Origin of the sequence: Methyloceanibacter sp. wino2 (assembly GCF_003071365.1) — a bacterium.
GTDB lineage: Bacteria > Pseudomonadota > Alphaproteobacteria > Rhizobiales > Methyloligellaceae > Methyloceanibacter.
In genome coordinates this window covers 1,936,739-2,048,099 of record NZ_CP028960.1, presented here as the reverse complement: position 1 = coordinate 2,048,099, position 111,361 = coordinate 1,936,739, and the positions used below count along the sequence as shown (strand labels likewise).

The 111,361-nt window shown below is 64.1% G+C and carries 119 protein-coding genes and 2 pseudogenes (2 of these 121 cut by a window edge); 59 read left to right on the top strand and 62 right to left on the bottom strand.

Features of this window, described 5'->3' with window-relative positions; all coding sequences use genetic code 11:
- The 3 genes from DCY11_RS09550 to DCY11_RS09540 all read right to left on the bottom strand — a co-directional run.
- On the bottom strand, positions 1-514 hold the 5' portion of the coding sequence (locus DCY11_RS09550; protein ID WP_208430437.1) for a hypothetical protein. Its footprint begins 41 nt before the window's first position; the window shows 514 of its 555 coding nt (coding positions 1-514); it begins with the start codon at positions 512-514; its stop codon lies off the left edge, out of view.
- A gap of 93 nt (positions 515-607) precedes the next feature.
- Entirely contained in the window at positions 608-1,873 is a 1,266-nt protein-coding gene (locus tag DCY11_RS09545; protein ID WP_108682698.1) for a glutamine synthetase family protein, read from the bottom strand.
- An 85-nt stretch (positions 1,874-1,958) separates the two neighbouring features.
- Positions 1,959-2,546, bottom strand: a complete 588-nt coding sequence (locus tag DCY11_RS09540; RefSeq protein WP_108682697.1) for a phasin family protein — start codon at positions 2,544-2,546, stop codon at positions 1,959-1,961.
- Between the two features lie 468 nt (positions 2,547-3,014).
- Between DCY11_RS09540 and DCY11_RS09535 the strand changes: the two genes are divergently transcribed.
- Positions 3,015-3,479 (top strand): MEKHLA domain-containing protein, encoded by a 465-nt coding sequence (locus DCY11_RS09535; RefSeq protein ID WP_108682696.1) that lies wholly within the window; start codon positions 3,015-3,017, stop codon positions 3,477-3,479.
- On the opposite strand, the gene DCY11_RS09530 is transcribed toward DCY11_RS09535, so the two are convergent.
- Entirely contained in the window at positions 3,480-3,716 is a 237-nt protein-coding gene (locus DCY11_RS09530; RefSeq protein ID WP_108682695.1) for a hypothetical protein, read from the bottom strand.
- 774 nt (positions 3,717-4,490) lie between these two features.
- On the opposite strand from DCY11_RS09530, the gene DCY11_RS09525 reads away from it, so the two are divergent.
- From DCY11_RS09525 to DCY11_RS09515, 3 genes are all read left to right on the top strand, one after another.
- Positions 4,491-5,465 (top strand): tellurite resistance TerB family protein, encoded by a 975-nt coding sequence (locus DCY11_RS09525; RefSeq protein ID WP_108683770.1) that lies wholly within the window; start codon positions 4,491-4,493, stop codon positions 5,463-5,465.
- 124 nt (positions 5,466-5,589) lie between these two features.
- Positions 5,590-6,036 carry a peptidoglycan-binding protein LysM gene (gene lysM / locus DCY11_RS09520; RefSeq protein ID WP_108682694.1) on the top strand — a complete coding sequence of 149 codons (447 nt, stop codon included), beginning with the start codon at positions 5,590-5,592 and terminating at the stop codon, positions 6,034-6,036.
- A 176-nt stretch (positions 6,037-6,212) separates the two neighbouring features.
- A complete protein-coding gene (locus DCY11_RS09515) occupies positions 6,213-6,998 on the top strand; it encodes a hypothetical protein (protein ID WP_108682693.1) in 786 nt (261 codons plus the stop codon).
- A gap of 128 nt (positions 6,999-7,126) precedes the next feature.
- Here the strand turns inward: DCY11_RS09515 and DCY11_RS09510 are convergent, their stop codons facing one another.
- The 9 genes from DCY11_RS09510 to DCY11_RS09470 all read right to left on the bottom strand — a co-directional run bounded on the left by DCY11_RS09510 (position 7,127) and on the right by DCY11_RS09470 (position 18,883).
- The gene (locus DCY11_RS09510) at positions 7,127-8,098 is read right to left on the bottom strand and encodes a CoA ester lyase (protein ID WP_108682692.1); all 972 of its coding nucleotides are present in this window, start codon (positions 8,096-8,098) and stop codon (positions 7,127-7,129) included.
- 17 nt (positions 8,099-8,115) lie between these two features.
- Positions 8,116-10,887 carry a phosphoenolpyruvate carboxylase gene (locus DCY11_RS09505; RefSeq protein WP_108682691.1) on the bottom strand — a complete coding sequence of 924 codons (2,772 nt, stop codon included), beginning with the start codon at positions 10,885-10,887 and terminating at the stop codon, positions 8,116-8,118.
- Positions 10,888-11,100: 213 nt separating this feature from the next.
- Positions 11,101-11,985 (bottom strand): succinate--CoA ligase subunit alpha, encoded by an 885-nt coding sequence (sucD, locus tag DCY11_RS09500; RefSeq protein ID WP_108682690.1) that lies wholly within the window; start codon positions 11,983-11,985, stop codon positions 11,101-11,103.
- Between the two features lie 24 nt (positions 11,986-12,009).
- Complete coding sequence (locus DCY11_RS09495; RefSeq protein WP_108682689.1) at positions 12,010-13,188, bottom strand: malate--CoA ligase subunit beta; 1,179 nt, start codon at positions 13,186-13,188, stop codon at positions 12,010-12,012.
- 66 nt (positions 13,189-13,254) lie between these two features.
- Positions 13,255-13,887, bottom strand: coding sequence for a methenyltetrahydrofolate cyclohydrolase (gene fchA / locus DCY11_RS09490; RefSeq protein ID WP_108682688.1), 633 nt, complete (start codon positions 13,885-13,887; stop codon positions 13,255-13,257).
- Positions 13,887-14,747 carry an NADP-dependent methylenetetrahydromethanopterin/methylenetetrahydrofolate dehydrogenase gene (locus DCY11_RS09485; protein ID WP_108682687.1) on the bottom strand — a complete coding sequence of 287 codons (861 nt, stop codon included), beginning with the start codon at positions 14,745-14,747 and terminating at the stop codon, positions 13,887-13,889. The genes fchA and DCY11_RS09485 overlap by 1 nt, the downstream gene beginning before the upstream one ends.
- Positions 14,748-14,766: 19 nt before the next feature.
- A complete protein-coding gene (locus tag DCY11_RS09480) occupies positions 14,767-15,708 on the bottom strand; it encodes a D-2-hydroxyacid dehydrogenase (RefSeq protein ID WP_108682686.1) in 942 nt (313 codons plus the stop codon).
- Positions 15,709-15,836: 128 nt separating this feature from the next.
- The gene (locus DCY11_RS09475) at positions 15,837-17,048 is read right to left on the bottom strand and encodes an aminotransferase class V-fold PLP-dependent enzyme (RefSeq protein ID WP_108682685.1); all 1,212 of its coding nucleotides are present in this window, start codon (positions 17,046-17,048) and stop codon (positions 15,837-15,839) included.
- Between the two features lie 128 nt (positions 17,049-17,176).
- Positions 17,177-18,883, bottom strand: coding sequence for a formate--tetrahydrofolate ligase (locus DCY11_RS09470; RefSeq protein WP_108682684.1), 1,707 nt, complete (start codon positions 18,881-18,883; stop codon positions 17,177-17,179).
- Positions 18,884-19,029: 146 nt separating this feature from the next.
- Here DCY11_RS09470 and DCY11_RS09465 point away from each other — a divergent pair, with 146 nt between their 5' ends.
- Positions 19,030-20,295, top strand: coding sequence for a glycerate kinase (locus DCY11_RS09465; RefSeq protein WP_108682683.1), 1,266 nt, complete (start codon positions 19,030-19,032; stop codon positions 20,293-20,295).
- 12 nt (positions 20,296-20,307) lie between these two features.
- Here DCY11_RS09465 and DCY11_RS09460 read toward each other — a convergent pair whose 3' ends face one another.
- Both DCY11_RS09460 and DCY11_RS09455 read right to left on the bottom strand, forming a co-directional pair.
- Positions 20,308-20,649 (bottom strand): TraR/DksA family transcriptional regulator, encoded by a 342-nt coding sequence (locus DCY11_RS09460; protein ID WP_108682682.1) that lies wholly within the window; start codon positions 20,647-20,649, stop codon positions 20,308-20,310.
- Complete coding sequence (locus DCY11_RS09455; RefSeq protein WP_245409330.1) at positions 20,646-21,401, bottom strand: spermidine synthase; 756 nt, start codon at positions 21,399-21,401, stop codon at positions 20,646-20,648. The genes DCY11_RS09460 and DCY11_RS09455 overlap by 4 nt, the downstream gene beginning before the upstream one ends.
- Before the next feature lie 128 nt (positions 21,402-21,529).
- Between DCY11_RS09455 and DCY11_RS09450 the strand changes: the two genes are divergently transcribed.
- The gene (locus DCY11_RS09450) at positions 21,530-22,303 is read left to right on the top strand and encodes a TIGR01458 family HAD-type hydrolase (RefSeq protein ID WP_108682681.1); all 774 of its coding nucleotides are present in this window, start codon (positions 21,530-21,532) and stop codon (positions 22,301-22,303) included.
- 2 nt (positions 22,304-22,305) lie between these two features.
- On the opposite strand, the gene DCY11_RS09445 is transcribed toward DCY11_RS09450, so the two are convergent.
- Together DCY11_RS09445 and DCY11_RS09440 are read right to left on the bottom strand one after the other, a co-directional pair.
- A complete protein-coding gene (locus tag DCY11_RS09445; protein WP_108682680.1) occupies positions 22,306-22,899 on the bottom strand; it encodes a YeeE/YedE thiosulfate transporter family protein in 594 nt (197 codons plus the stop codon).
- A 3-nt stretch (positions 22,900-22,902) separates the two neighbouring features.
- On the bottom strand, positions 22,903-23,481 hold the full coding sequence (locus tag DCY11_RS09440; RefSeq protein WP_108682679.1) for a YeeE/YedE thiosulfate transporter family protein: 579 nt from the start codon (positions 23,479-23,481) through the stop codon (positions 22,903-22,905).
- A gap of 352 nt (positions 23,482-23,833) precedes the next feature.
- Here DCY11_RS09440 and DCY11_RS09435 point away from each other — a divergent pair, with 352 nt between their 5' ends.
- Together DCY11_RS09435 and DCY11_RS09430 are read left to right on the top strand one after the other, a co-directional pair.
- Positions 23,834-24,823 carry a D-alanyl-D-alanine carboxypeptidase family protein gene (locus DCY11_RS09435; protein WP_108682678.1) on the top strand — a complete coding sequence of 330 codons (990 nt, stop codon included), beginning with the start codon at positions 23,834-23,836 and terminating at the stop codon, positions 24,821-24,823.
- A 10-nt stretch (positions 24,824-24,833) separates the two neighbouring features.
- The gene (locus tag DCY11_RS09430; protein ID WP_108682677.1) at positions 24,834-25,319 is read left to right on the top strand and encodes a hypothetical protein; all 486 of its coding nucleotides are present in this window, start codon (positions 24,834-24,836) and stop codon (positions 25,317-25,319) included.
- Positions 25,320-25,326: 7 nt separating this feature from the next.
- Here DCY11_RS09430 and DCY11_RS09425 read toward each other — a convergent pair whose 3' ends face one another.
- Positions 25,327-25,875 (bottom strand): DUF924 family protein, encoded by a 549-nt coding sequence (locus DCY11_RS09425; RefSeq protein WP_108682676.1) that lies wholly within the window; start codon positions 25,873-25,875, stop codon positions 25,327-25,329.
- Positions 25,872-26,552, bottom strand: coding sequence for a TlpA disulfide reductase family protein (locus DCY11_RS09420; protein ID WP_245409329.1), 681 nt, complete (start codon positions 26,550-26,552; stop codon positions 25,872-25,874). The genes DCY11_RS09425 and DCY11_RS09420 overlap by 4 nt, the downstream gene beginning before the upstream one ends.
- Positions 26,553-26,610: 58 nt before the next feature.
- On the opposite strand from DCY11_RS09420, the gene argH reads away from it, so the two are divergent.
- The 5 genes from argH (at position 26,611) to DCY11_RS09395 (ending at position 33,666) form a co-directional block, all read left to right on the top strand.
- Positions 26,611-28,008 (top strand): argininosuccinate lyase, encoded by a 1,398-nt coding sequence (gene argH, locus DCY11_RS09415; protein ID WP_108682675.1) that lies wholly within the window; start codon positions 26,611-26,613, stop codon positions 28,006-28,008.
- A 106-nt stretch (positions 28,009-28,114) separates the two neighbouring features.
- On the top strand, positions 28,115-28,303 hold the full coding sequence (locus DCY11_RS09410) for a lipoprotein (RefSeq protein ID WP_159079923.1): 189 nt from the start codon (positions 28,115-28,117) through the stop codon (positions 28,301-28,303).
- Positions 28,304-28,343: 40 nt separating this feature from the next.
- Positions 28,344-29,627 carry a diaminopimelate decarboxylase gene (lysA, locus tag DCY11_RS09405; protein WP_108682673.1) on the top strand — a complete coding sequence of 428 codons (1,284 nt, stop codon included), beginning with the start codon at positions 28,344-28,346 and terminating at the stop codon, positions 29,625-29,627.
- A gap of 114 nt (positions 29,628-29,741) precedes the next feature.
- Positions 29,742-32,462, top strand: coding sequence for a TIGR02302 family protein (locus DCY11_RS09400; protein WP_108682672.1), 2,721 nt, complete (start codon positions 29,742-29,744; stop codon positions 32,460-32,462).
- 97 nt (positions 32,463-32,559) lie between these two features.
- Positions 32,560-33,666 (top strand): DUF2333 family protein, encoded by a 1,107-nt coding sequence (locus tag DCY11_RS09395; protein WP_108682671.1) that lies wholly within the window; start codon positions 32,560-32,562, stop codon positions 33,664-33,666.
- Here DCY11_RS09395 and hpt read toward each other — a convergent pair.
- From hpt to DCY11_RS16160, 3 genes and pseudogenes are all read right to left on the bottom strand, one after another.
- Positions 33,663-34,208 carry a hypoxanthine phosphoribosyltransferase gene (hpt, locus tag DCY11_RS09390; RefSeq protein WP_108682670.1) on the bottom strand — a complete coding sequence of 182 codons (546 nt, stop codon included), beginning with the start codon at positions 34,206-34,208 and terminating at the stop codon, positions 33,663-33,665. The genes DCY11_RS09395 and hpt overlap by 4 nt on opposite strands.
- Positions 34,209-34,259: 51 nt before the next feature.
- Positions 34,260-34,931, bottom strand: coding sequence for an FxLYD domain-containing protein (locus DCY11_RS15910; RefSeq protein ID WP_069443576.1), 672 nt, complete (start codon positions 34,929-34,931; stop codon positions 34,260-34,262).
- A gap of 390 nt (positions 34,932-35,321) precedes the next feature.
- Positions 35,322-35,387 (bottom strand): annotated as a pseudogene (locus DCY11_RS16160) (hypothetical protein); the annotation flags it as partial.
- A gap of 137 nt (positions 35,388-35,524) precedes the next feature.
- On the opposite strand from DCY11_RS16160, the gene ftsE reads away from it, so the two are divergent.
- From ftsE to DCY11_RS09360, 5 genes are all read left to right on the top strand, one after another.
- Entirely contained in the window at positions 35,525-36,202 is a 678-nt protein-coding gene (ftsE, locus tag DCY11_RS09380) for a cell division ATP-binding protein FtsE (RefSeq protein WP_069445538.1), read from the top strand.
- Positions 36,203-36,213: 11 nt separating this feature from the next.
- On the top strand, positions 36,214-37,212 hold the full coding sequence (locus DCY11_RS09375) for an ABC transporter permease (protein ID WP_108682668.1): 999 nt from the start codon (positions 36,214-36,216) through the stop codon (positions 37,210-37,212).
- 89 nt (positions 37,213-37,301) lie between these two features.
- Entirely contained in the window at positions 37,302-38,018 is a 717-nt protein-coding gene (locus DCY11_RS09370; protein ID WP_108682667.1) for a YdcF family protein, read from the top strand.
- Positions 38,019-38,024: 6 nt separating this feature from the next.
- Complete coding sequence (locus DCY11_RS09365) at positions 38,025-38,750, top strand: 1-acyl-sn-glycerol-3-phosphate acyltransferase (RefSeq protein ID WP_108682666.1); 726 nt, start codon at positions 38,025-38,027, stop codon at positions 38,748-38,750.
- Between the two features lie 148 nt (positions 38,751-38,898).
- Complete coding sequence (locus DCY11_RS09360; protein ID WP_159079922.1) at positions 38,899-39,330, top strand: hypothetical protein; 432 nt, start codon at positions 38,899-38,901, stop codon at positions 39,328-39,330.
- Positions 39,331-39,394: 64 nt separating this feature from the next.
- Here DCY11_RS09360 and phaR read toward each other — a convergent pair whose 3' ends face one another.
- A complete protein-coding gene (gene phaR, locus DCY11_RS09355; RefSeq protein ID WP_108682664.1) occupies positions 39,395-40,006 on the bottom strand; it encodes a polyhydroxyalkanoate synthesis repressor PhaR in 612 nt (203 codons plus the stop codon).
- Positions 40,007-40,233: 227 nt separating this feature from the next.
- Between phaR and DCY11_RS09350 the strand changes: the two genes are divergently transcribed.
- Together DCY11_RS09350 and phbB are read left to right on the top strand one after the other, a co-directional pair.
- Positions 40,234-41,415 carry an acetyl-CoA C-acetyltransferase gene (locus tag DCY11_RS09350; RefSeq protein WP_108682663.1) on the top strand — a complete coding sequence of 394 codons (1,182 nt, stop codon included), beginning with the start codon at positions 40,234-40,236 and terminating at the stop codon, positions 41,413-41,415.
- Positions 41,416-41,570: 155 nt separating this feature from the next.
- Entirely contained in the window at positions 41,571-42,293 is a 723-nt protein-coding gene (gene phbB / locus DCY11_RS09345) for an acetoacetyl-CoA reductase (protein WP_069445546.1), read from the top strand.
- Here the strand turns inward: phbB and DCY11_RS09340 are convergent.
- The 3 genes from DCY11_RS09340 to gloB all read right to left on the bottom strand — a co-directional run bounded on the left by DCY11_RS09340 (position 42,290) and on the right by gloB (position 44,688).
- Complete coding sequence (locus DCY11_RS09340) at positions 42,290-43,387, bottom strand: linear amide C-N hydrolase (RefSeq protein ID WP_108682662.1); 1,098 nt, start codon at positions 43,385-43,387, stop codon at positions 42,290-42,292. The genes phbB and DCY11_RS09340 overlap by 4 nt on opposite strands.
- Positions 43,388-43,474: 87 nt before the next feature.
- On the bottom strand, positions 43,475-43,894 hold the full coding sequence (locus DCY11_RS09335) for a cupin domain-containing protein (protein WP_108683767.1): 420 nt from the start codon (positions 43,892-43,894) through the stop codon (positions 43,475-43,477).
- A 23-nt stretch (positions 43,895-43,917) separates the two neighbouring features.
- Entirely contained in the window at positions 43,918-44,688 is a 771-nt protein-coding gene (gloB, locus tag DCY11_RS09330; protein WP_108682661.1) for a hydroxyacylglutathione hydrolase, read from the bottom strand.
- 129 nt (positions 44,689-44,817) lie between these two features.
- Between gloB and DCY11_RS09325 the strand changes: the two genes are divergently transcribed.
- Positions 44,818-45,603: a methyltransferase domain-containing protein gene (locus DCY11_RS09325; protein ID WP_108683766.1), complete on the top strand. Its 786-nt coding sequence runs from the start codon at positions 44,818-44,820 to the stop codon at positions 45,601-45,603.
- On the opposite strand, the gene metW is transcribed toward DCY11_RS09325, so the two are convergent.
- Entirely contained in the window at positions 45,550-46,188 is a 639-nt protein-coding gene (gene metW / locus DCY11_RS09320; protein WP_108682660.1) for a methionine biosynthesis protein MetW, read from the bottom strand. The genes DCY11_RS09325 and metW overlap by 54 nt on opposite strands.
- Before the next feature lie 2 nt (positions 46,189-46,190).
- Entirely contained in the window at positions 46,191-47,393 is a 1,203-nt protein-coding gene (locus DCY11_RS09315; protein ID WP_108682659.1) for a homoserine O-acetyltransferase, read from the bottom strand.
- A gap of 231 nt (positions 47,394-47,624) precedes the next feature.
- On the opposite strand from DCY11_RS09315, the pseudogene hisC reads away from it, so the two are divergent.
- The 3 genes and pseudogenes from hisC (at position 47,625) to DCY11_RS09300 (ending at position 50,221) form a co-directional block, all read left to right on the top strand.
- Positions 47,625-48,742: pseudogene (hisC, locus tag DCY11_RS09310) on the top strand (histidinol-phosphate transaminase).
- On the top strand, positions 48,739-49,665 hold the full coding sequence (locus DCY11_RS09305) for a prephenate/arogenate dehydrogenase family protein (RefSeq protein WP_108682658.1): 927 nt from the start codon (positions 48,739-48,741) through the stop codon (positions 49,663-49,665). Before hisC ends, DCY11_RS09305 begins: the two are co-directional and overlap by 4 nt.
- On the top strand, positions 49,655-50,221 hold the full coding sequence (locus tag DCY11_RS09300) for a gamma-glutamylcyclotransferase (RefSeq protein WP_245409328.1): 567 nt from the start codon (positions 49,655-49,657) through the stop codon (positions 50,219-50,221). The genes DCY11_RS09305 and DCY11_RS09300 overlap by 11 nt, the downstream gene beginning before the upstream one ends.
- Here the strand turns inward: DCY11_RS09300 and DCY11_RS09295 are convergent.
- The 4 genes from DCY11_RS09295 to mtgA all read right to left on the bottom strand — a co-directional run bounded on the left by DCY11_RS09295 (position 50,218) and on the right by mtgA (position 53,362).
- The gene (locus DCY11_RS09295) at positions 50,218-51,768 is read right to left on the bottom strand and encodes an EAL domain-containing protein (RefSeq protein WP_108682656.1); all 1,551 of its coding nucleotides are present in this window, start codon (positions 51,766-51,768) and stop codon (positions 50,218-50,220) included. The genes DCY11_RS09300 and DCY11_RS09295 overlap by 4 nt on opposite strands.
- Positions 51,702-51,938 (bottom strand): hypothetical protein, encoded by a 237-nt coding sequence (locus DCY11_RS15545; RefSeq protein ID WP_159079921.1) that lies wholly within the window; start codon positions 51,936-51,938, stop codon positions 51,702-51,704. The genes DCY11_RS09295 and DCY11_RS15545 overlap by 67 nt, the downstream gene beginning before the upstream one ends.
- A 299-nt stretch (positions 51,939-52,237) precedes the next feature.
- Positions 52,238-52,423, bottom strand: coding sequence for a 50S ribosomal protein L32 (gene rpmF / locus DCY11_RS09290; protein ID WP_108682655.1), 186 nt, complete (start codon positions 52,421-52,423; stop codon positions 52,238-52,240).
- A 102-nt stretch (positions 52,424-52,525) separates the two neighbouring features.
- A complete protein-coding gene (gene mtgA, locus DCY11_RS09285) occupies positions 52,526-53,362 on the bottom strand; it encodes a monofunctional biosynthetic peptidoglycan transglycosylase (protein WP_245409327.1) in 837 nt (278 codons plus the stop codon).
- Between the two features lie 77 nt (positions 53,363-53,439).
- On the opposite strand from mtgA, the gene DCY11_RS09280 reads away from it, so the two are divergent.
- Together DCY11_RS09280 and DCY11_RS09275 are read left to right on the top strand one after the other, a co-directional pair.
- Positions 53,440-54,345, top strand: a complete 906-nt coding sequence (locus DCY11_RS09280) for a polyprenyl synthetase family protein (protein ID WP_108682654.1) — start codon at positions 53,440-53,442, stop codon at positions 54,343-54,345.
- Positions 54,346-54,376: 31 nt separating this feature from the next.
- Positions 54,377-55,069, top strand: coding sequence for a DUF1345 domain-containing protein (locus DCY11_RS09275; protein ID WP_108682653.1), 693 nt, complete (start codon positions 54,377-54,379; stop codon positions 55,067-55,069).
- Between the two features lie 3 nt (positions 55,070-55,072).
- Here the strand turns inward: DCY11_RS09275 and ispG are convergent, their stop codons facing one another.
- The 9 genes from ispG to DCY11_RS09235 all read right to left on the bottom strand — a co-directional run bounded on the left by ispG (position 55,073) and on the right by DCY11_RS09235 (position 62,403).
- Positions 55,073-56,368 (bottom strand): flavodoxin-dependent (E)-4-hydroxy-3-methylbut-2-enyl-diphosphate synthase, encoded by a 1,296-nt coding sequence (gene ispG, locus DCY11_RS09270; RefSeq protein WP_108682652.1) that lies wholly within the window; start codon positions 56,366-56,368, stop codon positions 55,073-55,075.
- 59 nt (positions 56,369-56,427) lie between these two features.
- Positions 56,428-56,781: a hypothetical protein gene (locus DCY11_RS09265; protein WP_108682651.1), complete on the bottom strand. Its 354-nt coding sequence runs from the start codon at positions 56,779-56,781 to the stop codon at positions 56,428-56,430.
- 46 nt (positions 56,782-56,827) lie between these two features.
- The gene (zigA, locus tag DCY11_RS09260) at positions 56,828-58,078 is read right to left on the bottom strand and encodes a zinc metallochaperone GTPase ZigA (RefSeq protein WP_108682650.1); all 1,251 of its coding nucleotides are present in this window, start codon (positions 58,076-58,078) and stop codon (positions 56,828-56,830) included.
- A 137-nt stretch (positions 58,079-58,215) separates the two neighbouring features.
- Positions 58,216-59,232 carry a metal ABC transporter substrate-binding protein gene (locus DCY11_RS09255; protein WP_108682649.1) on the bottom strand — a complete coding sequence of 339 codons (1,017 nt, stop codon included), beginning with the start codon at positions 59,230-59,232 and terminating at the stop codon, positions 58,216-58,218.
- Positions 59,233-59,267: 35 nt separating this feature from the next.
- Positions 59,268-60,134 (bottom strand): metal ABC transporter permease, encoded by an 867-nt coding sequence (locus tag DCY11_RS09250; RefSeq protein WP_108682648.1) that lies wholly within the window; start codon positions 60,132-60,134, stop codon positions 59,268-59,270.
- Positions 60,131-60,925: a metal ABC transporter ATP-binding protein gene (locus tag DCY11_RS09245; RefSeq protein WP_245409326.1), complete on the bottom strand. Its 795-nt coding sequence runs from the start codon at positions 60,923-60,925 to the stop codon at positions 60,131-60,133. The genes DCY11_RS09250 and DCY11_RS09245 overlap by 4 nt, the downstream gene beginning before the upstream one ends.
- Positions 60,922-61,044, bottom strand: a complete 123-nt coding sequence (locus DCY11_RS16045; RefSeq protein ID WP_256385619.1) for a hypothetical protein — start codon at positions 61,042-61,044, stop codon at positions 60,922-60,924. The genes DCY11_RS09245 and DCY11_RS16045 overlap by 4 nt, the downstream gene beginning before the upstream one ends.
- A gap of 62 nt (positions 61,045-61,106) precedes the next feature.
- Positions 61,107-61,541 carry a Fur family transcriptional regulator gene (locus DCY11_RS09240; protein ID WP_108682647.1) on the bottom strand — a complete coding sequence of 145 codons (435 nt, stop codon included), beginning with the start codon at positions 61,539-61,541 and terminating at the stop codon, positions 61,107-61,109.
- A 67-nt stretch (positions 61,542-61,608) separates the two neighbouring features.
- The gene (locus tag DCY11_RS09235) at positions 61,609-62,403 is read right to left on the bottom strand and encodes a helix-turn-helix transcriptional regulator (RefSeq protein WP_245409325.1); all 795 of its coding nucleotides are present in this window, start codon (positions 62,401-62,403) and stop codon (positions 61,609-61,611) included.
- Positions 62,404-62,462: 59 nt separating this feature from the next.
- Here DCY11_RS09235 and DCY11_RS09230 point away from each other — a divergent pair, with 59 nt between their 5' ends.
- The 3 genes from DCY11_RS09230 to DCY11_RS09220 are packed head-to-tail and all read left to right on the top strand — an operon-like array spanning position 62,463 to position 65,460.
- A complete protein-coding gene (locus DCY11_RS09230) occupies positions 62,463-63,446 on the top strand; it encodes an MBL fold metallo-hydrolase (RefSeq protein ID WP_108682645.1) in 984 nt (327 codons plus the stop codon).
- Positions 63,447-63,496: 50 nt separating this feature from the next.
- The gene (locus DCY11_RS09225; protein WP_108682644.1) at positions 63,497-64,018 is read left to right on the top strand and encodes an O-acetyl-ADP-ribose deacetylase; all 522 of its coding nucleotides are present in this window, start codon (positions 63,497-63,499) and stop codon (positions 64,016-64,018) included.
- Complete coding sequence (locus DCY11_RS09220) at positions 64,015-65,460, top strand: deoxyribodipyrimidine photo-lyase (protein ID WP_108682643.1); 1,446 nt, start codon at positions 64,015-64,017, stop codon at positions 65,458-65,460. Before DCY11_RS09225 ends, DCY11_RS09220 begins: the two co-directional genes overlap by 4 nt.
- Positions 65,461-65,463: 3 nt before the next feature.
- On the opposite strand, the gene DCY11_RS09215 is transcribed toward DCY11_RS09220, so the two are convergent.
- The gene (locus DCY11_RS09215; RefSeq protein WP_159079920.1) at positions 65,464-66,654 is read right to left on the bottom strand and encodes a glycoside hydrolase family 3 protein; all 1,191 of its coding nucleotides are present in this window, start codon (positions 66,652-66,654) and stop codon (positions 65,464-65,466) included.
- 147 nt (positions 66,655-66,801) lie between these two features.
- Here DCY11_RS09215 and DCY11_RS09210 point away from each other — a divergent pair, with 147 nt between their 5' ends.
- A complete protein-coding gene (locus DCY11_RS09210) occupies positions 66,802-67,383 on the top strand; it encodes a hypothetical protein (RefSeq protein WP_108682641.1) in 582 nt (193 codons plus the stop codon).
- Between the two features lie 65 nt (positions 67,384-67,448).
- Entirely contained in the window at positions 67,449-67,943 is a 495-nt protein-coding gene (locus DCY11_RS09205) for a DUF1772 domain-containing protein (RefSeq protein ID WP_108682640.1), read from the top strand.
- A gap of 18 nt (positions 67,944-67,961) precedes the next feature.
- On the opposite strand, the gene DCY11_RS09200 is transcribed toward DCY11_RS09205, so the two are convergent.
- The 6 genes from DCY11_RS09200 to DCY11_RS09175 all read right to left on the bottom strand — a co-directional run bounded on the left by DCY11_RS09200 (position 67,962) and on the right by DCY11_RS09175 (position 72,983).
- On the bottom strand, positions 67,962-68,618 hold the full coding sequence (locus DCY11_RS09200; protein ID WP_174202144.1) for a 1-acyl-sn-glycerol-3-phosphate acyltransferase: 657 nt from the start codon (positions 68,616-68,618) through the stop codon (positions 67,962-67,964).
- Positions 68,619-68,623: 5 nt separating this feature from the next.
- A complete protein-coding gene (locus tag DCY11_RS09195) occupies positions 68,624-69,580 on the bottom strand; it encodes a phosphatidate cytidylyltransferase (RefSeq protein WP_108682638.1) in 957 nt (318 codons plus the stop codon).
- Positions 69,577-70,185: a CDP-alcohol phosphatidyltransferase family protein gene (locus DCY11_RS09190; RefSeq protein WP_108682637.1), complete on the bottom strand. Its 609-nt coding sequence runs from the start codon at positions 70,183-70,185 to the stop codon at positions 69,577-69,579. The genes DCY11_RS09195 and DCY11_RS09190 overlap by 4 nt, the downstream gene beginning before the upstream one ends.
- 24 nt (positions 70,186-70,209) lie before the next feature.
- Positions 70,210-71,781, bottom strand: coding sequence for an inorganic phosphate transporter (locus DCY11_RS09185; protein ID WP_108682636.1), 1,572 nt, complete (start codon positions 71,779-71,781; stop codon positions 70,210-70,212).
- Between the two features lie 108 nt (positions 71,782-71,889).
- Complete coding sequence (locus DCY11_RS09180) at positions 71,890-72,312, bottom strand: NUDIX hydrolase (RefSeq protein WP_245409324.1); 423 nt, start codon at positions 72,310-72,312, stop codon at positions 71,890-71,892.
- A complete protein-coding gene (locus DCY11_RS09175; protein ID WP_108682635.1) occupies positions 72,309-72,983 on the bottom strand; it encodes an arylesterase in 675 nt (224 codons plus the stop codon). The genes DCY11_RS09180 and DCY11_RS09175 overlap by 4 nt, the downstream gene beginning before the upstream one ends.
- Before the next feature lie 99 nt (positions 72,984-73,082).
- On the opposite strand from DCY11_RS09175, the gene DCY11_RS09170 reads away from it, so the two are divergent.
- From DCY11_RS09170 to DCY11_RS09160, 3 genes are all read left to right on the top strand, one after another.
- Positions 73,083-73,799 carry an ABC transporter ATP-binding protein gene (locus DCY11_RS09170; protein WP_108682634.1) on the top strand — a complete coding sequence of 239 codons (717 nt, stop codon included), beginning with the start codon at positions 73,083-73,085 and terminating at the stop codon, positions 73,797-73,799.
- Complete coding sequence (locus DCY11_RS09165; protein WP_108682633.1) at positions 73,796-76,372, top strand: ABC transporter permease; 2,577 nt, start codon at positions 73,796-73,798, stop codon at positions 76,370-76,372. The genes DCY11_RS09170 and DCY11_RS09165 overlap by 4 nt, the downstream gene beginning before the upstream one ends.
- Before the next feature lie 170 nt (positions 76,373-76,542).
- Positions 76,543-77,301 carry a Bax inhibitor-1/YccA family protein gene (locus DCY11_RS09160; protein WP_108682632.1) on the top strand — a complete coding sequence of 253 codons (759 nt, stop codon included), beginning with the start codon at positions 76,543-76,545 and terminating at the stop codon, positions 77,299-77,301.
- A 283-nt stretch (positions 77,302-77,584) separates the two neighbouring features.
- Here the strand turns inward: DCY11_RS09160 and DCY11_RS09155 are convergent, their stop codons facing one another.
- The 3 genes from DCY11_RS09155 to acnA form a co-directional block, all read right to left on the bottom strand.
- Positions 77,585-77,968, bottom strand: coding sequence for a DUF2794 domain-containing protein (locus tag DCY11_RS09155; protein WP_371514998.1), 384 nt, complete (start codon positions 77,966-77,968; stop codon positions 77,585-77,587).
- 324 nt (positions 77,969-78,292) lie between these two features.
- Positions 78,293-79,111, bottom strand: a complete 819-nt coding sequence (locus DCY11_RS09150) for a thioredoxin family protein (protein WP_108682630.1) — start codon at positions 79,109-79,111, stop codon at positions 78,293-78,295.
- A gap of 141 nt (positions 79,112-79,252) precedes the next feature.
- Positions 79,253-81,955 carry an aconitate hydratase AcnA gene (acnA, locus tag DCY11_RS09145; RefSeq protein WP_245409323.1) on the bottom strand — a complete coding sequence of 901 codons (2,703 nt, stop codon included), beginning with the start codon at positions 81,953-81,955 and terminating at the stop codon, positions 79,253-79,255.
- Positions 81,956-82,260: 305 nt separating this feature from the next.
- Between acnA and ccmA the strand changes: the two genes are divergently transcribed.
- From ccmA to DCY11_RS09120, 5 genes are all read left to right on the top strand, one after another.
- The gene (gene ccmA, locus DCY11_RS09140) at positions 82,261-82,938 is read left to right on the top strand and encodes a heme ABC exporter ATP-binding protein CcmA (RefSeq protein ID WP_108682628.1); all 678 of its coding nucleotides are present in this window, start codon (positions 82,261-82,263) and stop codon (positions 82,936-82,938) included.
- A complete protein-coding gene (gene ccmB / locus DCY11_RS09135; RefSeq protein WP_108682627.1) occupies positions 82,935-83,603 on the top strand; it encodes a heme exporter protein CcmB in 669 nt (222 codons plus the stop codon). The genes ccmA and ccmB overlap by 4 nt, the downstream gene beginning before the upstream one ends.
- 93 nt (positions 83,604-83,696) lie before the next feature.
- Positions 83,697-84,440, top strand: coding sequence for a heme ABC transporter permease (locus tag DCY11_RS09130; protein WP_108682626.1), 744 nt, complete (start codon positions 83,697-83,699; stop codon positions 84,438-84,440).
- Positions 84,441-84,454: 14 nt separating this feature from the next.
- Complete coding sequence (gene ccmD / locus DCY11_RS09125; RefSeq protein WP_069445626.1) at positions 84,455-84,685, top strand: heme exporter protein CcmD; 231 nt, start codon at positions 84,455-84,457, stop codon at positions 84,683-84,685.
- Entirely contained in the window at positions 84,682-85,353 is a 672-nt protein-coding gene (locus DCY11_RS09120) for a DsbE family thiol:disulfide interchange protein (protein ID WP_245409322.1), read from the top strand. Before ccmD ends, DCY11_RS09120 begins: the two co-directional genes overlap by 4 nt.
- On the opposite strand, the gene DCY11_RS09115 is transcribed toward DCY11_RS09120, so the two are convergent.
- The 6 genes from DCY11_RS09115 to DCY11_RS09090 all read right to left on the bottom strand — a co-directional run bounded on the left by DCY11_RS09115 (position 85,350) and on the right by DCY11_RS09090 (position 91,083).
- Positions 85,350-85,793, bottom strand: coding sequence for a MarR family winged helix-turn-helix transcriptional regulator (locus tag DCY11_RS09115; RefSeq protein WP_108682625.1), 444 nt, complete (start codon positions 85,791-85,793; stop codon positions 85,350-85,352). The genes DCY11_RS09120 and DCY11_RS09115 overlap by 4 nt on opposite strands.
- A 251-nt stretch (positions 85,794-86,044) precedes the next feature.
- On the bottom strand, positions 86,045-86,671 hold the full coding sequence (locus tag DCY11_RS09110; RefSeq protein WP_083241643.1) for a septation protein A: 627 nt from the start codon (positions 86,669-86,671) through the stop codon (positions 86,045-86,047).
- Positions 86,655-87,620, bottom strand: a complete 966-nt coding sequence (gene ftsY, locus DCY11_RS09105; protein ID WP_371514997.1) for a signal recognition particle-docking protein FtsY — start codon at positions 87,618-87,620, stop codon at positions 86,655-86,657. The genes DCY11_RS09110 and ftsY overlap by 17 nt, the downstream gene beginning before the upstream one ends.
- Positions 87,617-88,891, bottom strand: coding sequence for a tRNA (N(6)-L-threonylcarbamoyladenosine(37)-C(2))-methylthiotransferase MtaB (mtaB, locus tag DCY11_RS09100; protein WP_108682623.1), 1,275 nt, complete (start codon positions 88,889-88,891; stop codon positions 87,617-87,619). Before mtaB ends, ftsY begins: the two co-directional genes overlap by 4 nt.
- 50 nt (positions 88,892-88,941) lie before the next feature.
- The gene (dapF, locus tag DCY11_RS09095) at positions 88,942-89,814 is read right to left on the bottom strand and encodes a diaminopimelate epimerase (protein ID WP_108682622.1); all 873 of its coding nucleotides are present in this window, start codon (positions 89,812-89,814) and stop codon (positions 88,942-88,944) included.
- A 69-nt stretch (positions 89,815-89,883) separates the two neighbouring features.
- On the bottom strand, positions 89,884-91,083 hold the full coding sequence (locus tag DCY11_RS09090) for an MFS transporter (RefSeq protein WP_245409321.1): 1,200 nt from the start codon (positions 91,081-91,083) through the stop codon (positions 89,884-89,886).
- A 111-nt stretch (positions 91,084-91,194) separates the two neighbouring features.
- Here DCY11_RS09090 and DCY11_RS09085 point away from each other — a divergent pair, with 111 nt between their 5' ends.
- The 14 genes from DCY11_RS09085 (at position 91,195) to DCY11_RS09020 (ending at position 103,250) form a co-directional block, all read left to right on the top strand.
- Positions 91,195-92,391 (top strand): amidase, encoded by a 1,197-nt coding sequence (locus tag DCY11_RS09085; protein WP_108682621.1) that lies wholly within the window; start codon positions 91,195-91,197, stop codon positions 92,389-92,391.
- 40 nt (positions 92,392-92,431) lie between these two features.
- A complete protein-coding gene (locus DCY11_RS09080; protein WP_108682620.1) occupies positions 92,432-92,773 on the top strand; it encodes an SMR family transporter in 342 nt (113 codons plus the stop codon).
- A 283-nt stretch (positions 92,774-93,056) separates the two neighbouring features.
- Positions 93,057-93,467: an integron gene (locus DCY11_RS09075; RefSeq protein WP_245409320.1), complete on the top strand. Its 411-nt coding sequence runs from the start codon at positions 93,057-93,059 to the stop codon at positions 93,465-93,467.
- Positions 93,467-94,978, top strand: coding sequence for a signal recognition particle protein (gene ffh, locus DCY11_RS09070; RefSeq protein ID WP_108682619.1), 1,512 nt, complete (start codon positions 93,467-93,469; stop codon positions 94,976-94,978). The genes DCY11_RS09075 and ffh overlap by 1 nt, the downstream gene beginning before the upstream one ends.
- A 52-nt stretch (positions 94,979-95,030) precedes the next feature.
- Entirely contained in the window at positions 95,031-95,498 is a 468-nt protein-coding gene (gene rpsP, locus DCY11_RS09065; protein WP_108682618.1) for a 30S ribosomal protein S16, read from the top strand.
- A gap of 15 nt (positions 95,499-95,513) precedes the next feature.
- Positions 95,514-96,047 (top strand): ribosome maturation factor RimM, encoded by a 534-nt coding sequence (gene rimM / locus DCY11_RS09060; RefSeq protein WP_245409319.1) that lies wholly within the window; start codon positions 95,514-95,516, stop codon positions 96,045-96,047.
- A 41-nt stretch (positions 96,048-96,088) separates the two neighbouring features.
- Entirely contained in the window at positions 96,089-97,387 is a 1,299-nt protein-coding gene (locus tag DCY11_RS09055) for an adenylate/guanylate cyclase domain-containing protein (RefSeq protein ID WP_108682617.1), read from the top strand.
- 30 nt (positions 97,388-97,417) lie between these two features.
- A complete protein-coding gene (gene trmD, locus DCY11_RS09050; RefSeq protein WP_108682616.1) occupies positions 97,418-98,122 on the top strand; it encodes a tRNA (guanosine(37)-N1)-methyltransferase TrmD in 705 nt (234 codons plus the stop codon).
- A gap of 61 nt (positions 98,123-98,183) precedes the next feature.
- Positions 98,184-98,507 (top strand): cytochrome c, encoded by a 324-nt coding sequence (locus DCY11_RS09045; RefSeq protein WP_141702167.1) that lies wholly within the window; start codon positions 98,184-98,186, stop codon positions 98,505-98,507.
- Between the two features lie 139 nt (positions 98,508-98,646).
- Entirely contained in the window at positions 98,647-99,396 is a 750-nt protein-coding gene (gene rplS, locus DCY11_RS09040; protein ID WP_371514996.1) for a 50S ribosomal protein L19, read from the top strand.
- A gap of 183 nt (positions 99,397-99,579) precedes the next feature.
- On the top strand, positions 99,580-100,986 hold the full coding sequence (gene leuC, locus DCY11_RS09035) for a 3-isopropylmalate dehydratase large subunit (protein ID WP_108682615.1): 1,407 nt from the start codon (positions 99,580-99,582) through the stop codon (positions 100,984-100,986).
- A gap of 42 nt (positions 100,987-101,028) precedes the next feature.
- Positions 101,029-101,787, top strand: a complete 759-nt coding sequence (locus DCY11_RS09030) for a class I SAM-dependent methyltransferase (RefSeq protein WP_108682614.1) — start codon at positions 101,029-101,031, stop codon at positions 101,785-101,787.
- 347 nt (positions 101,788-102,134) lie between these two features.
- On the top strand, positions 102,135-102,542 hold the full coding sequence (locus tag DCY11_RS09025) for a metallopeptidase family protein (RefSeq protein WP_108682613.1): 408 nt from the start codon (positions 102,135-102,137) through the stop codon (positions 102,540-102,542).
- Positions 102,543-102,677: 135 nt separating this feature from the next.
- Positions 102,678-103,250, top strand: coding sequence for a hypothetical protein (locus tag DCY11_RS09020; RefSeq protein WP_108682612.1), 573 nt, complete (start codon positions 102,678-102,680; stop codon positions 103,248-103,250).
- Between the two features lie 28 nt (positions 103,251-103,278).
- Here DCY11_RS09020 and DCY11_RS09015 read toward each other — a convergent pair whose 3' ends face one another.
- A complete protein-coding gene (locus DCY11_RS09015; RefSeq protein ID WP_108682611.1) occupies positions 103,279-103,599 on the bottom strand; it encodes a hypothetical protein in 321 nt (106 codons plus the stop codon).
- A 38-nt stretch (positions 103,600-103,637) separates the two neighbouring features.
- Positions 103,638-104,033, bottom strand: coding sequence for a PH domain-containing protein (locus tag DCY11_RS09010; RefSeq protein ID WP_069445643.1), 396 nt, complete (start codon positions 104,031-104,033; stop codon positions 103,638-103,640).
- A 123-nt stretch (positions 104,034-104,156) separates the two neighbouring features.
- On the opposite strand from DCY11_RS09010, the gene leuD reads away from it, so the two are divergent.
- Positions 104,157-104,762: a 3-isopropylmalate dehydratase small subunit gene (gene leuD / locus DCY11_RS09005; protein ID WP_108682610.1), complete on the top strand. Its 606-nt coding sequence runs from the start codon at positions 104,157-104,159 to the stop codon at positions 104,760-104,762.
- Positions 104,763-104,887: 125 nt separating this feature from the next.
- Here leuD and DCY11_RS15540 read toward each other — a convergent pair whose 3' ends face one another.
- Complete coding sequence (locus DCY11_RS15540; RefSeq protein WP_159079919.1) at positions 104,888-105,343, bottom strand: hypothetical protein; 456 nt, start codon at positions 105,341-105,343, stop codon at positions 104,888-104,890.
- Between the two features lie 84 nt (positions 105,344-105,427).
- Between DCY11_RS15540 and leuB the strand changes: the two genes are divergently transcribed.
- The 3 genes from leuB to DCY11_RS08985 all read left to right on the top strand — a co-directional run bounded on the left by leuB (position 105,428) and on the right by DCY11_RS08985 (position 108,524).
- Positions 105,428-106,534, top strand: a complete 1,107-nt coding sequence (gene leuB, locus DCY11_RS08995; protein ID WP_108682608.1) for a 3-isopropylmalate dehydrogenase — start codon at positions 105,428-105,430, stop codon at positions 106,532-106,534.
- A gap of 5 nt (positions 106,535-106,539) precedes the next feature.
- Entirely contained in the window at positions 106,540-107,379 is an 840-nt protein-coding gene (locus tag DCY11_RS08990; RefSeq protein WP_108682607.1) for a hypothetical protein, read from the top strand.
- A 116-nt stretch (positions 107,380-107,495) separates the two neighbouring features.
- Positions 107,496-108,524 carry an aspartate-semialdehyde dehydrogenase gene (locus DCY11_RS08985; protein ID WP_108682606.1) on the top strand — a complete coding sequence of 343 codons (1,029 nt, stop codon included), beginning with the start codon at positions 107,496-107,498 and terminating at the stop codon, positions 108,522-108,524.
- A 98-nt stretch (positions 108,525-108,622) separates the two neighbouring features.
- On the opposite strand, the gene DCY11_RS08980 is transcribed toward DCY11_RS08985, so the two are convergent.
- Positions 108,623-109,261 carry a carbonic anhydrase gene (locus DCY11_RS08980; protein WP_159079918.1) on the bottom strand — a complete coding sequence of 213 codons (639 nt, stop codon included), beginning with the start codon at positions 109,259-109,261 and terminating at the stop codon, positions 108,623-108,625.
- Positions 109,262-109,336: 75 nt separating this feature from the next.
- Positions 109,337-109,600: a hypothetical protein gene (locus DCY11_RS15535; protein WP_159079917.1), complete on the bottom strand. Its 264-nt coding sequence runs from the start codon at positions 109,598-109,600 to the stop codon at positions 109,337-109,339.
- Positions 109,601-109,717: 117 nt separating this feature from the next.
- Here DCY11_RS15535 and DCY11_RS08975 point away from each other — a divergent pair, with 117 nt between their 5' ends.
- Positions 109,718-110,923 carry an NAD-dependent formate dehydrogenase gene (locus tag DCY11_RS08975; protein WP_108682604.1) on the top strand — a complete coding sequence of 402 codons (1,206 nt, stop codon included), beginning with the start codon at positions 109,718-109,720 and terminating at the stop codon, positions 110,921-110,923.
- Between the two features lie 168 nt (positions 110,924-111,091).
- Positions 111,092-111,361, top strand: the 5' portion of a protein-coding gene (gene cynS, locus DCY11_RS08970; RefSeq protein ID WP_108682603.1) for a cyanase. It continues 183 nt past the right edge of the window; the window shows 270 of its 453 coding nt (coding positions 1-270); its start codon is at positions 111,092-111,094; the stop codon falls past the right edge of the window.

Below are 111,361 nucleotides of genomic sequence, written 5' to 3'. Positions count from 1 at the left end.
TCAGTTCCTTGGTGGTCTTGAGGAAATCGGTGATCTCATTCACGCCGTCCACGGTAGCCGACGACCATAGGTTCGTCGTGCAGGTCGTGTCGGTATAGGTATCGGTCACAACGAGATACGGCCCCTGATCTCTGTCGACCGTACAAGCACACGACGCTTTCGTCGGATCGTCCTTGTCGACAATGCAGGGCTTGTCGAGACACCACGCCCAGGGACGGTCGTTGTTGCAAGCCGCGTAGCTCTTGATGGGATAGTACCGTGAGCTGATCTCTGTGCCCTTGTCGGTCTCCACGGTGCCGGTGCATGGCTTCTGGCCCGCGGAATACCCCGTCTTCACATCGCAAGCGCAGGAGACCGTTTCGGTGCTACCGTCGGCCGGCGTACAAGCCGCCGTCGTGCACAACGCATACGTACTCTCGCAAAGAACGAAGCTATCCTTCGAGTCCTCGTCACATCCGGCGAGCGCAAGACAGCCCAGCGCGGCAAAAGAAAAAGCGATAATCCGCTTCCACATGATCGTAGTCCTCCCGTTCCACCCTATCACGGAAATCCCTAGCGGCCGGCTCGGCTCGGAAACACCGTTGACGGAGCGTTATCCCCAGCCGGCTCAATAAACTTCGGCATAGCGCGCGCAAAGCTCCGCCTCGGGCAAGTCCGCCACATAGGCCACTTCCGATCGCTTGTGCCGCATATAGGCCTCGAAGAAGACCGGACCGAACCACGACCTCATCGCTTCGCTCGCGTCCATGAGATCCAAAGCGGCACTCAAGGAAGCCGGCAATGGCGCCTCCGTTTCCGGCAGCGAAAGCTGGCGCGCGATTCCGTCGGCCCCGGCGAAGATCATCGCGCCGAGCGCCATGTAGGGGCTGGCCGCCGCATCGCTGACGCGGAACTCGAGATTGAACTGCGCCTGCCGCTGCTCCTCTCCCGCTGCGTCGAAGACGGGACAGATTCGAAGCGCGGCCCCGCGATCCTGCAGTTTAATGTCGGCCACGGTCGGCGCCCAGCGGTCGGGCACGAGCCGCAGGTAAGACACCGGCGACGGCGCGGTCACCGCGCATAGAGCTGGAAGGTGGTGTAGAACGCCGGCGGCGAAGTGCGCCGCGACAGTGCTCAGGCCCATGGGACCGTTCGGATCGCTTGTCACCGGCGCGCCCGAAGCGTCATGGAGGCTGAAATGGATATGCACGCCGTTGCCGGCGCCACCCGCCACGGGCATCGGCGAGAAGATGGCGCGGTTCTCCAAGCGGAAAGCGGCGCCGCGCGTCATCTCGCGCGCGATCACGCCTGCATCCGCCGCGGCGAGGGCGGCGTCGGGCCCGACCGTCATCTCGAATTGCCGGGGACCATACTCGGCCAGGAAGGAATCCGGATGGACGCTCGCGGCGCGAATGGCCGCCATCACCATCTCGCCGAAGACGCCCAGGCGCCGGAAGGCATTCAGGCTGTAGGCATGACCCGGCACATCCTCGACGCCGGTATAGACAAATTCCTGTTCGAACGCCGCGAGGAGTTCGAGACCGCAGGCGTCATTCAGCGCGCCGATCGCCCGCCGCAGGAACGCACGGACGCAGCACTCCCAGGGACTTCCGTCCGTGTTGCGAATATCGCCGAGAAAGAAGTGCTCGGGCGCGGATCCATCGCGGAAATCGACATGCACCTCCGCCGTCGGATCCGGCACGATCATGAGGTCACCCGCCGTCCCGAAGGGCGTATCGAGAATGGGCCCGAAGCAGGTCTGCATGAGATTGGAGTGCGTCCAACCGATGCCGAGCTTCCGCCGGGCCGGCAGCTCGGTGGAGGGAAACCCCTTGCCGCGAACGAGGCCGGCAATGTCGCACGTCCCGACGAACGTCAAATCCTCGCGCAGCATGACACCTCCCCACGTCGACGATGCGAGTGTGTCAGTCTACGCCAGGCAGCGGCGTTAGGGAGCCGCAATTGTCGGCGGCGGACCGTTAGAGCGGTCGAATTTGCTCGCTGGCCGTCTTGACCCAGGCGGCCGACAGGCTTTGCAGTTCGCGAGCCTGCGTTTGAACGGCCCCCATATGGTTGAACCAATAGGCGACCCCGAGGCGCATGGCCTCCATCGGCGTTTTTGCACCCGCCAGATCGCGAGCGAGTTCGAGCCCTGCGCTGACGTTGGAATGGGCGATATCCACCAGCTTGGTATTCACCGCGAGGGCAGCCGGAACGGCGCTCTGCAGAGACCGGCCCAACAACGGCGCTGGCACGGTCGCCTTCGTCCGGGTGACAGGCTTGGCCTTGTTGACTGGCTTTGCCTTGAGTGACTTGGCCTTGAGTGGCTTGGACGCCGGCTTCGCGGCGGACGCCTTCGTCTTGTCGGAGACCTTCGCAACTGCCTTGGCGGCCTTCTTGACCGCAGCTTTGCTGGACGCCGTCGCAACGGCCTTTGCCGGAACTCCGCCCGTGCTCTTGTTGGATTTCCGCTTGGAAACAGCTGGCTTTGAGGCAACTGGCTTCACAGCACGTGGTTTCGTCCGTGACTTGCCATCATGTGCCGTGATCGTCGTATCCTTGGTCATCGCAAAACCCCGCTCTACGCATGGAATACCCCAATCCGCCGCTGAACAACGCGCGGCATGCAGAGGCAGTTTCAATCAGACGATGCCGCCACGGCGATTTCGCGGCGACGTTGCTGCAAGTCTGATGACTTGTTGTGACTGTTTCAATGGGAGGTACGGGCAATTCCGCGACAGCGTGACGATTCCCGCTTCGCGCCCCGGCTCACCGCTCTTGAGGAAGGTTAGCGCCGAAGGGTAAACAAGACGTACCGGCCGGCAATGCCCGGATGTCTATGCCGCGCCCGTGCGGCGCCGGGGCCGGGACTTGCGTGCCCGCCAGAATGCGCGGCATTTGATGAAAAGGTTCCAGAGTAGGAAGACCAGCAAAGCGGTGAACATCATACCGAAGGCGACAATCAGCATCGCTGGCTACCCGCGAAAGACGGACCGTGGCTCATGCCCCTAGCGCCCGTTCAAACCTCACCACCCATGACAACCGCCACAGACCCCGCCTTTTTCCGACTTCTTGCCGACAGTTACAAGCGGTTGCTTGCGTGCCCGCCGCCCTTTCTCGAAGGATGTGGCGGCGACGGCCCAGACTGGCTCTACGCCAGTGCGCCCAACTGCGTTCTGGCACATAACACGGCGGCCGACCCTCTGTTCCTCTACGCCAATAAGGCAGCACAGGCCCTATTCGAGTACGAGTGGGAGGAAATGGTCGGTATGCCCTCGCGATTTTCCGCGGAGGCTCCCAACCGGGCCGAACGCCAAAGGCTCCTGGATGCGGTAGCGCGTGACGGCTTTGCAACCGGCTACACCGGCATCCGGATATCGAAATCCGGCCGCCGCTTCCGTATCGAGGAGGGCGTTTTGTGGCAGTTGCGCGACGCCGACGGTACGCTCCACGGCGTCGCTGCAACATTCAGCGATTGGTCGTCTGTTATAGAGCGCTGACTAGCGGTAGCCGGCTGCCTTCAGAGCGGACTGGCAGGTCTTGGAAAGGCTGTTCCGCTTCTGCCGCATGCAAACTTCCAGCTGCTTGGAGCCGATCGTCTTGTCGCTGCAGTGCCGCTTATAGTCCTGCTTGCAGCTCGCACGAATGGCTTTCGTGTAAGCATCCGCGCTGGCCACACCGGCGAAAGAGACAGCCGTGAAGCCCGCGATCAACAGTCCAAAAAATACACTCTTCATGATTCAAAGTCCCTTTGTTCCCGGCAGCGCAACCTACCAAACAGCCCCGGCAGCGCAAGCCCACTTTCCGGATCGTGACGCGAAATTCAAAAAAACGCGGGTTTTGTGGGCGTGGCGCAACAGCGCATGCAACGCCATATTTCCGGGTACCTGACAGCACTTACGGATTCTCGGGCGGTTTCTTGGGCCCCGCGAATCGGCCCCCGAGCCGCGGCGTTCCGAACCGCGCGGCACGCATTTCGCGAGAATGCGGGAGAGCCTTACTGCCGAAGGCCCTGATGCACCAAGAGCCCCGTCTGCTTTCGTCGCGCCGATCCGCCGCTAGTACTTCTTCTTTTTGGTCGCTCCGGGTGTCGGCGCGGCGTCGGCAATACAGTTGGTGATATACGCCTCGCGTTCACCGGCCCGAAGCGGCGGCGTCACCTTGTTTGCTTTTCTCTCGCAAGCATTACGGACCGCGTCCGACACTTGCGCCTGTGCCGAAGCGCTAAGAACTGCGAGAACTGTCAGGGCGGCCAGAGCCGCTGCTGTGACTAACCTTGTCATATCACGCCATCCTTCGTTCGATTGTTGCACGGGGCAGTGTATCACCCTGGTAATGCCGCGGGACCGTTCCTACATGACAGCGGCCACCGCCCTGGTGGACGGTCCGCGCCCGCGGGCCTGGAGGGGTCGAGGCGACGCGAGGGGTCCGAGAGACAATGTCGCCAGTTTGTCATCTGCCACACCAATAAGTGCATTGTGCGTGAAGCGTTTCTGCAAGCGGAGGCTGTCATGAACTTCGGAGATATTGTCGGTGAAATGATCCGTCAGGGCATGTCGCCCCAGACACAGCAGCGGGTCGAACATGCCACGGGCCCGGACGGCCTTGGCGGCGGATCGGGTTCGGCCGATCTCGGCGCCATTCTCGGTAGCATTCTAGGCGACTCGTCGTCCGGCAGCAGCGCTGGAGGCGGCAGCTCGGCAGGCGGCCTGGGCGATATCCTGGGCGGCCTACTGGGTGGCCAAAGCGGCGGATCGAGTGGACAGAGTGGCGGACAAGGCTCCGGCGGTCTTGGCGACATCCTCGGCAGCGTCCTCGGCGGCGGGCAATCCTCCGGCACGCAGTCTTCAGGCGGGCTTGGCGACATCCTCGGCAATCTCGGCGGCATGCTCGGCTCACCGAGCGGTGTCGGCGGCATGAGCAAAGGCGAGCTCGGCGGTCTCGGCGCTCTGGCGGGCGCGATCCTTGGCGGCGGCGGCAGTTCCGCGAAGGGCGCGGTTGGCGGTAGCGCTATGGCCATTCTCGGCACGCTGGCCCTGTCGGCTCTCAAGAACTGGCAGGCTCAGTCGGCCGCCGGCGACAACGTCAATGCTCTCGGCCTCACCGAGACCGAAGTGAAACAGATTTCAGCTCCCGAGACGGCCGAGCTATGCCTGCGCGGCATGATCGAGGCCATCAAGTCCGACGGCCAAGTCTCGCAGGACGAGATCCAGAAGCTGACGGGCAAGCTCGCAGAGGGCGGCATCACCGACGACGAGAAGCAATTCGTTCAGGCCGAGATGGCGAAGCCGCAGGATCTGGCTGGGCTGGTGAAAGCCATTCCCAACCCGGAAGTCGGCATTCAGGTCTATGCGGCGGCGCTGATGGCGATCTCCGTCGACACGCCGGCAGAGAAAGCTTTCCTGAAAGGTCTGGCCCAGGGAGCAGGCATCGACCCCGACGCCGTCGCCCGGCTGCATCAGATGGTCGGCGCACCGGCGGCCTAGGCGGTCCGTCTTTAAAGAACCGGAGAGACCGCAACGAGTGCGCCTGTCGGAGGCGCTCAAGCGGCCCGCTCCAAACGGCCCTCGAACTTGATTGAGGGCCTGTCATTCGAGGAAAGGAAACGACATGGGTTTTTTTGATTTCGTGAAGAACGCGGGCAAGAGCATCTTTGGATCGGGCGCGGACGCCGCAGAGGCCGATCCCGCCGCGGCCATCGCCAAGGAAATCGGCGATCCGAGCCTCGCCGACAAGATCAAGGTCGAGGTCGACGGCGAAACCGTGAAGGTCACCGGCGACGTACCCGATCAGGAGACGCGCGAGAAGATCATCGTGGCTGCCGGTAATGTGGAAGGCATCTCGAAGGTCGACGAATCCCTGACGGCGGCCGACGACAAACCGGAAGGCAAGTTCCACACGGTCGCCAAGGGCGACACGCTCTGGGCCATCGCCGAGAAGTCGTACGGCGACGGCTCCAAGTACATGACCATCTTCGAAGCCAACAAGCCGATGCTCTCCCATCCCGACAAGATCTATCCGGGACAGGTTCTGCGCATCCCCATCTTCGTCGACTAGGTGTCTCCGCTAATCGCTCGGCGGATGTTCGAGCTTGAGAACGGCGGTCCTCCGGGGCCGCCGTTCTTATATCGGCCGGTCGGCCGGCGTGTCCTCCACTGTGCCGCACCCAGGCATCGTGAATCGCCACGACGGCCGATTGCCTTTCCGGCATTTCTTCCGCTAGACACGGGCGCATGGGAATTCAAGACAACTTCCTCCTGGTGGGCCTCATCTCGGGCATTGCCGTGACCCTTGCGGGGATCGCCCTCCAGTTTATCGGCCACTTCTTGTTCAAGCGGTTTGGCGACGAGGATACGAAGGAGGTCGCCGGCGTGGCCGGGTTCCGCGTGGCCGCCATATTCGGCATCGCCTGCGGCCTGATCTTTGCGGCCTCCGCTGCCTACCTCATCGAGACCAAACGCGATCTGCAGGAGGAGGCGCGGCTGATCGGCACGCTGCAATTTTTCGTCCGCAATGCCCAGGACCTTCCCAACAAGGCGGAGATCCAGGGCAACTTGCGCGCCTTTGCCGAACGGTCTCTCAAGGAGTTTCAAGCGCGCGAAGGGGTCGGTAGTGCAGGCCGCCTCACCAACACCTATTTGGGCGAGAGTTGCCGCGGCATGCTGCCGGCCGAGAATGACGCCCCCGACATCGCGTGGGCCAAGAGCGAATATCAGCGGTCCTGCAGCAAGCTCATCGACTTGCGCGGTAAGAAGCTGATCAGCTCGCGCGAACCCCTGGTCTCGACGCCCTTTTGGGCGTTCTTCGCGATCTGCTTTGCCTTCCTCGCCTTCCTGTTCGGCGTGTTCCGGCTCACACCCATCAACATCGCCTTCGCCTGCATCTTCTATTTCACGACGGGTGTCACAGGCGCGATCATCTTCGCCATGAGCAACCCCTATCACGAGCCCGGCAAAGTCGATGCGAGGCCGCTGCTGTTGCTGCTCCAGGGCGCGGACGAAGCGCCCTCTACGGACTAGTCGAGGAGCCGCGCGGCAGCTTTTGTCGAAGCCAACAAAAAACGGCCGGAGCGAACTCCGGCCGTTTTGATTTGCGCTACCGGCCTTCGGCCTGCTTGAGCGCGTGTCTGTTTGCGCTGTCGCGGACGTTAGCCTTTGATCTGCGCGGCCTTGTCCAGCAGAGCCTGGGCCTGGCGGATCGAGGCGATGTCGATGAGACGGCCGTCGAGCGACACGGCACCCTTACCTTCCTTCGCGGCCTGCTTCATGGCATCGACGATGCGCTGAGCCTTCTCGACCTCGGCGGCAGCCGGCGAGAACACTTCGTTGGCGAGCGGAATCTGCGAGGGGTGGATGGCCCACTTGCCCTCGAAGCCGAGCACGGCGCCGCGCTTGGCGGCGGCCTTGTAGCCGTCCGGATCGGAGAAGTCGCCGAACGGACCGTCGATCGGACGCAGGCCGTAGGCCCGGCACGCCACCATCATGCGCGACAGCGCATAGTGCCAAGGATCGGCCCAATGATACTGGCGCTCACCGCTCTCGTCGGCGTCGGTCAGCACGCCGTGGTCCGGGTGCGGACCACCGATACCCACGGTGCGGGCGCGCGTGGACGCGGCATAGTCGGCAACGCCAAAGCTCATGGCTTCGACGCGCGGGCTCGACTGGGCAATGGCTTCCACATTGGCCATGCCGAGCGCCGTCTCGATCAGCAGTTCGAGACCGAGCTTCTTCTCGTACTTCTTGTACTGCTCGACCTGCGTGACGAGCATGTCGATGGCATAGACGTCCTGCGGCACACCGACCTTGGGAATCAGGATCATGTCGAGGCGCGGGCAGTTTTCCAGAACCTCGATCACGTCGCGATAGGCGTAATGGGTGTCGAGACCGTTGATGCGGATCATCATGGTCTTGGTGCCCCAATCGATGTCGTTCAGACCCTCGATGATGTTCTTGCGGGCCTGCTCCTTGTCGTCGGGAGCGACGGCGTCCTCAAGGTCGAGGAAGATCACGTCCGCAGCACTCGCCGCGGCCTTCTCGAACATGCCGGGGTTGGAGCCGGGAACGGCCAGCTCCGAACGATGCAGACGGGGTGTCGCCTGCTGGATCAGCGTAAAGCTCATTTCATTCTCCTCCTGATTTAACCCGTGGCGCCGAGACCGGCGGCCACGGTATTGATGGAAAGCAACAGCGCGGATTTGTAGGACTCGCGTTCCTGCTCGTTGTCGCTTGCTCTAAACCGGCGCAACAGTTCCACCTGTTCCCGGCTAACCTGATTGACCGTCGGCAACCGTTCGGCCAGCGATGCTTGGAACTGCTTGAAGCGCTCACCCGGGAAGGTGCTGCCCGACAGCGAAAGCACCATGTCCCGCGTGAGGGCGTACTCGTTCTCAATCATCGTGAAGATCGTTTCGCGCACCTGTTCGTCGGACACGAGGCTCGCATAGTCCCGCGCGATCTTGAGATCGACCCGCGCGAGCGCCTTCTCGACTTCGTCGACGATCAGGCGGAACAGGCGCGAGCTCTTGAACATGTCTGCGAGAAGGCGTTCGCCCTTGTCGCCGCGCACTTCGAGGAAGCTCTGCAGCGCGCCGCCGACACCGTACCAGTTGGTGATCATGTGCCGATTCTGGGACCAGGCGAAAACCCACGGGATTGCCCGCAAATCCTTCAGTGAACTCGCCCCGAAACGGCGGGCGGGTCTCGACCCGATATTGAGCATCGAGATTTCTTCCAACGGGCTCGCGGCCTGGAAATAGGAAACGAGATCCGGGTTGGACAGCAGCTTGTCGTAGGCAACGCGCGACAGGCCCGACAGCGCTTCGAGCGCGTCGTCGAACTCGCCTTTCGGCTTCAGCGCCGCCTCGCGTTCGGACTTCAGCGCATGTTGCAGCACGCTCGAGGCGAGCAGCTCCATCTGATACAGCGACGTGCCCTTGTTCGCGTATTTGTACGAGACGACCTCGCCCTGCTCCGTGACGCGAAACCGGCCGCGGATCGACCCCGCCGGCTGTGCCGCGATGGCGCGGCCCGTGGGCGCGCCGCCGCGCGACACAGAACCGCCTCGGCCATGGAAGAAAGAAATCGGCGTCCCCGCACGCTCGCCCACGTGGGTCAACTGAGACTGGGCCTTCGCCAACTCCCAGTTCGAGGCGACGAAGCCGCCGTCCTTGTTCGAGTCCGAGTAGCCGAGCATGACCTCCTGGAGACCGCCCTGCCAGTGGGTCGAACGCCGGATGAGCGGAATGGCGAGCGCCTCGCGCATGATGGCGGGAGCGGCACGCAGATCGTCGATCGTTTCGAAGAGCGGCACGATCGGCATGGAGCAGATCTCCGTGCCCGCCGCGTCCAGGAACAAGCCGCCATGCTTTGCGAGCAGATAGGCGCCGAGAATATCGTCGACCGACCGGGTCATGGAAATGATGAAGGACCCGTAGGCGTCCGGATCGAGACCGCGGCGGATCTCTGCCGCCTGCTTGAACATCGCGATGGTCTCTTCCGCCTCGGCCGGCATGGGTTCGCCGGTGGGATCGGACGGAAGCGGACGGGCTAGGGCCCGTAGCAGCCAGGCGCGCCATTCCGGTGAGCCAAGCTCCGGCGGGTCGCCCTCCGCATGGCCTTCGGTGCTCCACCATAGGGCTTGCACGGCCTGTGTGGTCCGCGTCGTGTTTTCGCGAAGGTCGAGCCGCACCGTCGAAAACCGGAACAGCTCGACGGCCCGGCGCACCGGGCACACCATGTCGGCCGCGATCGTCGGACTTCTTGCTTCCGTCAGCGCACGCTCCATGCGCCGCAGATCGTGGATCAACTCGTCAGCGTTGGTGTAGTGCGGCGTGCCGACTTCGATTTCCTTGCCCCCGGCGCGCTGAATGGTGGCGTCGAGCTTGCGCAAGATGCAGGTCAGAAACTGACGGTAAGGCTCACCGGGATTGCGCTCCTTGATCATGTCTCCATCACCGCTTGCCCGCAGTTCGTATGCCAGATCCTCCTGGAAGGCCTCCGGCACCGGAAGAGCGCGCTGACTGATGGACAGCGAGCGGGCCAGGGCGATGAGACGATCGCGGTAGTGATGCAAGGCGGCCATCGCGTTCTTGCGGAGCGCCCAGCCCGTGACCTCGGTGGTCACGAATGGATTGCCGTCGCGGTCGCCGCCGATCCACGAGCCGAACTGGAAGAACGGCGGCAGGTCGAAGTCGGTATCGGGATAGTTGCGCTTCAGGGCGCCTTCGAGCAGCCCCATCATCTCCGGGGCTTTCTCGAACAGAGTCTCGTCGAAGAAATGCAGTCCACGGAGGACTTCATGCTCGACCGTGGGCTTCTGTAGATGCAACTCGCCGGTCATCCAAACAAGTTCGATCTGATCCCTGATGTCGGCAAGCAACTGCTGTTGCTCGCGGTCGGTCCAACGGACCCCCTCAAGCTCCCGGAGCAGAAGATAGATCTTGCGGTATTTCTCGAGCACCGTGACGCGCTTGGACTCGGTCGGATGCGCAGTGATCACCGGACGGATGCGCAAGTTCTCCAGGAGGTTCTGGATCTCCCGGGCTCCGATACCGGCGTGACGGGCCTCGGTCAGGACGTGATCGAAGGTCCCCAGCAGCGCATCCCGGCCGCGCGTGCGTTCAATGAAGCGGCGCCGGCGCATGGTCGCGTTCTGGTCGGCGATGGACAGGAGCTGGAACCAGATCCCTTGCGCGGACAACGCGCGCGCCATGAGCTCAGGCGTGAATTCCGTGATGGATTTCTCGGCCGTACCGGTCAGGACCGGCTCAAGCTCGGGCTGATGGCGGCGGACGACATCGAGCAGAAGGTCGAACAAGATCTCGGCGGCGCCTTCCGGCGATGTACCCGTGATCTTGGCTGCAGTGGCCACATCGGCCACCACATCGCCATCTCTCACATCCTCGTCCATGATTAACGCCCGCACTCCGATCTCACCGACCGGTTTTCTTATTCGAAGCCGAACGTCGAATGCGACGCTCAGCACACTGTATTCCGACCGCCGTGTCCGGTGACTGGCAGCCAGATGGGGCCGATCGGTCCCACCTGCAATTGTTGGCTCGTCTGGAATAGGCCGGTTCTACCATAGGCCGTATCTATGACCCCGGCGTGTCCGGCGTCTTCCTTAGACTCCCAGAACCTTGGCGACGGTGGAACCGAACTCGCTCGGATTCGGGGCCACGGTCAGCCCGTTGGCCTTCATGATCTCGGCCTTCTCGGCTGCGCTGTCACCCGCTGCCGAGATGATCGCGCCGGCGTGGCCCATGCGGCGACCCTTCGGTGCCGTGAGACCCGCGACGAAGCCGACCACCGGCTTGGACATGTTGTCCCTGATCCATGCCGAGGCTTCGGCCTCCTGCGGACCGCCGATCTCGCCGATCATCAGCACGGCATCGGTCTCCGGGTCTTCCTCGAACAGAGCGAGGTGATCCAGGAACGAGGAGCCGTTGATCGGGTCGCCGCCGATGCCGACGGATGTCGAGATGCCGATGCCATGATCCTTCATCTGCGCCGCGGCCTCGTATCCGAGCGTGCCGGAGCGCGAGATGACGCCGACCCGGCCCTGCAAATAGATGTGGCCGGGCATGATGCCGAGCATGGACTTGCCGGGGCTGATGATGCCCGCACAGTTGGGGCCAACCATCATGGTCCGGCGGTCGCGCGGATAGCGCATCAGATAGCGCTTCACCCGCATCATGTCCTGCGCCGGGATGCCGTCCGTGATGGAGCAAACCAGCCCGATACCGGCGTCGGCGCACTCCATGATCGCGTCCGCGCAGAAGGCCGGCGCGACGAAGGTGATCGACGCCTCGGCGCCGGTCTCCTTGACTGCCTCTTTGACCGTGTTGAAGAGAGGACGATCGAGATGCCGGCCGCCGCCCTTGCCCGGCGTCACGCCGCCGACCACGTTCGTGCCGTACTCGATCATTTCCTTCGCGTGGAAGGTACCCTTGTCGCCGGTCATGCCCTGAACGATCACCCGGGTTTTTTCGTCAATCAGAATACTCATTGTGAATCTCTCCGATGATCGTCTTTACGCGGCCTGCAGCTTGCCCTGACAGGCCTGAACCGCTTTCTCGGCGGCCTCGGCGAGCGTGTCGGCCGTGATCAGCTTGAGCCCGCTCTCCTCGAGGATCTTGCGGCCCTCTTCGACATTGGTCCCGGCGAGGCGCACGACCAGCGGAACCTTGATGTCGAGGTTCCCGCAGGCCTGAACCACACCCTTGGCGACCCAGTCGCAGCGATTGATGCCGGCGAAGATGTTCACCAGGATCGCCTTCACGTTGGCGTCGGAGACCACCAGCTTCATGGCCGTCTCGATGCGGTCCGGCGAAGCGCCGCCGCCCACGTCGAGGAAGTTGGCCGGCTCGCCGCCCGCGTGCTTGATCATGTCCATGGTGGCCATGGCCAGACCCGCGCCGTTCACGATGCAACCGATGTCGCCTTCCAGACCGATATAGTTGAGATTGTGCTCGGCGGCCTGAGCCTCGCGCGGATCCTGCTGCGAGGGATCGTACATGTCGGCCACGTTGTGGCGGCGGAACAGAGCGTTGTCGTCGAACGACATCTTGGCGTCGAGGGCGAGAACGCGATCGTCCTTCGTGACGACCAGCGGATTGATCTCCAGCATCTGGGCATCGCAATCGCGGAAAGCGCGATAGGCGTTCATGATGGTCGAAACGCAGCTCTGAGCCTGCTTGATCGACAGCCCAAGCTGAAACGCCAGTTCGCGGGCCTGGAAGGACTGCAGACCGACGGCCGGCTCGACGATGACCTGAAGAATGGCGTCGGGATTGTTCTTGGCGATCTCTTCGATCTCCATGCCGCCTTCTTGCGAGGCGATGACACGGATGCGCTCGGCCTTACGGTCGAGGACATAGCCGAGATAAAGCTCTTTTTCGAAGGGCTCGGCCGCTTCGATATAGACGCGCTGAACGGGCTTGCCTTCGGGGCCGGTCTGGTGCGTGACCAGACGCTTGCCGAGCAGCTCCTGCGCCGCCTCGCGGACCTCGTGATAGGTCTTGCAAATCTTGATGCCGCCCGCCTTGCCGCGCGCGCCGGCGTGGATCTGCGCCTTGACCGCCCAGCTCCAGCCGCCAAGCTCGGTCGCCGCGTAAACGGCCTGATCAGGACTGAAAGCCACCGCGCCTTTCGGCACCGGAACGCCGAAGCTACCCAGAAGTTCTTTGGCTTGATACTCGTGAACGTCCACGTCGTTCCTCCTTCTAAAAAGTCACTTCGCCGGGCTTTCTTTTGGGAGAGCCCACGCCGGACGGCGTCAGCTCACTTTGCCCTTTACGATATCGTATGCCTTCTCGGTCGTTGCCTCGGCGCCGGCGAGAAGACCCTCCAGTTCGCTTAGCTTAGACTCCACAAAGCTGGTGTCGGAAATCATTTTTGCATTGATGTATACATTTAGAGCAGCACTCCGCAGTGCTGCGTAAGCAGACAAGACCCCAACACCTGCATCGGAGATGACGTTGACGTTGCCTTTCTCCGACGCCATTAGGGCCAGATCGATGACTTCTCGGGCCAACCGGCAACAACGGATCGGGACATCGGTCGCCATCTTGAGGGCGTCCTGGATCGCCCCGCCCCGGGCAGCCTTCTCGTCGTCGGTCTCCTTGGGCATGCCGTAGGCTGCCATGACCGTATCGAAGGCGCGAACGTCGTCCTGAATCATGGCCGTCATCCGGTGACGGAGATCCTCGGCCTTGGCCAGGATCTCCTTCATGTCCTCCTCGACCTCGACGTACTTCTTTTTGCCGATCGTCAAGTTGCAGACCATGCTGACAAGGGCCGCGCCCATGCCGCCGAGGATGGCGGCAGCACTGCCACCGCCCGGCGTCGCCGCGCTGGAGGCAAGCTGATCGAGGAACGGCTCGATCGCTGTATCCTTGATCTCGGTCATTAGGCCATCTCTTTCGCAAGCGCGTAGATCTCTTCGGCGTCGTAGACGCCTTCAGAGCTCTCAAACATCTTGGTGATGCATTCGCGGTGCAATTTGAGCTTCAGCCCGCCGATACCCAGCGCGCCATAGCCGAGCTTGCCGCCGCCGACATCCTTGCCCTTGTCCATGGCGTCGACGCCTTCGATGCCCATGGGCGGCTGCGCGTTCACATCGGCCAGAAGCTCAATGTTGGGATTGTTCACCCAGGCCGACTTCGGCAGCAGCTGCACGCCGATTGCGCCGGCGGAGTAGACGATATTGGCGTCCTTGACGGCCTCGGCGCGCTCCTCGTCCGTCGAGCCCGCAGCACCCGAGACCTTGATGCCGAAACGCTTCTCGATGACCTTCGCTGCCTCTTCGGCGCGCTCCTTGGTGCGCGAAGTGATGGTGACGTCGCAGCCTTCCATGCCGAAGAAGCCCGCGGCGCGCATGCCGACGGGGCCCGTACCGGCGAGCACGACGGCCTTCTTACCCTTGAGATCGCGGCCCTTGGCCAGCAGCGCCACACCGGCAGCAGCCGTCGTGTTGGAGCCGTTCGAATCCAGCATCACGGAGACGCGGAACGGGCCGAAGAAGTGCTTCTTCACCGTCTCGAACAGCTCTTCGCCCTTGGCCATGTTGCCGCCGCCCACGAAGATCGCGGTGTTCTGCTTGTCTTTGCCGCCGCGCGTGTAGATGCAGCCATCGATCAGTGCACCGACATTATCGGGCGTGACTGCCGCATAGCCGGAGACATTGTCGGCGCCGCCGTCGTAACCGACAACCGTATCGAAGATGCTCGGCACGGGATCGGTGTCGAACAAGAACAGCAGTTTCTTCATTGCGGTTTCCCTTTACGCGTTATTCGACGACGTTCTGCGGGTTGCCCGCAACGAACGCATCGATGTTGTCCATGAGCTGATCGGCCAGGATCTGCATGGCCTCGCGGCTCGCCCACGCCACGTGCGGCGTGACGATGAAGTTCGGCATCTTGAGATCCAGAAGGATGTTTCCGTCCTTCGGCGGCTCGGTGGTGAGCACATCGAACCCGGCGCCTCCGATCGTGCCGGCTTTCAGCGCCTCGGCGAGTGCCGCTTCGTCGACGAGACCGCCGCGCGCCGTGTTGATGAGGATCGACGTGGGCTTCATCAGCTTCAGCTCCTTCTCGCCGATCATGTTCGCCGTCTCCGGCGTCAGCGGGCAGTGGAGCGTGATGACGTCGCTTTCTTTCAGCACCGTCTCGAGATCGACGAGCCCGTCCTGCGGGAACACGTCATACGGCAGGATCTTCATGCCGAGGCACTCGGCCCGCTTGGCGACCGCCTTGCCGATGGCGCCGTAACCGACGACGCCCATGGTGGAGCCGGCAATGTCGCGGATCGGGTGATCGAAGAAGCAGAACTGGTCGACCTCGGCCCAGCGTCCGTTCCTCGTATCCTCAATGTAGGCAAGCAGATTGCGCCGCAACGCGAACATCAGCGCGATCACGTGCTCGGGCACGGTGTTGAACGCATAGCCGCGAATGTTGACGACGGTGATGCCGTTGGCCTTGCAGTAGGCCTTGTCGACGACGTCGGTGCCGGTCGCCGCGACAGCGATCAGCTTGAGCTTCGGAAGCTGCTTGAGGACCTCCTCGCGCATCGGCACCTTGTTGATGATCGCGATGCTCGCGTCTTTCAGACGCTCGACGATATCCTCGGGAGTCCAAGTCGATTGGTACTCCGTGTAGTTGTGCGGAAATTTGGCCTTGCGGACATCGGCGCCAACCGACTCGCGATCGAGGAAGACGATCTCGTGTTCCACTGAACCCCCCTGTTAATGCGGCCGGCGGCTACCGCCCGCGCCGTGATGACCTCCCCGGTGCGGGCGAGCCCTACCCCGGGTGGCGTTTCGTCATGAACCTAGCCCTTGCTGGTGAAGTGCCCGGCTCCCTACTCCGCGGCCAAGCGCTGATCGGCGGCGCCATAGGCGTTGCGGAAATACTCTTGCGCGGCGGCCACGCCCGAACCGGGCTCGACCTGGATGCCGACATCGCGCATTGACATCTCGGCCCCGGAAATGGCGCCGAGCAACATCAGTTCATTGAGATCGCCGAGGTGGCCGATGCGGAACAACTTGCCGGCGACTTCCGACAAGCCTGCACCCAGCGCGAGATTGTAGCGGCGATACGCGCGCTCGATGACATCGGCGCCGTTGAAACCGCTCGGCACCATGATCGCGCTGACCGTATCGGACTGCCACTTGGGTTCCTTGGCGCAGAGCGACAGACCCCAAGCGTCGACCGCCGCACGGGTCCCGCTCGCGAGATAGCGATGGCGGGCGAAAACGTTCTCGAGACCTTCCTCGAACATCATCGCCAAGGATTCGCGCAGGCCATAGAGCAGCGGCAGCGCGGGTGTGTACGGGAAGTAGCCGCCCGCATTCGCGTTGATGTGGTCGGCGAGGTTGAAATAGGCGCGCGTGCACTTGGCCGCTTCCATTTGCGCCAGCGCCTTGGGGCTCGCGCAGAGGATGCCGAGACCGGCCGGGAGCATCATGCCCTTCTGCGAACCGGTGATGGCGAGGTCGACACCCCACTCGTCGAAGCGGAAGTCGATGCTGCCGATGGAGCTGACGCCATCCACATAGAGCAGCGCCGGATGGCCGGCCGCGTCGATCGCGCGCCGCACGGCGGCCACGTCAGAGGTCACGCCCGTGGCGGTCTCGTTGTGGACCACCAGTATACCTTTGATTTCGTGAGCTTTATCGGCTCGGAGGGCCTCTTCGATCCGGTCCGGATCGGCGCCCGTGCCCCATTCTTCCTCCTGCACGACGACCTCGAGCCCATGACGGCGGGCGAGTTCGATCCACAGATGGCTGAACTGGCCGAAGCGCGGCGCAAGGAGCTTGTCGCCCGGCGAACGGGTGTTGGTCAGGGCCGATTCCCAGGCGCCCGTACCACTGGACGGGAAGATGACGACTTGGCCTTCCTTGGTCTGGAAGACCTTCTTCATCTCCTCGAAGAGCGGGATGGTCAGGCTCGGAAAGTCAGGGGACCGATGATCCTCCATCGGCACGTGCATGGCCCGGAGAATGCGGTCCGGCACATTGGTCGGACCCGGCACAAATAGAAAATTACGACCTGGCCGCCTGGCTCCAGCCATGGGATTCCTCTCCTAGGGAATTGTTGTTTGCCCGGAGCCCAAGCAGGCCCAGACCATACGACTTTCGTATGGTGGTAGCGCCCGCTCGCGCCCCTGGCAACCCTTTTGCTTTCCCTGGGAGGGCCCGGCTAGAACAGTCCGGTAATCCTGCCTTCGGCGTCCAATTCGATGTTATTGGCGGCCGGAACCCGTGGCAGACCCGGCATTGTCATAATGTCTCCGCAGATCACCACGATGAACTCCGCGCCGGCCGAAAGCCGCACTTCGCGGACCGGAATGGTGTGACCAAGCGGCACACCCTTGGCATCGGGATTGGTCGTGAAGCTGTACTGCGTCTTGGCAATGCAGATCGGAAGCTTACCGAACCCTTCCTTTTCGAGCTCCGCGAACTTGTCGCGGACCGCCTTCGGCCCGGTAATATCCTCGGCGCCGTAGATCTCCTGCGCGACCGTGCGCACCTTGTCCCACAGCGGCATGTCGTCCGGATACAGCGGCTGGAAGTCCGACGGCTTGGTGTCGATGGTCTTGACCACGGTTTCGGCCAGATCTTTGGCGCCCGCCCCGCCGAGGGCCCAGTGGTCGGACATCACGCATTCGGCGCTGGCCGTCGAGCAGAGGCGCTGAAGCAGCGCGATCTCGTCGTCCGTATCGAGCGAGAAGCGGTTGACCGCAACCACCACCGGAACGTGGAACTTGCGGACGTTCTCGATGTGCTTTTCGAGATTGGCGAAGCCTTTCTCCAGCGCCTCGAGATTCTCCTTCTTGAGATCGTCCTTGGCGACGCCGCCATGCATCTTGAGCGCGCGGATCGTCGCCACGATCACCACGCAATCAGGCTTGAGGCCGGCCTTGCGGCACTTGATGTCGAAGAACTTCTCCGCGCCGAGATCGGCACCGAAGCCGGCTTCGGTCACCACATAGTCGGCAAGCTTCAGCGCGGCCTTCGTGGCGATCACCGAGTTGCAGCCATGGGCGATGTTCGCGAACGGACCACCATGGATGAAGGCCGGGTTATTCTCGAGCGTCTGCACCATGTTCGGCGCCAGCGCATCCTTCAGCAGCGCCGCCATGGCGCCCGCCGCCGAAATCTGGTCGGCCGTCACGGCCGTCTTGTCGCGCGTCTGTCCGATCTGAATCTGTCCGAGGCGCCGCTGAAGGTCCGCCCGGTCCTTCGCTAGGCAGAAGATCGCCATGACCTCCGAGGCCACGACGATGTCGAAGCCCGCCTCGCGCGGGAAGCCGTTCGTTACGCCGCCGAGCGACGTCACGATGGACCGCAACGCGCGGTCGTTCATATCGATGCCGCGGCGCCATGTGACACGCCGCGCGTCGATGTCGAGCTTGTTGCCCCAATAGATGTGATTGTCGATCATCGCCGCGAGCAGATTGTTGGCGGCGCCGATCGCGTGGAAGTCGCCGGTGAAATGAAGGTTGATGTCCTCCATCGGCACGACCTGTGCGTAACCGCCGCCGGCTGCACCGCCCTTCATCCCGAAGCACGGCCCAAGGCTCGGCTCCCGCAAACACATGATCGTCTTCTTGCCGATCAGATTGAGCGCATCGCCGAGGCCGACCGTGGTCGTGGTCTTGCCTTCGCCGGCGGGCGTCGGCGTGATCGCGGTGACCAGGATCAGCTTGCCGTCCGGCTTATCCTTGAGGCTGTCGATATAGTCGAGAGAGACCTTCGCCTTGTAGTGGCCGTAGGGAATAAGGTCCTTCGCCTCGATACCGAGCTTGTCCTTAGCCACGTCCAGGATCGGCCGCATCGTGGCCGCCTGACTGATCTCGATATCGGATTTTGGCTTCTTGTGTTGTTCGCTCGATCCCTCGGACATAATCGTCTACTCCCAGCCTCACTTGTCTTTTGGAACACGCGAATTTTCGCGAAACGGACGCGCACCGTATTCATTCGCTTGCCTTCTGGCAATCGTCTGTGCAGTTTCATCGCCAACAACAAGCAATAGGGAGCCGAGCGGACCAGATGTCCCCAGAAGAGTTGCTGAAGGCCATGTTCAAGGCCGGCGTGGATGCCGCCCTGCCCTCGCTCTGCGTACCGCCCCATCTGCCCGAACGCCCCAAAGGCCGCACCGTCATCATCGGCGCAGGAAAGGCTTCCGGCGCCATGGCGAAGGCGCTGGAAGACGCTTGGGACGGCCCGCTCGACGGCGTCGTCGTCACGCGTTACGGCTATCGGCTGCCCACGGAGCGCTTGGAGGTCGTCGAGGCCGCGCACCCCGTACCGGACGCCGCAGGCCGCGAAGCCGCGCAGCGAATCTTCAAGGCCGTGCAAGGTCTAACCGAGGACGATCTCGTGCTTGCGCTCATCTCCGGCGGCGGCTCCGCACTGCTGGCGGCGCCCGCCGAAGGAATTTCACTCGAAGACAAGCAGGCCGTGAACAAGGCCTTGCTCGCGAGCGGCGCGACCATTTCCGAAATGAATACGGTGCGGAAGCATCTGTCCGCCATCAAGGGCGGCCAGCTTGCGCGCGCCGCATACCCCGCGAAAGTCGTGGCCCTGATGATTTCGGATGTGCCGGGTGACGATGCCTCCATCATCGCATCCGGACCGACCGTGCCCGACCCCTCCACCAACGCGGACGCCATCGCCATCGTCGAGAAATACGGGATCGATCTGCCCGCCAATGTGCGGCAGGTGCTCGAGACCATCGAGGAAACGCCCAAGCCCGGCGACAAATGTTTCGACCGTGTCGAGAACATCATGATCGCCACACCGCAGGCCTCGCTTGAAGCCGCGGCCGCCGTGGCGCGCGAGGCGGGCGTGACGCCGGTGATCCTCGGCGACAGCATCGAGGGCGAGTCCCGCGACGTAGGTCTCGTCCATGCGGGCATCGCACGCCAATGCGCCATGCGCGGTCAGCCCGCGGAGCCGCCATGCGTCCTCATCTCAGGCGGCGAGACCACCGTGACGATCAAGACCAAAGGCGGCAAGGGCGGTCCGAATACGGACTTTCTTCTGTCCATGGCGATCGCGCTCGACGGCGCACCGAACATCTACGCGCTGGCCGGAGACACTGACGGCGTCGACGGGTCCGAGGACAACGCCGGCGCGCTGATCTATCCGGACACGCTGAAGCGCGCCGAGGCAGCCGGCATCAACGCCAAGGCTCATCAGGCCAAGAACGATCCGTATACGTTCTTCAAAGGCATCGGCGATCTGCTCGAGACAGGCCCGACCATGACCAACGTCAACGATCTGCGGCTCGTGCTCATCACGCAGCGGGACTGAGGCCGGCGCCGTTCAGGCGGCGCACTTGATGCACGTGGCGACGGTCGGATCGGCCGCCAGGCGCTTCTCGGCGATCTCCTCGCCGCAGGCTGTGCAATAGCCGTATTCGCCCTCGTCGATGCACTTGATCGCAGCCTCGATACGCCGCGCCTCGTCGTGACGGCGCTGCTCCGTGGCCACGGCCATCGCTTGCACCTGCATCGCATCCATCCGCGACACCCGCCCCACGGACGTCTGGTCGAGTTCGACGGGCCGGCGATTGTCGGCCGTCGTCTCGCTCGTATCGCGCAAGTCGCGCAGCCGTTCCGCCAGTTGCGCCCGCAACGCGCGCAAGTCCGGATCCGTCGCGCTCATAACGCCGCTCCGGGGTCGGTTCGCGCAAGATACACCGTCTGGGTGAAGGGCCGGTCCTGCAGCGGATTGTGAAACGTGACCGGTTCGGCGCGCGTCTCCACAAAGACGCTATCCAGGCGCGCCAGGAAGGTGTCGTCGGGCAGCGCGTCAGACCACAAGCCGAACACACCGCCGGGCCGAAGATGCCGCGCGAGATTGCGCAAACCTTCCGGCCGATAGAAGGACTCACTGCGCTCATCCAATAACGCCGCCGGCGAATGATCGATATCGACGAGGATCGCATCGAACGAGCGCCCGGGCACCTCAGGATCGAACCCTGCCTCCGACGCCCCCATCGCGAAGAAGTCGCCCTGGACCAAGCGGCAGTGCGGATCGTCCGCGAGCGCAGTCCCCAGCGGCAGCAATCCCTTCTCGTGCCACTCGATAACGGGCGCGAGCGCTTCCACGACGATCAGCGAGGCGTGCGGCGCGGCTTCCAGCACGGCTTGCGCCGTATAGCCGAGCCCAAGACCGCCGACGACGACATCGGGTGCGGTGGCATCGTCAAGCGCCGCGAGCCCGAGCCGCGCCAAGGCGACCTCGGACGCGGTGAACAGGCTCGTCATCAGGGACTCGTCGCCGAGCTTGATCTCGAACACGTCCACGCCGAGCTTGAGATCCCGGCGCCGGCGCAAGCTCACCGCCCCGATCGGGGTCGGGCAATAATCAAGTTCTTCGAAGAGGGCACTCATGTGCGGGATCGGATGGCTCATATCACTTGCGGATCGAACCGTAAGACTAGGGCGATTGATCCCGCGGTGATAGGGCCCGCCCTTGCGCAGCCATCCCCGCGACGCCGCGGCGCTTGATCCGGACCCGGGATGTACGTCACGCTACCGGGATGATCCGTGGTGTCCTTCTCGATTTGGCGGGCGTGGTCTATGAGGGAGACCATGTGCTCCCCGGCGCGGTCGAGGCCGTGCACCGTCTGCACGAGGCCGGCCTTCCGATCCGCTTCGTCACCAACACGACGACCAAGACCAAGAAGGAACTGGTCAGCCGCCTGACGGGACTGGGCCTCGAAATCACCGGCGAAGAACTGTTCACGCCCGGCCAGGCCGCGCGGACCTGGCTCGCCGAACACGACGCTTCGCCGCTCCTTTTAGTTCATCCGAACTTAGAGGAGGAATTCGCCGATAGTCCCGACGGGTCCGCCCGCGCGGTCGTTGTCGGGGATGCGGGCCGCGCGTTCTCTTTTGAGAATATGAACCGCGCCTTCCGTGAACTCATCGATGGCGCCGCATTTCTCGCGCTCGCCAAGAACCGCACCTTCATGGACGAGGACGGCAAGCTCAGCCTGGATGCGGGCGCCTTCGTGACCGCCCTGGAATTTTCGAGCGGCAAGGAGGCGATCGTGCTCGGAAAGCCGTCGCCCGATTTCTTCGAAGCGGCACTCGCCAGCATGGGCTGTGCGCCGGAGAACGCCGTGATGGTGGGCGACGACGCGGAAAGCGATGTTGCCGGCGCGCTCAAGGCTGGCCTGGCACAGGCCATTCTCGTGCGTACCGGCAAATACCGCGATGGAGACGAGCGCCGTTTCGAACCGCCACCGACGGCAGTGGCGGAGGACCTCCCGGCCGCAGCCGATTGGATCCTCGACCACCGCGTCGTCTAGCGTTACTCGGCGGCGGCCGACATCGTGCGGCCGCTTCCAACCCGCTTGGGCAGCAGCCAGGCGACGATGACGAAGGCCATGCCGATCGCAAGGCCGAGCCACTCGCCCGAAATCGAGCTGAGCAAGGACGGATAGTCCGTACCCGCCACCGGCGCGAGTGTCGCCTTACCGCCGGCGATCGGTTCCAGCAACGCCGAACCGGCGAGGCCGCCAAAGGCCAGCATGTAGACGCCGGCGCCGATCAGCCCGCCCAGCACGAAGAAGACCGCATCGATGCGCCCAGTCGCCATGGCCGTCAGGCCCGTCCCCGGACAATAGCCCGCCACGGCGAAGCCGATTCCCAGCAGCAAGCCACCGACAAATACGCCGTAATAGGCCGTCTTCACCGACAGATGCCCGGGATCGACCAGCCCCAGCAGGAGACCGCCGAACAAGAAGATCGACGCCACGCCGATCCCGGTGAGGATCGTCTTCATCAGGTGCAGATCAGTCAAATTCAGCATGCAGATGATGTAGCCGGGGTTGGTCGCGCCGACCCGGTCGAGCGCGAAGCCGAATGCCGCCCCGACGAGAATCGCGAGTAGGATCGTGCTCATGGCTCAGTCCTCCCTGTTGAAGAGATAGATGGCCAGCGGGATGCCGGCGAGGAAAGCCCCGGCGGCAAAGATGTAGCCGGAGAGCGACGTTTGCATCATACCGCTCATCATGTGCCCCGAAGTGCAACCGCCCGCGAGCCGTGCGCCGAACAGAACAAGGAACCCGGCGATAAACGTCGCCGCATAGCGGCGCCACGGCGAGTCGCCGTAATTGGCACGCCAGACCCCCGGCATAGCCCGTTCGCTCTTCGGCACGCCGCCGCGCAGAAGCGCGGAGATGAACGCCCCCACCATCATCGCAATGACGAAGACGAATCCGTAATTCAGCGGATTGGCGACGCTCTTCGCGTATTTGCCGCCGCTCTTGTCGAGATACGCATTGGTGCTCGCGTAGCCGCTCTTGGCCTCGTCGGAGGGAACCACGACGGTCGTGTCGGCCGCGTCCCACAGAATGCCGTCGAGAATGACGAACTGCGTGGAGACGCCGATGGGCTTCACCAGCAATACGGCAACGAAGAAAACCACCCCAAGAAGGAGACCGCCGGCCTTCCAGGGCAGAGGAACTTTCTGCCAGGTGCTCATTGCTTCCACTCCTCATATTAGTACCTTCTAATAAGGTGGCTTGTCCCGAATGTGAAATCATTGACCCCGCTCAAATCGGCGCCGCCCGGGTGCGTTTGAAAACCGCACAAAATCCCCGCGCTCAGCTTGCGAAACCGCGCAAGGACGCTAGTGTTGCGGCGGGTAGAGTGGCTGCAAGCGTCTTGCGGCCACCTGGGTGGTGCCTGTCACGGAACAGTCGAATTTGCGTGTGAAACAAGGCGGCCAATCCGCGCTGGAGGATTGAGCCGGAGACATGTTTCCGTGCAGTCTCGGCCGTGCCGCCGCAATCCGGACGGATGCGCGGCGCAAGGACCGAAGGGGATAAATTTTCATGCTGAGGCGTGCCTTTTTTTGCCTTGTCGCCGTTGCCGCGCTTCTGGGTCCAGGCGCCGCCAAAGCCAGCCCCGCCCTCGTCTTCGAACCCTATAACGGCACCGTCTTCTACGCCGAGGACCCCGACACGCTCTGGTTCCCGGCCTCGCTCACCAAGATGATGACGGCCTATGTCGCCTTCCACGCGCTGCGCAATGGCGAGGTCAAACCCGACACCCCAGCCGTCGTCACCAAGAATGCGCTGGCCCAGCCACCGACCAAGCTAGGACTGCCGGTCGGCTCGTCGATCCCGCTCGAAACAGCGATCCGCGTCATCATCGTCAAGTCCGCCAACGACGTGGCCGTCATGGTGGCGGAGACCGTCGGCGGGTCCGAGGAAGCCTTTGTCGAGCGCATGAACGAGGCGGCAAAGCGGTTGGGGATGACCAGCACCCAATTTGCGAACCCGCACGGCTTGCCGAATGAGCAGCAATATACGACCGCACGCGATTTGGGGCGCCTCGCGCGCGCGCTCATTATCGAGTTCCCGGAATACGCCGACATCTTCTCGATGACGTCGGTCAGCGTCGCGAAGCGGCAGCTCCGGACCCATAACGGCCTGTTGCGCACCTTCAACGGAGCCGACGGCATGAAGACGGGCTTCATCTGCCACTCCGGCTTCAACATCGTGGTCAGCGCGACGCGGGACGGCCGTAAGCTGGTGGCCGTAGTCCTCGGCGAGAAATCGACCCGCATCCGCAATGAACGCGCCGCTCAACTCCTCGAGAACGGCTTCAAACGCTATTTCTGGAAATCGTTGTTCGGAACCAGTTTGAACGGCCTGCCCCTGCCGGCCGACCGGGACGACCGTCCCGTACATCTTGGGAAGATCATTTGCGGTCCGAATTACGGGGCCATTCGGCCTGAATTCACGCCGGACTTGTTCCCGTCTCAAACACCGGTCACGCGACTGGCCGACGTACCGACACCACTGCCGCCCTTGAACTGACGCCCTCACCGTGACGCCCAGGCTTACCCTTCTGACAATCGCAGCCTTTGCCTTCCTATCGGGCCCGCTGGCGCCCCATGCGGCGGCGGAGCTCATGGCGGAGTTCCCAGATGAGATGGCCGAGACGGTCGCGGAGGCCGCGGATCGGTGCCGCAAGGATGACGGGAAGCCCGACGTCGCCAATGTCCTGCAGAGTGACGACCTCAACGGCGACGGACGCCCCGACTGGATCGCCGACTACAGCAAGCTCGTCTGCAAAAACGGAAGCAACCCGGCCTGCAGCGATAACGGCTGCCTGTTGCAGCTCTACTATTCGAGCGGCGATGACTGGGACAAGGTCTTCGAGGATTTCGTGAAGAGCCACAAATTCTCCACGAGCGGCAAAGAGCGCCTGATGCACGTGACGACCTACGGCCTGCCCTGCAACCGGCCAAAGGACGAGACCTGCAACTACACCTATCGGCTCGAGGAAGACGCGCTCTCACCCGTGCGCTAGCGGCGCCCTAGAACGACGAGCCCGGTTCTTTCAGGAACGCCAGTTCCTCCGGCGTGGACGCCCGGCCGAGCACGTCGTTCCGATGCGGGAACCGGCCGAACCGCGCGATGATGTCATAGTGGCGGACGGCGAAATCCAGATTGTTCGGGTTGCCCAGGGCCTCGAAGAGCTCGACGGACCGGCGCTGATCCGCCAAGTCTTCCGCGTGCTGGAACGGCATATAGAGAAAGGCGCGCTGATCCGGCGGCAGCTCCCTATCCGCACCGGCCGCGATGGCATCCTTCGACAAAGCCAAGGCCTTCTCGTCCGTCGCGAACGCCCGCGGCGTGCCGCGATAGATGTTGCGGGGAAACTGATCGAGCACGAGGATCGCGGCGAGCCTGCCCTGCGGCGTCCGTAGCCAGTCGCCAGGGACCGCGTCTCTCAGACTCTCATAGACGTGGCCGAACCGGCGCGCGATCTCCGCATCGACCTCGGGCGGCGCCCCGTACCAATCATCCGGCGAGAGCGTCTCGAACCAGTAGCGGACCGCCTCGTCGGACTGAACGTGTGTCACTGGGATCCGCTTTGCGCTGCGCCGATCGCCGCCTCGATCAAGGCTTTGGCTTCGGGCGCGGCCCAATTGGCCGGGCCGACGAGACGCCCCATCTCCTTCCCTTCCGGGTCGATCAGCAGCGTGGTCGGCATGCCCACCGCCTTGAGGGTCGAAAAGAGTTTGCCGCTCGGATCGTAATAGGCCTTGAGGTCGGTCGCCCCTGTCTCCTCGAGGAACGTCTCGGCCTTTTCCGGACCGCCCTTGTCGATATTGAGGGCGACCACTTCGAAGCCGTCGCCGCCAAGCTCCGACTGCAGCGCGTTGAGCTGGGGCATCTCCTCCCGGCAAGGCACGCACCACGTAGCCCAGACATTCAGGAGCACCACCTTGCCCTTCAGATCCTCGGACGTCACCGCCGCCCCGCCGGGCGCTTCGAAGGCGAAATCAGGCGGCGTCACCGGCTCGGGACGCACCACGAAAGCCGTCATCGCACCGGTATTCAGCCCCTTCAGAGGCCCCGCGCCAGCGCCGCCGGTCCGATCCGTAGCGGATCCGACCGAGGAAGGTGCGTCCGAACGATTGTCAGACGGGGTGGAAAGCCAATATACCGTGCCGAACCCGGCGAGGAGTGCGACCGCGACTGCGACCGCATATGTGGCCGGGGATGTCGTGTGCTTGCGTTTCTGCGAACTGTTCACGTCGTTCTCTTTGAACCTGAGTTCCTAAGAACTCACCTAAACTTCAGACCGGACCACCATGACCAACACAATGTGGGGCGGCCGTTTCGCCTCTAGCCCCTCCGACATCATGGAGGACATAAATGCCTCCATCGATTTCGACAAGCGGCTCTGGCGGCATGACATCGAGGCGTCGAAGGCGCACGTCGCTATGCTCGAGGCGACGGGCATTCTTGCGCCCGGCGATGCGTCCAAGATCGCCGATGGACTTGACCAAATCCTTGCAGAGATCGAGGCGGGCGACTTCAAATTCTCGCGAGCCTTGGAGGACATCCACCTCAATGTGGAGAACCGGCTGAAGGAGATTATCGGCCCGGTGGCCGGCAAGCTCCATACGGCCCGGTCCCGCAACGATCAGGTTGCCACCGACTTCAAGCTCTATGTCCGCGACGAGATCGGCCTCATCGAGGCGGGCCTAGCGCAGCTTCAGCTTGCGCTGGCGACCCGGGCGCTCGAGGAAGCCGCGACGGTCATGCCGGGGTTCACCCATTTGCAGACCGCCCAGCCCATCACGTTCGGCCATCATTGCCTCGCCTATGTGGAGATGTTCGCCCGCGACCGCGGGCGGTTCCTCGACGCGGCCAAGCGGCTGAACGAGTGTCCGCTGGGATCGGCGGCGCTCGCCGGCACGAGCTTCCCGGTCGACAGGCACCACACGGCCAAGGCACTTGGGTTCGACCGGCCGACGGCCAATTCGCTCGATTCGGTCTCCGACCGGGACTTCGCACTCGAAACGCTGGCCGCGGCCTCGATCGCCGCGGTCCACCTGTCCCGGCTGGCAGAAGAGATCGTGCTGTGGACGTCGCCCCAGTTCGGCTTTGCCCGGCTGTCGGATTCGTTCTCGACCGGGTCCTCGATCATGCCCCAGAAGCGCAACCCGGACGCCGCTGAGCTGGTGCGGGCCAAGACCGGCCGCATCGCCGGCGCCTTCCAGGCCCTGCTGATGGTCATGAAGGGGCTGCCGCTCGCCTATGCGAAGGACATGCAGGAGGACAAGGAGCCCGTCTTCGACGCGCTCGATGCCCTGAAATTGGGGATTTCCGCCCTTTCCGGCATGGTCGCGGACCTCGAGGTGAACGCCAAGGCGATGAAGAAAGCTGCCGGGAGCGAATACTCGACGGCGACGGATCTGGCCGACTGGCTGGTGCAGAACCTCGACACGCCCTTCCGCGAGGCGCATCACATCACCGGCACGATCGTGGCGCTGGCCGAGAAAAAAGGTATTGACCTCAAGAGGTTGCAGCTGTCCGACCTGCAGGGCGTGGAACCGAGAATCACCGACGACGTGTTCAACGTCCTGGATCCGGCCCGCTCTGCCAAAAGCCGGACCAGCTACGGCGGCACCGCCCCTTCGAACGTGCGGCGTGAAGCCAAGCGCTGGATAAAGCGTTTGGAGAAGGACGCCGTCTCGCGATAAAAGAAGGTCTGGACGGGCGCGCAAGACGCCCGCCGGCACGGGACTTTATTTCGCGGGACACGCGTTTTAGACGAAGACAGGGTCAGACCCTCAAGGGATGGTAGTGATGGGAAGCGCCACGCGCATTCTCTTATCATTGGCGCTTGTTCTCGCCGTCGGCCTTTCCGGCTGCGGGCGCCGCGGTTCGCTTGAGCGTCCCGAGGCCCGCTACCCCGAGGTTCCCGCCGATCCCTCGACCAAACAGTCCGACGCTCCTGATCGGCGCATCCCGATCCTCGACGACATCATTCACTAGCCCGGCCCGAACGATCTAGGCCCCAGACAACTTTCGTCCCATGCATCATTTCGCCTACCGGCGCGGCGTATCCGAGGACCCTGTTCTGCACGCCGAGGACGTCGATCTGTGCGCCTTGGCCGCCGACGTCGGAACGCCCTTCTATTGCTATTCGACCGCGACCTTCGAGCGGCACATCGGCGTCTTCGCCGATGCGTTCGCCGCGCGCCCGGACACGCTCGTCTGCTACGCCATCAAGGCCAACTCCAATCTCGGCGTGCTGGCGACGCTCGCGAAGCAAGGCGCCGGCATGGATGTGGTGTCCGAAGGCGAACTGCGCCGGGCGCTGGCTGTCGGCGTACCGGGTGAGCGCGTGGTCTTTTCCGGGGTCGGCAAGACCAAGGACGAGATGGCGTTCGCCCTGGACGCAAGCATCTACGCCTTCAACGTCGAGTCCGAACCGGAGCTCTACGCCCTCAGCGAGGTCGCGGCCGCGATGGGCAAGACGGCCCGGATCGCCTTTCGCGTAAATCCGGACGTGGACGCCGGCACCCATCACAAGATTTCGACCGGCAAGGCGGAGAACAAGTTCGGCATCCCCTTCGACGCGGCGCCCTCGCTTTATCGCCAGGCAACCGAGCTTCCCGGCATCCAGCCGGCGGGCGTCCATATGCATATCGGCAGCCAGATCACCGACCTTGCACCGTTCGCAAACGCCTTCGCGCTCCTGAAGGAGCTTGTGGCGACGTTGCGCGGATCGGGCGTTGCCATCGAGTTCGTCAATCTCGGCGGCGGGCTGGGCATTCCCTACCGGACCGACGAGCCGGATCCGCCGCTGCCGACCGACTACGCACGGCTCGTCAACGAGTCCATGGGCGACCTCGGCGTGCGGCTTCTGTTCGAGCCGGGACGGATGATCGCCGGCAATGCGGGCATCCTCGTGTCGCGGGTCCTCTATGTGAAGACCGCGCCGGAAAAGACCTTCACCATCGTCGACGCGGCCATGAACGATCTGATCCGGCCGACGCTCTACGAGGCCTATCACCGGATTCTGCCGGTCATCGAACCCGGGCCCGAGACGGCCACACGCATCACTGACGTGGTGGGCCCCGTCTGCGAGACCGGCGATTATCTCGCCCTCGCGCGGCCTTTGCCTGAGCTCAATCCCGGCGATCTCATCGCCGTCATGACCGCTGGCGCCTATGGCGCGGTCCAGGCCTCGCAATACAACAGCCGCCTGCTGGTGCCCGAAGTGCTGGTCTCGGGCGCGGACTATTGCGTGACTCGTCCCCGGCCGAGCTACGAGGACATGCTGGCGGCCGAGCGCCTTCCGGACTGGCTCTAGGCGAGATCGGCGCCGTCGCGCCCCGAATTCGCCTGTTTGCCCAAGGAAAGTTCCAGGAAAATTACCGTGATGTAATCTGGGCTCCGCGCCCGTCTGTGCTAGAAATTTCGGATCATGGCGAGACCGTCCCGCTCGAAAGACGCTGCAACCACTGCCCCCGCCCCGGACACGCTGAAGCGCCGCTTCGAGCGCCGCGTGGGCTTGAGCTGGCTTGCCCTCCTCGTCGAGCGCGCGTTCGAGGCGCTGCTCTGGCCCTTCGTCGTGGTCTGCGCCTTCCTCGTCTTTTCCTTGTTGAACGGCTGGAGCCTGCTCCCGGCGCTCGCCCATCAGGTCCTTCTCGGCCTGTTCCTCGTCGCGTTCGTGATCGCGCTGGTGCCGCTCTGGCGCATCGACGTGCCGACGCGCGCCGAAGCCCTGCGGCGGCTCGAACGCGATTCGGGGATTCAGCACCGGCCCGCCTCCTCCTACGAAGACACGCTCGAAGCGGCTCCCGGTACGGCGCCGGCTCAGCTTTGGGCGTTGCACCGGAAGCGCCTGGCGCGGCTGGTGGCGCGGCTGAAGCCGTCCTGGCCGAAGCCGCGGGCAGATCGCGATGACCCGTTTGCAATCCGCGCGGCGCTCGTCCTGGCGCTCGTCGTGTCGTTCTTCGCCGCGGGCGGTGATGCGGGATCGCGGATCAAGGCAGCATTCCTTCCGGCAGCCACCGCGTCGACACAGCTTGTGCGCCTCGATGCGTGGATCACGCCGCCTGTCTATACCGCCATGGCGCCGGTGGTCCTCGCCGACGGAACGGAACAAGTGGGCCGGGGAGCGGAGACCTTCCGGGCCCTGTCCGTGCCCGTGCGCAGCCAACTCATTGTCCGCGCCCATGCGCCCGACGGCGATCGCGTGACCCTGACGCTTGCCGACGAAACGGGCGAGACCCGGACGGTCGAGCCTAAGGAAGGGTCGGCCGCGGGCCTGATGGAATTTCACGCCGGCCTCTTGAGCCCCGTGACGGCCGATCTCCGCATCGGCGGATCGACGGTCGCACAATGGCAACTTTCGATGATCGAGGACACCGCGCCCCAGATCAGCCTTCTGTCCGCGCCTACCTCGATGCCGCGCGGCGCGCTGCGGGTCGAGTACGGCGCGACCGACGACTATGGCGTGGCGAGTGCCGAGGCTCAGTTCGTTCTGGCCGGAAGCGAAATGTCCGACATGGCTGAAGACATGGCCGGGGACATCCCCGACGAAGAGCGGGGAGACCTCGCCGAAGTCGAGCCGCTGTTCGCGCCGCCCAAGATCGTGCTCCAGCTGCCGCGCAGCAACGCGAAAAAGGTCGAAGGCCGGGCCACCCAGGATCTGACCGCCCATCCCTGGGCCGGGCTTCAGGTCGTGATGACCCTGACGGCACGCGACCAGGCCGACCAAGTCGGCACGAGCGACCCCTATCCGCTGATTCTGCCTGCGCGCAGCTTCACTAAACCGCTGGCCAGAGCCGTGATCGAGCAACGCCGCAACCTGGTGATGGACCCCGGCCAGACGCCCCGCGTCGCCCGCGCGCTGGGCGCGCTGACGCTCGGCGGCGAGAAGGCCACCGACGACACGGTCGTCTATCTGTCGTTGCGCAACGCGTTCTGGCGCCTCGACAACGATCCCTCGATTGAGTCGGTGAAGGCAGTCGTCGATCAACTGTGGTCCACGGCCCTGCGCATCGAGGAAGGCGACCTGCCGGCCGCGGAGCGGGACCTCAAATCCGCACAGGATGCCCTGATGCAGGCGCTGCGCGAGAACGCGCCGGCCGAAGAGATCAAGAAGCGCATCGAGGAATTGCGCGCGGCGCTGCAGCGCTATCTGCAGGCCCTTGCCGCGCAGCAGAAAGACCAAACCGACATTGCCGGTCAGCCCAAGAACAATCGGGATGATCTCGTCTCCGAGCAGGACCTGGACAAGATGCTGGAGAGCATCAAGGACCTCGCGGAAGCGGGCTCGAAGGACATGGCCGAGAAGATGCTGTCGGAGCTGAACGACATCCTCGACCGGCTGCAAGCGGACAACCAACCGCAGAGCGAGCAGCAGCAAAAGGCGCAGGAGATGATGCGCGATCTCGACGAAGTCGCCTCGGACCAGCAGGAACTGCTCGACGAGACGTTTGGCGAGAAGCGCAAGCAGCGCGAAGGCCAGGGTCAGGGCCGCAGCCAGAACCAACAGTTCGACGTCAGCCCGCCCGGCTCGCCCATGGGCTTCGGCGACGCCATGTCGCCGCTGTCGGACCAGATGCCCCAGGGCGGTCAGGCCGGTGCACGGGCCCAAGGGCAATCGGGACGCCAAGGCGATGCCCCCGGCGGCGGAGAAGAGCAACTCGGCCAGCAGCAACAGCAAGGCTCGCAAGGCAGCCTGCAGCAGCGGCAGGAGGCCTTGCGCAAGAAGCTGGACCAGCTGATCGAGCGCATGCGCCAAGCGGGCGGAGAGCCGCCTGAGCAGTTCGAAGGCGCGAGCGATGCAATGGAGCAGGCCGAGCAGGACATCGCCGAGCAGAACTACGACCGCGCGGCGCAGAACCAGACGCTGGCCCTCGACCGGATGCGCGAAGGCACCGAGTCCATGGCGCAGCAAATGATGGCGCAAGGCGAGATGGAGGGCGGACAAGGCCCCGGCTCCAACGGCCGCGACCCGCTGGGGCGCCCGGACCGCTCGAACCGGCCGGACCTTGGGCTGTCGGTTGCGGTTCCCGACGAGATCGACATTCAAAAGGCCCGCGAGGTCTTGGACGAATTGCGCCGGCGGATTGGCGACCCCAGCCGCTCGACGCTCGAACTCGACTACCTGGAGCGCTTGATCCGCTCCTTCTAGGTTTCCTGCGCTTTTTTGACGGCGGCGTCAGAAAACTGCCATCCCTCACCCTATATGTCTGGGCAACAGTCCTTTCGCGTCAGGAGACGGCCCGTCCATGCTGAAATCCATTCTTAATTTCATTGCGAAGCCCTTCATTTGGCTCGGCGGTCTCTTCGGGCGCCTCGGCATGATTCTCAAAATAGCGATCATCGTCCTCCTCATCGTGCTCGTGCCGTTCTATGGCTATTTCTTCTGGACCACCCAGGTCTGGAACGGATTCGATCCCGACTACGCGCAGGCCTATTCCAACGCCACGAAGGAAGCGGGCGACGTTCCCGAACCGAGTGGCGGCATTGTCAGCGGTGACCCGGACGAAGCCGACAAGGCGGCCAGTCGGTCGAACGACAAGACTTGTCGGCGTTCGATGATCGTCGAGGCCACGGCGAACCTGACGGACTTCAACGTCAACGAGAACGCCTGGATCTCGTCGATGCTGCTGTACAAGATGGGTCTGTTCGGCATCCCATGGGAGGCGACGCCGTTCTTCGACAACAAGGCGGCGTTCCAGCGCGGCGCGCATCAGGCCGTCCAGCGGACATCGGTGGAACTGGTCGACGCTTTAGGGCGCGTGCGTGGCACCTCGCAGGTCGACAAGGACCTGCAGGAAGCGCGTGGCGATCTGCAGTTCAACGAATCCACGTGGTATTTTTCCCTGAGCCCGTTCGGCCCCAAGACGCCGACGCCGAGCTTCTACCGCTCCGCCATCAAGGACCTGCGCAAGTTCAACGACCGGCTCGAGAAATGCGACGCGGTCTTCGATGCGCGGGCCGACAACCTGTTGGAATTTGTCGACCGCATCGCCAGAGACATCGGCGCGACCTCCGCCGTGTTGCGCGAGCGCTCCGAGAACTACAATAGCGGCTGGTTCGACACGCGCGCCGACGATCGCTTCTGGTTCGCATACGGACAGACTTACGCCTACTACGGCATTCTCACCGCCGCCCGCGCGGACTTCGAGGACGTGATCCGGGAGCGGCGCCTGGAAGCCATTTGGGATGAGCTGGAAGAGCAGTTGCGCGCTTCGCTCAACATCACGCCGTTCATCATTTCCAACGGCGCGGAGGCCGGCTGGATCATGCCGTCGCATCTGGCAACGCTCGGCTTCTACATTTTGAGGGTGCGCGCGAACCTAGTGGAGATCCGCACAATCCTCGACCGCTAGCCGGCCGGTTCGATAGTGCCGATGAAGGGCAGCTCGCGGTAGCGATTGCCGAGGTCCATGCCGTAACCGACCACGAAGCGGTCGGGACATTCGAAGCCGGTGAAGTCCGCGGTGACCATCTCTGTCCGGCGGGCCTTCTTGTCGAGGAGAACGCAGCTCAGCACGGTTCGCGCACCTTTCGCGCGCAGCCTCTCCTTGGCGAAAAGAAGCGTCCGGCCCGAGTCCAGGATATCGTCGACGATGACCACGTCGCGGCCCGCGATATCCGATTCCACGTCACGCAGAATTTCGACGGCACGGCCTTCGGTGCCGGTGCCGTAGCTCGCCAGAAAGATGAAGTCGATCTCAGGCGTGAGGCCATGGGCGTGAAGTGCCCGGATCAGATCGGCGACGAAGATGAAGCTGCCTTTCAGCACCGCAACGACGAGAGGCGCGTGCAGCTTGCGATCGGCGATTCCGACCGCCAGCGCATCGACGCGCGCCGCTATGGTCTGCGCGCTGTAGAGGATCGCGATCGGGTGTGACGCGGGCGGTTCCGCCATCGCAAACCTGCCCTGCCTCAACGGCGCGGCATCGGCCGCGCCGAACGATTGCTAGCCCGCCTTCGCGAAGCGCACTTTCAGGCTGCGCACATTGCTGGGCGGCGCCGGAATCTGCTTCAGGAACGGTGCGTCCTCATCGGGCCCGAGCTCGGCTGCGCCGACCTCGGTGGTCCACTCGGAGATCTCCTCTCCGTTTTCGTCGCGGAGAACGATGATCACCGTCGGCACGCTCATCGCCCCTGAGCTGGTGTTGCGCACGCTGCCCTGCACCTCGAGTACGTTCTGCCCGCCAGCATTGGTCCAGCCGTAGCGCACACCCTCGAACTGAAGGCCTTGCGCTCCGGCCTGCATGCCGAGCGCCGAGTACAGATGAGAGGCGCCGGGAAGAATCGAGACCGTGGTCTGCGGCGCAAGGAAGAACAGGCCAAGCACGCCCAGGACGATGATGCCGAGGATGCCCCAGCCGATCGCCACGACAGGCGGCTTCTTCTTCTCCGGCTCCGCGCTCGCGGTGGCAAGCGATTCGCCGAAGGCCTCTGCGGCCAGATTCGCATCCGCCGCCGAGGGGTCGTCATCGATCCCCGGGAAGGATGCGTCGAACGCGGCATCCGCCGGCCCTGACGCGGCACCCGGAGGCGGCATCTCGCCCGGCGGCGGAGCCATGTCGGGCGGCGGCGCCATCTCAGGCGGCGGCGCGGCAGGCTCAGGCTTGGACTTGCCCATCAGCTTACCGAACAGGCCGCCCTTTGATCCGGCTTCCGGCTCGGGCGGCGACGGGGGTGCGGCGGGGCCGGGTCCTGGGGGCGGCGCATATCCAGAGGGCGCGCTCGGCGGAGCCGGCGGCGGCGCAGCCTGGGGAGGCGCCTGCGGGGGCATTGGCGCACTCGGGGGCGCGGGCCGGGGCGAAGGCGCGGCCTGAGGCGGCGGCGGCGCGGCGGCGCCCGGAGGCGGCGGCGGTGGGGCCTGCGGCGCAGGCGCAGGCTGTGGCGCTGGGCGCTGAGGCGCGGCCGCTGGCTGCGGCGCGGCTGCCGGCTGCGGCGCTGCGGCTTCCGCCTCCGCAGGCTGCGCCTGCCAGACGTGACTACATTTTGCGCAGCGGACCTTCCGGCCTTCTGGCGGGAAGGCCGCCTTGATCTGGTAACGCGTTCCGCACGCGGGACAAATAATTAGTGTCGCCATTTTGATTGCCGCAATCGCCCACTACACAATGAATATGTGGGACGCCCCATCTGGTTACCCTATACCATTGATACAGGACGGGGAGTTCAGCATAAAGTGCCAGTATTCCGCAATGTTAAGAGGCGCAAGGAAGTCGGGTGATCCGCTTTGACAATGTTGGGCTGCGCTATGGCTCCGGACCGGAAATCTTGCGCGATGTCACCTTTCACGTGCACCCAGGCTCCTTTCACTTTCTGACAGGGCCTTCCGGTGCTGGAAAGACATCATTGCTGCGTCTTCTTTTTATGTCGATACGCCCCAGCCGGGGCTTGATCTTTGTTTTTGGTGAGAATTTAGCCGATCTAGCGCCAGCGGGACGGGCTGCCCTCCGGCGCCGAATCGGGATTGTCTTTCAGGATTTCCGGCTTCTGGACCATCTGACGACCTGGGAAAACGTAGCCTTACCGCTCCGCGTCATGGGCAAGACTGAGAGCGACTATGCCGACGACGTGACCGATCTTCTTCATTGGGTGGGCCTCGGAAATCGTATCCACGCCTACCCGGAAACTCTCTCGGGCGGGGAAAAACAGCGCGCGGCGATCGCCCGGGCGGTCATCGGCCGCCCCGAATTGCTGCTGGCCGACGAGCCGACCGGCAATGTGGATCCGGCGATCGGCAACCGATTGCTCCGTCTTTTCGTTGAACTCAACCGGCTCGGAACGTCCGTAATCATTGCAACGCACGACTATGGTCTGATGGAGCAGCTCGAGGCCCCGCGACTGATGCTCCAGGAAGGCCGCCTCCAGGTCGGCGCCCCTCAACTCAGCGTCCGGTAGGTGAACGCTCCGTGACGTTCCTCAGTGACATCAAGGACTATCCCTGGACGAGCCTGCTCGCGGGCATTCTTCCGGCCCGGCTCGCCGCGCGTCTTCCCAAGCGCTTCCAGGCTCCCGCCTCCCAAATCGTCCCGCCGGCCTCCGTCGCAGGCCGGGCACTGACGATGGTGATCGCCATCATGACGTTTCTCGCCTGTCTCACAGCCGGCGGGGTCTACATGGTCCACCAATCGGCAAGCGCATGGGTGGACGACATCGCCAGCGAGATCACCATCGAACTCAACCCGCTGGAGACCACGGATATCGAGAAAAAGATGACCTTGGTCTCCCTGTTTCTGGCGAAACAGTCGGGCATCAGCCGCGTCAAACCGATGAGTGCTGACGATTCGGCCAAGCTGCTCGAACCGTGGATCGGGTCGACCGAGGCGCTTTCGGCGCTGCCCGTGCCGCGCTTGATCGCGGTGGAGATCGATCGCTCGAACCCGCCCGATATCGGGGCGATCCAGAAAGCGCTGAGCGAAAACTTCGAAGGCGTCACCCTCGATGATCACAGGCGCTGGCAGTCGGAAATCAGAACCATCACCCGGTCCACGGCGCTCGGCGGCATCGCGGTGTTGGCGCTGGTCGCGGCCGCCACCGTCGCCGTGATCGTCTCGGCCACGCGCAGCGCTATGGCGACGAATCGCGAGATCATCGAGGTGCTGCATTTCGTCGGCGCCAACGACCGCTTCATCTCGAGCGAATTCGAGCGGCATTTTCTAGGGCTCGGCGTTCGGGCGGGCCTGGTCGGCGCGATCGCCGCGGCCATCACTTTTCTGCTCATGCCCCTGATCGTCAGCCTCCTCGGCGGTGGCGCCGTTACCGAAGCGGAAACCCGCCGCCTGCTAGGAAGCGGCGAACTCGACATCGGCGGATATTTCCTCCTGGCGCTGATTGTCGTGGTCGTCGCGGCACTCTGCATGGTCACTTCCCGGCTTGGGGTCTTTCGCGTCCTGAAAACCTATGCTTGAACGCGACTGAGCAGGACGTTTCCGATCGGCTCGGTCCGGTCTAGAAACGCCCTGTGCTGCGTGGCGCAATGCCGTATCCGGAGTAGTCGTTGAACGAGACCATCAATATAGACGGCAGCGAGGATGCCAATCCGCGCCCGAAGCACTTCCATCGCTTCCGCGGACCGCTCGGATTCGTCCGTCTCGTGTTCGACGGAACGATCCTCCTGCTGGTCATGCTGATCATCGGCTTCATCGTCTTTGCCAACGGGCTGGCTCGGGAGCCGAAAGATCCCCCGCATGCCACGGACGGAATCACCGTCCTGACCGGCGGCGTCTCCCGTATCGACGAGGCCATGAAGCTGATGGCCAAGAAAAAAGCCCGGCGTATGCTGATCACGGGCGTCAATCGCGAAACCACGCTCGAGCAGCTCAAGCTCCTCACCCCAGAGGGCACTCGCTATTTCGACTGCTGCGTCGATATCGACAAGGCGGCGCTCAACACGATCGACAACGCGACGCAAACGGCCCGTTGGGTGGCGGAGAACGGCTATGGGTCCGTGATCGTCGTCACCTCCAACTATCACATGCCGCGCGCGCTGGCCGAGCTGGAGCGTGCGATGCCGGGAATCGTGCTCGTTCCCTATCCCGTTGTGGACAACAATGTCGAAGTGGCACGCTGGTGGGAATTTCCAGGTACGACCAAGCTGCTTCTGTCGGAGTACCTGAAATATCTGCCGGCTCTCGGCCGGCTTTGGGCGACCAACCTCGCCCGTGTCGCGCTGCCGGGAACCTCGGTGCCGCCGGCCGACGAACCTGAACCGTAGGCCTCGATGTTTCGCTCCGTCGTTTTCGGAATTCTGTTTTACGTCACGACCGCGCTGTTCGTGGTGTTCGGGTTTCCGTTCTTCTTCACACCGCGCCGGTGGTCCATGGCAGCCTTGAAGGTCCATGCCCGGACCGAACTCTGGCTCCTGAAACATATCGTCGGTCTCGATTTCGAAGTCCGGGGTCTCGACAAACTGCCCGAGCCGCCGTTCCTCGTCGCGTCAAAGCATCAATCGGCCTGGGAAACTTTCGCGCTCATTCCGCTTTTTCACGACCCGGCGCTTCTGATGAAACGCGAATTGTTCTGGATCCCGTTTCACGGTTGGTTCTCCTACAAATTCGGGATGATCCCCGTCGACCGGGACAAAGGCCCCGCCGCGCTGCGCAACATGCTGCGCCATGCCAAGGATCGCATCGCCAAAGGCCGGGAGATCATCATCTTCCCGGAAGGCACCCGCCGTCCGCCAGGCGCCCCGCCCGCCTACCATACGGGGATCGTGCTCCTCTACAACGCGTTGGACGTGCCGTGCGTCCCCATCGCCTTGAATTCAGGGGTATTTTGGCCCCGCCGCACCTGGCGGCGGAAGCCGGGCACCGTCATTGTGGAGATCCTCGATCCCCTGCCGCCGGGCCTGCCCAAGGCCGAGTTCATGAGCCGTCTGCAAGAGGCTGTCGAGACTGCTTCGGACCGCCTCCTGGCCGAAGCCAACGCGAAGACAAAAATCCGTTAACCCCTTGTTAACACTTAAAAGCTTGACGCCCCACACTGCCAAGTTCATATTTTGTTCCACCCGCACATTGGGGCGGCGAAAAGCTTGAATTTTCGATCGCTCAACCCATTTGAGTTAGAGTCGCCAAGGTTAACGGGACAAGATGTCGATGTGGACGAATTCTTCAGACGCTTCCGAGTTTGTGCCTTCCGAAAACGGGACCTACGGCCCGTCGGACGAGCCGGCACTCGTTTGCGCGGAAGCGGCTTTCGACCAGGCCTTCCACTATTGGCGTGGGGCATCGGGCCGTCGTTATCTTCACAGCGTCTATTCGCTCGTGGGGTGCCCGGCGCTGCCGCAGGCCAATTTCATCTTGGTCCGCCGTCATGACGACGGGTCGCGTGAAGCGCTCGCCTTCGGCAACACGAAGGACGACGTGATGTCGCTCAATCTCGCCCGCCTGCGCCATGAAGGCGCGAAGATCGGCGCGAATGAGGTGCATATCCATCTTCTGGCCGATACGGCCCGGGCTCGCCGGTTCGTCGAGGCGGACCTGACCGCGGCGCATCTTCACCGGCCTGCCACGTCCGAAGCGGCATAGGCTTTGTAGCTGCCCCGCCCCGACTAATTTCCGGATTTGAGTTTCGTGGAAGAACTACGACGCGCTAGGTGCGCGACAGTTTCTCCAGCCGCGCCTGCATGGCCTGTAGCTCGGCCTTGAGCGTATCGATGTCGTCCTCGCCGCTCTCGGACTCGGAGGAGGACTTGGCGGCGCTCTCGTCGGATGTCTGTTCCACGCGCGTACCAACCGTATCGGTGCTGAAGGGCGTGAACATCCCGAGCGCCTTCTCGAAGGCGGAGAAGTTCTTGCGCACCTGCTCCTGCATCACATCGAAGGCCACGGTCCCGAACGTATCGGCAAAGTTGCGCCGGTACTTCTCCTGCTGCTTGGTGAGGGAGTCGAGACTGAATTCGAGATAGGAGGGAACCAGCATCTGCATGCCGTCGCCGTAGAACCGGATGAGCTGACGCAGGAAGCCGATGGGCAAGAGGTTGGTCCCGCGGCTCTCCTGTTCGACGATGATCTGGGTCAGCACCGCATGGGTCAGATCCTCGCCGGTCTTCGCGTCGTAGACCACGAAGTCGCGCTCCGCGCGTACCATCTCGGCCAGATCTTCCAAGGTCACATACGTGCTTGTATCGGTGTTGTAGAGCCGCCGGTTGGCGTACTTCTTGATGATGACCGGCCGGTTCTCCTGGTTCGCATCCCTAGCCACGTGTCGTTTTCTCCTTAACCCCAAGGGCGCCCGGAATTCCCGCGGACGGCTCGAAGACCACCCCCTGGTAGTTGACGCTATGTCGCACGTGCGAAAATAAGTACCACGTTAGGCGTATTCCGCACCAGAGACTTTGACGGAAGCCTTAATTCGAGGGGCTTGTTTGTCTTTCCAGCCGCACTGCGCTGCGGTATGACCCAAGGGCGAGTTTCAGTCGGGAGGACAGAATGAAAGACGCAGATATCGTGATTGTCAGCGCGGCGCGGACGCCCGTCGGAGCTTTCGGCGGTTCCCTTTCCAGCGTTCCGGCCCACACACTGGGCGAGACGGCCATTCGGGCCGCCCTTGAACGTGCTGGCGTCGATGCCAGTGACGTGGACGAAGTGATCATGGGCCAGGTGCTCACGGCCGGCGAAGGTCAGAACCCGGCACGACAGGCGGCGATTGCCGCAGGCGTGCCCAAGGAGGCCACCGCGTTCGGCATCAACCAGGTCTGTGGTTCGGGTCTGCGCTCTGTCGCCCTCGGCGCTCAGCAGATCGCCACGGGCGATGCCGACATCGTGGTTGCCGGCGGTCAGGAAAACATGAGCATGGCGCCCCACGTCGCGAACCTGCGCAACGGCTACAAGATGGGCGACGTCAAGTTCATCGACTCGATGATCAAGGACGGCCTCTGGGAAGCCTTCAACGGCTACCACATGGGCAACACCGCCGAGAACGTCGCCAAGCAGTGGCAGCTGACCCGCGACGAGCAGGACGCTTTCGCCGTTGCCTCGCAGAACAAGGCGGAAGCGGCCAAGAAGGGCGGCAAGTTCAAGGACGAGATCGCGCCTGTGACCATCCAGACCCGCAAGGGCGACGTGGTCGTGGACGAGGACGAGTACATCCGCGAAGGCGCCACCATCGACGGTGTCGCCAAGCTGCGCCCGGCCTTCGACAAGGAAGGCACCGTGACCGCGGGCAACGCCTCGGGCATCAATGACGGTGCCGCCGCGGTGGTACTCATGAGCGCCGAGGAAGCCAAGAAGCGCGGTCTGACCCCGCTTGCCCGCATCGCCTCCTGGGCGGTCGCCGGCGTCGATCCCACCATCATGGGCACCGGCCCCATCCCCGCCTCGCGCAAGGCGCTGGAGAAGGCCGGCTGGAAGGTCGCCGATCTCGACCTCGTCGAAGCGAACGAGGCCTTCGCCGCGCAGGCGCTGGCCGTCAACAAGGACATGGGCTGGGACGGCGACAAGGTGAACGTCAATGGCGGCGCCATCGCCATCGGCCACCCGATCGGCGCATCGGGCACGCGCGTCCTCGTCACGCTCCTGCACGAGATGCAGAAGGCGGACGCGAAGAAGGGCCTGGCCACGCTGTGCATCGGCGGCGGCATGGGCGTTGCCATGTGCCTGGAGCGCGACTAACCCAACGCTCTTGAGCTTTGAGACGAATTCGTGTGGGGTGGCCTAGGCTGCCCCACACGTCGATTTGGCCTTTGCCCAAATTGGTCCTTGTCTAAATCGGGCTCGGGATCGGCCGTTGAAGAAACAAGCGCCAAAGTGCGCAAAGGGAGGATGCTATGGGAAGGGTGGCTCTGGTCACTGGTGGTACGCGCGGTATTGGCGCAGCATGCAGCAAGGCGCTGAAAGACGCGGGCTATAACGTCGCCGCCAGCTATGCGGGCAATGACGACGCTGCGAACGCGTTCAAGGCCGAAACCGGTATCCCGGTCTTCAAATGGGATGTCGGCGACTATGCCGCCTGCGAGAAGGGCGTTGCCGCTGTCGAGGCCGAAGTGGGCCCGGTCGAAGTGCTGGTGAACAATGCCGGCATCTCCCGCGACGCGATGCTGAATAAGATGACCCCTGAGCAATGGTCGGAGGTCATGCGCACCAATCTCGACTCCGTGTTCAATGTCACCCGGCAAGTCATCAACGGCATGCGCGACCGCAAATTCGGCCGCATCATCTCGATCTCCTCGATCAACGGCCAGCAGGGCATGCTCGGCCTGTCCAATTATTGCGCCGCGAAGGCCGGCATGATCGGATTCACGCGGACGCTCGCCCTGGAAGGCGCGCGCAAGGGCATCACCGCCAACGCTATCGCACCGGGCTACGTGGCCACCGAGCTGCTGTCCGGTGTTTCCGAAAAAGTGATGGAAGCGATCGTCGGCCAGATCCCGGTCGGACGCCTCGGCGAGGCCGAAGAGGTCGCCCGCTGCGTCGTGTTCCTGGCCGCGGACGAAGCCGCCTGGATCACCGGCTCGACGCTCACCATCAACGGTGGTCAGCTCGCGGACTAATTGCTAGGCGCTGATTCCGCTTCGAGAAGTTGCGCGCTCCCGTCCTCGGCCATGCGGTCGAGGACGGTGAGTGGCATCACCCTCACCCCGGCTGCGGCCGACAGGCTGCCGAGATCGAACGCCGTGTAGTTGATGCCGGCATAGGTCCGCAAGAGAAGCTTCTTCCTGCCAAGGTCGGTCAAAGCCGTCCACGACGTATATTCACTCGCGGCCAGCCCGGCGCTTGCCGCGCCGCCGCTTGCTCCGGCCTCGATACCGCCGCTCCCACCGCGCACATCGATGGTGATCCCTTTCGGCCTGTCGAAATTGTTCATGACATGCGCGAGCGTTATGATGGCATCGTCCGGCGCCGACGCCTTGTCGGCGAATTGCGCGTAGTAGGCCGCGCGGACGAAGCGCCCCACCGACGTATTGGACGCCGGCAGTCCCTCCGTTGCGATGCCCGAATCCGGCTGGGCGACCTGAAGCGCGCCGAACTGGCTTTCGGACCGGTCGACGTTCGAGAGAAAGGTGTAGTTGTTGAGATTGGTGAGGTGCCATGAAAACGCCGGGCCGTTCGTCATGACGCCAACGGGATTGTCGTAGACGGACTGCGTGCCGCCCGAGAATTCGACCACGATCGACGCGCCGGTCCGATCGTGCAGAACGTAATGGAACGGCGTCATCGCCCCGCCGAGGATCGCGAGCGGCGCCAGGAGAACGGGCTGGTTCGCAAGGGCCTCCTTGACGTCCGCGACCGTCGCGAACTGACCGAGTGTCCACGAGCCGAGATCGACGGCCGACAGAGCCGCCTTGGTCTTCTCGAACGCGGCCTGCGTCCCCGCCGCCCCCGGATAGGACAACGCGCTGAACGTCAGGCCTTCGCTGTTCAACCCCTCGACGATCTTGAGATCATCCGCCGCGAACGGAACCGTCACGGCAATAATCGGATAGACCGTCTTGTATTGCAGCGGCGCGCTGCCCTGGACCGCGGATTCGTAACCTTGGCCCGCCGGCAGGTACGCGATCTGGTAGGGCATCTCCATGGGTAATTCGAGCGTGCGCCCCGCATAGGCGTTGCCGTTCGCGTCCCGATAGAGAAGAGCCGTGCACATACGTAATTTCCTTTCGTTGTCGATCGGCGTTACGCCACGCACACGCCGCAGTAGGCCGCGCAGCCATACATCAACCTGTTGGATCGTTTACGGTTCCCAGCCTTTGGGGGCAAGCTCGAAGCCCTCGAACTGAAAGCCGGGCGCAACGGTACAGCCCACGAGCGTCCACGGCCCAAGACTTCGCGCACTCTGCCAAGCATGAGCCGGCACGATGGCTTGCGGATCCTCCCCGGCGAACAGATCCGAGCCCAGGATCAATTCCTGCACCGCGCCGTTCTCGTCAGCGATCTTGAGCGATAGCGGCGCGCCCGCGTACCAGTGCCAAGTCTCGACCGCATCCACGCGATGCCAATGAGACACATCGCCTGCGGCCAGAAGAAACAGGATCGCCGTCGAATGAGCGCGCCCGTTAGATCCCGCCTCGTCGCGGAAGGTCTCTTTGTACCAGCCGCCTTCCGGATGCGGCTCGAGTGCGAGATGGGCGATGATCTCGTCGGCGCTCGGCATGCGTGACACGGACGCCTCGGCCACTAAAACCGGTCCTTGCGCCGCCGCACCTCGCCGAAGACCTCATCGAGCGGCGCCCCTTCAAGGCCGAGCCGCGCCTGGATCTCGGCGCTCGAGGCCCGCAGGAAGGGATTGGTGGCCAGCTCCAGCCCGATCGTGGTGGGCAGGGACGGGCGCCCGTTGGCGTCGTTCTTTGCGACCTCGGCGGCGCGGGCCTGCAGGTCCGTGTTCTCCGGCTCGATGGTCAGCGCGAACCGGCAATTGGCGCCGGTATATTCGTGGCCGCAGAAGACCTTCGTCTCCGGCGGCAATCCCGCGAGCTTCGACAAAGAGGCCCACATGGTCGGCGCATCCCCTTCCAGGAGCTTGCCGCAGCCGACGGAGAACAGCGTGTCGCCGACAAAGACCACGCCCTCGTTCGGGAAGTAGTAGCTGACGTGACCGCGCGTATGGCCCGCCGTATCGATGACCGTGGCGTCCGCGTGCCCGACCGAGACCGTGTCGCCTTCCTTGACCTCCACGTCGAGCCCCGGGATCAGACCGGCCTCGCGCGCGGGGCCGTAGACCGTGCAGCCGGTCTTGCTCTTCAGCGGCCCGATACCGGCGGTGTGGTCCCCGTGATGATGCGTCACCAGGATGTCGGTCAGGGTCCAGCCCTTCTGCGCGAGCGCGGCCTGGATCGGCCCGGCCTCGGGCGCATCGATCGAGGCCGTCGCGCCCGTCTCGGGGTCGTGGATGAGGACCCCATAATTGTCGGCGCGGGTGGGAAACTGGAAAATCTCGAGCTTGGCCATATCGGTCTCTTTGATTTTAGTTGATCGGGGCCGGGTCGTTTTGCCGGGGACCCTACTCCGCCAATCGGACGATTGAAACCGCCCGGCGCGCGAACCAAGTCTAAACGCACCAAGGATAGACTGGCCGCCATGCATCTCGACGCGATCGACCTTCGGAATTTCTATGCCCGCCGCATCGGCCTGATGGTGCGGCGTCTGTTGCGCCCGCGATTCCGGGCTTTTTGGCCCGATGTCGAAGGCTTGCGCGTCTTCGGCCTCGGCTATGCCTCGCCCTATCTTGCCGAATTCAGGACGCAAGCCCTCTGCACCGGCGCGCTCGCGCCCGTCCGCCTCGGCGCCCTGCCCTGGCCCGAGCGGGCCGCATCGCACACGGCCCTCGTGGACGAGACCGAGCTGCCTTTGGACGACGAAGCCGCCGACCGCATACTGCTGGTGCATATGCTGGAGTGGTCGGAGCATCCCCATGCCCTGCTTCGCGAGATCTGGCGGGTGCTCGCTCCCAACGGCCGCATCCTCGTGGCGGTACCGAACCGGCGGGGACTTTGGGCCCGCATGGATTCCACGCCCTTCGGCTATGGCAGCCCGTTCAGCCGTAGCCAGCTCACCCGGCTCCTAAAAGACGCCATGTTCCAGCCCGAGAGCTGGCACTACGTCCTCCACCTACCGCCCTTCAACTGGCGCCTCTTGACCCGCTGGCCCGATTTCTGGGAGCGGGCAGGCGATCTGCTCTGGCCTGCCTTTTCGGGGGTCATCGTGGTGGAAGCCACGAAGCAGGTCTATGCGGGCGCGCTGGCGCGCGAGCCAGCCCGCAGGATGCGGCGGCGCGTGATTCCCGTCCCGGCCGGCGCGGTGACGCCGCGCCTAACGCGAGAGCAGAAAGACCGCCTGTTCGCCGAAGAGATTCTGCGCCGATAGAGGCATCGACACGAGCTTCGTGCCGTTGGCGTTGAGCGCGACGACGCGCTCGACCTTCGCGCCCATATCCTCGCACAGCGCGAGGAAGTCCTTGATCGTGCAAAGATGGATATTGGGCGTGTTGTACCAGGTCTCCGGCAGCGTGTCGGTTTGCGGCATATGTCCGCCGAACATGAGCTGCGCCCGCACACGCCAATGACCGAAATTCGGAAACGAGACCACGACCCGCTTGCCGATCCGCAAGAGCTGCTCGAGCACGTGCCGCGGGTTGCGCGTCGCCTGGATCGTGCGCGACAGGATAGCGTAGTCGAAGGCCATGTCCGGATAATAGGCGAGGTCCGTATCCGCATCGCCCTGGATCACCGAAAGGCCTCGCGCCACGCATTGGTTCACGCCGGCCTGGCTCAACTCGATGCCACGGCCATCCACGCCATGCTTCTCGGACAGGATGCGCAGAAGCGTGCCGTCGCCGCAGCCGATATCGAGCACCCGGGAACCGGGCGCGATCATCTCCGCGATGAGTAGAAGGTCGACGCGGGCCGTGTCGGCGGACCGCAATGCCGGCGGATTGACAGGCGCGTCCATCGTCATGACCCCGTGCTGGCGTCGTCGAGCCCGCGCCGGCGGGCGGCCGCGGTCAAGAAACCGCGCACCGTGTCGAACAGCTCGGGCTCGTGCAGCAGGAAGGCGTCGTGCCCCTTGTTCGACTCGATCTCGACGAAACTGACATTGGCCGCCACCGCGTTCAGCGCATGCACGACCTCGCGGCTCTCCTCCGTCGGAAACAGCCAGTCCGACGTGAACGAGATCAGGCAGAAGCGCGTCTTCGTCCCGGCAAAGGCGTTTGCGAGAACGCCGCCGTGGTCCGCCGCGAGATCGAAATAGTCCATGGCCCGCGTGATGTAGAGATAGGAGTTCGCGTCGAACCGGTCGACGAAGCTCATCCCTTGATGGCGCAGATAGCTCTCCACCTGGAAATCCGCGTCGAAGCCGAAGGTGACTTCCTCGCGGTCCTGCAGATTGCGGCCGAACTTCGTGTGCAAGGCGCGATCCGACAAATAGGTGATATGCGCCGCCATACGCGCAACGGCGAGACCTTTGCGCGGGTTCTTACCCTCTTCGAGATAGTGGCCGCCGCACCAATCGGGATCGGCCATCACCGCTTGGCGGCCGACCTCATGGAAAGCGATATTCTGCGAGGAATGGCGCGCGGCGCACGCGATCGGGATCGCGGAGAACACGCGGTCCTTATAGGTCGCGGCCCATTCCAGCACCTGCATGCCGCCCATGGAGCCGCCGATGACGCTCAGCGCCTGCTCGACGCCAAGATGATCCAGAAGGCGCGCCTGGGCCCGCACCATGTCACGCAACGTGATCACCGGAAAATCCGGGCCATAGGGGCGCCCCGTCACGGGATTGAGCGAGCTCGGTCCCGTCGAGCCCATGCACCCGCCAATCACGTTGGGGCACAGCACGAAATAGCGGTCCGTATCGATGGGCTTGCCGGGCCCCACCATGGTCTCCCACCAGCCGGGCTTGCCCGTGACCGGATGCGGATTGGCCACGTGCTGGTCGCCCGTCAACGCATGGCAGACGAGAACGAGGTTCGACTTGTCGGCGTTCAGCGTGCCGTAGGTCTGGTAGGCGACGGAAAACGGCGCAAGCACAGCCCCGCTGTCGAGTGGGAGGCCCTCACTCGCCGGGAAATGCACCACTTCGCTATGGGGATCGGTAACCTGCTGCCGCCGTTTGAGTTCGGCGAAGCTGTCCGCTCCCGGAGTCTCGTTCATCGTCGTAATGGCCTAAACAGAACGGTTTCGACGCAGGCAGACAAAAGACCGTGCGCCCACCCTGACAAGGTGACCTGGAATTATACAATGCCGGGTTAGTTATGGCGTCATGAGAGTCAATCTTTTCTTTGCCTTGGCTTAAGAAATCGCCGTATGACAAGCCCTTCGCAGGGTTTTGAGGCCCCAATAAGGAGCACACTTATGGCTGCCGAACCGATGGCTGCCAAACGCATGGCCGCGAAAATTGCGCGCGCAACGACCGCTCCGGCCCCGCGGCCGGGCATTCTCGACATCGCACCCTACGTGCCGGGTACGAGCGCGCTGCCTGGTGCCGGGCCGATCGTAAAGCTGTCGTCCAACGAGACCCCGCTGGGGCCGAGCCCGCAGGCAATCGTGGCTTACCTCAACGAAGCGCCGCATCTCTCGCGCTATCCCAACGGCTCGGCGCAGCCCTTGCGCGAAGCGCTGGCCGCCCAGCATGGCCTCGATGCGGCACGGATCGTGTGCGGCGCGGGCTCCGACGAACTTCTGAATCTGCTGGCGGCTGCCTATCTCGGCCCTGGGGACGAGGCGATCTACACCGAGCACGGTTTCCTGGTCTACAAGATCGCCATCCTGGCCCGTGGCGCGACGCCGGTTGTCGCCCCGGAGACGAACCACACCGCAGACGTGGACGCGATTCTTGCCCGGGTGACTCCGGCAACGCGCATGGTGTTCCTGGCGAACCCGAACAACCCGACCGGCACCTACCTCCCCTACGCGGAGATAGAGCGGCTGCACGCGGGCCTGCCCGATGACGTGCTGCTGGTGCTGGACGCTGCCTATGCGGAATACGTTCGGAAGGACGATTACGAGGCCGGCGCCGCGCTCGTTTCGGCAAACGACAACGTGGTCATGACGCGGACGTTCTCCAAGATCTACGGCCTCGCCTCCTTGCGGATCGGTTGGGCCTACTGTCCCGACGCCATTGGCGACACGCTGAACCGCATTCGCGGCCCTTCAACCTGACGGGCCCTTCGATCGCGGCCGGAGTCGCGGCCGTCGGCGATCGCGCGCACCTAGAGGCGGCGATCGCACACAACGAGATGTGGCTCGGCGACACGGCCGCAAAACTCGAGAAGCTCGGCCTCAAGTCGACGCCGAGCGTTGCCAATTTTCTGCTGGTCCATTTCCCGGACGAGGCGGGCAAGACGGCGCGTGAAGCCGACGCGTTCCTGCACGAGCGCCGCATCATCCTGCGCCGCGTGGAGGAGTATGGATTCCCCCATGCCCTGCGCATGACCATTGGCACCGAAGCCGAAAACGCTGCCGCACTCGAAGCGCTGAACGCGTTCATGAGCGCTTCATGACGGAGCCTCTGTTCGACAAGGTCGCCATCGTAGGACTGGGGCTGATCGGCTCGTCCCTTGCGCGAGGCATCAAGAAGCACGGTCTTGCCAAGACCGTCACCGGCTTCGACGGGTCGGCGGACGTGCGGGCGCGGTCAAAGGATCTCGGTTTCTGCGATTCCATCGCCGAGACCGTCGATGAGGCGGTCGCAGGAGCACAACTCGTGATCCTCGCCGTGCCGGTCGGCGCCATGGCGGCCGCGGCGCAATCGATTGCCCCGCATCTTGCCGACCGCGCGATCGTCACCGACGTCGGCTCTGTGAAGGCTGCCGTCGTCCGCCAGGTCGTGGACGCGCTTCCCGACCACGCCGCGTTCGTCCCGGGACACCCTGTGGCGGGCACGGAGCATTCCGGCCCCGAGGCCGGTTTCGCGGATCTCTTCGAGGGACGCTGGTGTGTCGTCACGCCTTGCGCGCGCTCGACCGACGCAAGCGTCGAGAAGGTTGTAGCGCTCTGGACGGCGCTCGGATCGACCGTCGAGACGATGACGCCCGAGCATCACGACATCGTCCTCGCGATCACGAGCCATATCCCGCATCTGATCGCCTACAACATCGTCGGCACGGCGGCCGACCTGGAAGACGTCACGCAGTCCGAGGTCATCAAGTTCTCCGCCGGCGGCTTCCGCGATTTCACGCGTATCGCCGCCTCGGACCCGGTCATGTGGCGCGACGTGTTTCTCAACAACAAGGAGGCGGTCCTCGAGGTCCTCGGCCGCTTCTCCGAAGACCTCGCGGCGTTGCAGCGCATGATCCGCTGGGACGACGGCCAATCTCTGCAGGATCACTTCGCCCGCACGCGCGCCATCCGCCGCAGCATCATCGATGCGGGCCAAGACACCGCCGACGCCGATTTCGGGCGGCCGCATGGGCATGACGACTGAGGCCGACAAAAACGCCCTCTGGGTCTTCGGCTATGGGTCGCTAATGTGGCGTCCCGGTTTTCCATTCGACGCACATAGCCCTGCGCGCCTCGAGGGAGCGCATCGGGCCCTGTGCATCTATTCGGTCCTGCACCGGGGTACACCGAGCGAGCCTGGCCTCGTCCTCGGTCTCGACGAGGGCGGCCGATGCGAGGGCGTTGCCTTCCGCGTCGAGCCGGGGGCCGAGAACGACACGATCGCCTATCTACGCCAGCGCGAGCAGGTGACCGACGTCTACGTGGAGACCTATCGCGAGATTGCGCTGGCGAACGGGTCGGGCCAAACCGTCAGGGCGCTCACCTTCGTAGCCGATCCGACCCACGCCCAATATGCCGGCGCACTCGACCTCGAGGCGCAACTGCGCATCGTCCGCGCCGGCAGGGGGCAGGCCGGGCCGAATATCGACTATGTGCTGAACACGGTGGAGCATCTGGAGAGCTTGGGCACGCACGACCCGCTATTGTTCGCGCTCGCCGAGCGGCTTCGGAAAGAGATCGACGAGGAGCTTGGCGGCTAGCCGGCAGATTTTCTCGGCGAGGCCATCTTGTCGTCGTGCAGTTCGGGCGCTCCGAAGAAGTCGCCCTGCAGATAGGACACCCCGGCCTTTTCGAGGAGATCGACGGCGCGTTCGTCACCGACCCATTCGCCGACCGTCTGGACGCCGAAGCGATGGGCCAAATCCAGAAGGGTCTGGACGAAGGTCTCGTCGTTCGAATTCGTGCCGATGTTCTCGATGAACGACCCATCGATCTTGACCATGTCGACACCGAGATTGCGAAGCGAGCGGAACGAGGCGTATCCGGCCCCGAAATCGTCGAGCGCGACCCTGCAGCCCGCCCGTTTCAATGCAGTGACGAAATTGGCCGTCGCCTCCATGTCCGAAACGGCGGCCGTCTCGGTGATCTCCACGGTCAGGCGCTCCGTCAGTCTCCGGTCCTTGCCCGTAAGCGCCTCGAGCGCATCGATCCAGTGCCGGTCGGTCGTGGACAGAGCCGAGACATTGAGGGCGAGTTTACGGGTCGGCACCGCACGTAAGAGATCGATTGTCAGTTCCAGCGCGCGATGATCGATGAGCTTCGCCAATCCGAGCTCCTCCGCTGCCGGAACGAACTCGCTCGCGTCCAGGACCGATCCGTCCGGCAGCCGCAGCCGCAGCAGACATTCGTAGAATTCCGGATCGTGGCTGCCCGACGTCACGACCGGCTGAAGGGCGATCGCGATGCGGCGATCGTTCAGGGCGCGTATGACTTCGTCGGCCATGGCGATGGTGCGCTTGCGCTCGGCCTCGCGCGGTGACGACGGATCGTAAATGTAGAAGCGGTCGCGGGGATTGACGCGGGCCATGTCGGCCGCCTGCATCGCGCGCCCGATCGCGTCCTGCGTGGACTGCGCATGGTCGGGCAGCAAGATGACGCCCACGAACACGGCAACGGCAACCGCGCCGGAGCGGGTGCTCGCGATGTCCCGCTCCACGCAGGCGATCATGCGCCTGGCGACGGCGACGGCTTCGTCGGCGTCACAGCCATGCAGAACGATGCCGTACTTGTTCGAGGAAAACCGGCCCAGGCAGTCGCGGCCCCGCACGGCGGTGGCAAGGCGCTGGCCGACGATGGAAATGACCTCATCGCCGACGTCGTAACCATAGGTTTCGTTGATGCGGGTGAGATCGTTGACGCCCACCAGCAGGAAGGCGCCTTTCGTGTCTCGGCCGGCGCCGCCGGACAGGAGCTGAGAGAGCGTCCCGGTCAGTTCCGCGCGCGACGGAATGCCGGACGGCTCTGCGCCAGGGGCCACCGATTGCGGACGCGTGCGGCGGCGGCGTTCCGCAGCCACCCGGATCGTGCCTTCGGCTTGAACTGGTTCGCCCCGCGCGTCCGTGATGCAAACGCCGCGTTCCTCGACCCAGATTGTAGCCTTTCCACGCCGCCCTTCCGGCATGAAGCGATACTGCAGCGCATAGGGGATGGATGCATTGGCGGGTGCCTTCGCGACGCGCCTTACGTCATCGTAGCGGGCTGCCGCATGCTTGGGATCGATATGCAAGGCGAAGGCGCGGCCGCGCACAACGGCGCCAATATCGATGCCCCCAGCACGGCGCCGGCATTCTTGGCCCAGTCGATCCGGTCAGACGCGAAATCCCAGCAATAGGCCGTGGTCTGGAGGCGATCCAGCACCTCTTCGAGCTCGACGTGCGGCTCATCGCCGGATGCCGTTGTGGTCTCGGATCTATCCATTGGCCTGCCCCTTACGCGTACACCTGCGGCGCCTCTTACGGTGTGTGGGGCGCTCGTTGCTTGTCGAACAACGCTAGTCGCCAAGGCTTAAGAAGCCGAAAATCGGTGATGGCCAACGGGCACATTCGCGGCCCAAACTAGGGGGCGGAAGGGCGATTCCGGCCGGTTTCTGGGGTTTGGTTAGCAAGACCCTACTGGAGACGGCGCAAGGGAAGCCAAGTTTGGGCCAGGCAAGCAAAAACGCTCCGGCGCCACGGCACCGGAGCAAAAAAGTTCACAAGACCCAAGAGCTTACGCTCTTATGTCTCGTCCTTGATCGTGATTACCTGGCGGCCACGATAACGGCCCGACTTCAGGTCGATGTGATGCGGACGGCGAAGCTCGCCGGAATCCTTATCCTCGACATAGGCCGGGGCCGTGACAGCGTCGTGGCTCCGCCGGTTGCCCCGCTTCATGCGAGACACTTTTCTCTTTGGAACAGCCATTTCTTTGAACCTCTTGGCGCCACCGCCGTTCGCGGGGCACGTCGTTGGGCGCTCTTATAGTCACAAATTCCGCTGCTGACCAGGGCCGATAGCCGACCTTTTTCATGGATTCAGCACGCAATCCGCCCGCTTGGCGATATAGGGAAGCCGCTTCTGGACCGCATTGGCCACCACGCGATGGGTCCGATTGGGCCGCGCGGGATTGCGGACTTTGGGCTTCGGCAGCGTCGTCGCGAGGAGCACGGCCTCGCGCTGGGTGAGCGCCGAAGCCGGTTTGCGGAAGTATTTGCGGCTCGCCGCCTCGACCCCGAACAGGCCGGGACCAAACTGAGCGATGTTGAGATAGACCTCCAACACGCGCTCCTTCGGCCAGAGCGTGACGAGCGCATAGGCCAAGGGCACCTCGAGTGCCTTGCGCAGATAAGATCGGAATTCCCAGAGGTAGATGTTCTTGGCGACCTGCATCGGGATGGTGCTGGCGCCCCGGGCGGGCTCCAGATTCTTTGCGGACTCGAGGACCTGGCGCACGGCGGCCCAATCCACGCCCTGGTGGCGGCAGAAATTGCCGTCTTCGCTCGCGATGACCGCCAGCCGCATATGGGGCGAGATCTTCTCGATCGGCACCCACCGCCGCTGCAATGTCTCGCCGCGAAGCTTCTCTATCACCATGACCGACGTGATGGGCGGGTTCACGAAGCGGAACAGGACGAGACTGGCAAGGACCACGCCGACCAGGATCAGCAGCGCGAGGCCTATGCGCCGCAGCCATGGGTGCCGTTTGGCCCAGGATTTCTTGCCGCGCGATTTCATCTCGCTCCGCGGCGCGGCGGATGTGTCGGAAACGCTAGGGACCTCTGGCGTGGGAATGGCATTGCCGGTCTCGGACGTGGGCAGCGCAGAGTCTTGGCTTTCGGAATCTTGGGTTTCATTGTCCTGCATCGAAGGGCGTTCTAGCGCCCAGCGGTGATGCGATCAATTTGCGGCGACACCAAGCCTCAGCTATCCCTTCGCCCATCATGAGTTTTAGATTCGAGATCGACCGCGTCGCCGACCAGGTTCAAGGGCGGCTTTCGGCCCTGTTGGGCCAAGACGAGCCCGTGCCGGGGCCCGGCGCTGACGCAACGGCGCCGCTCGCCGAAGCCATGCGCTATGCGGCGCTTGGCGGCGGCAAGAGATTGCGGCCGTTCCTGCTGATCCAAGCGGCTCGGCTGTTCGATGTGGCGGAAGACGCAGCCCTCGAGGCGGCCTGCGCGCTCGAATGCATCCATTGCTACTCCCTGGTCCATGACGATCTGCCGGCGATGGACGACGACGCCCTGCGCCGCGGCCGTCCCACGGTACATGTCGCCTTCGACGAAGCCACGGCTATCCTCGCCGGCGACTCCTTGCTGACCATCGCCTTCGAGATCATCAGCGCCCCGAAATGCCATGACGATCCCGCCGTCAGAGCCGAATTGACCTACCTGCTCGCGAAAGCCAGCGGCTGGCAAGGCATGGCTCTCGGGCAGGCACTGGACCTTGCCGCGGAGCGGCAACCGTTCTCGCCTCAGGAAACAACGGCCATGCAAATGCTGAAGACCGGGGCGCTGTTCCGATTCGCCTGCGAAGCCGGTGCCGTATTGGGACGTGCCGACCGCGCGAGCCGCGAAGCCCTGATCCGCTACGCAAGTGCCTTCGGCCAGGCATTCCAGCTCGCGGACGACCTTCTCGATGCGGAAGGAGACGCCGCCGCCATGGGCAAGGCCGCGTCCAAGGATGCCGAGAGAGGAAAGGCCACGCTGGTCGGGCTGCTGGGCATCGATGGCGCGAAGGCCCATCTGGCAGGGCTAGTCGCCGAGGCGGAGGAGGCACTCGCACCTTTCGGCGAAAGAGCGGCGATGCTGGTCGACGCCGCGCGCTTCGTGGCCGAGCGGAGGTCTTGAGCGGGCACGCGAATCCGGATCGAATGCGGACATGAGCACCACGCCATCGCCGCGACGCCGCTTTCGGGACACGCGGGTATCGCGCTTCCTGCAAGCCCGCTGGCGCCTGATGTTCGCCACGCTCGTCTGCGTCGCGCTGGTCGCGCTACTGCCAGACGACTTTCTGCTCGTTACCCGGTTTCTGATTGGCTGGGACGCGGGCGTGGCGCTTTATCTGGTCCTCGTGACCGTCATGGTCCTACGATCCGACCCAGGACGGATCCGCCGCGAGGCCGATCTCCAAGACGAGGGGCGTATCACCATTCCCGTGCTCACGGTCATCGCGGGGATGGCGAGCCTCGGCGCCATCGTGTTCTGGCTTCGCGCGGCCAGCGCCAGCGGCTCGGCCCAGCCTCTCTATCTCGCGCTGATGTTTCTGACCACGCTGCTGTCCTGGCTCTTCATCCACACCATGTTCGCCCTCCACTACGCGCACGAGTACTACACCGAGCGTCGTGGGCAGGGCGGCGGCATGCGCTTTCCTGAGACCGACGATCCCGACTATTGGGACTTCGTCTATTTCTCCTTCGTAATCGGAACCTCCACGGCCGTGTCCGACGTGGCAATCACCTCCTGCACGATCCGGCGAACGGCCACGGCCCATGGCCTCGTGGCATTCGTCTTCAACGTGACGATGATCGCTTTGACGGTATCGATCGCGGGCGACGCGATCTCGATCAAGTAGCGCCTATTCGGCTGCCGTGGCGCGCGAGTTCTGCTCCGCCTTCGGGCCGAGCGCGGCGTTGCCGTAGCGCCGCTCGATATAGTCGAGCACCATCTGCTTGAACTCGGCGGCAGCACCGGAACCGCGCAAAGTGGTCACCTTCTTGCCTTCGACGAAGACAGGCGCGGCCGGCGTCTCGCCGGTGCCGGGCAGCGAAATGCCGATGTCCGCGTGCTTGGATTCGCCCGGCCCGTTCACGATGCAGCCCATCACCGCGACGTTGAGGTTCTCGACGCCGGGATACTGGCGCTTCCACACCGGCATCTGATCGCGAATGAAGTCCTGAATGTCCCGGGCCAGTTCCTGGAATGTGGTCGAGGTGGTGCGGCCGCACCCGGGGCACGCCGCAACCAGAGGCACGAAGGCCCGGAAGCCCATGCTCTGTAGCAGTTCCTGCCCCACCTTGACCTCGAGCGACCGGTCGCCGCCGGGCTCGGGCGTCAGCGAGATGCGGATCGTATCGCCGATGCCCTGCTGCAACAGGATCGACATGGCCGCCGACGAGGCCACGATGCCTTTCGAGCCCATGCCGGCTTCGGTGAGGCCCAGATGCAGCGCGAGATCGGAGCGCTCGGCGAGCATGCGATAGACCGCGATGAGATCCTGAACCGCCGAGACCTTGGCTGAGAGCACGATCTTGTCGGCTCCCATGCCGAGATCCTGCGCGCGGGCCGCCGACAACAGCGCCGATTGCACCATGGCCTCGTGCATGACCTCACGCGCGTCCTTCGGGTTCGCGCTCTCCGCATTCTCGTTCATGAGATGCGTCAGCAGTTCCTGATCGAGGCTGCCCCAATTGACGCCGATGCGGACCGGCTTGTCGTGTTTCAGGGCGATCTCGATGATCTGGGAGAACTGCTTGTCGCGCTTGTCCTTGAAGCCGACATTGCCGGGATTGATGCGATATTTCGCCAGCGCTTCCGCGCAATCCGGATTTTCGGCGAGGAGCTTATGGCCGATATAGTGGAAATCGCCGATCAGCGGCACATCCACGCCGCGCTTGTCCAGCTGGGCACGAATGAGCGGCACCGCCGCTGCCGCCTCCTCGCGATCCACGGTTATCCGGACGAGTTCGGAGCCGGCGCGCGCGAGCGCTTCCACCTGAGCAACGGTTTGCTGCACATCTGCCGTGTCCGTGTTGGTCATGGACTGAACCACGACCGGGGCGCCGCCGCCCATGGTCACGTTGCCGATTTTGACCGCGACGGTTTGTTTGCGTGCGATGATCGTCACATCGATCTCCTTGAGGCCAGGATACATCACATTTGCGACGCCTGCGCTAGACCGGGGCCCTTGATCGGTCCCCTCGCCCGGTGCGCTCAACGGCCACTGCGTCTTCTCCAGCAAAGAAATGCGTCAGCAAGGAGAGCCGCCGATGCGACTGCCGCCGCCGCGACGAGCGCCGTCGCGAGGTCGGGCTTCCGGTCCGGCGTCAGCGCCTGCGCCGCTTCGAGACCGACCGCGATGGGGAGCAGCACCGCCGCAACGCGCGTGGGCCACGGATAGGCCAAACAGGCGAGAAGCGTCAGGCCGAAGAACCCTAGAAAGTGCTCCACCAGCCAGTGCAGCCCCAGCCTCACCTGCCAATCGGCCGGCCCGAGCGCGGCATAGGTCAGCCCCGCGCCGAACAGCACAAGCAGGACAACCAGCCAACGCCGCGAACCGCCCGTCATGGGACCCTTTTACACGGCCCCGGATATCTCCGCTAAGCCTGCTCGATCAAACCTGCCAAGCCGGGAAGGGATCGGGGAGCGATTTCCACCGACCGCCCGCGAGGTCTTCTTTGCGGGGATTCTTGATCAGGCAGTCGTTGAGGGCCTCCGTAATGGCCTTCTGGTCCATGGCCCGCGTGCCGATGAAGACGAGTTCCTGGCGCCGGTCGCCCCAGGTCGCGTCCCAGCGCTTCATGACCTCCCCCACGCTTTCGGCGTCGTCGGGCCAGCGCGACTGCGGCACGGCGGCCCACCAGAACCCGATCCCTTCATGCCGCACGAGGGGGCCCGCTTGGCTGAGTTCGCCCACCCATTGGGGCCGAGAGGCCAGCCAGAAGAAGCCTTTCGCGCGGATCACGTTGGGCCAGCTCTCGTTGAAGAAGGCGTAGAGCCGTTTCGGATCGAACGGCGCCCGCGCCCGGTAGGTGAAGCTCGTGATCCCGTACTCTTCGGTTTCCGGGGTGTGGTCTTTGAACCCGTTGAGCTCCTTGAACCAGGTCGGATGCGTCTGCGCCGCGCCGAAATCGAACAGGCCCGTATCGAGAATGTCGTCGAGCGGCACATCGCCCTCACTCGTCTCGATGATCTTTGCGCCGCTGTTCAACGAGCGAATGATCGCGCGGGCCGCCGCCAGCTGCTGTGGTGTCGCCAAATCGATCTTGTTGAGCACGATCACGTCGGCAAACTCGATCTGGTCCACCAGCAGCGAGACCAGTGGACGCACATCGGTCTCGTCGACGCCGAGACCGCGGTCGGTCAGAAACTCTTGGGACTGATAGTCGCCAACGAGTCCCGCGGCATCGACCACGGTCACCATCGTGTCGAGGCGTGTCACATCCGACAGGCTTGCGCCCTCTTCGTCTCGGAAGTCGAACGTCGTGGCCACGGGCAGCGGTTCCGAAATCCCCGAGGATTCGATGAGCAGATAGTCGAAGCGCCCCTCTTCGGCGAGGCGGCGAACCTCGAGCAGAAGGTCTTCGCGCAGCGTGCAGCAGATGCAGCCGTTCGACATTTCGACCAAGGCTTCATTGGTCCGCGACAGGTCGGCACCGCCCTTCCTGACGAGCTCCGCATCCACGTTGATCTCGCTCATGTCGTTGACGATGACCGCCACTTTTCGCCCTTCGCGATTGGAGAGCACGCGATTGAGCAGGGTCGTTTTGCCGGCGCCGAGGAAGCCGGACAGGACGGTAACCGGCAGCCGGGCGTCCGGGCCGGGCTTGGACCGATTGAGATGATCCAGAAGTTGGGTGTCCATAGTCGATAAAGCTCCCATCTCAGAATACGTTGATACGTTATAACATAATTTTTGGAGGCACAATTTGGGCGAGGAAGGCGCCTCCGGACGGCAAAACGGGGCGGCTACCGCTGCCGCCCCGCTTGATCTGCGTTACCTCAAGAGGACAGTGCGGCCGTCAGCGTGCCGACATTGTGCTTGAACATGTCGAGATAGGTCGGGGCCGGCCCGTCCGGTCCCGAAAGCGCATCCGAATAGAGCGTGCCGCCGATCTTGGCGCCGGATTCCTTGGCGATCTGCTCGAGCATCTTGGCGTTGGTGATGTTCTCCAGGAATACCGCAGGAATCTTGTCCTCACGGATCTGGCGAATGATCTTGGCAACATCCTTGGCTGACGGCTCACTGGCCGTGCTCACGCCCTCGGGAGCCAGAATCTCCAAACCATAGGCGTCGCCGAAATAGCCGAACGCGTCGTGGCTGGTGATGATCCGGCGGCGCGATTGCGGCAACGCATCGAGCGCCGTCTTCACCGCCGTATTTTCAGCCTTCAGGGCCGCGAGATATTTATCCGCATTGGCCTCGTACGCCGCCTTGCCGTCGGGGTCGGCGGCAATCAACCCGTCACGGATATTGGCGACGTAAATCTCGCCGTTGGCGAGGTCCTGCCATGCATGCGGATCCATATCCCCGTGGTGATGGTGGCCTTCGGCGTGCTCTTCGTGATCGTCGTCGTGATCCTCATGCTTGGCGTGCTCATCGTGCCCATGATCGCCGTCGTGATCATGCTCTTCCTCGGCATGCTCGTCATGATCCTCGTGTTCTTCGTCCATCTTGCGCGGCTTGACGCCCGTGCTGGCGACGACGGTCGCACCCTTGAAGCCCGAAGAGGTCTCAAGCCGTTCCATCCAGCCCTCGAAGCCGAGGCCGTTGACGAAAAAGACATCCGCCCCTGCCAGCTTCTTGGCATCGGCGGGCGTGGGATTGAACTCGTGGGCATCGCCGTCGGGACCGACGAGCTCGGCGACTTCGACGCGGTCGCCGCCCACGTTCCTCACCATGTCGGCGAGAATGCTGAACGAGGCGACTGTTTTCACCTTGTCGGCGGCCTGTGCTGAGGTCGAGACGCCGAACACGAGTGAGGCGGCGGCGAGAATATATATAAATCGGGAACGCATGATCGGAATACTCCGTATAGTGATTGTTTCGAGGGCTAGGCTTCCAAGTGCTTGCGCGGCATCAGCCTCCAGAGTGCGCCGCCCCGCGTACCCGCAAACATCGAGAAGAGATAGAACACGCCGCAGGCCAGAATAACGGTCGGCCCTGTTGGCGCGCTGAAGTGATAGGAGATAAGCAGCCCGGCGACGCTCGACACGAAAGCGACCGTGATGGCAACGACGATCATCGCACCGGCGCCGTCGACCCAGAACCGCGAGCTGATGGCCGGGAGCAGCATGATGCCGACGGCCATCAACGTCCCGAGCGCTTGAAACCCAGCCACCAGATTGAGCACTACGAGCACCAGAAAGATCAGATGCGTCGGTGAACTCCAGCGGCTCACGGACCGCAAATAATGCGGGTCGAAGCACTCGAGAACCAATGGCCGATAGATAACGGCCAGCGTGATGAGCGAAACGGTGGCGATCGCGGCGACGAGGAGCAAGGCCGCATCGTCCAGCGCAAGTACCGATCCGAACAGCACGTGGAGCAGATCCACGTTGGTGCCGTGCACGGAAACCAGGAATACGCCAAGCGCCAGCGACAGCAGATAGAAACCGGCGAGGCTCGCATCCTCCCGAATGACACGCGAGCGCGCCACGAGGCCTGCCGCCACGGCCACCGCGAGACCCGCGGCGAAACCACCGAGGCTCATGGCAAAGAGCGAGAGACCGGCCAGTAGATAGCCGAGGGCGGCACCCGGCAGGATCGCATGGCCCATGGCATCGCCCATCAGGCTCATGCGTCTCAGCATGAGAAAGACTCCGATCGGCGGCGCCGTCATGGAAATGGCGAGGGACCCCACCAGCGCGCGGCGCATGAAGGCAAACTCGACAAAGGGTTGTACGAGTGTGTCGATCATGCGGTTTCGCGCGCCTCGTCGTGCTCGCACACCGCCGCGCGCTCGTTGTAACTCTCGTTGAACTGACGCGAGCGATCGAGGTTAACCGGCGTGAGTACCTCCGGCGTCGGGCCCCAAGCCAGAACCTCGCGTGCCAGCAGCAGGGTTTGCGGAAAATACCGGCGCACGAGTTCGATATCGTGCAGCACGGCGACGACCGTCCGCCCCTCCGCGTGCCAGCGTTCGATCAGGCCGATGAGATCGGAAATCGTCCTGGCGTCGACCGCGCGGAACGGCTCGTCCAGAAGAATGACCTTCGCGTCCTGCAACAGGAGCCGCGCGAACAGGACCCGCTGGAACTGTCCTCCCGACAAGGCGCCGACGGGACGTGCCGCCAGTCCCGACAAATGAACGGCCTCAAGCGCTTCGGTGACGCGCGTGCTGCCAGCGCGGTCGAGCCCACCCGAGGCGCCGATCTCGCGCCACAGACCCATCGCGACGCAGTCGAAGACGGAAATGGGAAAGCTGCGGTCGATCTCGACAACCTGAGGCAGATACGCGATGTCGTGCTTGAGGTGGCCATGGAGATCGATGCGCCCGCTGAGCGGCTTCAACTCGCCGACCATGGCTTTGAGCAGGGTGGATTTGCCGGCGCCGTTCGATCCTACGACTGCGAGAAGCGCGCCTTGCGCCACGTCGCCGGTAATGTGGTGCACCGCCGGGTGGCGGTCGTAGCCGAGCGTCAGGTTCTCGAAGCTGACCGCCGGTTCCGGTGTCTTCACGGACGGCGTCGTCTCGGAGGGCGCCCTCACTGCAGCGCCCACAGGACGGCGAGCCAGAGCACCGCGAGCATCAGGGCGACAAGCGCAAGCCGCTGGCCTGTCGATGCGCGCAACAGCGAGAAGCCGGGTGTGTAGGCGTGAAGCTGCACGCTTGGCTGTGGCTCCAAGGAGTCATCCCGTGGCACGGCGACGGCCCTTCCGAAGTTGTTTTCTAGGCGGGCGCGGCCTGCGCGGGCCTGCACGCCTCGCACAACCCGGCGATCTCCAACGTAACCTGCTCAGGCGTGATCTCGGCGGGGGCAAGGCCGAGCAGCCGCGCCTGTTCCTTCTTGCCGAGGGGAATCTCCACGACCTTGTCGCATGCCCGGCAGATCGCAAAAGCGAACCGCCCATCGCAGGCGCCATGCCCGCAGGCAATGAAGGCCGAACGCGATTCGAGGCGATGCACCATACCCTTCTTCATCAGATCGTTCAGGGCGCGGTAGACAGTCGGCGGATGCGCGATCCCCGATTTCCGGACACGGTCGAGAATGGCGTAGGCGCTCATCGGCTCGCCCGCGTCACGCAGACACCCGAGGATCTTGGTCTGGTTGGGCGAGAGCTTGGGCGTGACGCCCGAGCCGGCATGATGATGGGCTGCAGTCATATCGATGATATAACATAACAGTGCCGTCTTCCGTCAAGCGGGAATACCGGCGGCGGACGCCATGTCTCTAGTTGGCAGCCGGTCGCTGCCGTCGGCGTGCATTGGCGAGGCCGTGATGCGGCGGGGCCCCGAAGATACGGCGGAACTCGCGCGAAAAATGCGGCTGATCGGAGAAGCCGGCCGCATGGGCGGCATCCGTCAGGTTCGATCCGTCGAGCACGGCAGAGATGGCCGCCCGCATGCGGCACCAGGCACGGTAGCGCCGGTACGGAACCCCCACCTGCTGCGTGAAGAGGTGTTGAAAACGCGAGGCGGACAGCTTGGCTGCCCCCGCTGCGTTGTCCGCGCGATCGAAGGCCAAATGGTCCTGGCGGAGACTGCGCAACACGCGCCGGACACGCGGATCGATGGCCCCGGCACGCGCCTCCGCGAAGCCCGCGAGATCCTCCAAAGCTTCCGACAGCCAGACGGCGCTATCGCTGTCCTCGAACGATTGCCGCAACACGGATATCTCGCCGCCCTGGCCGACGAGAGCCCCCTGCTCCGAGCGTGCGGGTCCCACAAGCCGGTGCATTTCTCCCACCGTGAGCCGCCCCGGCTCTGCATAGACCACCGCGAGCGGGGAGCCGCCCATATCGAATTCGTAGGGAAGCCCCGCAGGCACGACGGCGCTGCGGCAGCGCTGCCACGTGCCGTTGCCAATGCGCAGCGAGAAACGCTCATACAGTCCGGCGAGGAAGACGGGGACGCTATGGCTGTGGCGCGCATTGCGCCCAAGGGCGCCGGCGAACAGCGATAGGCCCTCGCTCACATGCCAAACCGGCTGCGCATCAGCGGCGCTTGTCGTAGCACGTTCGTTCAAGTCCTTGGCGCCTTCCCTCCAATACCATCCGCGGCTCATTGATACGGAGGAAAACGCGCATGTCGACCCTGGACCTTACCCGCCGCCACTTCTTGACGGGCGCAGGCACAGCAGCTGCAGCGGCGCTTGTCGGCGTGCCGGGTCCCGCGATGGCCGCCGCGCCGATGCTGGGCCCGACCGAGCCCAAGGTTTTCAGGTTCAAGCTCGGCGGTTTCGAAGCGACGATGATCGCCGACTCGGACGCCTTCGTTGACGGTCCATGGCCGCTTATCGGCGGCAATGTCGAGCAGTCCGAGGTCGCGCAGGTCATGGATGCGAATCTGCTGCCTGCGAACAAGTACCAGCCCGGCTTCACGCCGATGGTGCTCAATACCGGCAAGGAAGTGGTGATCTTCGACACCGGCAACGGCGCACGCGGTTTCGTCCCGCGCCCCAATGGCGGTTGGCTGGCGCAGCAGCTCGGACCTGCAGGCTTCAAGCCGGAACAGATCGACGTGGTTGTTCTTTCGCACGGCCACCCCGATCACATCGGCGGTCTCGTCGAGAACGGCAAGCTGCTTTTTCCCAACGCCCGTTATGTCACGGGTGCCGTCGACTACGACTATTGGAGCGGCGACCGCCCCGCCGGAGACCTGGCGCAACAGGCCGCCCTCTATCGTGACTATGTCGTCCCTCTGGCCGAGAAGACCACGTTCCTCAAACCGGGTGACGAGGTCGTGCCGGGCATCCGCGCGATCGAGGCCTTCGGCCACACGCCCGGGCATCTCGGTTTCGACATCGAGAGCGATAGCAAGCGGCTGGTGTTCTGGGGTGACTGCGCACACCACCAGGTCGCGTCACTTGCGCGGCCGGACTGGCATTGCGTGTTCGACATCGACAAGGAGCAAGCCGCCAAGACCCGTGCCCGGATGTTCGACATGGTCGCGACCGATCGCGTCGCGGTCAGTGGTTTCCATATGCCCTTTCCCTCGCTGGGCTATGTCGAACGGCGGACGGATGGCGGCTACCGCTGGCTTCCACATTCCTATCAACTCAAGGTTTAATATCCCGATCGTGACTTGATCCGGGGGCGCTCTCGGCCTGCAATGAGCGCATGGAGAGCCGGATCGCGATCATCGACGCGGACATCACCACGCTCGACGTGGACGCCATCGTCAACGCCGCCAACGAGGCACTGGCGCCGGGCGGCGGGGTCTGCGGCGCGATCCATCGTAAGGCTGGACCCGAGCTCGCGGCGGCCTGCGCCGAAATCGGCGGCTGCCCCACGGGCGAATCGAGACTAACGCCGGGGTTCGGCCTGCCCGCCCAATACGTGATTCACAGCGTGGGCCCGATATGGGGCGGCGGCGAGCGCGGCGAAGGCGCAAAGCTCGCAAGCTGCTACCGAACCGCGCTTCTGCTTGCCGCAGAAAACGGCCTGGGCTCTATCGCCTTTCCGGCCATCTCGACGGGGATCTACGGATTCCCGTCCGACCGGGCGGCGCTGATCGCCCTGCGGACCGTTCGCGAGACCTTGCCGGAGGTGCCCGGCGTCGCGCGCGTGGTGTTCTGCTGCTTTGGAAGCGAATCCCGCGCGCTGCACGAGGCCGCGCTGGCAGCCACTGGAGACACATGAACGCAGACGCCACACGCCCGGCAATCGTTTGGTTCCGAAAGGAACTGCGTCTTGCCGATCACCCCGCGCTGACCGCTGCCGTGCAGGCAGGCTTACCCGTCCTGCCGCTCTACATACACGACGTCGAAACGCCTGGTGCTGTGCGCCCCGGCGGGGCATCGCGCTGGTGGCTGCACGAGAGTCTGACAGCGCTGGATGCATCGCTGGCAGAGCTTGGGGGTGCACTCGTCGTACGGGCCGGACGCACCCACGGCGTTTTGGCCGAGATCCTTCGCGAGACGAACGCCACCGCGATCCATGCCACGCATAGCTATGAGCCGTTCGGCACGAAATGCGAGGCCGACGTTGATGCCCTGTGCCGCAAACATGGCGTCGCGTTTCACCTGCATCGCGGGCGGCTTCTCTTTGCGCCCAAAGACATCGTCACCAAGGACGGCCGCCCCTATCGCGTGTTCACGCCGTTCTGGAAATCCTGCCTTGCCCAACCCGCGCCTCCTACCCCCGGTGCGACACCGAAACTGAACAGCTTCGCGGAAGCGCGAAGCCTGCCGCTCCCCCAGTTGAAACTCCAGCCGTCGCGGCCCGATTGGGCCGGCGGCTTGCGGACGGCCTGGACCCCCGGCGAGCGGGCCGCGCAGGAAGCGCTGACCGAGTTCATCGACGAGCGGATCGGCGCCTACGCCACACAGCGCGATGCCCTGCCCGGCACGCCCACGTCGCTTCTTTCGCCATACCTGCATTTCGGTGAGATCAGCCCGGCCCAGGTCTGGCACGCGGTCTCCCACGCGATCGACGCGGAAGGCGCCGCCATCGAGAAGGGGGCGAACGCCTTCCTGCGCGAGATCGGCTGGCGTGAGTTCTCGTACCACCTGCTGCACAGTTTCCCGGACCTGCCCGATAAGCCTCTGCGGCCGGAATTCAAAAACTTCCCCTGGCGCGACGACAAGAAGGCGCTGACCGCCTGGCAACGCGGAAAGACGGGCTATCCGGTCGTGGATGCGGCCATGCGCCAGCTCTGGGAAACGGGCTGGATGCCGAACCGGGCGCGCATGGTCGTGGCATCCTTTCTCGTGAAGCACCTGCTCCTGCCTTGGCACGCGGGCGCGGCGTGGTTCTGGGACACGCTGGTGGACGCCGACCTCGCCAACAATTCGGCGAGCTGGCAGTGGGTGTCCGGCTGCGGCGCGGACGCGGCGCCCTATTTCCGCATCTTCAATCCGATCCTCCAGGGCCAGAAGTTCGATCCGGAAGGCGAGTATGTGCGGACATGGGTTCCCGAACTCGCCGGGCTACCGGCGGACGATATCCACACGCCCTGGGACGTTCCGCCAACCGTTCTAGCGGCGGCGGGCGTCGTGCTGGGGAAGGACTATCCCGAACCGATCGTCGACCACGCGGCCGCACGGGCGCGCGCGCTCCGCGCCCTCGAGAGCACGAAGTAGTACTCACCAAGCCCGCGGCAGCGTATCCGTCTTGAGCTGGTCCTTGAGCCGCACGATCCGGAGATAGGCGTCCTCGATGCGTTTCTCGCTCAGGCGCCCATCGCAGACGGCGTCGGAGATCGCCCGGTGAATGCGCCTGCCGAATTGGCGGTCGTCGCGCTTGATATTGGAGAACACCACGATATCGGTGCCGGCCTTGAGCGCCCGTACCGCGGCTTCTTCCGGCGTGAAGCGTTCGCGGATCGCGCCCATCTCCATGTCGTCGCTGACAATCACGCCCTCGAACCCGAGCCCATCGGCGCTCCGCAGCGCCGCCACGGCCTTGGCCGACAGCGACGCGGGCAACCCTTCCAGGTCGCTGAAACGCGGGTGATAGAGATGGCCCATCATCACCGCATCGAGCAGGCCTTGGAGTTCGAGGCGGCGATAGGGATCGAGTTCCTCGTCGCGCCAGGTTTGCGACACGTCCGGGAGCGTGCGGTGGCTATCGACGGAACTCGAGCCGTGCCCCGGGAAATGCTTCGCGACGGTTGCGACATTCGCCGCATGGTGCGCGTTCACGAAGGCGGCGGCCATGGGCGAGACGATGTCGGCACTGTCGCCAAAGCTGCGCCCCCGCGCGCCGATCACGGGATTGTCCGGGTTGGTGTTCACGTCGACCACGGGGCCGAGATTCATGTTGAAGCCGAGCCCGGCGAGCTCGACCGCCATTTGCCGGTAGATCTCCTCCGCCACGTCCTGGGCATCGAGACCGAGATTACCGCCGACCAGCTTGGCCGACGGGAACCACTCGAAGCCCTTCCTGGCCCGAAGGCGCTGGACCGCGCCCCCCTCCTGATCCACGGCCACGAAGGGCGGCAGATCGGACCGCGTGCCGCGCAACCCATCGATCAGCGCCTTGAGTTGAGCCTTGTCGGCGATGTTCTTCGGGAACAGAACCACGCCGCCAATCGTTCCATCGCGCAACTGCGCCGATACGGCCTCAACGCCGAGGTCCCCCGTTTGCCGGCCGGGAAAGCCCATCATGATGGTTTGACCGATCATCTTGTTGAGCCGTTCCGATGTGCAATCGTCCACGGCGACCGCGTGCGGAGAGCCGGTTTCGCCCGTCGCATAGTGTCGGTCCGCCGCGGCAACGCGGGGGGCAAGAATGCAGACCGTCAGAATCGCCACCGCGAGGAGCGCAGGGGCCATGTTAGGGATAAGGCAGGATCGCATTGGCATCGGAGCCGAATTTAAGGGCGAATGTTGCAAGGAATTTGAATAGGGTGCCGCGCGAGCCAGAGTGCGGCTTTGCCGCTTCACCGTACCGGCAAGAATACAACCATGTGGACGAGTAGAATGAACTACAAATCGATCGGGTCGCTCGCGGCCATCTGCGCTCTCCTCCTGACGATTGCCGGCAGTGCAAGTGCCCAGACCGAAACGCCGGAGGAGGCCCCGGCGGAGGCAGGCGTGAGTGAGGAGAGTGCTGCGGAAGCAGCCGCCGAAGACACCCCCGTTTCCGACGAGGACTTCGCCAAGAGCCTGATCGGCCAGACCTACACAGGCAGTTTCGAGCTCGACGGCTGGACCAATGTTGGCGGCGGCCTCGTGCTGCCGCCCTTTTACGTACAGCACTACAGCCGCGAGGACGGCACGGTTCTGGTGCTGACGGCCAAATCGGCGGAGGAGGACGGCTCATCCTCGGATTTCGAGATCACCGATGCGCTGACCACCGACAAGCCGAATAAGGGCTATACGTTCTCTACGGCCTGCATGAAGGGCGAGGACTTCACGCTACGCTATATGGGCGAGGCCAGCGGCAAGGATGAAGCGGAATGGTGGACCAATCTTCGCAAGGCTTGGGAGATCGATGTGGAGACCGGCAAGATCTCGTCCGTGAATGCCAGGGGCGTGAAATGCACCAACCCCAATTGGTAGCAGACATTCCGTTTCCGCCCCCGCCGATGGCCGCCAGAAAATCCGACGCATGACCGAACTGTTTCATGACTGAACTGCTCTTTGTACTGACATTGGGCGCCGCCTTGTGCACGGCGCTGCTCGCGGGAACTTTCTTCGCCTTCTCCATGTTCTTCATGCGCGCACTCGGCGGCCTTGCGGCGGAGCGTGGGATCGTCGCCATGCAGGCGACCGTTGTCGCCATCAAGAAGCCGGTCTTCCTGGTCCTGTTTTTCGGAACGGCACTGCTGTGCCTTGTCCTCGGCGTCGTGACCATGTTCGCCTGGCGCGAGGTCTACGCGCATTACGCCTTCGCGGGCGCGGCCCTGTTTCTTGTCGGCGGGTTCGGCGTCACCATGCTGCGGAGCGTGCCGCTGAACAATGCGCTGCTCGCCTGGTCGCCGGACGACAAAGACGTGATCGAGCGGTGGCGCCGCTATCGTCTGTCCTGGGTACGCTGGAACCATCTGCGCGCCGTCACGACGCTCCTGGCGTGCGCCTGTTTCATCCTGGCGCTTGCCGGCATGGGACTGCCGTTCTAACCCAACGGCCGCGCCGCTCTAGTCCCAGTCCGGCACGGTTTCGGCCGCCGCTAGCGTGGACATGCTCTCTTCATACGCTGTCATGAATTCACGCCGGGATTGAGCACCGTCAAATTCCCCTCCGAACAGCGCCTCGCCCACGCTGACGGTGCAGTTGAACGGCACCAGCAGGGACGACCCGCGCGGCAGCGCCTTGCCGAAGCCATGCATGTAGACCGGGACGACGGGAACATCGGGACGCGACACGGCCAATTGGCCGACACCTGTCTTGAACCGGCCCAGGGCCTCCGGTTCGCCGCGCGAGCCCTCCGGGAACAGGATCAGGATCTCGCCCCGATCGAGAGACTCTTCGAGCGCGGCAAGCGGGTCTGCGCCCTTGCGGACCTTCGCACGCTCGAGCGGAATGATCCCGACGACGTCTCGCGCGAACCAGCTGCGCACCTTTCCGGACAGAAAATAGTCCGCCGCCGCGACGGGACGCAGCTTCGGCAGAAGCGACAACGGCATCAGCGACATCAAGGCCAGCGTATCCAGATGGGAGTTGTGATTGGCCGCGATGATTGCCGGCCCTTTCTTCGGGAGCCGCTCGCGATGGCGGACGGTGAGGCCGAGCCCCAGCAGGATCGCGCCGCGCACCACGACGCCGAAGAAAAGAAACCGCAGGGCCTTCGTCATGATTGTCACGGCGTGAAGAAATAGCGGAAAAAGTGGAAGAAGGCGGGCGCGGCATAGGTCAGGCTATCGACCCGGTCGAGAATGCCGCCATGGCCGGGGATCAGCCCGCCGGCGTCCTTGACGCCCAGATCGCGTTTGACCGCCGAGATATTGATATCGCCGAGAAATCCAGCGACGGCGATGACGCCGCCGGCGAGCGCCGACCAAACATGATCCATGGGCGTCAGATACGGCCCCACGAATGTCGCTAGGACGACGGTGGTCAGCACACCGCCGATCAGCCCTTCCCAGGTCTTCTTCGGACTGACATGGGGCGTCACCTTGTGCCGCCCGAAGAGCTTGCCCCAGACATATTGGGCCACGTCGTTGAACTGCGCCAAGACCACGACGAAGAACAAGAGCCCGACGCCGCCCGCGACCGGATTGTGCACCTCGCCCGAGACCAACAGCATGGCGAGGTGACTGAGGCAGAAGACCGTGAGCATGAGCCCCCAGGACAGGGTCCCCACCGCCCGCAGGAAATTCTGCGTCTCGCCCCGCAACGCCATGAGCGCCGGAAACAGCAGAAACATCCACACCGGCACGAACACGAGGAACATGTTGTACCAATCGATGCCGGCCCAAAGATATTGGATCGGCACGGCGAGATAGGCGAACAGCAGTAGTCCGCGATCGATCCGCCGCGTCGGGATCAGCGACAGATATTCCTTCAGGGCGAGATAGGAGATGATCGCGAGAAACACGATCGCTATCGTTTGGTTTGCGGCGATCGCGAAGGTGAAGGCCCCGATCATCCACCACCACGAGGCCGTGCGGTCGATCAGCTCCCGGTAGTCGCCCGAACCGCGCGCAGAAAGCACGAGCACAATTCCCGTCGCGACCACCAACACCGCCCAAACCGCAAGAGTCGCCACAACCACATGCTGCGGTAGATCGAAGGTAGTGCCGAGCCACTGAATCATTGCGCTGCCTCCGCGAGGGCCCGGCGCGCGCGATTCCAGATGGTGAGAATGGCGAGCGCCAGCATCGCGGCGAGAACGAACGTGGTCCACAGTCCGGGCGCCAGGCCGATCCCCAGCAGCACCGCCAGCGCACCGAAACCGAACGCCCGGTCACTCTTGCCGAACGGCCCGTCATAGCGCCGCGAAGCCCCGATGAAGGTCCCCAAAACGCCGGCCATCTCCGCGATGACGCTCGCGACGACCACAAGCACCACGAGGGGCGCATTCACCCCCGCGATCAAGGCGAAGGGAAGATACAGGGCCGCGTCCGATACCACGTCCGAGAGTTCGTTGAATAGCGCGCCCACGGGTGTCTTCTGGCCGTGCTCCTTCGCCATGATCCCGTCGATCGCGTTGAGCGCCATGCGGACGAGCAAGGTGATCGGCAGCAGAAGCAGCGGCCAGCGCGCCTCGGGCCACAGCGCGATCGCCGCGCCTTGGGCAACGCTGAGGATAAGCGCGGCAAGCGTTACGCCGTTGGCGGTCGCGCCGCCGTTTACGAGACGGGCGGCGATCGGCCGGAGCAATGCCTGAAATCTCGGCTTGAGATCATAGATCGTAGCCAATTTCGTCGAACGCCTCCCGCGCTATCAGCGAATCCAGTCGATGACAGTATAGATCAGCGCGGCGATGCCCGCGGCGCATGGCACCGTAACCGCCCATGTCGCCACGATCCCGATGACGTGCGAGCGGCGCACAAGTTTCCGGCGGCGCATCTCGTCCGGCGTCGCAGGCAGAGCGGACGCCGCACGGCGTCCCTTTTTCGTGAGGATGTAATAGCGCCGGCGGCGGCTATAACGCGCCGCATATTCCCGGAAGAATCCGATGCCGAACACGGCACCGACCACGGTCTGCGTCGTCGAAACGGGCATCCCGAGTTCGGACGCGACAAGAACCGTGAGAGCGGCTGCAAGCGCCACGCAAAACGCCCGCATCGGATTCATGCGCGTGATTTGCTCGCCAACTACCCGAACGATTCTCGGACCAAAGAGGAACAGGCCGAGACTGATGCCGACCGCGCCGATAAGCATGACCCAAAGGGGAACTCCTGCGAGGCCCAGCAACTCCGGCCGGCCGGCGTTTTCCAGCACGGCGGCGAGCGGCGCGACGGCATTCGCCACGTCGTTCGAACCATGAGCGAAGGAGAGAAGACAGGCCGCGAAGATGAGCGGTGGACGGAACATCTGCCGTACGTTCTGATTGCGGTTCTCCATGCCCTCGGACTGCGCGTACACCCAAGGCCCCGCGAGCAGATAGACAATCCCGAACACCGGCACGCTCACGAACAGGACGACGTGATGCCCAAAGCCCCAGATGTCGCCAAAGACGTTTAGCGAGATGAAGGCGAAGAAGACGGCCGCCATGAGCGCGACGAGCACGGGCACCCATCGGCGGACTGCGACGATCTTGTCGGGCTTGTAGATCATGTTGATCTCGATGAAGGCGACGAGACAGGCCGCGATGACGGCGCCCGCAAGCGGCGACAGCATCCAAGCCACAAAAACCTCCGCCACCACACGCCAGTCGATTGCGGAGGAACCGAGACCGATAAGGCCCGCGCCGAGAACGCCGCCGACGATCGCGTGCGTCGTCGAGATAGGGGCGCCCACATAGGTGGCGAGATGCACCCACAAGGCCGCGGCCAGCATGGCCGACATCATGACCCAAACGAAGACGTCCGTGTTCGGCAGAAGCGCCGGATCGATCAGACCTTCCGATATCGTCTCGACCACGTCGCCGCCGGCGATCAGCGCGCCGGCGCATTCGAAGATGGCCGCAAGCGCGAGCGCCCCCGTCATGGTGAGGGCGCGGGCGCCAACGGCAGGACCGACATTGTTGGCAACATCGTTGGCGCCGATCGTCAGCGCCAGATAGCCGCCAATCACGGCGGCAAGAACCAGCACCAGTCCCGTTTGACCGGTTACGGCATGGCTGTCTGCGAGGAGACCGGCCGCCAGCAGAAAGGCGAAGGTTGCAGCGAGAGCGATGTAGTTGCGGGAGGCCGCGCGCGTCGCCTCCTCGAGCCGCTCGATCTTGCGGAGGTCCTTGTCCAGCGGGGTACCGGGCTCAAGCGCGCGGCGGCGGAACGAAGCGGCGCCAACGCGCGACCGGACGACCCGGTCCGCACGTTTTTTCTTCGCGCCGTTTCCCTTTTCCGCCATGCACCCCTACCCCCGGCTTGGCCAATCCATCCATCTGGGCATTCGAGCACACGGACTCAATGGCCTCGCGGCGCGGCGCAAGGCGAAATCCCCTGCCGTTTCGGTTACCTACGCGGCCTTGAGATGGAAGACGCTGCGCAACAATGACGCCAGTTCGGCGTCCGCGACAAGTGATGCCGCTTCATCTGGCGAGGCCCAACGCACCTTGCGGGAATTCTTTTCCTGCCAGTCCGCCTCATGCGTTTTGACGTTGAGCCGGTACACGTCGACGACGCATTTCGCCCAGGAATAGAAATGCAGCCGCTTGGTGTAGGTGTAGGAACCGATCGGCGTCTTATCGATCTTGCCGGTGACACCCGCCTCCTCGGCGGCCTCGGTGGCGGCCAGCTCGCTATCGGGCACGCCCTGCTTCGGCCATCCTCGCGGAATGGTCCAACGGCCGCGGCCACGCGTGGTGATGAGGAGCACCCGCGGACCATCCGGGGTCTCGGCAACAGGCAACGCCGCGATTTGTTTCAATGGCTCGCTCATCCGTCCTCGTCTACTTGGGACGCAACCAACAACGCCTCGACTTGGGGCAAGATCTTCTCAACGATGACGGTGACACCCTTGCCGTTCGGGTGGATTCCGTCCTTCTGCATCAAGTCCGCATTGAGGGCGGCCCCTTCGAGAAAGAAGGGATACAGAGATACATTATACCGCTCGGCCAGGGTCGGATAAATCGCACCAAAGGCGGTTACGTACTCTTTCCCCAGATTCCGCGGCGCTTCCATGCCTGCCAACAAGACAGGCAAGTTCTTTTCCTGAAGCTTCTCGAGGATCTCCGCCAGCGCAGCCTCGGTGGCATCGGGCGGCAGACCTTGCAGGGCATCGTTACCGCCGAGCTCGACGATCACCGCGTCCGTATCGCCGTCCAGAGCCCAGTCGAGCCGCCGCAGGGCCGCCTGTGTCGTGTCGCCGGACACGCCGGCATTCACCACACGGACCTTGTGGCCGCGCTCACGCAAAGCCGATTCGAGTTGCGACGGAAACGCCTGGTCGTTCGGCAGGCCGTACCCCGACGTCAGACTGTCTCCGAAAGCGAGGATAACGGCCTCGTCTTGGTCTGCATGCCCCTTGGCGGCAAGGCAAACCGTGCCGATCCATGCCGCCGCGAGCACCATACCGAGATGGAGAAGACGAGTTTTTCCGCGTTCCATCATTTCGACCTGTTTGGCCCTACTCTATGCCGCTACGGTGCGGGACCGCTCGAACGGGCCCGCCTCCCCAGACGCAATGATACCCCGAGACCCTTTCCGACCATGGACCAGACCCTGAGACAGCCCCACGCGATAGAGCTTGAAGACGTTCATGTCACGCTTCCTTCGCGGGCGGGCGCCGTGGCGATCCTGCGCGGCATCGATCTAGATGTCTCGTTGGGCGAGGCTGTGGCGGTGATCGGCCCGAGCGGTTCGGGCAAGTCCACGCTCCTGATGGTCACGGCCGGCCTCGAACGGGCCACTTCCGGACGCGTAACCGTGGCCGGCACCGATCTCGGCACGCTCGACGAAGACGGACTAGCCCGCCTGCGCGCCAACAAGATCGGGATCGTGTTCCAGTCCTTCCATCTCGTCCCCACCATGACCGCGATCGAGAATGTCGCGCTCCCCATGGAGTTCCTCGGCAGGGACGACGCCATGGATGCCGCCCGCGAGGCGCTCGAAGAGGTCGGGCTCTCCCATCGGACAACGCACTTCCCGGGGCAACTATCCGGCGGCGAGCAACAGCGGGTCGCCATCGCGCGAGCCCTGTCGACGCGGCCGACCCTCATCCTCGCCGACGAACCCACAGGCAATCTGGATCTGTCGACCGGCGCCCTCGTGATGGATCTGCTCTTCACGCTCAAAGAGAGGACGGGCGCCACGCTGCTGCTCATCACCCATGACCGTGAACTCGCCACGCGCTGCGACCGCATCGTGAGCGTGGCGGATGGACGGATCGTGGACGACGGCGCGTCCGTGAGCGCAAGCGTATCGTGACGGCGCAAGCAACACTCGCCGACATGCCGTCGTCCTCCGGCAACCGGTCTCTGGCGTTGACAATCGCTTTGCGTGAATTGCGCGCAGGCGCGGGCGGTCTCGCGGTGTTCGTTCTCTGCATCGCGCTCGGCGTCGCCGCCGTCGCGGCGATCGGATCGCTGGCCGCCTCCTTCGACAAGGCGCTCGCCAATCAGGGACGTCTGTTGATCGGCGGCGATCTCTCCTTCGAGGTCGTGCATCGCCAGGCGACGGCGGACGAGTCCGCCGCGCTCCACGAGCTCGGACAGATTTCCCAATCGGCGAGCTTTCGCGCCATGGCCCGCGGCCTGGACGCCAAGAGCGCGCTGATCGAGGTAAAGGCCGTCGACAACGCTTACCCCCTCTACGGAGAAGTGAGCGTGATCGAGCCGGAATCTCTCGGCCCCGCCTGGCGGGAACCGGGCACCGTGCTGGTGGAGCCGATCCTGCTGGAACGTCTCGGAGTGCAGATCGGGGACACGCTGAAGATCGGCGAGGCCACGACGAAAATCGCCGGCACGCTCGGTCAGCAGCCCGACCGGCTCGCCGACCGCCTGTCCTATGGTCCGAAGGTTCTGATGTCGCGCGACACGCTGGACGAGACCAGGCTCGTGCAACCCGGCAGTCTCATTCGCTGGACCTATCGCGTGAAGCTGCCCAACGACGCGGGCACGGATCGCAAGAACCTGGATACGGTGCGCAAGGCCATGGAAGCGGCGTTTCCGCAAAGTGGCTTTGCCATCCGCGACTGGACGGACCCGGCGCCCTCGCTCCGCCGCGATGCGAAGCGCTTCACCCAGTTCATCAATTTCGTCGGGCTGACCGCCCTGCTCCTCGGCGGCATCGGCGTCGGCAATGCCATCCAGAGCTACATGGCGAAGAAGCGCGACGTTATCGCCACATTCAAATGCCTCGGCGCCACGAGCGGCCTCGTGCTCAAGGTTTATCTGATTCAAGCGGTGATGCTGGCGGGGCTCGGCATCGCCATCGGCCTGGCGCTGGGCGCCTTCGCGCCGGTTGCGATCGCGACGCTCTATGAAGATGCGTTGCCGCTACCGCTGGCTGTCGAGCCCCATCCGATCCCGCTCATCGTCGCCGCGCTTGCGGGCCTCCTGACCATGGTCCTGTTCGTGCTGTGGCCCTTGGGCCGTGCCAGCCTCATTTCGCCGGCAAGGCTCATGCGGTCCGGGCTCACGGACGAGCGGACGCGTTCAGCAACGCCGTTCGCGATCGGCTCTGCCGCGTCGGGCCTTGCGCTGTTCGTGCTGGCGATCGCATCGAGCGAAGAACGCCTTGTCACGGCGGCGATCTCCCTCGGCATCCTCGTGGCATTTGGACTGCTGCTCGGTTTCGGAATCCTGGTGCAACGCTATGCGGCCAAGCACCGGCGCACGAAGCCTCCGTCGGTTGCCCTGGCCTGGGCCAGCATCGGTGCGCCGGGGTCGCTCGCCCGCGCCATCGCAGTCTCGCTTGGCCTCGGGCTCGGCCTCCTGATCGCCGTCGCGTTGATCCATGGGTCGCTGCTCGCCGAGATCGAAAGCCATGTCGAGGTCGACGCCCCCGCCTATTACTTCCTCGACGTGGAGCCGGACGATCTCGCGGCGTTCGAAAGAACGGCCAAGACCATCCAGCCCGACGCCAAGATGGACAACGCCCCCATGCTGCGCGGGCGCATCGTCGAACTCAAAGGCGTGCCCGTCCACGAGGCCGAGGTCTCGCCCGATACACGCTGGGTGATCTCCGGCGACCGCGGCCTGACCTATACGGACAGCGTGCCAGGTGCATCCGAGGTCGAGGAAGGCGAGTGGTGGCCCAAGGGCTATGACGGACCGCCGCTCGTGTCCTTCGACGGCGAACTCGCGCGCGGCCTCGGCCTCGAGCTCGGAGACATGGTGACCGTCAACATTCTCGGCCGCAACGTGGAAGCCAAGATCGCCTCCATGCGCAAGATCGACTGGGAATCGCTCGCCATCAATTTCGTCATGGTGTTCTCGCCGAACACGCTGCAAGGCGCACCGCACCGGTTGGTCACCACGCTCGAGCTGCCGAAGGGCTCTGCTCCGGAGACGGAAGCGAAGATCATCCAGGGCCTGGCCGAACGCTTCCCGCTGGTGACGGCCATCAAGATCGGCGACATCGTCGACGCGGCAAAGTCGATGCTGGCGAAGCTCATGGCCGCGATCAGCGCCACGGCGGGATTCACCTTGCTGATCGGCGCCGCAGTGCTCGCGGGCGCCGTCTCCGCCGGCCAGCAGCGCCGGACCTATCTCGCCGTGCTCTACAAAACGCTCGGCGCCACGCGGCGGCAGATCCTCGGAGCCGAACTCATCGAATTCGGCCTGCTCGGAGTGGCCACCGCCGTTCTCGCCGTCATCATCGCGACGGTGACGGCCTGGGCCCTGTGCACCTTCGCATTCGACATCACCTTCGTCTTCGATCCGTGGGCAGCCATTGGAACCATCGGGCTCGCCCTCGCCTTGGTCTTGTCGGTAGGGGCGATCACGACCTGGCGCGTGCTCTCTGTGAAGGCGGCTCCCTATCTGCGGGCCGAGTAGAACGGCGACATGATCGGAAAACGGCGGTAAACTGATAGAAGTTTCCGATTACCCGGTCACGATCCCATCATCTTGCGGAAATAGCCTGAAACCCCCATATTTCAGGCAAATGCGGCGTTGGCCGCGACGAACTACGACCAACGAAACCACGGAACAAAGGACCCAATTTCATGGCGGAACTCGACAGACGTTATGAGCAGACGATCGGACGCGCCGATACCGGCGTGATGGATCAGGGGCTGCGCGCCTACATGCTCCGCGTCTACAACTACATGGCCTCCGGCGTGGCCATCACCGGCGTGGTCGCTTATGCGGTCTACGCGATGTCGGTGGTGACGGGCGCGGACGGCTCCATCACGGGGCTCACCTCGTTCGGCAATCTCATGTTTGCCAGCGCCTTCAAGTGGGTTGTGATCTTCGCGCCGCTGGCGATGGTGTTCTTCCTGTCCTTCAAGATCCAAACCTTGAGCGTCGGCACGGCGCAGATGCTGTTCTGGCTCTTCGCGGCGCTCATGGGCGCTTCGATCTCGTCGATCTTCCTCGTCTTCGCGGGCGAGAGCATCGCGCGGGTGTTCTTCATCACGGCCGCCGCCTTCGGCGCGCTGTCCCTGTGGGGCTACACCACCAAGAAGGACATCTCCGGCTGGGGCTCCTTCCTGTTCATGGGCCTGATCGGCATCATCATCGCATCGCTCGTGAACCTGTTCGTCGGCTCGACGGCCCTGCAGTTCGCGGTGTCCGTGATCGGTGTGCTGGTGTTCGCCGGCCTCACCGCCTACGACACCCAGCAGATCAAGGAGATGTACAGCGTTCAGGATGACGGGACCGTCGCCGGCAAGAAGGCTGTGATGGGCGCCCTTCGGCTCTATCTCGACTTCATCAACCTGTTCATGATGCTGCTGCAGCTCTTCGGGTCGAGCCGCAACTAGGTTGCACCGAAGCGATCAAAAACGCGCTGCATCACGCAGAGACACGAGGCCCCGGCGACCCCGCCGGGGCCTTTTTCGTCGCAAAATCAGGGGTTGCAGGATTGCGCGGCCACAGATGGCCGAAGCCTTGAAAATCCGCCAATCGTCGCCAGATTCTGAATTCGCGGCGGGCATCCCTCCCCGGCGCGAGGTTCCCCCCGTACGGAACCGGAGAAGCCCCGAGTCCCCCCGTCTCCGGGGCTTCTCTATTGTCCGCTGATAGAGATTAGGCGGCGGGACCGCTTCAGGTCTTCACCACCCGCAAACCCTTGTCCAGAGCCCGCAAAACGCGGCTCAGATCGTGGCCACGCTTGAGGATCAGCCCGGTGGCGGCGACCACGCTATAAGCGCCCTGGCGGCGTGCGAGCTTCGGGGTCTTTTCGATGCGGTAGAGCGGCATTTCCGAGGAGCGCCGGAAGATTGAGAAAACGGCTTTCTCCTTGAGCATGTCGATGGCGTAGTCGCGCCACTCGCCGCTCGCCACCATTCTTCCATAGACACTGAGAATTTGGCTGAGTTCCGCACGATCGAAGGCAATACCCTCGCGCCGCGCCGCCACCTCTGCTCCGTATGATTCGCCGCCGGCCACACGTGCCAGCGGCAAGACTATCGGCTCCGTTTCGCTCAACACGCGCCTCCTGTGACGGAACCGTCATGATGACCGTGCGGCAGGTGAATATCAAGCGACTCCCACACGTCCGGAGCACGCCCTACCTGTAACAAAACGTAACAGAAATCACAGTTCCGCCCCGTTTCAGTCAACGGCACGCCCTAGAGATTCTTAGGATAGCGAGAGTTGCCTTATGGCCCGGTCCTAGTCGAGGGATCTCGGAATATCAGCCCCCCAGCCCCCCGGGGTCTTTCGCGGGGGCCGGGCCGTTGTTTTCAGTGGCACTACAAAGGGCCGGCAAACGCCGGTCCTTTGTTTTTGGGGCCAAGCAAACCTGAGAACTTATTCGGGTTTCGGCTCGAACATCGCGGCGCCGAGGATGGGGCCCGCGCCTTCCACCTGCAGCAGCGAGACGAGGCAATCGCCGCCGATGCCGTGCAGATCCTTCAGCGGCAAGCGCAGTGTCGTCGGCTCGCCCTTCCACATCCCAACCGGCATCAATTCGCGAACGGGATGCGAGTACGTGATCGTCTCACCGCGGTTTTCGCCGCGCGTGATCTTCACCGTCTCCTTGTCCTTCGCGACGGCCAGCCAGACGGTCGCCTGACGCATATCAGAATTCTCGGGCGCGCTGCCAATGTCGACCAACAGGCTGTCGCCCTCCGCGCGCATCGACATCGGCACCTTCACATCCTTCAGCCGCCGCTCGGCGGTTCGAATGGCCATCTCAATGGCCGCTTCGTTGGCGCCGTTCACATGGTCGATGCCGTCGACTACCATTTGCGGCGTGTACACCTTGCCGTCGCCGCGGGCCATCGCATAGTCGCGCTGACGGTCACTGTTCTCGGGGCTCGAGAGCGTGTCGTGCCAGCCGAGGTAATTCCAGTAGTCCACGGCGAACGAGAGCGTGATCACGCCGGGCTTCTTCCGCAACTCATCGAACAAGGCGTCGGCGGGCGGGCAGGACGAGCAGCCCTGACTGGTGAAGAGTTCCAGCAGAATTGGCGTGTCGTCCGCGGCGTCGGTCGCACTGGCCGCGCCCGTATCTTCCGTGTGTCCGACGGAGGCGGCTGCTCCTAAGCCCAAGATCGCGAACGCCAACGCGCCGCTAAACCGCAACAGGGATGTTCTGGAAATGGCAATTCTCATGGCTGACAGCATGCCGGAATCCAGTTTGATTTTCTGGCAAAATCAGATCGCGCGCAGTCACAACTCGGTGACCTCATTCCGCGGAATTACCGGGAATTAAGGCACCGAATTGTGTTCGCGTATACGCGTCTTCCAGGCTGGGGCACAAGTGCCTTACGCCGCCTCTTTCACAAGACCGCGCAGCACGTAGTGCAGGATGCCCCCGTTACGGAAGTAGTCCAGCTCGTCATACGTATCGATCCGGACCAGCAACGGAACGGTTCGCGTCTTGCCGTCCGGATAGGTGATGGCGGCCTCGACGATCTGGCCCGGCTGAACGTCCGCGAGCCCCTTGAGCGTTACGGTCTCGTTGCCGACGAGACCCAGCGTCTCCCAGGACGCATTGTCCGTGAACGTCAGCGGCAGTACGCCCATGCCGATCAGGTTCGAGCGGTGGATCCGTTCGAAGCTCATGGCAATGACGGCGCGTACGCCCAAGAGGCGCGTGCCCTTGGCGGCCCAGTCGCGTGAGGATCCCGTGCCGTACTCCTTGCCGGCAAACACCACCAACGGCACGTTCTCGGCCTTGTAGCGCATCGCCGCGTCGTACATGGCAAGGCGCTCCCCGGACGGGTAGTGCACGGTGACGCCACCCTCGACCCCGGGGACCATCTGGTTCTTGATGCGCGTGTTGGCGAACGTGCCGCGCATCATCACCTCATGATTGCCTCGCCGCGAGCCGTAGGAGTTGAAGTCCGCCGGAGCGACGCCGTGTTGGGTCAGATAACGGCCGGCAGGGCTGTCCGCCTTGATCGCGCCCGCGGGCGAGATGTGGTCGGTCGTGATCGAGTCCAGGAACAGGCCGAGCACGCGCGCGTCCTCGATATCCGTCAGCGGCGCGGGGTTCATGGTCATGTCGGCGAAGTACGGCGGCTCCTGCACATAGGTCGATGACGTGTCCCACTGATACGTGAGTCCGCCCTCGACGGCGATGGCCTGCCATTCCGGATCGCCCTTGAACACGTCGCCGTAGCGCTCTTTGAACATGGACTTCTTGACCGCCTTGCGCACGAGCTTCGCAATCTCCTTGGACGACGGCCAGATGTCCTTGAGATAGACCGGCTTGCCGTCCTTGCCCGTGCCGATCGGCTCCGTCGTCAGATCGATCGTGACCGACCCCGCCAGGGCGTAGGCAACCACGAGCGGCGGCGAGGCGAGATAGTTCGCCCGCACGTCGTTGTTCACGCGGCCTTCGAAGTTGCGGTTGCCCGAGAGCACCGAGGCGACGGCAAGACCGTTCTCGTGGATCGTGCGGGAGATCTCTTCGGGCAACGGTCCGGAATTGCCGATGCACGTGGTGCAGCCATAGCCGACGAGATTGAAGCCCAGCGCGTCGAGATCCTTCTGCAGTCCCGCCTGTTCCAGATAGTCGGTGACCACCTGGGATCCCGGCGCGAGCGAGGTCTTCACCCAGGGCTTCACGGTGAGCCCCTTCTCGACCGCGTTGCGCGCCAGCACGCCGGCACCCACCATCACGTAAGGATTGGACGTGTTCGTGCAGGACGTGATCGCGGCGATGACCACGTCGCCATGTCCGAGGTCGTAGTTCTTCCCTTCCACCGGCGCGCGCTTGTCGGCCTCGGCGCCCTTGCCGTACTCCTGATCGAGGACCTTGGAGAACGCCGGCGCGGCGTTGGTGAGCGCCACACGATCCTGCGGACGTTTCGGGCCTGCGATGGAAGGCACGACGTCGGACAGCGTCAGTGACAGCGTGTCGGTGAACACGGGATCGTCCGTGTCCTCCTTGCGGTACATGCCTTGCGCCTTGGCGTAGGCCTTCACCAGCTCCACGCGGGAGTCCTTGCGCGCAGTGGCTTCCAAATACGCCAGGGCTTCCTTGTCGACGGGGAAGAAGCCGCAGGTCGCACCGTATTCCGGTGCCATGTTGGCGATGGTCGCGCGGTCTTCGAGCGGCAGATTGTCGAGGCCGGAGCCATAGAATTCGACGAACTTTCCGACCACGCCCTTTTCACGCAGCATCTCGACCACGGTGAGCACGAGATCGGTGGCGGTCACGCCTTCCTTGAGCTCGCCCTTGAGCTCGAAGCCGATCACCTCGGGAAGCAGCATGGAGATCGGCTGGCCGAGCATGGCCGCTTCCGCCTCGATACCGCCGACGCCCCAGCCGAGCACCGCCAGCCCATTGACCATGGTGGTGTGGGAGTCGGTGCCGACGAGCGTATCCGGGTAGGCGACCGTCTTGCCGTTCTCTTCCTTGGTCCACACCGTCTGGGCCAGATATTCGAGATTGACCTGATGGCAGATGCCGGTGCCGGGCGGCACGACGCGGAAATTGTCGAACGCGCCAGCGCCCCAGCGCAGAAACGCGTAGCGCTCGCCGTTGCGCTCATATTCCTTGTCGACGTTGAACTTGAAAGAGGCGCCGGACCCGAAAGCGTCGACCATCACGGAATGGTCGATCACGAGATCGACGGGCGCCAGCGGATTGATCTTCTTGGAATCGCCGCCGAGCTTGGTGACCGCATCGCGCATGGCCGCGAGGTCGACGACCGCGGGCACGCCGGTGAAGTCCTGCATCAGCACGCGCGCGGGCCGGAAGGCAATCTCGCGGTCGCTGCGCTTGTTCTGAACCCATTCGGCCAGGGCGCGGATGTCGTCCGAGGTGACCGTGCGCCCATCTTCGTGCCGCAGGAGATTTTCAAGCAGCACCTTCAAGGAGAAGGGCAGCTTGCCGACGCCGTGGAGTCCCTCCTTCTCCGCGACCTTCAGATCAAAATACTCGTACTCGTGCTTACCGACCTTCAGAGTGCGCCGGCACTTGAAGCTGTCGAGCGAGGTCAAAACAGCCGATGTCAATGAAATCTCCTTTACGAGCCCAGATGATGGGCAAGTCCCAGCAAATATGTGCGCCTCGGCCAACTGAATGCAAAGACGCAGCCAATTGCGTCTAGCCGCAGCGCCAAGAGGGCTCAAACCAGCCCTTGCGCCCACGATTGGGGCGATTTCCCAGCCGGTGGCGCGTCTTGGCCTTTGGTTACACGCTTTTCCGCAACTATAAAGACCCTTGCAACGACCAGACAATGACGCGAAGAGACGCGCTTTCCATCGCCGCGGCGATCTAACCTGCCGAAATTTTGCGCAACCAGGCTGCAGACCGTTTCATGAGCATCCCCTTCTCCGTAACCCTCAAGGCGCATGACGTCGCCTGCGACCGAGGCGGGCGGCGCCTGTTCGAAGGGCTGTCCTTCGACCTGGCGCCCGGTGACGCTCTCCTGGTGCAGGGTCCCAACGGCACGGGCAAGACCAGCCTCATGCGCCAGATCGCGGGCCTGCTGCCGCTCGCGGACGGAGAGATCACGGCGGCGAGCGCCGAGGCCGATGTGCCGGCGGCCGAGCTTTGCCACTATGTGGGACACCTGAACGGGGTCAAAGCCAGCCTGAGCGTGCGGGAAAATCTGGCCTTCTGGACGAGCTTTCTCGAAAGTGACGCCGCACGGGGCGAATTCGAACAGGGCGATGTGGATGCCGCGCTCGATGTCTTCGGGCTGACGCCAATCGCCGATATCGCTGCCGGATTTCTCTCCGCCGGCCAGAAGAGAAAGCTCGCGCTCTCGCGGCTGTTCGCCTGTCCGCGCCCGATCTGGCTGCTCGACGAACCGTCGGTTTCCCTCGACACCGCGTCCGTCGCACGCCTCGGCAAGGCCATCGAGGCGCATGGGCAAGCGGGCGGCATCGCCATCGTCTCGACCCATGTCCCGCTGGGCGGCGCCTTCACCCATACGCTCGATCTGCAATGCCCGGATCCTGACGAGGCCCCTGCCAAGGAACTTGCAACGTGAAGGCCGCGCTCGCTCTCCTTCGGCGCGACATCGCGCTCGCCTTCCGCGAAGGGGGTGCCATCGGCGTGGCGCTCGGCTTCTATCTGGTGGTCGTGGCCATTGCCCCATTCGGCCTCGGGCCGGACATGAACCTCCTCGCGCGCGTGGCGCCCGGGCTGTTGTGGATCGCTCTTCTGCTAGCGGCGCTCCTCTCCGCAGACCGTATCTTCCATAATGACTACGAGGACGGGTCCCTTGACGTGCTGGCCATGGGGCCGCTCCCGCTCGCCGCGGTGGCCGCATCGAAGTCGCTCGCCCACTGGGTGACGACATGCGTCCCCCTCGCCCTGCTCGCGCCGGTCCTGGGGCTGCTCCTCAACTTCCCGATCGACGCGATCCCGATCCTGGTGCTCGCCATGCTCGTCGGCACGCCTGCGGTCAGCTTCATTGCCGGGATCGGCGCCAGCCTCACGCTGGGCCTACGGCGCAGCGGGCTCCTGCTCGCCCTCCTCGTGCTGCCGCTCTATGTGCCCGTGCTCATTTTCGGCGTGTCCACCATCTCCGCCGCGGTCACGGGCCCCGGATCGCCCTGGCCGCCCTTCCTGATGCTCTGCGCGATCAGCCTCGCCAGCATGGTTCTCGCACCGCTCGCGGCGGCCGCGGCCCTGCGCAACAGCTTCCGCTAGGGCAGCAATCGGCCATGTTTTCGGCACACCTTTCCGTTTTTTCATCGCGCTTCTGCTTTGCGCTTTCCGGCCAAAGCCACTAGATCAGCAACGATGACATTCTCACTGACCAATCTCGCCAATCCGTCGCGCTTCTTGACCTTTGCAGGCGCCGTGATTCCCTGGCTCGCCGCGCTGACGGTGATTTTGCTCGGGATCGGCCTGTACCAAGCGTTCTTCGTGGCGCCGACCGACTACCAGCAAGGCGAGACCGTCCGGATCATGTACATCCACGTGCCCGCCGCCTGGGTCGGCATGGGCTGCTACGCGGTGATCGCCATCGCGGCGCTCGGAACCCTGATCTGGCGTCACCCACTGGCCGACGTGGCGGCGAAGGCCGCAGCGCCTATCGGCGCCACCTTCACCTTCGTGATCCTGGTGACCGGCTCGCTCTGGGGCAAACCCATGTGGGGCACCTATTGGGTCTGGGACGCGCGGCTGACATCGCTGCTCGTGCTGTTTCTGCTGTATCTCGGCCTGATCGCTCTGTGGCAGTCGATCGAGGACCCGGGACGGGCCGGACGCGCGGCCGCCATCCTGGCGCTGGTCGGAGCCGTCAACCTGCCCATTATCAAATTCTCGGTCGACTGGTGGAACACGCTGCATCAGCCCGCGAGCGTGTTCCGCGCCGGCGGCCCGACCATCGATCCCGCGCTCCTCACGCCGCTCTTCGTGATGGGAGGCGCGTTCCTCGCGCTCTTCGTGCTGCTGCACCTCATCGCCATGCGCGCTGAAATTCTGCGGCGCCGGGTGCGCGTCCTGCAACAGACCCAAGTCGCGCAAGCGGCCTTGTCGTAGACGAGGACCCATCCATGCTCGGTCTCGGACCTCATGCCAGCTTCATCATCGGCGCCTACGCGGTGGCGTTGGTCGCGTTGGGCGCGCTCACGATCGCGATCATCGCCGACGACCGCAAACAGCGCCGCCTCTTGGCCGACCTCGAGCGTCAAGGCATTACCCGCCGATCGGCCGCAAGGCCAAGGCCTGCCGCAACGCCGACCGTGACACGCACGGCCCCGTCGGATGCGAAGGGGGCCACGTGACCGACCCTCAAAGCTCCGACGGAAAAGAAGCAGCGGCGACGCAAGCGACGCCAAAGCGCCGGTTCGGCGTTCTCCTGCCATTCGTCATCTTCGCCGCCATTGCCGGCCTGTTCCTCGTCGCGCTGAATTCAGGCGATCCATCGAACCTGCCGTCGGCGCTGATCGGCAAGCCCGTGCCGCAGTTCGACCTGCCACCGCTGGAGGCAGCCGATGCAGCGCCCGGTTCGGCCAATGACGTGACATCTGCGGCGCTTGGCAAGGGTAAGCCTGCCGTCATCCATTTCTTTGCATCCTGGTGCGGGCCGTGCCGGGAGGAACATCCGGATGTAATGGCGCTTGCCGAAGCGTTGCGCGCGCAAGATCCGGACATTCAGTTCTACGGCATCAACTACAAGGACGACGCGACCGCCGCCCGCCGGTTCCTCGGCGGCTACGGCGATCCGTACACGCGCATCGGGGTCGACCGCTCCGGACGGACGGCCATCGACTTCGGCGTCTACGGCGTTCCGGAGATCTACGTGATTTCTGGCGACGGAACGGTTGCGCTCCGCCATGCAGGACCGCTGACCCGAGACGTCGTCGAGGCAAAAATCCTGCCGCTCATCCGAAATGGCGCGGCGTCCGCGCAGGCAGGTCAACGGCCGAGTGAAGACGAGCCGTCAGGCTAGGCGTCGTCTCCCGCGGCCACGATCATGGCCAGCGTCTGCAGAAACTCGTTCCGTTTCGTCGCGCTGAGTCCGGCCAGAAGCCGCGAGTCGGCCGTGCTTGCAGCAGGCTTCGCCTTGGTCAGCGCTTTCGTGCCTTTTGCGCTCAGCTTGATCGCGTAGGCCCGGCCATCCTCCTTGGCGCGCTTGCGCTGAATGAGGCCGCGCCCAAGCAGCCGGGCGACGATGTCGGCCAGGGTAGAGCGATCGATGCCGGTGCGCGCGACGAGTTCCGCCTGCGGCAAACCCTCTTCCTGCGAGACCGCGGTGAGGACCGCGTACTGCCGAGGCGTGAGGCCGCTCTTCTTCGCCTCTTCGGCAAAGATGTCCGCCGCCCGCTGACCCGCGCGGTGCAACAGATGCGTCGCGGAGCTCTCGAGCGGATTCTTAGATTTCGTCGTCATATGGACGTTCCCCGTATCAGACGGCGCCCTATCCGAAGTCCACTGACCTCGGAGCTTCCGGCACCTAATGTTATAACACGCAAGCACACACCCGGTTGCACCATGCGGCAACGGGACATGCTGTCACCCCGTAACAAACCTCAGAGTACGTTTCTTACAAGAGACAAGCCGCACACTGAGCGCCTCATATCGGCACCGCGTGCGCATCCTGCAAGAGCCAACTCGGTTGGATCCGCGCGAAATGCGCCGTCTCAATGCTGTTGCGAGTTCTCTTCCACGCCATAGCGCTGCATCAGCGGCACTTGTGACATGGCAAACAGGAATGTGATCGGGAGAAATCCGAAGGCTTTGAAACTTACCCATGTGTCGGTCGAGAAACTGCGCCACACAAATTCATTGAGCACAGCCATGGCTACGAAGAATATCGCCCACCGTATTGTCAGTTTACGCCAACCTTCCTGCGTCAGATTGAATACGGGACCAAATAATAGGGCGAGCACGGGCTTCCGTGCGAACAAGCCGCCGATCAGCAGTATGGCGAACATCGTATAGACGATGGTCGGCTTGAGTTTGATGAACGTGTCGTCGTGCATGTAAAGCGTCAAACCGCCGAAGGCGAGAACCAGACCCGCACTGACGACCGGCATCACCGGAATCTTCCGGTACAGCCACCAGGCAAGGCCGAGAGAGATGATCGTCGCGACCATGAACGCCGCGGTGCCGGCAAAAATGCCGTAAGCCGCGTTCACACCGAAAAAGACAAGCAGCGGTCCAAGCTCGATCAGGAGCTTTCCGGCGACGGATTGCTCCGACTCCTTGCCCTTCTTGATCTCGGTCTTCGGTCCCGGCTCCGTCGTGGCCTCAGGCGGCTGCGTCATTCTCTTGGTCTGCTCCTGCAATTGCGCGCGCATAGTCATGCGCATCGAACGGCTCGAAATCTTCAATACCCTCGCCGACACCGATGGCATTTATGGGGAGACCGAACTTCTCCGCGATCGCCACGACTATGCCGCCGCGCGCCGAACCGTCGAGTTTGGTCACGACGAGATTGGTGACGCCTGCGATCTCACGAAACGTCTGCACCTGGCTCAATGCATTCTGTCCGGTGGTGGCGTCCAGCACGAGCAGGACCGTGTGCGGCGCGTCCGCATCGAACTTCTTCAACACGCGAACGACCTTCGCAAGTTCGGCCATGAGGTCGCCCTTGTTGTGCAAGCGCCCCGCCGTGTCGATGAGCAGGACGTCCGTACTATTTTCCTTGGCTCGCTCGAGTGCTTCGAACGCGACACCGGCCGGGTCGGCGCCCACATCCCGTGCAACCACTTCGGCACCAACACGACCGCCCCAGATCTTCAGCTGATCGATGGCGGCCGCACGGAACGTATCCCCTGCTGCGAGCAGAACGGTCTTGCCGCTTTGCACGAACTGATGGGCGAGCTTGCCGATCGTGGTCGTCTTGCCGGTTCCGTTGACGCCGACCACGAGGATCACGTGCGGCTTGGCATCGGCATCGAGTTCGAGCGGCTTCGCGACCGGCTCCAGAACTTGCGCGACTTCCTCCGCCAGAACGGCACGCACGTCGTCCGCGGTGATATTCTTGTCGTGGCGCCCGGTCGACAGGCGATCGCGTATGCGATCGGCCATGGCGAAACCGAGATCGGCCTTGAGCAGAACTTCCTCGAGCTCGTCGAGCGTTTCTTCATCGAGCTTTCGCTTGGTGAGGACGCCGGTGAGGTTTTCGCCCAGCGCGCTGGACGTGCGCGATACGCCCGCCTTGAGCCGCGCAAACCATCCCTTCTTCTCTTCGGGCTTCTCCTCGCCGCTCACCGCAGCGCCTCCGCAAGCCATGCGGCGCCGTCATCGCCCGCGACCACGCAGTCGACCAGCGCGCCGGCGCTCGCCGTGCAAGGATCGACGCGGACAGGCGTGAAGTCGGGAGAGCGACCCTGATGCTCCGTCTCCATGAGCACTTGGATGCGGCGCCCCTTCGCGCCTTCGAGATGGGATTGCAGGGCGGCGGCACCCTTCTCCCGCAAGGCCCGCGCCCGCTCGGCGATAACCTTGCCGTGGACCTGGGGCATGCGCGCGGCGGGTGTGCCCTCGCGCGGCGAGAACGGGAAGACATGCAGAAAGGTCAGGCCACAATCGTCCACCAGCGCGAGCGAGTTCTGGAACATGTCGGCGGTTTCGGTGGGGAACCCGGCGATGATGTCGGCGCCGAACACGATATCGGGACGCACGCGTCGCATAGCTTCGCAAAACGCAACGGAGTCGGCCCGCGCGTGGCGCCGCTTCATCCGCTTCAGGGTGAGGTCGTCGCCCGCCTGCAAGGACAAGTGCAGATGGGGCATGAGCCGCTCTTCCTCGGCGATGGCCGCAATGAGATCCGGATCCGCTTCGACGGAATCGATCGACGAGAGCCGAAGACGCGGCAGCTCCGGCACAAGCTTGAGCACGGTCCGCACAAGCTTGCCCAGCGTCATCGCGCCCGGCAGTTCTTTGCCGTAGGCCGTCATGTCTACACCGGTCAGCACGATTTCCTGATAGCCGTTCTCGACGAGGCGGCGAACTTGCGCCACCACTTCGCCCGCGGGCACCGACCGCGACGGCCCGCGTCCATAAGGGATGATGCAGAACGTGCAGCGATGATCGCAGCCGTTCTGGATCTGCACATAGGCGCGCGCACGGCCGCCAAAGCCCTCGATCAGATGTCCGGCCGTCTCCGTGACCGACATGATGTCGTTCACCGAGACCTTTTCCGTATCGTCCGTGCCGAGACCGACGAGGCCGAGGGACCGGTACGTCCGCGCCTCGAGCTTTTCCTGATTGCCGATGACGCGATCCACCTCGTCCATCTGCGCGAACTGATCCGGATCGATCTGGGCGGCGCAGCCGGTGACCACGATCTTGGCATCCGGGCGCTCTCGACGCGCCTTGCGGATCGCCTGGCGCGCTTGGCGGACGGCCTCGCCGGTCACCGCGCACGTGTTGACGATCACCGCGTCGGCAATGCCGGCGGCGTTCGCGTGCTCGCGCATGACTTCGGACTCGTAAGAATTGAGCCTGCAGCCAAAGGTGATGATGTCCAGATCCGACATGTGGCGGCTTCTAACAGAATTCATCCAATGTGTCAGACACCTTAAGTGTCTCAGACGCCTTGCGCTTCTGAGCCAAGCAGCGCTGGCGGCAAGGTACCCTCGAAATCCAGGGCGTAGGGGCCCGTCATCAACACATGACCGTCGCCCTCGCGCCACTCGATCACGAGATCGCCGCCCGGCAGCGACACGGTGACCTTGCGGTCGGTCAGGCCGCGCCGGACCGCCGCCACGGCGGACGCACAGGCCGCGGTACCGCAGGCGCGGGTAAGGCCCGCGCCCCGTTCCCAGGTGCGAAGGCGGATATGGCCCTCGTCAACAATTTGCGCGACCGAAATATTGGCGCGCTCGGGAAACCGCGGATGGTGCTCCAGCATCGGCCCGATCCGGCCGAGATCGATCGTCTCGACGTCGTCGACGAAGAAGATCGCATGCGGATTGCCCATGCTGACGACGCCCGGCGAATGCAGCACCGGCGCATCGATCGGCCCGGCCTGAAGTTCGATACAACTCGTGTCGTGGAACTCCTCGGCCAGCGGGATCTCGTCCCAGGCAAGGCGCGGCTCGCCCATGTCGATGGTGACGAGACCGTCCGCGCCCGCATAGGCGCCGAGCACCTGATCCTCGGTTTCGATGGTCACCGAAGGGCGTCCCAGCTCACCGGCTACGACGCCCGCCACGCAGCGTGCGGCGTTGCCGCAGGCGGCCACCTCGCCCCCATCGGCGTTCCAGATGCGCATGAACACGTCGGCCTCTGAAGACGGGTCGAGCGTGATCAACTGATCGCAGCCGATGCCCGCCGCACGGTCCGCGATCGCGCGCACTGCATCGGCCGGCAAGGCAAGTTCGTCCGTTCGGCGATCGATCACGACAAAGTCGTTCCCGAGACCGTTCATCTTGCGAAAGCTATGCGTCGTGGCGCTCATCGTTTCTAATCCAAAGGCTTCGGCTCTCTATAACGCCGTCCCCGGCAGCGCCGCCAGCCCTGCTCGCGACTAGGCCCGTTCAACGGGCCGGAGCGCCAGAAAGGCGACCAGAGCGGCCGCGGCAAATCCGGCGCCTGTCAGGAACGTGGCTTCCGGCGAGACGGCATCCCAGAGGATCCCCGCGACCAGGCTCGCCACCAGCGTGGCGACCCCGACCGTGAGGCCGAAGACCCCGAAAGCGGTGCCGCGCAGCTTGGCGGGCGCCGCATGGGCCACCAGCGCCGAGAGCACGCCCTGTGTCAGTCCCAAATGGAGACCCCAGAGGCCGATCGCAAGGAACACGGCCACGAGGCCCGAGCCGAAAGCCAGCAGCAGGTCCGCGGCGATCAGCGCAGCCAGCCCCGCCAGCAGCGGCGGCCGCGCCCCGACCTGGTCCTGAAGGCGCCCCGCCGGATAGGCGGCGAGCGCGAAGACGATGCTCATCACCGCGATGACAGCCGGCGCCAGCGCCAAAGGCAAGCCCTCGCCATAGGCCCGGATCACCAGGAAGGCCTCGCTGAACCGGGCCAGGGTGAACACGGCGCCCGCGCCAACCACGAACCAGTAGAACCGCCCGAGCCCGCTTAAGTCGCGCAGCTTGATGGGGACGCGTTTGGCGCTGTCCGCCGACACGTGCTGCGGGCCAGGGTCCCGGACGAAGATCAGGAGGATCGCGACGGAGATCACGGCGGGGATGACGGCGAACCACAGCACGGTGCGGATATCGTCGTTGAACAGCGCCATGAGCCCGATCGCCAGCAGCGGCCCGAGCGTCGCGCCGACCGTGTCGAGCGATTGCCGCAGGCCGAAGGCCGCGCCCCGCTGCGCGGGCGGCGTCACGTCGGCGACCAGCGCATCGCGCGGGGCTCCGCGAATGCCCTTGCCGATCCGGTCCACGAGGCGCGCGAACGCCACCAGCGCGACTGTGCTCGCCAAGGGAAACAGCGGCTTGGTCACCGCGGCGAGGCCGTAGCCCGCCACCGCCAGGGCTTTGCGGCGCCGAAGCGTGTCGGAGAGCCAACCCGAGAAGACCTTCACGATCTGGGCGGCTGCCTCGGCAATCCCCTCCACGAGGCCGAGGACGGCGGCACTCGCCCCGAGATTCACGACCAGGAACAGGGGCAGCAACCCGTGGATCAGCTCCGAGGACACATCCATGAAGAGGGATGTAAAGCCCAGCGCCCAGACCGTCGGCGGAAGCGCCTTGCGGGTTGTCGTCGTTGCGCGCACCGGACCTTGGCCTTCGTCGGATCGGGGGTTTCAAGCGTTGCGGTGGGGGCACTTCTATGGCGTTGTGTCAGTCACTGCACCTTCTTTTCAAAAGACGGAGGCAAATAAGAAATGCTGGGCATTCCGAAACACGATCCCGTTCATGCGCTCGTTCCCCATACGCTCGAAGAGCCGATAACGGGGGCCGAGGCCGGCCCCCTTGCCGGACGCAGCTTCATGGTGAAGGACCTCTTTGCCATCGCAGGCCGCAAGACCGGGAACGGCAACCCTGAATTCTACGCCGCCGCGTCGCCTGCCCCTGCGACGGCGCCGGCCGTAGCGACGCTCCTGGATTCCGGCGCCATGCTGACCGGCATCACCATTTGCGACGAGTTCTTCTACAGCGTGCTCGGGACCAACGCCCATTACGGCCAGCCCGTGAATCCGCGCGCGGGCCGCTATGTGACGGGCGGTTCCTCCTGCGGCTCGGCCGCCGCCGTGGCCGCTCAGATGTGCGATTTCGCGCTCGGCTCCGACACGGGTGGCTCGATCCGCGTCCCGGCGTCGTTCTGCGGGCTCTTCGGGCTCCGTCCGACCCACGGCCGTATCGACATGAACGGCGTGACGCCCATGGCCCCGAGCTTCGACACCGTGGGTGTCTTGGCGGCGGATGCGGAGCTGTTCCGGACCGTCTCCCGCCTCCTGCTGCAGGGTGACGGCCGCGAGACCCCGATCGAGCGGCTCATCCTCGCGACAGACATTGTCTCCGAATGCGAGGCGAGCGTGGACCAGCTTGTCTGGCGCACCCTCGATACGCTGGCGCCCGCGCTGCCGGACGTCCAGCACGCCGAAATTGCCGGGGAGACCATCGTTTCCTGGCGAGCGGCCTTCGCGACAATCCAAGGCTTCGAGATCCAGTCGACCCTCCTGCCCTTCGTGAGGGACAACAACGTGGAGCTCGGGCCCGGGATCAAGGAGCGCTTCGAGATCGCCGCCGGCATCAGCCCGGAGGATGCCGAGGACGCGCGGCAGGTTCGCCAGACCGTGGCCGCCCATCTCAAGACTATCCTCCAGCCCGGAACGGCGATCGTCCTGCCGACCACGCCGACCCAGCCGCCAGAGCGCAACATTCCCGACGGCGCCTCGTTTGCGGAGTACCGCACACGCACCCTGCAGAATACCTGCATGGCCGGCCTTGCCGGGTTGCCGCAGATCTCGGTCCCCGTGGGCGAAGCGGCCGGCTGCCCGGCCGGGCTGTCCTTCATCGGCTGGGAAGGCGGCGATGAAGCTTTGCTGGACTTTGCAGTCGGGCTGTCCGACTTGCTCTGACGAACGCCCCAACAGGAAGCCCGCAGGAACCGCCGCCCCAATGTCCGCGCTCAAACCCTACCTCTATCTTGCCGCCGCAATCGTCTTCGAGGTGATCGGAACCTCTTCCCTGAAGGAATCCGAAGGCTTCACGCGCCTCATACCCAGTCTCGTCACGGCGGCCGCCTATGCGGCCTCGTTCACCCTTTTGGCCTTCACGCTCAAGACCATCCCTGTCGGGCTGGCCTATGCCATTTGGTCAGGCGTGGGCATTGTCCTCATCGCGGCGATCGGCTGGTTCCGTTTCAACCAAACACTGGATACGCCCGCTCTTGTCGGGCTCAGCCTGATCGTCGCCGGTGTCGTCGTCATCAACGCCTTCTCGAAGTCGCTGCCGCATTAGAGCGGGTTCCGGGAGCTTGACTTCCGAGGCGCGCTGACCGACATTCCGCGCGAAATTCATGGCAGCTCGATCCCGAGCCGCCGCCCTTTCCGGGGTCTTGGGCTTTCCAAGATTAGGAAAGGGGGGTCAACACCCGTCAGCGCGATGCGCCCACGGGTGCTTTTTTCGTTGCGCTACCGGGCTCGTAAGTCGCCCTACCGCGCTTCGCGCTACTTGAGGGCTCTGGCCTACTTGAGCGCGTATTTGGTTGCGTTCTTGATCCGCGAGTTGGAGGCGGATGCGAATGGTGTCGATGCTCAATAGCCGGACGCTTGGCCTGGCCGCGGCCCTCGTGCTGACGGGCCTGTCGGTCTCGGCCTTGGCGCAGCAGCCCCAGGTCCCGGTGCTGGCTGGCGGCGAGGAGGACTTCGACGCCTGCGGCTCGCAGGGCGTGGTGCGGGGCCTCGATCCCAACGGCGACGGGTTTCTCGCCGTGCGCGGCGGTCCCGGCTCCAAGCACGGCATGCTGGACAAGATCTACAACGGCATGATCGTCAATCTCTGCGATCAGCGCGGGAGCTGGCTCGGCGTCGTCTATTCGCACGAAACCACGGATTGCGGCGTCGGGACGCCCTGGCCGCGCCGTCAGGCCTATTCCGGCCCGTGCCGCTCCGGCTGGGTCTATCGCAAATTCGTAGCGGACTACGCCGGCTGATGTTCGAGACCCTCTCAGATCGCCTTTCCGGAATTTTCGACAAGCTCACGCGCCGCGGCGCGCTGAGCGAGGCCGATGTCTCCGAAGCCATGCGCGAGGTGCGCCGCGCTCTGATCGAGGCCGACGTCGCACTCGACGTGGTCAAATCGTTCACGGACCGGGTGAGGGCCAAGGCTGTCGGCCAGGACGTGGTGAAGTCCGTCACGCCCGGCCAGATGGTCGTCAAGATCGTCAACGACGAACTCGTCCGCATGCTGGGGTCCGAGGCCCAAGGCATCGATCTCGCGGCCACCCCGCCCGTCGTCATGATGATGGTCGGCCTGCAGGGCTCCGGTAAGACCACCACCACGGCGAAACTCGCCCATCGCCTCACGACCCGCGACAAACAGAAGGTCATGATGGCCTCGCTCGACACGCGCCGCCCGGCGGCGCAGGAGCAGCTTCGCGTGCTCGGTGAGCAGGCCAATGTCGCCACCTTGCCGATCGTCGAGGGCCAGAGCCCGACCGAGATCACCGAGCGCGCCGTCAAGGCGGCCCGGCTCGGCGGCTTCGACGTGCTGCTGCTCGATACGGCCGGCCGCACCCATATCGACGAAGAGCTGATGGCCGAGACGGCCGCGATCGAAAAAATCGCCCAGCCGCACGAGACACTGCTGGTCGCCGATGCGCTCACCGGTCAGGACGCGGTGAACCTCGCCAAGAACTTCGGCGAGCGCGTCGACCTCACCGGCATCGTGTTGACCCGCGTGGACGGTGACGGCCGTGGCGGCGCAGCGCTCTCCATGCGCGCGGTTTCCGGCAAGCCCATCAAACTGATGGGTGTCGGCGAAAAGCTCGACGCGCTCGAAGATTTCCATCCGGACCGCATCGCCGGCCGCATTCTCGGCATGGGCGACGTGGTCGGCCTGGTCGAGAAGGCCATGGAGACCGTCGAGGTCGACAAGGCCCAGAAGATGGCCGAGCGCATGAAGAAGGGTGCGTTCGACCTCAACGATCTCTCCGAACAGCTCGGACAAATGCAGAAGCTCGGCGGCATGGGCGGCGTGCTCTCCATGCTGCCCGGCATCGGCAAGGTGAAGAAGCAGATCGACGCCGCCAATCTCGACGACAGCGTCCTCAAGCGCCAGCAGGCGATCATCAGCTCGATGACGAAGGCCGAGCGCCGGACCCCGAAGCTCCTGAACGCCTCGCGCAAGAAGCGCGTCGCGGCGGGTTCGGGCACGAGCGTGCAGGACATCAACAAGCTCGTGAAAATGCATCGCCAGATGGCCGACATGATGAAGGCCATGGGCAAGAAACGCGGCGGTCTGTCGGCCCTGTTCGGCGGCGGCATGCCGCAAATGCCGGCCGATATGCCCGAGGGCGCAAGCCTGCCCCAGGGCGCGGAATTGCCGGCCAACTTTCCGGGCCTTCCCGGGGGCGGCCTTCCCGGTGGCCTGCCGGGGCTACCGGGCGCAGGCCTGCCGCCAGGGCTTCCAGGACTTCCCGGGCAGCGCAAGAAGAAGCGCTGACCCGATCGCAAATGCCAACATCATATCGACGAACACCTAGGAGTAAGAAATCATGTCACTGAAGATCAGACTGTCGCGGGGCGGTGCCAAGAAGCGCCCGTTTTACCGCATCGTCGTTGCCGACTCGCGCAGCCCGCGCGACGGCCGCTATATCGAGAAGATCGGCACGTTCAACCCGCTGCTGCCGCGCGATTCCGACGACCGCATCAAGCTCGACACCGACCGTGTGAAGCATTGGCTGTCCAACGGCGCCCTGCCGACGGACCGGGTGCTCCGCTTCCTGGACGCCGAAGGCCTGATGAAGCGCGAGCCGCGCAACAATCCGGAGAAGGCCAAGCCCGGCAAGAAGCGCCTCGAGCGCGAGGAAGCCAAGCGCGCCGCCGAAGAGGCAAAAGCCGCCGAAGCCAAGGAAGCCGCAGAGAAGGAAGCTGCCGACGCGGCTGCTGCCGCGGAAGAAGAGGCCGACGAGGAGGCCACCGACGAGGTCGCCGCTGAGGAAGCCAAAGAGGCTTCCGAGTAAGGGCGCATACGCACGTTGGGCGGCGAGGCAAACCTGGTTCTCCTTGGCGAGATCGGCGCGGCACAGGGCCTGAAGGGCGAGGTGCGCGTGCGGTCCTATACGGAAGAGCCGGCGGACATCGCCGCCTACGGGCCCTTGCGCAATGAGGCGGGCACGAAGACGATTGAGATCAGCCGTGTCCGCGTCACGCCCAAGGCGGTGATCGCACGCATCAAGGGTGTGACCACCCGCGAAGCCGCCGAGGCGCTGAACCGCACCAAGCTCTATGTCGCGCGCGATGCCCTGCCAGAAGCGGCCGACGACGAATGGTACGTTGGCGACCTGGTCGGCCTGAAAGCGGTCTCGGCCGAAGGCGGGCCACTCGGCACGGTCGCGGCAATCCACAATTTCGGCGCGGGCGATATTATGGAAGTCGAACGCACCGAAGGCGGCCCTTCTCTGCTCGTTGCCTTCACGGACGACACGGTTCCTGAGATCGACATCGCCGCGGGACGCCTGGTGCTGGTCCCGCCGGAAGAGATCGAGGCGTCAGACGACGGCGACGCTTAGCGTCGTGCGGTACGGGCACGTTACACGGTAGAGTGCTTGCCATGACACCCCGCCCCTCGCCGCAAACAAACAGCCCGGCGCCGAGAAGCCCATCCGATCTGCCGATCCTCAATCGGCTCGGCCCGCTGCGGCGCTTCGCCGAGATCGGCATTGCGGGCTACCCGCGCGAGACCCGCATCCGGCTCGCCATCATCAATGTGATGGCCCTGCTGATCGCCTTTACGTCACTGACCTACGTGGCGACCTATGCGAGCTTCGGGGCCATGAAATACTGGCCACTGATCGCGGCCAATCTCGTGCTTGTCGCCATCGCGCTGCTGGCGCCGCTCGCCCACCGCATCAACGACGTCGCGGCCATGATTCTGATCTGGGTCGCCGAATATGCCGCACTGTTCTTCTTCGTGCGCGAACTCGGTCACAACTCAGGCATCCAGCTGAACTACATCATCGGCGCGGCGGTCGCCTTTGCGATCTGCGGCATTGGGCATATCCGGCTGGTCGTCGCGGCCGTACTGTCCGGCCTCGCGCTCCATCTTGCGGCATGGTTCCTGTACCCGCCTGGCAGCGCGCGCATCGCGGCGGATCCCGCGCTGCTGCACAACCTCTACATCTCCTCCGCCGTCACCACGTTCGGCATCGTGGCGCTGGTGGTGGGCTATGCCCTCAACAAGGCCGACCGTGCCCGGGCCGAGGCCGACCGGCTGCTTGCCAATATCCTTCCCGAACCCGTCATCGACCGACTGAAGTCGGACCCGGCCGAGCGCATCGCCGACGCGGTGCCGGACGCATCGGTCCTGTTCAGCGACGTAGTCGGCTTCACGGCGCTGTCGAAGGAGCTCGGCGCGGCCCGCACCGTCGAGATTCTCGATGGGCTCGTCACCGAGTTCGACCGTCTCGCGGCCGAGCATGGGGTGGAGAAGATCAAGACCATCGGCGATGGGTACATGGCCGTGGCAGGTGTCAGCCGCGCTCAGGAAGATCACTGCCAACGCCTCGCACGGCTGGCGCTCGCCCTGCCGAAAGTGGTGGCGTCCCTGTCGGAGGCCCACGATGTTGAACTGCGCATCCGCATCGGCATTGCCCGGGGCCCGGTCATGGCCGGGGTGATCGGCGCCGACAAATTCTCCTACGATGTCTGGGGCGAGACCGTGAACTACGCGGCGCGGCTGGAATCGCACTCGCTCCCCGGCGAGATTCAGGTCTCGGCGGCAGTCTGTGCCGCCCTTGGCGATAAATTCCTGCTGACCGAACGCGGTCCGGTGTCCATCAAAGGCGTGGGGACGCGCGAAACGTGGTTCCTGATCGAAGAGGCCGGACCGGCCCCCGACGCCAAGGCATGACTTGGAAGACCGTATGACCTGGAAGGCGCCATGACCTGGAAGGCGACTGTGCTCACCCTGTTCCCGGAGATGTTTCCGGGGCCGCTCGGCTTGAGCCTGGCGGGGAAGGCGCTTGCCGAAGGCGTTTGGCACCTCGACGCGATCGATATCCGCGACTTCGCCCATGACAAGCATCGCTCCGTGGACGACACGCCCGCCGGCGGGGGCGCCGGCATGGTGATGCGCGCCGATATTGCCGCGGCCGCCATCGACGCCACGAAAGCCGCGGCCCCGGCGGGCACGCCCGCGATCTACCTGTCGCCACGGGGGACGCCACTCACACAGGCCGGCGTCGAAGTACTCGCCCACGGCCCCGGCGTAATCCTCCTGTGCGGCCGGTTCGAAGGCCTCGACCAGCGCGTGCTCGACGCGCGCGAGATCGAGGAGGTCTCCATCGGCGACTACGTGCTCTCGGGCGGCGACCTCGCCGCCCACGTGGTCATGGACGCCTGCGTGCGCCTGCTCCCCGGCGTTGTGGGCAATGCCGGCACCCACGACGAGGAGAGCTTCGCCTCCGGCCTGCTAGAATACCCCCACTACACTAGGCCGCGGGACTGGGAAGGCCATGCCATTCCCGAGGTGCTTCTCTCCGGCGACCACGAAAAGATCGCGGCTTGGCGCCGCGAACAGGCCGAAGCGCTCACGAAGAAACGCCGTCCCGACCTATGGGACAGGCACCGCAAAGCAAAATCTTGATCGAAGTCAGGGCGTTGCGGGCCTCACGGCCCAAGCTTCCCTCAAAAATATGGAGTTGGGCATGAAATCGATGACATTGCTTGCTGCCGTGGTGGCGCTGGGCCTGCCGGGCGAGATTCAGGCTCAAGATGCCGATATCGCGGCCGGTAAGGCTTACGCGGAAGCCGTCTGTTCCAAATGTCACGCGGTGCTGGCGGGCGAAGATTTGTCGTCCGAGTTCGGGGCCACGCCCTTTCAGGAGGTGGCCGAGACGCCCGGCATGACCGAATATGCCCTGTCAGTCTGGCTTCAGACCTCCCATCCGACCATGCCCGATATCGTTTTGGAGCAGGACGAGATGCGCAACGTCATCGCCTATATCCGGAGCCTCGACCGCCGGCCTTGAGGGCGCGGATTCCGCCCAAAAACAATCGACAAACCCCACATCCTGGGGTAGGAAACCTCCGCTGGCCGCCGGATATATGCCTTGGGCGGCCTGGAACGTCTGGAAATTTCAGTTCCGGACGAAAGACCAATCAAAAAGAATGGCGTTCGTCCATGGGTCGCAAACGGCCCGGCAGGCGCCCGTGAAAGGTATCGAGATGAACATTATTGCCGAGCTCGAAGCAGAGCAGATCACCGAGCGCCGCAACAAGCGCAGCGTGCCGGAATTCGGCCCCGGTGACACCGTCCGCGTCAACGTGAAGGTGGTGGAAGGCGAGCGCAGCCGCGTTCAGGCCTATGAGGGCGTGTGCATCGGCCGCGCCGGTGGCGGCATCCACGAGAACTTCACCGTCCGCAAGATTTCCTACGGCGAAGGCGTGGAGCGTGTGTTCCCCATCCACTCGCCGCTGATCGAATCCATCGAAGTGGTTCGCCACGGCCGCGTGCGCCGGGCCAAGCTCTATTACCTGCGCGGACGCCGCGGCAAGGCGGCCCGTATTCCGGAGCGCCGCGATACGCGCACCGACGCCAAGGGCAAGAAGGCGCACGGCTTCAAGGGCTTCACCAAGCCCAAGGGCGAGCCGGACGATCTGAAGCTCATCGCCGGCATTACCGAGGACCTCGAGAAGAAGCTGAACAAGCTCGGCGTCACCAAGTTCGACCAGATCGCCAATCTCAGCGACGACGGTATTGCCTACATCGCCGACAAGCTCTCGCTCGGCAGCCAGATCGAAGACAACGACTGGAGCTCCAAGGCCGTCGCACTTCTCGCCGAAACCACGGCCGAGGAAGTTCCGGCGATTGAGGACGAACCGGCAGAGTCCGACACGGCTGAAAAAAAGGACGCGTAGCGTCTTTCAAGAAGGATCGGCCGGGCATCGACCCGGCCGCCCCTCTGCAAAAGCCGATGCTTCTTCGGGCGGCTCTCCTAGGCGCCCCTGACGGGTGCCGTCACAGGTTTGCCGCGCAACTGGAATTTCCGGATTTAATCGCCATCTGAGGCGTGGAAGATCCGAAAGGTTGAGTTCAGATCAATGGCAAAGCCCCGCACGCTCTACGACAAAATCTGGGACGAACATCTGGTCCACGAGGCCCCCGACGGGACCTCTCTTCTCTACATCGACCGTCACCTCGTCCACGAGGTTACGAGCCCGCAGGCCTTCGAGGGTCTGCGCATGGCAGGCCGCGACGTGCGCGCACCCGAGAAGACGCTCGCCGTGGTGGACCACAACGTTCCGACGACGGATCGCTCCAAGGGCATCGACGATCCGGATTCGGCCACCCAGGTCGCGGCACTCGCCAAGAATGCCAAGGACTTCGGCATCGACTATTATCACGAGCTGGACGAGCGCCAGGGCATCGTGCACGTGGTTGGCCCCGAGCAAGGCTTCACCCTGCCCGGCACCACCATCGTCTGCGGCGACAGCCACACCTCGACCCATGGCGCCTTCGGCGCGCTGGCCCACGGCATCGGCACGTCCGAGGTGGAGCATGTGCTCGCTACTCAGACGCTGATCCAGCAGAAGGCCAAGAACATGCTGGTGCGCGTGGACGGCAAGCTGCCCGAGAACGTCACCGCCAAGGACATCATCCTCGCCATCATCGGCAAGATCGGCACCGCCGGCGGCACCGGCCACGTCATCGAATACGCGGGCGAGGCTATTCGCGACCTTTCCATGGAAGGCCGCATGACCGTCTGCAACATGTCGATCGAGGGTGGCGCCCGCGCTGGTCTTATCGCGCCCGATCAGAAGACGTTCGACTACATCATGGGCCGCCCGCGCGCGCCGAAAGGCGCCGCGTTCGAAATGGCGAAGGCCCATTGGGAGACGCTGTTCACCGACGAAGGCGCCCATTTCGACGCCGAGATCGTGCTGGACGCGGCCAACCTGCCGCCCATCGTCACCTGGGGCACGAGCCCCGAGCAGGTGGTGGCCATTGACGGCCGCGTGCCGAACCCGGCTGACATCGCCGACGAGACGAAGCGTCAGGCCGCGATGCGCGCGCTCGACTATATGGGTCTCAAGGGCGGCGAGAAGGTCACCGACATCGCGCTGGACCGCATCTTCATCGGCTCCTGCACCAACGGCCGCATCGAGGATTTGCGCGCCGTGGCGAAGGTGGTCGCCGGCCAGCACGTCAACGAGAACCTGAACGCGATGATCGTGCCTGGCTCCGGCCTCGTGAAGCTGCAGGCCGAGGAAGAGGGTCTGGACAAGATCTTCACCGAAGCCGGCTTCGAATGGCGCGAGCCGGGCTGTTCCATGTGCCTTGCCATGAACCCGGACAAGCTGGCGCCAGGCGAGCGTTGCGCATCGACCTCGAACCGCAACTTCGAAGGCCGTCAGGGCCGCTTGGGCCGTACCCATCTGGTCTCGCCGCAAATGGCTGCCGCCGCGGCTATTGCCGGGCGCTTCGTCGACATCCGCGAACTGCACTAACGCAGCCGCTCGGCTTCACCGCAGCTTTTTGGGAGGGGCGGCATGACATCGCTGGTCCAGAAGAAGTTCGGTGAAGCCGCAAGCGATTACGCGGCCTGCGCCGTGCATGCGGAAGGCCCCTCGCTCGCCCGGCTCACGGAGCTGATCGAGACGAAGCCCACCTGGCGGCAGCTCGACATCGCGACGGGCGCCGGCCACACGGCGCTCGCCTTCGCGCCTGGCATCGCCAAGTCGACCGCATCCGACATCACGCCGGAAATGCTCGCCCAGGTGAAGCGGCTGGCGAAAGAGCGCGGCCTGATGAACGTCGTCACGCGCAAAGCCAACGCCCAGGACCTGCCCTTCCCCGACACGAGCTTCCACCTCGTGACGTGCCGGCTGGCGGCGCATCATTTTCCGAAGCCCGAGAAGTTCGTGGCCGAGGCCGCGCGCGTGCTGATCCCCGGCGGCATCTTCGCCCTGGTGGACAACGTCTCCCCGGACGATGCGGACACGTCCACGATCTACAACGGCTTTGAGAAGCTGCGCGACCCCAGCCATGGCCGGGCGCTGTCCCTCCAAGAGTGGTGCGCGCTGATTGACGAAGCAGGTCTGGAACTCCAGTCCGCCGAGGTGATGGATCAGGACATCGGTTTCGAGGCGTGGGTGGAGCGCATGCGTTGCAGCCCGCAAACGGTGACCCGCTTGCGCGAGATGCTCGACGAGGAGCCGTTGCGGGGCCTGTTGCGCCCACGCGAGGCCGCGGAAGGGCTCACCTTCACCTTGCGCGAGGCGATCGTCCTTGCGGGGAAGCCGGCCTAGCCGTACCCGTCCATTTCGGGTCGGCGAAGAAGCTGCGGGGCTGTAGTCCCAGAAGCACGTCCGGCAGGGCCTGGCGGCCCGCGCAATACCCATTCCAATCGCCACAGGGCGGGCGGCACCAATTGTTCCAGGCGCCGCAATCGGACGAGCATTCCGCGCCGGCCGGGCATTTCTTCTTGGCGTGAGCCGTCCCAATGGCGGCAAACGCAAGCAGCGCCAATCCAAGTAAGACCGATATGTTGCGGGCCGTCATGGTGGCCAATCTACCACACCTCGCCGGATTCCCCGGCCCGGCCCGCGGCCTCCCCTTGCCATGGGCCCGTGGCGCCCTAAATGCACCAAGAACCATGACGCAGTCACACCACCATCGCGTGCCGGACCTCGCCGATTTCGAAGCGGTCGCGAACCAGACCTTCGCGCAGCTCCCGGCCACGTTCCGTGACATGACCCAGGAAGTGGTCATCCGCGTCGAGGATTTCCCGGCATCGGAGGTCCTCGAGAGCCTCCACATCGACTCTCCTTATGGGCTTTTGGGCCTCTATCACGGCATCGATCTCACCCGGCAGAGCGTGCTCGATGTCTCGCCGCTCCCGGAGATGATCTTCCTCTACAGGCGTCCGATTCTGGCCTACTGGCAGAGCCATGACGAAGCGCTTGAGGACATCATCGCCCATGTCTTGATCCACGAGATCGGCCACCATTTCGGCCTCTCCGATGACGACATGGAGCGCATCGAGTCGGAAGCCGCGGGCTAACGCATGGGCGGATCGGCACGGAACTTGAGCGAACGCAAAGCGCCGCGACAATCCGTGGTCATTGTCTAGACACCATTACGCATCTAAACTGGGAGCAGGATGGGGTTCAAAACGACAATATTGGGGTGCGTGCTTTTGGCTGCCGCTGCTTTAGCGGCCGCTATCGGCTGGGGCCAGACGGCAACCGCGCAGGAATTCGTCTTCCGCGGCAATCGGGCCCAGGCGCCCAGCGTCGGCCAATATATGAAGCAGGCTGGCCCGCAGACCAAAGAGGTGCCGCACGGCGCGCTGAAGATCGACGACGTGCCGGTCAATTGCGGCACGCGACCGACCGTGCTGAACCCGAAATTCGACAGCTGGGGCGGCGCTTTTCCCGGCTTTCTCATCATGAACACCGCCAAGATCCAGGGGCTTTCCACCCAGGTGAAGCTTTACATCTACTCCCATGAGTGCGGGCACCAGTTCATCGGCGCCAGCGAAACGAAGGCGGACCTGTTCGCCATCCGCCGCGGCGTGAGATGGGGCTGGCTCGATGCTCAAGGCATGGAAGAGATCTGTACCTTTATCTCAAAGCTGAAGGGCGACGCGGTGCATCCAGCGGGCCCGAAACGCTGCACGACCATGCGGAATTACTACCGCGAACTGGTCAACGGCACCCAGCAGGCGAGTTCTGGAATGCAGCCCAATACGCTCGGGCCGTCCAACTAGACGACCTCCAGGCCGTGATGTTAGGCGCCTAGAAGATCCAGGCGATCATCAGCCAAAAAATCACGAAGAAGATCAGAAAACCGGCAATCGTGAAGGGCAATTCGCCGAAAATGGCGTCCCCGCCAGACGCCACCGCCATCACCAAAATGACGGTCAAGGACACGGCGAACGAGATCAGCGCGGCATTCTTCAAGCCGAGGCCCGCGGAGAACGGATCGCCCGGCCCCATGGCCGCACCCAAATAGTAGAGCCCGCCAAACCCGAGCAGTACGAGCAGGATCAGCGCGACAGCCACGGCGACGAACAGCTTTGTCGCCTCTTTTCGGTCCTGCCGGTCGCCCTCGCCCATATGTCCTCCGATGTGATCCCCGATGAACGCGCCGCGTTCTAGTCGTCCAACTGCGAAGCCTGCGCCCGGCTGATCGCCTCGCGCACTTCATGGGGCTCAGGCAGTTCGCCGACGGAGAATTCAGGCTCGTCGCCGGCGGTGGCGATGATCACTTCGCCGACGCCGAAAATCCGGTTGAGGAAGCTCTGATTGACCTGAACGGAGCGCACGTGACGCAGCGCGACCGCAAGCCGCTCCTTGCTCAAGATGCCCTTCTCGTAGAGCAACTCGTGGTCGGTGACAGTCAGCGATGTCGCCTGGCATTTGAGATACCAGTATAGCAACAGGATGATGCCGAGGCCGAACACGGCAATCAGCAGCACGCAGAGGATGAAATAGAAGGGGCTCGCCCGGAACATCGCCGGATGGGCCTCATAAATCACCGTGCCTGCCATGCGCTCGATCTCCCCTTAGGCCCTCAAAATCCGGCCGCACCATGCCCCGGCAACAGCGCGGGACTGTGACAGTAGAAACTCGGTCCGGAAAGCTCTATATGGCTCAGCGAATAGAGGTTCATCATGGAAAAATTCACGACACTCACGGGCATAGCCGCCCATCTGCCGATGATCAACGTCGACACGGACATGATCATCCCCAAGAACTACCTGAAGACGATCAAGCGCACCGGCCTGGGCGAGGGCCTTTTCGCCGAGCTGCGCTATGACGAGAAGGGCACCAAGGATCCCGATTTCGTGCTCCACAAGGAGCCCTACACGAAGGCGCAGATCCTGATCGCGGGCGACAATTTCGGCTGCGGCTCCTCCCGCGAGCACGCGCCCTGGGCCCTGCTCGATTTCGGCTTCCGCTGCATCATCGCGCCGTCATTCGCGGACATCTTCTACAACAACTGCTTCAAGAACGGCATTCTGCCCATCGTTCTGCCGCAGGAAGACATCGCAAAGCTGATCGACGACGCCGAGCGCGGCGACAATGCGCGGCTGACCATCGACCTGGAAGCCCAGGAGATCTCCGGGCCCGACGGCGGCAAGATCCACTTCGACGTCGATCCGCACCGCAAGCGCTGCCTGATCGAAGGGCTCGACGACATCGGCCTCACGCTGGAGAAAGCCGCGAACATCGACGCTTACGAGCAGAAGATCGCCGCCGGGAGACCTTGGGTCTAGAAGCCATCCCGTCATGCCCGGAATTTTATCCGGGCATCCACGATTTCCCCGCAAGCTCGCTAGACGTAGATGGCCGGGTCAAGCCCGGCCATGACGGCTCTTGGTATGAATCGAGACCTGAGACTTTATTTGAACGGAACGGGATCGGTTTCCTGCTCGACGACGGTCTCGCCGTCGCGGGTGATGGTCACCTTCGCGGTGTACTGACCCTTGGGCCAGCCGCCCGCGGGAACGCCCGTCTTGCCCGCCTGAATCAACACGTCGGTGTCGTCCTCGGTGACCTCGTTGACGTTGTGCATCAAGGACTCGCCGTCCAGCGTGAGATGGAGCTCCACGCGGTCGCCCTTCTTGGCGTGGGCGACCCAGCCGTACGCAACCCCGGGGGAGTTGAAGCGCGGTGTGGGCAGCAGCATGCGCTTCATCAGCTCTTTCTCATCGACCTTGTGATCGGTGATTCCGATGCTCACGACCGTGGTCTTGGCCTCGGCCAGGGCCGCCGAATCTTCGGTCTCGTCCGCCGCCACGGCCAGGCTGGACCCGAACGCCAGCGCAAGAACTGTCAATAGCACCCTTGTCAGCATGTCCCACTCCCGCTACCCAAAGCGCCGCCGGACTATTTCCGGCCTTTCTTCGGTGGTGCTTTAGCATAGGGCGGACGTAAATTCATGGCCTCATTCAAACTCTTACTTCTTCCCGGCGACGGCATCGGCACCGAGGTGATGGACGAGGTCACGCGCCTCGTCGAATGGGCGAACGGCACAGGGGCGATTTCAATCGAGACCGAGACGGATCTCGTGGGCGGCTGCGCCTACGACGAACACGGCGAAGCCATTTCCGAGGAGGCGATGAAGACGGCGCACGCGGCCGACGCGGTCATGCTGGGCGCCGTAGGCGGGCCGAAATGGGACGGCGTGCCCTACGACAAGCGCCCCGAAGCCGGCCTGTTGCGCCTCCGCAAGGACCTCGAGCTCTTCGCCAATCTGCGGCCTGCGATCTGCTACCCGGCCCTGGCCGAGGCTTCGTCGTTGAAGCGCGAGCTGGTCGAGGGGCTCGACATCATGATCGTGCGCGAACTGACCGGGGGCGTCTATTTCGGCGAACCCAAGGAGATCACCGATCTCGGCAACGGCCAGAAGCGTGCCGTCGACACCCAGGTCTACGAGACCTACGAGATCGAGCGCATCGCCGCCGTCGCCTTCGATCTCGCCCGCAAGCGCGGCAACCTGGTGCACTCCGCCGAGAAGCGGAACGTGATGAAGACTGGCGTCCTATGGAACGAGGTAGTCACCCAGGTCCACAAGGACAGCTATTCGGACGTGAAGCTCGAGCACATCCTCGCCGACAACTGCGCCATGCAACTCGTCCGCGCGCCCAAGCAGTTCGACGTGATCGTGACCGACAATCTGTTCGGCGACGTGCTTTCCGACGAAGCGGCCATGGCCACGGGCTCGCTCGGCATGCTGCCGTCCGCGTCGCTCGGCGCCGCCGATGAGAACGGCATGCGGCCGGCCATGTACGAGCCCGTGCATGGCTCGGCGCCCGACATCGCCGGCCAAGGCAAGGCCAACCCGATCGCGACCATCGCTAGCTTCGCCATGTGCCTGCGCTACTCTTTCGACCAGGGCGCGCTGGCCGACAAGATCGAAGCGGCCATCGCCGACGTGCTGGACCAGGGCTTGCGGACCGGCGACATCGCGCAGGCCGGCTGCAAGACCGTCGGGACCCGTGAGATGGGCGATGCCATCATCGCGTCGCTAAACAATGCCAGTTAGGTGACATGAGACACGCTTCCGCTTGGCTGCCCCTCACCATCATCGTGCTGCTCGCGGCGCCGTTCGCCTGGGCCGCCGACGAGACGGACGAGACCGCACCCTCTGCCTCGGAGGATACGGCGGAGACCGGCGCGGCGGCTGAAACGGAGAGCAGCGACGCCGACGCAAGCACGGATGCCCCCGAGCCCGAGACGACGGACGCTGCGCCCGAGGAAAACGCCCCGCCTGAGGAAGACGAGACCGCGATCCCGGACGCGCCCGTGCTTGGGCCGCAAATCAGCTCCAAGATCGAGTTGACGCCCGAGGAGAAGGCGGAGAAGGAAGCCCGCAAGGCTTGCAAGATCGAGATTTGCGACATCATCGCCACCCGCGAGCCGATGGGCGAGGATATCGCCTGCGACATCAAGAAGACGTGGCGGGCCGAGAGCCTGACAAAGATGCTCGGCGATCAGTTTTCCTGGCCCTGGGGCAAGGCCGTTTGCCAATCCAAGCTCAACCTGTCGCGCGCCGATCTAGCCGGCGCCATGCTCGAATCCAACGCCACCATCAAGATGGAGAAATTCGCGGTGTCGTGCGAGCTGCACACGGGCGAAGGCGAGCCCTACGTCGTCGAGGCCGAACTGTCGCCCGAGGTGTCCTTCAAGGGCGGGAGGGCCGTTTCCGCCAGCATCAATTGGGGCGACGTGTCGGCACCCCTGATGATCTATCCGATCCTCTATGCGGGCACGGGGCTCGACAACCGCTCGAACCTCCTCGGCTCGGAAGTGGTCGAGATGGTCAACGAGTTCACCCAAAAGAAATGCGCCGAGGTCAAAGACGAACTGCCGGGCCGCCGGGTGAATTAGGGTCCTTGGCGGGGCTTTCGCGGCGGCTTTGACTTTCGCCGCGCCTTCCCATACATCCGCGCCAATACCGCGCGCACGCCGCATGGACCAGCTGCCGCGCCATCAGGAGTACCGGAATGGGTTACAAAGTCGCCGTCATCGGCGCGACCGGCAATGTCGGGCGCGAAATGCTGAATATCCTCGAGGAGCGGGAGTTTCCCGCCGACGAGGTCATCCCGATCGCCTCGCGCCGCTCAGTCGGCCGCGAGGTTTCCTATGGCGACGCGCGCCTGAAGTGCCGCGACCTTGAGAACTTCGAGTTTTCCGGCGTCGACTTCGCGCTGATGTCCGCGGGCTCGGCGATTTCCAAGGAATGGTCGCCCCGGATCGGCGCGACCGGCTGCGTCGTGATCGATAACTCTTCCTGCTGGCGCTACGACCCGGACGTGCCGCTGATCGTGCCCGAAGTGAACCCCGACGCCATCGCCGGCTTCACCAAGAAGAACATCATCGCCAACCCGAACTGCTCGACCGCCCAGCTCGTCGTGGTGCTGAAGCCTCTGCACGACGCGGCCAAGATCAAGCGCGTGGTCTGCTCGACCTATCAATCCGTGTCCGGCGCGGGCAAGGAAGCGATGGACGAGCTTTGGAACCAGACCAAGGGCATCTTCGTGACCGATCCTCCGTCGCCGGAGAAGTTCACCAAGCAGATAGCCTTCAACGTCATTCCTCACATCGACGTCTTCCTGGACGACGGCTCGACCAACGAGGAATGGAAGATGGTCGCCGAGACCAAGAAGATCCTGGACCCGAAGATCAAGCTCACCGCGACATGCGTGCGCGTGCCCGTCTTTGTCGGCCACGCCGAAGCCGTGAACATCGAGTTCGAGACCCCGTTCAGCGCCGACGAGGCCCGCGACGTCTTGCGTGACGCGCCGGGCGTCCTCGTGGTCGACAAGCGCGAGGACGGCGGTTACGTGACGCCGGTCGAGTGCGTCGGCGACTACGCCACCTTCGTCAGCCGCATTCGCGACGACCAAACCGTCGACAACGGCCTGACGCTGTGGTGCGTCTCGGACAACCTCCGCAAAGGTGCGGCGCTCAACACGATCCAGATCGCCGAGACCATGATTGAGCGCGGGTTGCTCGCGAAGAAAGCGGCCTAGGGGTCTCGAAGAGACGGCCAGAAAGCGCTGTCCTCTCCCCAACGAAACGGAACCCAGCGCCGGTTCGTCTGAGACCTGGCGCGGCCCGCACGGTGTGCTCAGGCGTCGACGGTCTCGGGCAAGGGCGCAAACGTGTCCGTCTCCTCGTCGAGGGCCAGGACCACGCCGCTGCCGATGTCGAAATGGAGCCCATGCAGAGCGAGCATGCCCTCGGCTTCCTTGTTTCGCACCGCATCGAACATGCGCAGGTTCGACAGTGACTGACGCACACCGGCCAGTTCGAAGGCCGTCTCCTCGCCGTGCCTTTCGATGTCGCTTTTCTTGACATCGAGCCCGTCGAGCTGCGTCAGCCAGGTCCCAATGAAGTCGGTGTCGTCGGGCTTGCCCTTCAGCTTGTCGCGATAGGCGGCCATCCCGCCGCAATGGGAGTGACCGAGCACGATGATGTTGGGAACTTTGAGCACCATGGCCGCATATTCGACAGCCGCGCTCGTGCCATGGAACTTTCCGTCCGGCTGAAACGGCGGAACGAGATTGGCGACGTTGCGCACAATGAACAGATCGCCGGGCCCTGCCCCGAAGATCGCCGAAACGTCGACGCGCGAGTCGCAGCAAGCCACCACCAGCGCGGTCGGGGCCTGCCCCAAACTGGCAAGCTGTTCATAGCGTCCCTTGTCCGCCGGATGACTGTCGTTCCGGAACCGCCAATACCCATCGAGAAGCTTTTTTGTCAGCACGTTTCTTATCCTTGTTCCGTTCGAACGAAGTTCTCAGTTTGGATCGGGATTGTCTAACCGGAGAGGCCCTTCCGTTTAATTGATATTTCCTATGGCAAATGGCGCGCGGCGAAGGAAGCGCAATAGGCCCGCTGGCGGCGCAAAAAGCGCGAAAAACAGCCCATGGCGGACGCTACCCATTGCAATCACGATAGAAAAAGCCAAACGAGCGTTTCGGAATGCCGTCTTGATTGGGCACGGCCAAACGCCCGTAATGCGCGTGTCGGAACCGTAGAAGCGCACCACAAAAACCGCGCCGACCGACGCAAGGAAACGCGGTCCACAAAAGCCGATCAGCAATATCGGTCTTGGGACCTTCAACGCGCAACATGTCTGGAACGTCGTACTTCTCCGCTAGTGGGCGCTTGCGGGACGTCCACGCACGCCCAGTCATGTTGCCTCTAAAGGAGCGCCGACATGGCAAAAGTTCTCTGTGTACTCTACGACGATCCAATTGACGGCTTCCCGCCGAAATACGCGCGCGACAGCATTCCCCACATCGCGGGATACGCGGACGGGCAGACCGCCCCGACGCCCGACGCGATCGACTTCAATCCCGGCGAACTGCTCGGCAGCGTCTCCGGCGAGCTCGGACTACGCAAGTTCCTCGAAGCCAATGGCCACGAACTCGTCGTGACGTCCGACAAGGACGGCGCAAATTCGACGTTCGAGAAAGAGTTGGTCGATGCCGACGTCGTCATCTCCCAGCCCTTCTGGCCGGCCTATCTGACGGCTGAGCGGATCGCCAAAGCGAAGAACCTCAAACTGGCCCTGACAGCCGGCATCGGGTCCGACCATGTCGACCTGCAGGCCGCGATGGACAACGGCGTCACCGTCGCCGAAGTGACTTTCTGCAACTCGATCAGCGTCGCCGAGCACGTGGTCATGCAGATCCTGTCGCTCGTTCGCAACTACATCCCCTCCTACCAGTGGGCCGTGAATGGCGGCTGGAATATCGCCGACTGCGTCGAGCGGTCCTACGACCTGGAAGGTATGGAAGTCGGCACGGTCGCGGCGGGCCGCATCGGCCTTGCGGTTATGCGCCGCCTGAAGCCGTTCGGCGTGAACCTGCACTATTACGACAAGCACCGCCTGCCTGTTGATGTGGAGGAGGAACTTGGACTGACCTTCCATCCCGATGTCGAATCCCTCGCCAAGGCCTGCGACGTCGTCACCATCAACTGCCCGCTCCATCCCGAGACGGAGCATCTGTTCGACGATGCGATGATCGGCAAGATGAAGCGCGGCAGCTACCTGGTGAACACCGCGCGCGGCAAGATCTGCGATCGTGACGCCGTGGTGCGCGCGCTCGAGAGCGGCCAACTCGCAGGCTATGCGGGCGATGTCTGGTTCCCGCAGCCGGCGCCCAAGGATCACCCGTGGCGCACCATGCCGAACCACGGCATGACGCCCCATATCTCGGGCACGTCGCTCTCGGCCCAGACCCGCTATGCCGCCGGCACGCGCGAGATCCTGGAGTGCTTCTTCGCCGGCAAACCGATCCGCGATGAGTATCTCATCGTTCAGGGCGGCGCCCTGGCCGGTACCGGTGCGCATTCCTACACCGCCGGTGACGCCACCGGAGGCTCCGAGGAAGCGGAGAAGTTCAAGAAGGCAGGTTAATCGCTCCGACCGACGCAATCGGGGCGTGGCCCCGCGCTCAGCTCCTTGGTGCAGGTCAACCCCCTGACACCTTCCCGAGCGCGGGGCCGTTTTCCGGTCCACGTACACGAAGAGCCGTGCCGCGTGACCGCCACCATCCCACACCAAGTTCCATTATTAGGAGATCCCATGGGTATCCCTGCCACCCGCGAGGCCACAGCTGCGGCCATCGTGCAAGCCATGAAGACCAAGAAACTGCGGTTCGAGACGCTCGCTTCGGAGACGGGCCTAAGCCCGTTCATCGTGACCGCCGCCGTCAAAGGTCAAATGTCCCTACCCCAAGAGGCCGCCGCCAAGATCGCCAAGGCAACCGGGGTGCCGGAAGCCGAAGACTACCTGACGGAGATTCCCTCGCGCGGCTCGCTCGGCCAGGCCGTTCCGACGGATCCGCTCATGTAC

Bases quoted from the DNA above. Each gene is read 5' to 3' on its own strand.
- DCY11_RS09175 (WP_108682635.1), bottom strand. From the start codon at position 72,983: ATGATGGAACGCGGAAAAACTCGTCTTCTCCATCTCGGTATGGTGCTC.
- DCY11_RS09350 (WP_108682663.1), top strand. From the start codon at position 40,234: ATGAAAGACGCAGATATCGTGATTGTCAGCGCGGCGCGGACGCCCGTC.
- leuB (WP_108682608.1), top strand. From the start codon at position 105,428: ATGGCCTCATTCAAACTCTTACTTCTTCCCGGCGACGGCATCGGCACC.
- DCY11_RS09455 (WP_245409330.1), bottom strand. From the start codon at position 21,401: ATGAGCCATCCGATCCCGCACATGAGTGCCCTCTTCGAAGAACTTGAT.
- DCY11_RS09080 (WP_108682620.1), top strand. From the start codon at position 92,432: ATGTCCGCGCTCAAACCCTACCTCTATCTTGCCGCCGCAATCGTCTTC.
- rpsP (WP_108682618.1), top strand. From the start codon at position 95,031: ATGTCACTGAAGATCAGACTGTCGCGGGGCGGTGCCAAGAAGCGCCCG.
- DCY11_RS09530 (WP_108682695.1), bottom strand. From the start codon at position 3,716: ATGAAGAGTGTATTTTTTGGACTGTTGATCGCGGGCTTCACGGCTGTC.
- DCY11_RS09255 (WP_108682649.1), bottom strand. From the start codon at position 59,232: ATGCGTTCCCGATTTATATATATTCTCGCCGCCGCCTCACTCGTGTTC.
- argH (WP_108682675.1), top strand. From the start codon at position 26,611: ATGACCAACACAATGTGGGGCGGCCGTTTCGCCTCTAGCCCCTCCGAC.
- DCY11_RS09265 (WP_108682651.1), bottom strand. From the start codon at position 56,781: ATGACGGGCGGTTCGCGGCGTTGGCTGGTTGTCCTGCTTGTGCTGTTC.
- ccmA (WP_108682628.1), top strand. From the start codon at position 82,261: ATGAGCATCCCCTTCTCCGTAACCCTCAAGGCGCATGACGTCGCCTGC.
- DCY11_RS09470 (WP_108682684.1), bottom strand. From the start codon at position 18,883: ATGTCCGAGGGATCGAGCGAACAACACAAGAAGCCAAAATCCGATATC.
- hpt (WP_108682670.1), bottom strand. From the start codon at position 34,208: ATGGCGGAACCGCCCGCGTCACACCCGATCGCGATCCTCTACAGCGCG.
- DCY11_RS09300 (WP_245409328.1), top strand. From the start codon at position 49,655: ATGACGACTGAGGCCGACAAAAACGCCCTCTGGGTCTTCGGCTATGGG.
- DCY11_RS09215 (WP_159079920.1), bottom strand. From the start codon at position 66,654: ATGGCCCCTGCGCTCCTCGCGGTGGCGATTCTGACGGTCTGCATTCTT.
- zigA (WP_108682650.1), bottom strand. From the start codon at position 58,078: ATGGACACCCAACTTCTGGATCATCTCAATCGGTCCAAGCCCGGCCCG.
- rplS (WP_371514996.1), top strand. From the start codon at position 98,647: ATGGCGTTCGTCCATGGGTCGCAAACGGCCCGGCAGGCGCCCGTGAAA.
- DCY11_RS08990 (WP_108682607.1), top strand. From the start codon at position 106,540: ATGAGACACGCTTCCGCTTGGCTGCCCCTCACCATCATCGTGCTGCTC.
- DCY11_RS09475 (WP_108682685.1), bottom strand. From the start codon at position 17,048: ATGGCTGGAGCCAGGCGGCCAGGTCGTAATTTTCTATTTGTGCCGGGT.
- DCY11_RS09395 (WP_108682671.1), top strand. From the start codon at position 32,560: ATGCTGAAATCCATTCTTAATTTCATTGCGAAGCCCTTCATTTGGCTC.
- DCY11_RS09315 (WP_108682659.1), bottom strand. From the start codon at position 47,393: ATGAACGAGACTCCGGGAGCGGACAGCTTCGCCGAACTCAAACGGCGG.
- DCY11_RS08985 (WP_108682606.1), top strand. From the start codon at position 107,496: ATGGGTTACAAAGTCGCCGTCATCGGCGCGACCGGCAATGTCGGGCGC.
- DCY11_RS09225 (WP_108682644.1), top strand. From the start codon at position 63,497: ATGGAGAGCCGGATCGCGATCATCGACGCGGACATCACCACGCTCGAC.
- DCY11_RS09045 (WP_141702167.1), top strand. From the start codon at position 98,184: ATGAAATCGATGACATTGCTTGCTGCCGTGGTGGCGCTGGGCCTGCCG.
- DCY11_RS09340 (WP_108682662.1), bottom strand. From the start codon at position 43,387: ATGTGCACGGCTCTTCTCTATCGGGACGCGAACGGCAACGCCTATGCG.
- DCY11_RS09170 (WP_108682634.1), top strand. From the start codon at position 73,083: ATGGACCAGACCCTGAGACAGCCCCACGCGATAGAGCTTGAAGACGTT.
- rpmF (WP_108682655.1), bottom strand. From the start codon at position 52,423: ATGGCTGTTCCAAAGAGAAAAGTGTCTCGCATGAAGCGGGGCAACCGG.
- DCY11_RS09250 (WP_108682648.1), bottom strand. From the start codon at position 60,134: ATGATCGACACACTCGTACAACCCTTTGTCGAGTTTGCCTTCATGCGC.
- DCY11_RS09115 (WP_108682625.1), bottom strand. From the start codon at position 85,793: ATGACGACGAAATCTAAGAATCCGCTCGAGAGCTCCGCGACGCATCTG.
- ffh (WP_108682619.1), top strand. From the start codon at position 93,467: ATGTTCGAGACCCTCTCAGATCGCCTTTCCGGAATTTTCGACAAGCTC.
- DCY11_RS09230 (WP_108682645.1), top strand. From the start codon at position 62,463: ATGTCGACCCTGGACCTTACCCGCCGCCACTTCTTGACGGGCGCAGGC.
- gloB (WP_108682661.1), bottom strand. From the start codon at position 44,688: ATGGCCAAGCTCGAGATTTTCCAGTTTCCCACCCGCGCCGACAATTAT.
- DCY11_RS09465 (WP_108682683.1), top strand. From the start codon at position 19,030: ATGTCCCCAGAAGAGTTGCTGAAGGCCATGTTCAAGGCCGGCGTGGAT.
- DCY11_RS09200 (WP_174202144.1), bottom strand. From the start codon at position 68,618: ATGACGAAGGCCCTGCGGTTTCTTTTCTTCGGCGTCGTGGTGCGCGGC.
- mtaB (WP_108682623.1), bottom strand. From the start codon at position 88,891: ATGTCGGATCTGGACATCATCACCTTTGGCTGCAGGCTCAATTCTTAC.
- leuD (WP_108682610.1), top strand. From the start codon at position 104,157: ATGGAAAAATTCACGACACTCACGGGCATAGCCGCCCATCTGCCGATG.
- DCY11_RS09160 (WP_108682632.1), top strand. From the start codon at position 76,543: ATGGCGGAACTCGACAGACGTTATGAGCAGACGATCGGACGCGCCGAT.
- DCY11_RS08975 (WP_108682604.1), top strand. From the start codon at position 109,718: ATGGCAAAAGTTCTCTGTGTACTCTACGACGATCCAATTGACGGCTTC.
- DCY11_RS09015 (WP_108682611.1), bottom strand. From the start codon at position 103,599: ATGGGCGAGGGCGACCGGCAGGACCGAAAAGAGGCGACAAAGCTGTTC.
- fchA (WP_108682688.1), bottom strand. From the start codon at position 13,887: ATGACCGAGATCAAGGATACAGCGATCGAGCCGTTCCTCGATCAGCTT.
- DCY11_RS09180 (WP_245409324.1), bottom strand. From the start codon at position 72,312: ATGAGCGAGCCATTGAAACAAATCGCGGCGTTGCCTGTTGCCGAGACC.
- DCY11_RS09360 (WP_159079922.1), top strand. From the start codon at position 38,899: ATGTGGACGAATTCTTCAGACGCTTCCGAGTTTGTGCCTTCCGAAAAC.
- DCY11_RS09240 (WP_108682647.1), bottom strand. From the start codon at position 61,541: ATGACTGCAGCCCATCATCATGCCGGCTCGGGCGTCACGCCCAAGCTC.
- DCY11_RS09185 (WP_108682636.1), bottom strand. From the start codon at position 71,781: ATGGCGGAAAAGGGAAACGGCGCGAAGAAAAAACGTGCGGACCGGGTC.
- DCY11_RS09540 (WP_108682697.1), bottom strand. From the start codon at position 2,546: ATGACCAAGGATACGACGATCACGGCACATGATGGCAAGTCACGGACG.
- DCY11_RS09450 (WP_108682681.1), top strand. From the start codon at position 21,530: ATGATCCGTGGTGTCCTTCTCGATTTGGCGGGCGTGGTCTATGAGGGA.
- DCY11_RS09410 (WP_159079923.1), top strand. From the start codon at position 28,115: ATGGGAAGCGCCACGCGCATTCTCTTATCATTGGCGCTTGTTCTCGCC.
- DCY11_RS09275 (WP_108682653.1), top strand. From the start codon at position 54,377: ATGAGCACCACGCCATCGCCGCGACGCCGCTTTCGGGACACGCGGGTA.
- phbB (WP_069445546.1), top strand. From the start codon at position 41,571: ATGGGAAGGGTGGCTCTGGTCACTGGTGGTACGCGCGGTATTGGCGCA.
- DCY11_RS09130 (WP_108682626.1), top strand. From the start codon at position 83,697: ATGACATTCTCACTGACCAATCTCGCCAATCCGTCGCGCTTCTTGACC.
- DCY11_RS09030 (WP_108682614.1), top strand. From the start codon at position 101,029: ATGACATCGCTGGTCCAGAAGAAGTTCGGTGAAGCCGCAAGCGATTAC.
- DCY11_RS09515 (WP_108682693.1), top strand. From the start codon at position 6,213: ATGGGAATTCAAGACAACTTCCTCCTGGTGGGCCTCATCTCGGGCATT.
- DCY11_RS15910 (WP_069443576.1), bottom strand. From the start codon at position 34,931: ATGGGCAAGTCCAAGCCTGAGCCTGCCGCGCCGCCGCCTGAGATGGCG.
- DCY11_RS09400 (WP_108682672.1), top strand. From the start codon at position 29,742: ATGGCGAGACCGTCCCGCTCGAAAGACGCTGCAACCACTGCCCCCGCC.
- DCY11_RS09440 (WP_108682679.1), bottom strand. From the start codon at position 23,481: ATGAGCACCTGGCAGAAAGTTCCTCTGCCCTGGAAGGCCGGCGGTCTC.
- DCY11_RS09220 (WP_108682643.1), top strand. From the start codon at position 64,015: ATGAACGCAGACGCCACACGCCCGGCAATCGTTTGGTTCCGAAAGGAA.
- ispG (WP_108682652.1), bottom strand. From the start codon at position 56,368: ATGTATCCTGGCCTCAAGGAGATCGATGTGACGATCATCGCACGCAAA.
- mtgA (WP_245409327.1), bottom strand. From the start codon at position 53,362: ATGCAGGACAATGAAACCCAAGATTCCGAAAGCCAAGACTCTGCGCTG.
- dapF (WP_108682622.1), bottom strand. From the start codon at position 89,814: ATGAGCGCCACGACGCATAGCTTTCGCAAGATGAACGGTCTCGGGAAC.
- DCY11_RS09205 (WP_108682640.1), top strand. From the start codon at position 67,449: ATGACTGAACTGCTCTTTGTACTGACATTGGGCGCCGCCTTGTGCACG.
- leuC (WP_108682615.1), top strand. From the start codon at position 99,580: ATGGCAAAGCCCCGCACGCTCTACGACAAAATCTGGGACGAACATCTG.
- DCY11_RS09055 (WP_108682617.1), top strand. From the start codon at position 96,089: ATGACACCCCGCCCCTCGCCGCAAACAAACAGCCCGGCGCCGAGAAGC.
- DCY11_RS09510 (WP_108682692.1), bottom strand. From the start codon at position 8,098: ATGAGCTTTACGCTGATCCAGCAGGCGACACCCCGTCTGCATCGTTCG.
- DCY11_RS09195 (WP_108682638.1), bottom strand. From the start codon at position 69,580: ATGATTCAGTGGCTCGGCACTACCTTCGATCTACCGCAGCATGTGGTT.
- DCY11_RS15540 (WP_159079919.1), bottom strand. From the start codon at position 105,343: ATGCTGACAAGGGTGCTATTGACAGTTCTTGCGCTGGCGTTCGGGTCC.
- DCY11_RS09325 (WP_108683766.1), top strand. From the start codon at position 44,818: ATGCATCTCGACGCGATCGACCTTCGGAATTTCTATGCCCGCCGCATC.
- DCY11_RS09525 (WP_108683770.1), top strand. From the start codon at position 4,491: ATGAACTTCGGAGATATTGTCGGTGAAATGATCCGTCAGGGCATGTCG.
- DCY11_RS09335 (WP_108683767.1), bottom strand. From the start codon at position 43,894: ATGCCGAGCGCCGACGAGATCATCGCCCATCTCGCACTCGAGCCGCAT.
- DCY11_RS09280 (WP_108682654.1), top strand. From the start codon at position 53,440: ATGAGTTTTAGATTCGAGATCGACCGCGTCGCCGACCAGGTTCAAGGG.
- metW (WP_108682660.1), bottom strand. From the start codon at position 46,188: ATGGACGCGCCTGTCAATCCGCCGGCATTGCGGTCCGCCGACACGGCC.
- DCY11_RS09460 (WP_108682682.1), bottom strand. From the start codon at position 20,649: ATGAGCGCGACGGATCCGGACTTGCGCGCGTTGCGGGCGCAACTGGCG.
- DCY11_RS09505 (WP_108682691.1), bottom strand. From the start codon at position 10,887: ATGGACGAGGATGTGAGAGATGGCGATGTGGTGGCCGATGTGGCCACT.
- DCY11_RS09485 (WP_108682687.1), bottom strand. From the start codon at position 14,747: ATGAAGAAACTGCTGTTCTTGTTCGACACCGATCCCGTGCCGAGCATC.
- DCY11_RS09210 (WP_108682641.1), top strand. From the start codon at position 66,802: ATGAACTACAAATCGATCGGGTCGCTCGCGGCCATCTGCGCTCTCCTC.
- sucD (WP_108682690.1), bottom strand. From the start codon at position 11,985: ATGAGTATTCTGATTGACGAAAAAACCCGGGTGATCGTTCAGGGCATG.
- DCY11_RS09075 (WP_245409320.1), top strand. From the start codon at position 93,057: ATGGTGTCGATGCTCAATAGCCGGACGCTTGGCCTGGCCGCGGCCCTC.
- DCY11_RS09025 (WP_108682613.1), top strand. From the start codon at position 102,135: ATGACGCAGTCACACCACCATCGCGTGCCGGACCTCGCCGATTTCGAA.
- DCY11_RS09545 (WP_108682698.1), bottom strand. From the start codon at position 1,873: ATGCTGCGCGAGGATTTGACGTTCGTCGGGACGTGCGACATTGCCGGC.
- lysA (WP_108682673.1), top strand. From the start codon at position 28,344: ATGCATCATTTCGCCTACCGGCGCGGCGTATCCGAGGACCCTGTTCTG.
- DCY11_RS15545 (WP_159079921.1), bottom strand. From the start codon at position 51,938: ATGGATAGATCCGAGACCACAACGGCATCCGGCGATGAGCCGCACGTC.
- DCY11_RS09535 (WP_108682696.1), top strand. From the start codon at position 3,015: ATGACAACCGCCACAGACCCCGCCTTTTTCCGACTTCTTGCCGACAGT.
- DCY11_RS09085 (WP_108682621.1), top strand. From the start codon at position 91,195: ATGCTGGGCATTCCGAAACACGATCCCGTTCATGCGCTCGTTCCCCAT.
- DCY11_RS09365 (WP_108682666.1), top strand. From the start codon at position 38,025: ATGTTTCGCTCCGTCGTTTTCGGAATTCTGTTTTACGTCACGACCGCG.
- ccmD (WP_069445626.1), top strand. From the start codon at position 84,455: ATGCTCGGTCTCGGACCTCATGCCAGCTTCATCATCGGCGCCTACGCG.
- DCY11_RS09445 (WP_108682680.1), bottom strand. From the start codon at position 22,899: ATGAGCACGATCCTACTCGCGATTCTCGTCGGGGCGGCATTCGGCTTC.
- DCY11_RS09010 (WP_069445643.1), bottom strand. From the start codon at position 104,033: ATGGCAGGCACGGTGATTTATGAGGCCCATCCGGCGATGTTCCGGGCG.
- lysM (WP_108682694.1), top strand. From the start codon at position 5,590: ATGGGTTTTTTTGATTTCGTGAAGAACGCGGGCAAGAGCATCTTTGGA.
- DCY11_RS09305 (WP_108682658.1), top strand. From the start codon at position 48,739: ATGACGGAGCCTCTGTTCGACAAGGTCGCCATCGTAGGACTGGGGCTG.
- DCY11_RS09150 (WP_108682630.1), bottom strand. From the start codon at position 79,111: ATGCTGTCAGCCATGAGAATTGCCATTTCCAGAACATCCCTGTTGCGG.
- DCY11_RS09435 (WP_108682678.1), top strand. From the start codon at position 23,834: ATGCTGAGGCGTGCCTTTTTTTGCCTTGTCGCCGTTGCCGCGCTTCTG.
- DCY11_RS09110 (WP_083241643.1), bottom strand. From the start codon at position 86,671: ATGACGCAGCCGCCTGAGGCCACGACGGAGCCGGGACCGAAGACCGAG.
- trmD (WP_108682616.1), top strand. From the start codon at position 97,418: ATGACCTGGAAGGCGACTGTGCTCACCCTGTTCCCGGAGATGTTTCCG.